The organism is Streptococcus hepaticus (assembly GCF_043656315.1).
Classification (GTDB): Bacteria; Bacillota; Bacilli; order Lactobacillales; family Streptococcaceae; genus Streptococcus; species Streptococcus hepaticus.
This window is the reverse complement of sequence record NZ_JBINIY010000003.1, coordinates 57,672-173,014: the sequence shown is the minus strand read 5'-3', so window position 1 is coordinate 173,014 and position 115,343 is coordinate 57,672. Positions and strand designations below refer to the sequence as shown.

Here is a 115,343-nt window from a genome sequence, read left to right as displayed (position 1 = left end):
CACTTCGTCGATTGACTTGCAGTCAGGTGTTTCAACTTTGACAAGCTCTTCTTCGGCTACAACCTTAGTTGATGGTTTGTATTCATTACTTGCCATTTCAAGGTTGGCAGCATAGTCAGACTCTGTAGAGTAGGCAATGGTATCTTCACCAGATACAGACCATTTGAGCAATTCAGCCTTAATTTCTTCTAAAACATCTGCTGGAATTTCGTCAAATGAAGCAACAGATTTGTCTAAGACAACCCAACGGTCCAAGTCTGTGCGGTCTGGAGTAATAGCCATAAATTCTTGGCTGTCCTTACCACCCATGGCACCACCGTCACCGATAATGGCCTTGAAATCAAGTCCGCTACGAGTGAAGATTGCTTCATAAGCACGTTTGTAATCGTCATAGGTCTCATCCAAACTTTCATAGTTAGCATGGAATGAGTAGCCATCTTTCATGATAAATTCACGACCGCGGAGAAGACCATTACGAGGACGTTTTTCATCGCGGTACTTTGATTGAATTTGGTAAATGTTGAGTGGTAATTGTTTGTAAGACTGGATGGCATCGCGCGCAAGCAAGGTCACTGTTTCTTCGTGAGTTGGTCCCAAGATAAAGTCTGAACCTTCACGGTTTTTCAATTTGTAGAGATCATCACCATAAGTGTCGTAACGACCAGATTCGCGCCAAATGTCCGCTGACAAAAGGGCTGGCGCTAAAAATTCAACCGCACCAATCTTGTCAAACTCCTCACGCATAATCGTTTTAGCCTTTTCAATCACACGGTTAGCCAGCGGCAAGTAGCTATAAATACCAGCTGAAATCTGACGAACATAGCCAGCGCGTAAGAGAAGAGCATGACTAATAACTTGAGCATCACTAGGCATTTCGCGTAGTGTTGGAATAAGCATTTTTGACTGTTTCATAATTCACATAAACTCTCAAAGAGAGAACTTGTATCCTTTCACATATTCGATTTAGAAGAAGACTCGCATAATATCATTCCAAGTCACGGCAATCATCAAGACCACCATAACCACTACACCTGCGAGTGTGATGTAGCTTTCTACTTCTTGTTTCAAGGGTTTTCTACGAATGGCTTCTAGCAAATTGAGGACAATCTTCCCACCGTCCAAGGCTGGAATCGGAATGAGATTGAAAATACCCAAGTTGATTGAGAGCATAGCCAACAGATACAGTACCGATGTGAAGCCATTTTGTGCAGCTTGTGAGCTGACATTAAAGATGGCTACTGGACCACCGAGTTTATTGATATCAAAGCGAGCAATGAGATTTTTCAAAGCCGTAACAACCATGACAGCCGTATCACCTGTTTGCTGCAAGGCGCCTTGAACCTTGTCTAAGATTCCTGTTTTAAGGGCTGCAGACACACCAAGATAATAGCTCTTTCCTTGTTTCTTAGTGGTCACCTGCAAGGTCTTTTCCTGGCCTGCATGCTCTACTACCACGTCCAAGGTTGGTGCAGTTTTAGCATCTTTAGTAGCTCTTGCAACAGCGCTAGCGATTTCCTCATAATTGGTCATTTTCTGACCTTGGATAGACAAAATCTTGTCTCCAGTCACCACTCCAGCTGCTTGTAAGGCACCACCGTCCACTACCGAAATGGTATTTGTTGAGGTATCCGCTACCCCACCTTGCATGAAAATCAAGATTAAGAAAGCCACAAATCCTAGAATAAAATTATTCATAGGACCTGCAAAGTTAGTGATGAGACGCCCCCAGATAGAGACATTTTGATACTGAACATCGAGCGGCGCTATGCGAACTTCTGTCCCATCTTCCTCAACAATGGTCGCATCATGGTCTACCTTGTAGGTCTGACTTTCTTCCAGTACCAAGCCTGTCATTTCCAGCTTGTCTTCAAAGTCAAAAGTCGTCACATTCATAGGTAGACTATTATTGTCCAACTGCTTATCGGACAGATTGATACGGGTCACGACACCATCCTCGTTTAAGGTGAGACTAGCAGGTGTTCCCGTTTTAATTTCAGTTGTATCTTCACCCCAGCCAGCCATACGAACATAGCCACCCAGAGGCAAAATACGGATCGTGTAAGCCGTCCCATCTTTTCCGATATGTGAGAAGATTTTCGGCCCCATCCCAATGGCAAATTCCCGCACAAGAATGCCAGATTTTTTCGCGAAATAGAAATGACCGAACTCGTGAACAACCACGATTACGCCAAATACAAAGATAAAAGCAATAAGTCCCTTCATAGATTCTCCTTAAAATAAACCAAAGAAATGCATGATTGGGAAGACAAAAATCATACTGTCAAAGCGGTCCAAAATCCCACCATGCCCTGGAATCAATTTACCAGAATCCTTAACGCCAAAATGACGCTTAATGGCACTTTCTACCAAGTCTCCAAATTGTCCAAAAACGGAGAAAATAGCAATCAAGAAGAGCATGGTTACAAAGGAATGACCAGCTTTTACCGTACCGTCTACCAGCATGTAAATCAAGCCAACGACAACTGCTGAAGCAACCCCTCCAAAGAAACCTTCTAGTGTTTTATTGGGTGAAACTTTTGGCATGAGCTTACGACGACCAATCTGGCGACCAATCATATAGGCACCGATATCCGTTGCCCAAACGATAAAGAGAGCAAAGAGAACCTTGCTGAGACTATCCATCCGAGCAGAAATCAGATTATGGAAACCAATCCCCACGTAAAAACTAGAAGCAATCGGGAAGACCACCTGCGAATAATCATACTTACCAATATTAAAAACAGTTGACCCCAAGAGCAAAAAGACTACAATGGCAAAGGCGGTGTAACTTCCATCCGTTGGTAAAAATGGAATATAATCCTGCATAGGTAAAGTAAGCACCAGCGCCCCTAACATCGTCAAGGCACCCTCCGTTGAATTCGGAGCTAGTCTGTGCATTTTAATCAATTCAGCTGTCCCAATCATAGCCAAAAGACCAATCAAGAGTTGGAAAGGCACCCCTCCCATAAGCAAAAACGGAATAAAAATCACTAGGGCAATGCCACCAAATATGACACGTTTTTGTAAATCCTTAGACATCTTCTTCTCCTTAAATCCCGCCAAATCTACGATGACGACGATGGTATTCTAACACTGCATCCTGCAAATCTTTTTCATCAAAATCTGGCCAGGCAACATCTGTAAAATAAAGCTCACTATAGGCTGTTTGCCAAGGCAAGAAATTGCTAAGGCGCACCTCTCCACTCGTCCGAATCACCAAATCCGGATCACGGTATTTTGTCGGTAGAACCCCTGTATAAAGGTAATCCGAAATGACCTTCTCATCAATATCACCAGGATTAAACTTAGCATCTAAAATATCCTGAGCAATCAAGCGCATGGCGTGAGCCAACTCATCTCGACCACCATAATTCAAGGCAAAATTCAAAATCAAACCCGTATTGTGCTTGGTCTTTTCTTCTGCCTTAAACAAAGCATTCTTAGTAGCTTTAGGTAAACGACGATGGTCCCCAATCATCTGAATTTTTACGTTATTGCCATGCAATTCTGGAACGTATTTGTCGTAGAATTCTACCGGCAAATTCATAATGAACTTCACTTCCTTTTCAGGTCGTGTCCAATTTTCCGTTGAAAATGCGTAAACTGTCAGCACCCGAACACCCATATCAGAAGCCGCTTTGGTGACATTTTGCAGAGCATCCATGCCAGCCTTATGCCCCATAACACGTGGCTGGAGACGTTTTTTTGCCCAACGACCATTTCCATCCATGATAATGGCGATGTGTTTCGGCACTTCAAGCGCTGTCTGCATCTTTTCTTTTTTCTTCTTAAACCCAAAGGTAAACATAGTATTTCCTCTATAATATAATCATTTTATTATACCATACTTCCTACAAATGAACAAAATGACCACCTGAACAGCTCACAAAGAAACTCACCCAATAAATAGCTAGTGAATTTGTTAAGAGAGTGATGAAAAAATTGAGGAATGAAAATAGTATGTACAGTTAGACGTACACTTTTCTTACAAAAAACAAAAAGAAAAACAGCCCTAAAGCTGTCTTTCAGGAGATATATAAAAAGATGTATTTATTTTATAGCTGTTTCCTTAAAGAAAACTTAAACTGACTAGCAGATAAGATATAGAGGAACATCCAACGGAAAAGATTGTCTGCAATGGTAGCCATCCACACTCCTGCCAATCCTAGCTGACACACATGAACCAGCAAGTAGCCCAATCCAATCCGAATGACCCACATGCCCAGACTAGTCGCATAAAAAGGCAATTTAGCATTTCCACATCCTTGCCAAAAAGCTGTGTACACCAAGATCCCAGCTGTTGCAGGCGTCCCTAAAAAGGAATAAAGACTCACTAACAAACTCGCCTCTGTTGCCATCACATCTGTCGTGTAAAAGCTTGTCAACCATTTTCCCGATAGGAAAATCACCGCAGATACTAGAGCCATGAAACCAAGCGATAGGAGAAAACTCCACCGAACAATGGCTCCTAGCTCCTCTTCCTTTTCCTGACCACGCGCATGAGCAATCAAAATGACCGTCGCCGTCGCAATTCCCATCCCCGGCATATAATTGAATTGAGTCAAGGTTTCTCCGATAGCATTCCCCGCCACAACAGCCGTCCCTAAAGACACAATCAAACTGACAATAACGACATCTCCAGCCCTCATCATCAACCGTTCACCAGCAGCAGGCAAGGCCAAATTTACTAATTCACGATCAACACCTATTCCTATCTTGTCTAGGGTAAAGGGCAGACGAGACCACAAAATAACAACTGCTAAAGCACGCGCCAGCAAGGTCCCAATGGCAACTCCTGCTACTCCACCGTGAAAGACAAACACAAAGAGGGCAGAGAAGATAACATTGACCACATTACTCAAGAGGCTGATGTACATGGGAAGCTGAGCGTGTCCACTCGCTCTCAGTATACTGCCTAGACTGGTCATCAGCCCCAGTAAAACAATACCTCCACCAACCAAGGCCAGATAGAGACCGCCCATCTGCGCCACATTTGATTCCGTCCCAAGCAATCTCAACATCCCTTGTCCTCCAAAAACGGACAAGAGCCCCAATACCAAACTAAGTAAAAGTGTCAAAAAGATAGACTGAGCAGCTTGATGTTGCGCTTGAGTCACATCTCCCTGTCCATACTTTTTGGCTACCATAGCTGAAACAGCTGAACCTAACGCAATAAAAATCGCTTGATAGATGCTGAGAATATTATTGGCTACGGAAACCCCTGAAATGGTTGCTAGACCAAGAGAGGCGACTAAATAGCCATCCACCATTCCCATAAACATCTGTAAAAAATTCTCCGCCATCGCCGGCAAAGCCAAGTCTAAAATCTTTTTTATCTGTCCCATGTATCCTAGTAATTTAAAAGGTCTAGGCTTCCCCAGACCGTACTCATCTTATTTCAAACCGAGATAGTTTTCCACTTCCGCCTGCATCTCACTTGTCGCAACAACTGTGGTATGACGAACTTCTGCTGTCGCCAAACCATGCACTGCAGCTGGTTGGGCTACTCCTGACAATTTCTCCAATTCTGCAACTGCTACAAAGTCATCTACTGGATCGATTCCCGTGATAGACTCCACTGCCACACGTGGGAATTTATAAGGACTAGCAGTTGAAGCAACCAAGGTTAGGGTCTCGTCACCAGATTTCTCATGATAAGCACGATAAACTGCTGACGCAACTGCTGTATGAGGATCTTCTACATAGCCTGCTTCGTCAAAAATACGCTTGATTTCAGTAGCCGTATCCGCTTCGCTAGCGTAACCCGCTGCAAAAAGTCCAAGAATGTCTTGGTCTACTTGAGGCAAGCTGTACTCCCCTTTTTCCGCCAAAGCTGTCATCAATTCCTTGGTCACTGCCGCATCATTTCCCACCAAGTGGAAGATGAGACGTTCCAAGTTTGAAGATACCAAGATATCCATAGAAGGACTAGTTGTTACCTTAAATTCACGTTTTTTATCATAAGTGCCCGTCTTGAAGAAATCTGTCAAAACCTTGTTTTCATTGGAGGCACAAATTAACTTGTGGACTGGAAGACCGATTTGACGCGCATAGTAGGCTGCCAAGATATTGCCAAAGTTACCAGTTGGGACAGTAATGTTGATCGGCTGACCCGCTTGGACAGCGCCAGCTTTGACCAACTGAGCATAGGCATAAACATAGTAGACCACTTGCGGTACCAAACGGCCCACATTCATAGAATTAGCTGATGAAAATTGAGCGCCATTGGTCAAGAGTTTGGCCCGCAAATCTGCATCATTAAACATGCGCTTAACATCTGTCTGCGCATCATCGAAATTGCCCTTGATGGCCACTACATGCGTATTGTCCCCAGTCTGTGTCGTCATCTGCAATTCTTGAATCTTGCTGACCGCTCCGTCCGGGTAAAAGACGATAATCTCTGTCCCAGGTACATCTGCAAAACCAGCCATAGCAGCCTTTCCAGTATCACCAGAAGTTGCTGTCAAGATGACAATCTTGTTGTCCACACCTTGCTTTTTAGCTGATGTCGTCAAAAGATAAGGTAGGATAGATAAGGCCATATCTTTAAAGGCGATGGTTGAGCCGTGGAACAATTCCAAATTGTAATGATTGCCAACCTTAATAACTGGTGCAATCACTTCTGTGTCAAACTTATTATCATAAGCATTGGTGATACAATAATCCAACTCTTCTTCTGTAAAATCATCCAGAAAAGCAGATAATACCAACTTAGCCACTTCTTGATAAGAAGCATCCTTTAACTGGGCGAAATCCAAGTTAATAGCTGGAGTTGCTACCGGCGTAAAGAGACCTCCATCTGTCGCCAAACCTTGTAAAATCGCCTGACTGGCTGTTACTTTATTATTCTCATCACGAGTTGATTGATAGACCAATGTCATGTCTGCACCTCTTCCACTTCATTTTTTCTATTGTACCATAAAATGTCAGAAAATTTATAAAAATTCATTAAAAAGAAGAGCCTCCAATCCTTTGCTAGACTGTCTACTATCTTTTCAAAATATTTATTTTTCCAATGTAAAGGCCATGTTCTTCTCACCAGTAAAGGTTAAGGTTTTGCCTGAACGTTTGTAGTGACTGAAGCTGAAATTCTCCAGTCCAATTTTTTTACCATCTGTACTTCCTGTAATCACGCGCAAGAAGGGATTGACCTTTCCAGCTGAGGAATTGGCTGTTACAAGTCCTGTTTTACTATCAAAGTTTGCACCTCCCTTGGTTGCATTTTCACTGATACTCTTATTAAACTCTTCAATTGCCTTGTCCTCTGTCAAAAAGAGGGCTTTGATGGCTTTTTCGTAGTCGTTTCCGTAGACTTGCTTGAGAACCTCTTCTTTGGTCACTCCATACTCAGAGGCTGTTTTTTCCGCATCTACCAAGATAGTTTGGTATTCTTTCTCGACCAATTTGCTATAGGCTGCGCCAAAAGCTGCGCTATCCACCTTGTAAGAGACTATAAAGTCAGCCTTGTTGTCTTTTACCGTCAAGGTGACCTTGGCATCTTTAAATAAATCACTGGCTTTCAGACCAAGATTTGAAAAATCTCCGCTCTCTTTTGTCAGGGTCTCTAAAAGATCCTTTTCCAAGGCTGCACTCCGCCAAGTTCCTGTAATATCTCCTGTACTATACCAAAAAGCAGAACCAGCTCCTAGGCAGATGATTATTGCTGCAAGGATTCCTAAAATCCATTTCAAAGGACTCTTTTTCTGAATCACAGTCTGATTTTCCATATTTATCTCCTTTTCTCTCTTTACAAGACCGCTTCTGCAATCAAACGATCAAATACACGGACATCAACACCCTTTTTCAAGTTGACCTTGATATGTCCTGCTCGTGTCCACAATTCAACTTCCGCATTAAAATCAAAGGTGCCTGCATTTTCAGTAGACCACATGTTAATCGCACTATAAGGGAGAGAATAAATCTCCACCTTTTTACCCGTCAAACCTTGAGTATCTCTGACAATCAGGCGCTTATTGGTAAAAATGGCACTGTCTCGAATAGTCGCATAGGCTGCCTTAGCAACCTCACCTGGAACTAAAAGCTGTGTGACATCTTCAGGAATCGGACATTCTCTTACAAAGGTCCAGACAAGTGGCGTTAATTCTGTCATGTAACTTCTCCTTATTCTTATATTTTATGTATTATACCACAACTATAAAACAAAAGCCCCTACCAATGGCGGGGACCTTGTTGCTTTACGTTTTTCAACGCTTAGCGGGGAAATAAATAATATTAGAGAACCAAAATTTATTTGCGACGTCCTGGACGTTCTTTGTAGCCATAGTATGCGTCAGCCATGATTTCTTCCATGTCTGCTACCATTGGCAAGCGTGGGTTAGCTGGTGAACATTGGTCTTCGTAAGCAAGAAGAGCAATTTCATGCAAGCTATCTTTCCAAACTTTTTCATCAATACCTTGATCTTTGAAGTTCATCTTGATACCAACAGCTTCACCGAGTTCGTAAACAGCTTTAGCGTAAGATTCAACCGCTTCTTCTGGAGTTGATGCAGGAAGTCCGAGCATACGAGCGATGTCTTGGAATTTTTCATCAGCTTTCCAGTAGTTGTACTTAGGCCATGTAGTTGTTTTAGATGGGCGAGTACCGTTGTAGCGGATAACGTATGGAAGCAAGATAGCGTTTGTACGTCCGTGAACTGTATGGTGAACACCACCGATCTTATGCGCCATTGAGTGGCTCATACCAAGGAAGGCATTGGCGAAGGCCATACCAGCCATTGTAGAAGCATTGTGCATTTTTTCGCGTGCTTCTGGGTCTGATTCAAGAACAGATTTTTTAAGGTATTGGAAGACAAGTTTGATAGCTTGAAGCGCGATACCGTCAGTATAGTCGTTAGCAAAGTTTGAAGTATAGGCTTCAGTTGCGTGAGTCAATACGTCCATACCAGTATCTGCAGCGATGAAGCCAGGAACTGATTCAACCAAGGCTGGGTCTACGATGGCAATAGTTGGTGTCAATGCGTAGTCAGCAAGTGGGTATTTGCGGTTGTTTTTCTTATCAGAGATAACAGCAAATGGTGTTACTTCAGAACCTGTACCAGATGTTGTTGGGATACCAATGTATTTTGCTTTCTTACCAAGTGATGGGAATTTGAAGGCACGTTTACGGATATCCATAAATTTTTGAACAAGGTCGCCAAAGTCTACTTCTGGTTGTTCGTAGAACATCCACATACCTTTAGCAGCATCCATTGGTGAACCACCACCAAGTGCGATGATTGTATCTGGTTCGAAGGCACGCATTGCTTCAGTACCACGGCGGATTGTAGTGATATCTGGATCTGGCTCAACATCTGAGAAGACTTGGATAGTCACTTTGTTCTTACGAAGGTTGAGTTGGTCAATCACACGTTGTACAAAGCCAAGGCGTTCGATAGATTTGTCAGTAACGATCATAACACGTTCAATATCTTCACATGTTTGGAGGTATTGGATAGAATTACGTTCGAAGTAGATTTTTGAAGGAACTTTAAACCATTGCATATTATTTCTACGTTTCCCTACTTTCTTGATGTTCAGAAGGTTGACAGCTGATACGTTATCACCAACTGAGTTGCGGCCGTATGAACCACATCCAAGTGTCAATGATGGCAAGAATGCATTGTAAACATCACCGATACCACCGAATGTTGATGGTGAATTCCAGATGATACGCATTGCTTTCATTTCAGTACCGAAACGTTTTGCAAGTTCTTCGTCTTTTGTATGGATGGCAGCTGAGTGACCAAGACCGTTGAATTCAACCATTTGGCGAGCTTTTTTAAGGCCATCTTCTACATCTTCAGCTTTCAAAACTGCAATAACTGGAGACAATTTTTCACGAGTGAGAGGTTCTTTTTCACCAACTTCTACACATTCAGCAGCCAAGATGTTTGTTCCTTCTGGAACTGTGAAGCCTGCTTGTTCTGCAATCCAAGTCGCTGGTTTACCAACGATGTTTGGATTCAATTTAGCGCCAGCACAGTTTTTGCTTGTACCTTTTACGCCGAAGCAGAATTCTTCAAGAAGAGCTTTTTCTTTTTTGTTAACGAAGTAAGTTTTGTAAGATTTGAATTCAGCTACAAACTCGTCGTAGATTTCTTTGTCAATGATAACCGCTTGTTCAGACGCACAAACCATACCGTTGTCAAATGATTTAGACATTACGATATCGTGAGCTGCTTGACGGATATCAGCCGATTTTTCAATGTAGGCAGGAACGTTACCAGCACCTACACCGAGAGCAGGTTTACCACATGAGTAAGCTGCACGAACCATTGCGTTACCACCAGTTGCAAGGATTGTTGCGATACCATCGTGGTTCATCAAAGCATTTGTTGCTTCGATAGATGGTTGAGAAATCCATTGGATACAGTTTTCAGGAGCACCAGCTGCAATCGCTGCGTCACGAACGATTTGTGCTGCGTGAGCTGATGATTCTTGTGCTGATGGGTGGAAACCAAATACGATTGGGTTACGTGTTTTAAGAGCAATCAATGATTTGAAAATCGCTGTTGAAGTTGGGTTAGTTGTTGGTGTAACACCACAGATAACACCGACTGGTTCCGCAATTTTTGTCAAACCTGTAATTGGATCATCTTCGATAACGCCAACTGTTTTCACACCACGCATGTTGTTAACAACGTGTTCACATGCAAAGAGGTTTTTAGTTGCTTTATCTTCAAAAACACCGCGTCCTGTTTCTTCGTGAGCATGAGCAGCCAAGATACCGTGAGCATCAAGTGCAGCTACAGATGCTTTAGCAACGATGTAGTCTACTTGTTCTTGGTTGAGTTTGCGGAACTCATCAAGAGCTACCAAACCTTTTTGAACCAATTCATCTACGTGAGCTTGAGCAGCTTGCAATTTTTCTTCAGGTGATACTGTTTTATCAGCCATTTGGGTTTCCTCCAAAATTATTTTCCCGTCAACTTTTTCTTGTTAACTTTTTCACAATAATATTGTACACCTTTTCATCGCATTTGTAAAGCATTTGTTATATATTTCACAAAATTATTTTTCTGTTTTGTGAAAAAAATCTCAAACTAGCAGTAGGACCCCGTCTTTATCTCAATATTGTGAAAAAATTCTCAAAGTTTTTTTATTTCACAAATGATTTTCAGGAAAAAATCATGCAAAAAACCACCAAAATTTGGTGATTTTTACATTTTATTTAATGTTTTCTAATACAGTTGCCAAGTCTGAAGTGATCTCGTCAAAGCTAGCTTCTACTTCTGCTCGAGTTTGGTTGTTTTTAATGATGACACGATCAGCTTCTACTTCACTTTCTCCCAAGGTCAAGATGAATTTGGCATTGAATGCATCTGCCGATTTGAACTGGGCCTTGATTTTACGTCCAAACACATCACGTTCTGCTACGAAGCCTTGTTGACGCACAGCTTGTACTAATTCCAAAGCTTTGCCATTTGCTGCCTCTCCCAAAACAGCGATATAAAGGTCCATTTCATTTTCAAGAGGGAGTTCAATTCCTTGCTTATCCAAAACCAAAAGAAGACGTTCCATTCCAAGACCAAAGCCGAAACCTGGCGTTTCTGGCCCGCCGAAGTACTCAACCAAACCATCATAACGACCACCTGCACAAATCGTTAACTCTGACTTATCCACCTGCGCCATAAACTCAAAAATAGTATGGTTATAATAGTCTAGTCCACGCACCATGTTGGTATCGATTACATAAGAAATCTTGAGAGCCTCTAGCATATCACGAACTGCATCAAAGTGGGCTTGGCTCTCTTCATCTAAATAATCCAAAATAGATGGTGCATTTTCAACTGCAACCTTGTCTTCTTTTTCCTTAGAATCCAAAACCCGAAGCGGATTTTCATCCAAACGACGTTGGCTATCCTTAGAAAGCGACTCACGCATAGGAGTCAAATAGTCAATCAAAGCCTGACGATAAGCAGCACGACTAGCACTCGAACCCAAAGTATTGAGGTGGAGAGTGATATCCTGAATCCCCAAATCGTTGAAAAGCTGGTAAGCCATGGCAATAGTTTCTACATCAGTTGCTGGATTTTTTGAACCAAAGGCCTCTACACCAACTTGGTGGAATTCACGTAAACGACCTGCCTGCGGACGCTCATAGCGGAACATTGAACCGATATAGTACATTTTCACCGGCTTTTGCACTTCTGGCGCAAAAAATTTGTTTTCAACAAATGAACGAACAACTGGCGCAGTTCCTTCTGGACGAAGAGTAATATGGCGCTCACCCTTGTCATAGAAATCATACATTTCCTTGGTAACGATATCCGTCGTATCGCCTACCGAGCGACTGATGACTTCATAATGCTCAAACATTGGCGTTCGGATCTCACCATAATTGTATTTCTTGAACGTTTCACGAACCACCTGCTCCACATACTGCCACTTGGCAGCTTCCTGTGGCAAGATATCCTGAGTTCCTTTAGGTTTTTGTAATTTCATCTTCTATCCTCGCTTATAGTATTCTCTCTATTTTATCATAAAAATGGCAGAGCTGATACTAGTCTTTCTTTTCTACTTCTGAAACCGTTTCAAGACTTTTACGCCCTCCAATAAAGTCTTCAAATGTCGTCCAAAAGTCTATCAAGAGAAAAATAAACAACAGGCCTACTTGACTTTGACAATCTCGCCATGCTTTCTGGAACATTTCTTCCTAAATCTAATCACTTATCCAAAAATTGCAAAATATTTCTCCAAAAAAGTGTCAAGTAACTTTACTTTACAAAAAAAATATGATATTCTATTACAGTTGGTAAAAAACCAAAACTTATACATCGAAAGGAAGACATAAAAATGGCAGTACCTGCACGTCGCACTTCAAAAGCGAAAAAGAACAAACGTCGCACTCACTACAAAGTAGCAGCTCCAACTGTGAAATTTGACGAAACAACTGGAGATTACTCACGTTCACACCGTGTATCGCTTAAAGGATACTACAAAGGACGTAAAATCGCTAAAGCAGCTTCAGCTGAATAATAGAAGGGAGATACCATGCGCGTAAATATTACACTTGAACACAAAGAATCTGGTGAACGCTTGTACCTTACTTCAAAAAACAAACGTAACACCCCAGACCGTCTTCAATTGAAAAAATACTCACCAAAATTGCGTAAACATGTTGTGTTTACTGAAGTAAAATAAGACAACATACAGAAAGCCTATGAAATCAACGTTTCAAAGGCTTTTTTCTTTTGATTTTAGCAAGATAACTGAATTTTAACTGATTAAAATAAATCAAATAATTATTTCTGCTAAATCTATCATAGCCTGTTCAATCTTATGTTTTCCTTTTTGCATTACATGAAGATAAATTTTTTCTATCTCCTTGCTATCCTCGGAATGTCCTACAAATTCTCGGATAACATTCAAACTAACTTTTTTATCTGCCATAACTGAAACAAAACTATGTCGGAACATATGAGGCACTATATGAATAGGTCTCCCAAAATCTACTAAATCATCAATATCTGCATAAGGTTTTCCACTCTTCTTGTTATATTTTGCAGACTGACTAGAGCCACCACGCAGAAACATTGAGATTTCTGACTGGTACAAAGGACTGCCCTGCTGATTCTTTCCCTTGACATAAATCCGAGTGAAGATATATCCCATATCCCTATAAGTAGGGTTAAACTTCGCTTGAAATCTATTTCTCTCAATGTATTTCAATAAAATCTCTTCCACTTTAGGAGACATTGGAATAGTTCTAACGCTCTCTTTGGTCTTTAGAATAGCCCTATATCGTTCCTTCTCATCGGTCAACCTTTGTTCTGCCATTTCTTTATCACTCTTGTTGTGACTTGCTCGTTGCCAATGTACTTTGATAAGTTTATTCTTGAAATCTAAAATATCTTCATTCAATCCAAGGGCTTCGCTCGGTCTCATTCCTGTCAAATAGATTATTCTTAAAACATCAGCCACTAGTTCATGATTGTGTCTCTTTGTCCACTTTTCAATAATATCAAATACTTGATTTGCTTCCTCAACTTCAAGATATTTTTCAGCTATATCTTCCCTAAGTTTCGCCTGCTCCTCTGCACTTGTAAGGGTCTTACGCTTGACCTTCTTGTTTAGAATAGGATGTTGAGAAATTGTCAATTCTCCGTACTCTACCGCCCAATCAAATATCATCTTAAGATAAATGTGAATATTTTTTGAAATTCCTTCAGTAGCATTATCAATAATACTTTGCATTTTTTCTTGCTCCATACAAAACTGCTTAAAACTCATGTTTTCATTGAAATTAGGAAAAATATGCTGATTATATACACTAACTCTACTATTCAAAGTATTCTTTGCAGGTTTAACCCTATTGACCCACCACTTAAATGCTAAACCGTATAATTCTTTATTTTCATCATACGGTCTAGCTATGTCTTTTAGAAGTACAGTCTTACTAGGCTCGATTTCTTTCGGTTTCTCTCCAGTCAACTCTAATACAGTTTCATCAATCATTGCATTCAATAACTTTGAAACTTTCGTAATCAGCTGACTATTCTTTATATCAGAGATAACTAGCTTATCTTGACCCTTGCTATCTTTTCCTGTCGGTGTTGCCTTAGTAGAATACCACCCTTTATTTTCCCCTCCTGTAAGATACTTATAGCGACTTTTTGTTATCAAGGGGTGAGTATACCTCATTGCAAATTTAACAAGTACATTACCTTTCTTAGAAGGGTCTGGTTTCCATTGATAGACCGTTAAAACTCGAGTAGTCTTACCTACTTTCATTTTCCCCTCCTTGTGCTAAGCAATAACTGCCTCGTTTTCATGGAAAATTTTATAATCAAACCAATCCTTGAAAACTTCTGCATGGATAAAAACATTCCCATGAGTTCCACAAATTCCAAAAGAATAGGGACTATTCCTCATTTGACGAATATAGTGATCCAAAGTCGGTAATTTCATACCCTTCCAGAGTTCATCTAAGAACTCCTTTTTTCGATACCAATTTTTGGTTAAATCATAATCTGACCTCGTTTTAATCTCTATCATTGAAGACATTCCTTTCTTTTGTTATAATTTAGTTAGTTAATTTTTAGAGGCGACTTGTTTTCAAGTCGTCTTTTTTTGTCCCCATAAGGGAGAACTATTCTGCTCTCGAATATATTGCTCTATATCCTTTTCATCATTATCAGTTAGCCTTGACAAGCCCTCTTTTAGTAGACCTTGAATGTAGTCCTCTGCCTTTTGAACATCATAGGCTTGATATTTTGCTGTATAGACTTTTGCCAATGTCTTCGCAACTTGTTTCTCTGTCCAAGCCTCTGACTGCCGTAATGTAGGCTTAGTTCTCTCAACGCTCAAAACAGTCTGATTTTCGGTTTTTAGATAGTCTAGCCACCACTTGACCTTTTTTCTTCTCCAACGATTAGTATCTGTCGCATTTGGTTTCACAAAACGATAGTGACCATTGATAGCCTCAAAATAGATAGATGACAGAGGACGCTTTAGAAACAATTGCTCTGCAATAATATTCGCCTTATCCTGCCAACATCTAAGTTCCGCACGAATCCAAGAGGGATATTCTACAAGCTCTTGCTTGGTAAGTTGTTCCATACGTTTATTGTAGATACACCATTGTTGATTACCTCTGGAACCTATAGCAACCGTCTCTCCAACTCGTTCTCCATTTTCTAAGACAGATTTCTCATGATACTCAAAATGCTTTGCTTTCGAGATACATAAACCTTTCTTGCAATAGTCATATACTCGCTGAACATCTAAACTACCGTCAAATATGTCGTGAGCAATATCTAAGCGAGTAAAATTAACCGAATACTGATACAACCGACCTATCAATGCTATCCAATTATTTTCGTTACCGTCCAAAAATTCTTCATATTGGCGACAACCTTGCCCTTTTAATTCGATAAAAACCCCCATTGAAGGTCTATCCTCATTAAAGTACACTTTAATCTCAGAACAAGCATAATGTCGCTGGTACTTGTTTATTCCCCAATTATTTAATGTGAAATCTTTTAAAGGAATTAAAAGAATATCAGTTAAAACACTTTCTGGAGGAATATTTTTAACGGTTACTGCAAAATAATCAATTCTGACTGTATTCATAGGGTTATGCTCCTAGAATTTTAATGTCCTCACATACTAATTTAACACCTGCCCAGTTACTTCGTGCCATGTTCCAAGCCAGTCTCACTTTAGGCTGAATCAGTTCAATAGGAACATTCAACAAAGCCTCGCTTTGAGCAAGTTTTGCAATTTTATCTACATTACCAACAATTTCTAGGTTAATAGCTTTCAAGTCATCAGTAGAAATTCCCATTTCAGTTAGAACTTTCACTTTATCGGCATCAAGGGCAGTACAAGTGATTTTCGTAACTTCTTCAGTTTTGATTTTCTCGCCATTAACCTCGTTATACCTATTATTTACTTTAGCAGATAGAATAACAATTTTTTTCGGCACTTCAAACTGTGTCATATCCAAATCAAGTTGCCCAATCTTAAGGGTAGTATCTGTCATATTGTAAGTCATAATAATTACTCCATTTTCTATTCAAAAAGTCGTATCCTACACGAAAAGTAACTCAATCCCTTCTCCCACAAGGGTTTCAATGACTTCGGTATAACCAACAAGCCGTAACCCCTTACGTATCAAGGGTTTAGAGTACATTTCATGTATGTGTGCACCCCCTATTAGTACTGGGGGTATTTTTCTGACCTCCTGCAAAGCAGTCGGTTGGCTCTTTCTCCTAGCGAAAAGAGGAACGCTCCGCTCGATTCTGCCCCCTGGGCAATCGTCCCTATTTCGCTAGTCCGAAAGACCGTCATTATTTCTAATACTCCAGTAACAGTCGCAAGCCTTATCAAAATATTCCTCAAAGTCTAGTTCATCAGACTTAAAAGGTGTTTCAACATATCTAGGTTGTGGAATCACTCCGTCTATTTGAATGTAGCCTGTCCCAATACCGCAGGTTTTATAATCAACATCTTGACTTGAAAACATCATGCGACAAGAATCCGAATCAGCAGTAGTTGACCCCAATAAGAGAGCTATTCCAAAGTTTTGTCTCATATACGTCGGAATGAAGTCACTTGAAGCCCTCTGTAAGCCAACTATGACTTCTATAGAAGCCTGTCTTGATTTAACTAGTAAACTTCCAAGATTAGACATTGCCTCTTGATAGGCTTGCTTTCCTTCTTTAGTAGTCTCTGCCTCTGTTTTGAAAGCAATCCCCTCATCTAACACAATAACAAGTGGGTAGTTCCCATTAACTTCTGCCCACGACAATACTTTTCCTTTGGAAATATAGGTATTTGGATTGTCAGCCATAACTTGAAAGCGTCTATTCATCTCCTCAACAGCTTCTCTTAAAGCTCCTGCAATTTGAAAAGGGCTATTGTAAACAACTTTGTAACCTAACCTATCTTCTAATTTCTTACCAACTATCCAAGATAGCTCGCCTTTTTTAGGATCTAGTAGCTTAACTTCAGAACCTAGCCTTAGATACTGAGCCACAAGATTCTCAATCATGACCGTTTTCCCCGATTTCGTTGACCCTGCTAAAAGCACATGTGGAGGTGAACCAAATTGCCATCCCACTTTCTCAGAAATTGTCAATTTTGCTGTTTGAAGGGTGTCTTCCCAAGTCAATCTATTTTCTGCAAATTTAGGAAAAATATAGGTCACTTGGTTAATTGTTTCTGTCATTTCTCCCAAATCTAACGAAAGCGAACTAGATAAGAGTGACCCAATTTTAGAGGCTAAATCATTATATTTATCTCCATATTTCATAGCATAAATTTCTATATTCTGTTCTGTTTCCCTATATTTTAAAACTAAATGATTAGTGATTTGTTCTATGCCATTGATAACCTGACTCTCATAAAATTTGTTAGAAACAATCATATATTGCAAATTATAGTTGATTCCATTCAGATATGCTTGCTGACATTTTTTCCAAAAGCGAAATATGAACCAAAATATACTAATAAAAAATATACCAACGATTGAACTAAGAAAATTTTCTCGAAATGAAAGAATAGTAGTCAATATCAATATCGCAAAAATAAAATAGAAAGACTTAGAAATAATGCTGCTATAAATAACTGGTATATGTAAGTTTGGTCTAACTGTTTTAAACTTCTGATTTCTCCACATCTGTAGTTGTTTGATTAGCTTCATTATCTGTCCCTCCGTGGTCATTTTCTGATAAATAACCCAACAATAACAATAAAAGTGGAATAACTAAAAAACCTCCAGCTACAAACAAAGTATCAAACCACGGAGACATCGTCCCTTTCATCTGGAATATAATATACAAAGAAATAACTAGAGCAGGATAGGTTATGTTGAACATAAATTTATAAATTTTCATAATAATTTCCTTTCATAAAACCAAAGGGGGAGAGGTTAGCTCCCCTAAATTCTAAGCCTCGGACAACGCCCCTGCAACAGCCTTAACTAAGTAGCTATATTTGAATTTAGTCCACCCTAGTCTATTTATAACATAATGATAAAAGTCAGGATTTACATCAAATTCACATTCAACAGCAAAAATAATATCTTTATTGGCTTTTCTTGAGAAGGAGCGGTGGTTCTCTTGAACACGGTCTAAAATCTTATCAGTGATAAAATCCGAGGTATTGCCCCTGTAATAATAGGACTCATTGTTAATTTTTTTTGAAGTGAAAATGTCATCAGACAAACATGAACCTGTTGTAATATGAAATGACTGACAAGCTCTATGCCACATGTCAAGCAATCTCGTTAGATAGCCAACGGATAAATTCTTACCATAAATAGTATTTCTAAGTTTTTTTGCATATGGTAATGCATCTTTTGAATCGTATATGTAGAATCCCCCAATAACTGCATCGGGAATGTATTTTGATAGCCTACGGCAATACCCTTGTTCGATAACGTCGTCAAAGGTATGAGTTCCAGTTCTTGGGACTATCTTTATTGGTACTATTATATTCTTTTTAGGTTTCATATTATGTTTCCTTTCAACATAAAAAATTCAATATGTGTGTTATTACATCAATTAATCTCTCCTCTAGGTGAAGCTCTAATCATAGAATCTCCTTTATATATTCTTGGTGGTCACACAAAGATACAATGTTAGGATAAAATTAAACCTAATAAAAGGTTTAAAGTATTTCTTTTTGATACTGCTTATATCCAGCAAAAATGACTAATTTTATAATATAGGAAAGCCTCAAAATTCGTCTATTATTTTCTCCCATAAATTTTCTTTGATAGCTTTCTAATCCATTCCAAATTTCATCATCTAAATATAATTTAGGGGTTGTACTAGCGTCAGAATCTATTTTAAAGCTTAACTTATCCATCTCTTGTGCTAGCATATCCCAGTCCTCACTATCATAGCTAGTAGTATTTCTGTAACACATTTCAACAATACTAGAAAAACTAACCTTAAACGAAATATTCCTAGAAATCCCATTTAAAACTGGAAAATCACTCAACAAACTATTTTCTGCTTTTTCAATTAGTCCTTGAGCTATTTCTTCTTCTAGCTGCTTTTGTTTCCAATTTATCAATTCATCAACCCAGAAAGTAGTAACTGAAGCTAAACGAACACTTTTATAGATTCTCATATTCCCTCTCTTTTTGTATCTTTGTATAACCACTATACCATGAGTTGTGATACTTGTCAACAAATAACTGAAAAATAACTGATTAAACTTCAAGTAATCTACAATTCACTATATATCACTCGCTTTCTATCCGATATAAAGCCTGTCAGATAAAGCTTTCTAAGTATCATAATACTTCATTAAAATAACATTTTCTTTACTGAAGTTAAGTAAGGGGTTCACTACACGTCATTAGACGTCAAAACATTGATTTTAAGCGATTTTTGAATTTTTGAAGTTCATTACATTGCAATATAAATCAATAAGAACTCTACCTTTTACTCTACCTTTTTTAGATGAATATATCATTTGGATATTGAAGTTAAACCCTGCTATCATTTCGATGGCAGGGCTTTTTAATATTTGGTACACTAACTTCTTATCTATATTTTGGTGGAGCTGAAGTTGACATCTACAAAGTTTAATGTTAAAATACATTCAAAAATATATTTGAATGAGGTATTTTATGATTCAAAATGTTGTTACTTCAATAATCCTGTATTCTGGGACAGCCGTAGACTTACTTATTATCCTAATGTTATTTTTTGCCAAAAGAAAAAGCAGAAAAGACATCATTAACATCTATTTAGGACAATTTCTAGGCTCTGTTAGTCTAATATTGCTAAGTTTGCTTTTTGCATTTGTCTTAGATTATATTCCTAGTAAAGAAATTTTAGGTTTGCTCGGTTTGATTCCAATTTTCCTAGGCCTCAAAGTTTTGCTTTTAGGAGATTCTGATGGAGAAGCTATTGCCAAAGAAGGGTTGAGCAAAGATAATAAAAACCTGATTTTTCTAGTCGCTATGATTACTTTTGCAAGTTGTGGTGCTGACAATATTGGTGTCTTTGTCCCATATTTTACTACCTTAAATTTAGCGAATTTGATAGTGGCTTTACTTACCTTTCTAGTCATGATTTATCTCTTGGTTTTTTCTGCCCAAAAATTGGCACAAGTCTCTTCTGTTGGAGAAACTTTAGAAAAATATAGCAGATGGTTTATTGCCGTTGTTTATTTAGGATTGGGGATATATATCCTGACTGAAAACAACAGTTTTGACATGCTATGGACTGTTTTAGGCTAGGAGAAAATATTTTGAAAAAAGATAGTATCTGCCAAGTGAATGTTATAAATCAACAAAATGTTACAACCGCAACGAACTACCTTGAAAAGGAAAAAGTCCAAAAATCACTTCGCATTTTATCAAAGTTTACCGATAATAAACAGATAAATATCATCTTTTATCTCCTTGCTGTTGAAGAACTCTGTGTCTGCGATATAGCCTGTTTACTAAATCTCAGTATGGCATCTGCCTCCCACCATCTTCGTAAACTAGCCAATCAAAACATCTTGGACACTAGAAGAGAGGGGAAAATTATATATTATTTTATAAAAGATGAGGAAATCAGAGATTTTTTTAATCAACTAGGATAACAACTATTTTTTCTACTTTTCCATGTTTATAGGGGACTTATCTATGAAATTTTTTGATGAAAATTACTCACAAGAAATACCTACTCGTATCAAATGTTTAAGAAAAAAGTATAATTTAAAGCAAAGTGACCTAGGTAATGCAGGTCAAGTTAGCCAAGTTGAAAAGGGAAAGCGACAAGTTACCGCTTCAATATTGCTTTATTTGAATACTCAAACCGACTCGGACTATAAAGAAATTATTTTTGGAGATATTGCCAAGTTTGTTGAAAATATGTTTTACCACTGCTTCAGCTCTATTTTATTTAGAGATTTGGAATCTGTAGATAAAAGAATGTATTCTTTTTCGGACGATGATTTAATTTCAATACAATCCAGCTGTCTTAGACTTTCCAAGACATTCGCAAATTTCAATATTCAAAGAAAAAATTTTTTGGCTTCTGATGAAACTGAAATGGATACTTTTCACAAGAAAGATGACATTGACATTACTGTTGGTGAAAAAAGTTATAACCTCGCTAGAAGTTTTAGAACCAGTACTATCAATGAATTAACTGTCATTGATTTTGAAGAAATGTTTGATATTCTTTGGTTGATGTTAGGGGATAATTTAATTAAATCATTTGAAGTTAATGTCTGTAGCATCCTATTTGAATTAGACGGAAATGGCATACCCTCAACATTTAGGCAAGAAAGCATTGACCCACTTATCAATAAATGGTGGTATGATAATGTTTCGACAGAAATTATCCCTAACCTAATTAAAAAACTCAAAGAAAATCCACTATTTAATATCGGATTCCTGGTTGATGATATTCTAGAACGAATGTATAAAGAAAATATCCCAAAATCTTACCTTACGTCCGTTCCGTTAGTTATTTCCAAAAAAGCAAACACAAAATTTGCATACAGTATGACAGGCGGTCAACAAATAGATAAGGCAAAATTTGAACAGATATATAATGACTATATCCAACTGTTACGTCAAGGTAAAGATGTTGCAGAGTTAACCCAAAAGTACTCCAAAGAAGAGCTAGAAAGGAATGGCTTTAGTGTTCATAAATCTGAAGATATAAAACTAACAGAGGAAAGAACTTTTGATGAAATTATAAATTGGGTTACCAATCCTTATTCAACGAAACCGATTCAAAATGGAGAGACAATTCAATTAGAACTAGCAAAATTTTCACCTGAAGATAAGAAAAGAATAGAAGAAACTGCATCTCAGGGAATAAATGACATCGAACTTATTGATTTAGTTGACCTCTACGACATTAATTTAGACAATACAAGTGTCTCTCGCCATATTGAAGGTTTATTAACGAATAATACACAAGTAACACACTATTTTCAAGAGAAATTAAACGAAGAATTACTTGAAATGGCTTACTCTCTGGATAAGGTTCAGCAAGCCTTTATTAAATTATTAAATGAGGAAGAGATAAGAAAATTTGCACTCTAATGACTAGGCATTAATGCTTAGTCTTTTTTTTACACTCATTTTTACAAATTTGGATTTCCTGAAAAAACGGAGAGTAAAAAATTTCGATAGTTTTTGCATTATACTGAACGTATCAAGAAAACATCTTGATAACTAAAATTTAATTACAGTCCAAATTGATGCGCATCAAAAGGACGGAACTAAACAGATATGAAGATATGACAGTAATGGTCATATTCTGCATTGTATTGTTCCGCCATGTTTTTGGTGTGCCTTTTGTCATACTTGGCGTTCAATACTTGCTCATACTGTTTCTTTCCGCTCCTAAAACGGGCTGTTGGAAAGAGGCAGATATGCAAATACATTACCCTACAAATGTTGAATCAGTAGATGGTCTCGAGCCACATGAACAAGAATTTTGGCTTAATGAGCTAAAACACTTAGATAGACTAGAAGAAAATTATCAACGTAAAATCAGATACCACCAAATATCTAGTCTAGACTTTGTTGTCTCTGAAGACGGACGTGAGACAACACTCCAAGAACTTATTCCGAGTGATTCTTATTCTGGCGAAGACAATGTAATCAAGCAAGTAGAAGAACAACTTTATCTTGAAGCATTAACTGAATTAGATGAAAAACACCGTATCGTTTTTAAAGCTATATTTGAAAATGGTCTAAATGCTACAAAAGCTAGTCAACTAATTGGTCGGTCTGATAAGACTGCTAAAAAGTACTACAAGAAAGCCTGTAAACAGGTTCTTAAAAAAATGCAATCATAATAGATTAACTAGTAGTCAACAAAAGACTACTAGTTTTTTTAAAAAATTCCGAAAACCATATTCTGAATCTCCTATATATAGGAGGTGATGGGTATGACCTAGATACAGTATCCAGCTCATGATAAAAACCGAGCACGTCTCATTCACATTATTTTCTATTACACAGGAGGAACTGCCGATGGCATTCAAAATGAAAACCACAAAAGGTGGTTATACAACTACATTAGCTGATAAAATCATCAGTCAAAATCTACCAATTTTCTCTCTTAGTACCGAACTTGAACCACAACAACGGTTTGAAGATGGGAAACCAACAGGAGAAATCATAGCTTATAAAAGTTGGTTTGTCCAAGAAGGACAAGACCCATTTCAAGTCAAATTCGAAGAAAAGATTAAACTTCCTGCTTTCCAGTCTATGATTCAGTTTGACACATTGCAAGCATGCGAAGTAAAATACAATATTTACTTCAAAGCTGACGGTATCAAGGAGGTTCGATGATGACTTCACAATCTCATGATGTGCTGAATCAATCTTTCCTGCAATCTTACTTGCTCCAGAGCCTCAATATGGCTCTGGGGGCTTTAATGCAGGGAGAAACTAGCTACACTAACTCGTTTAACATCATTATTAAAGAAAACGGCTTCATATTTGTCCCTCGACTACCATGTGCTTACATCTTAGATGATGACCTCTACAATAAAATTTTTCTGATAGCTAATGCTTCCCTATATCCTCAGTTCACGTTGCTAAAACAAAATGCAACTTACTTTGTACCGTTAAAGACAGATGATATACATGTGCAACGTGGTCTATTTTTTCCATGGAAAAAGGGAGTTTCAGAGCGTCTTGTAATTCCTGATTTAGATAAGTTTTCAGCCAATTTACCGCAGGAAAAAATCCCAATCATGAAAAACTTTGAACTTAATTTAGATAAGGTCAATCACTGGGCTATAGCTGGAAATTCGGGTTCGGGAAAATCTTTTGCTCTTACTTACTTCTTAAGTGTCCTAAAGCATATGTCTGACTTGATAATTATTGACCCTAAATTCGACACCCCAAGCCGATGGGCTAGAGAAAATCACATTGCGGTTATCCACCCTGTCGAAAATCGTTCAAAATCCGATTTTGTTTCACAGGTTAATGAACAACTAAGTCAGTGTGCAACTCTCATTCAGAAAAGGCAAGCTATCTTGTATGATAATCCTAACCATCAATTTCCCCATCTAACCATTGTCATTGATGAAGTGCTTGCTCTATCAGAGGGAGTCAATAAGAACATCAAAGAAGCCTTTTTCTCCTTGCTCTCACAAATTGCCTTGTTAGGGAGAGCAACTAAAATCCATCTCTTCTTAGTTAGCCAACGTTTTGACCACAATACCATTCCCATATCAGTAAGGGAACAACTTAACGTATTATTGCAAATTGGAAATATCAATCAGAAAACCACCCAATTTTTATTTCCTGACTTAGACCCTGAAGGGATTGTTATTCCAACTGGACATGGTACAGGTATCATTCAAGTTATTGATAATGAACACCCTTATCAGGTTCTGCCTCTGCTCTGCCCAACTTACTACACTAAACGAGGTATCCTATGACAACTAAAACCTATTTCATGAGAAGTTTCAATTTCATTCTGAATCTGCTTCTCATCGCTCCTATCTTGTATTTGTTTGGTTGGCTTTTCAATAGTCTATCTATTCAATTAAATACCAATACTCTGTTCAAGTTGGAGACTGTCACAACTATTACTGATAAAATCAGTTCTATTAGTTACGGACTAGCTCTTATTTGCTTGTCCTTATCTTTGGTATTGATTGGAATAGAAATTGTCAAACGGTGGAAAACAGACAGACTTGTGAACTATGTGAAATCTGTTTATCATACTTTTTCTCTTAGAAATTTCTTATTTCAACGTGAAAAAGTACAGAAAGTAACAAGTCCTGAACATCAGACTGTACCAACATCAACCCCTGTAAACAACGGATTTAATCGAGCTGTCCGTAAATGTATGGTTGATATTCAGACTGATTCTGTCACTATCTTCATCAAAGTTCCAAGAGACCAACAGGGACAAAAAATTCTAAAGGATATGGAAGCACTATTAAAAGAGGAAATTGCTAGTCAGCATACTGATTACTATTTCTCATCTCCTATTCGAGTCCGCAATCAATTATGGTTCATTGGTAAAAAACGTTAATCTTTGGGGGCTGTGGCTTGCATTAGCAAGAGCCAAACAGCCCACCTTTTTTTATTATGTTCTATTCAACCATGAGCTATTGGGGTTACTACGACCCCCAATAGCTCAATAATCAATAATCACAAATTTTGTCCAAAAAATTCCGAAAAGTATACCCAAAATCTCCTATATATAGAAAAGATATAGCAAAGCGAGGTAATTGCCTATGGCAAAAGAACAACGCTCCTCAAAGTGGACTTTCTTATTCTACGAAGAGAGTGCGCCAGAGGATTATTTAAACATCTTGGAAGAACTCCATATTCCATTTATCCTTAGCCCTTGGCACAACAAAGATGTGAACAGACAAACAGGAGAGTTCAAAAAATCACACAAACACGGTGCATTCTTCTTTGATTCACTAAAAAGTTATTCCCAAGTATCAAATATCATCAGCGATAAACTAAACGGTCCAGCACATGTCGAGGTTGTTATGTCTCCAACAGGTTTATTTGACTATTTTACACATGCTGAGAATCCAGATAAGACACCATACAGCATTGAGGATATTGAGGTCGGTTGTGGCTTTGATTTGGATAAATTCTTGATGGAGATGAACTCCTCGGATTTTATTCATGAAGTGGTTGATATTATCGAAGAGAACGACTTTACAGAATTTGAAGAACTGGTCTGGTATGCACGAGCAAACAATATCAATCTACTAGGTCTCATTATTGAACGTACCTATTTCTTTGCTAAATATTTAGATTCACGACGGCATAATCCAAATCGGTTACAGACTGCTAATACAGAGGAGAAAGACAATGATGAATAACGAAAAGTTAGAACAAATTGAACAGTTATTGCAAACACTTATCAAGCTCATTCAAATCAAAGAACAGAGCAGACCACTAGAGATAATTCAGCAACGAGAATTGCTAAGACAACTAAATATCTCTCCAAACACACTAAAAACTTGGGAACAAAAAGGATTAAAAAGATTAGAACCTCCTATAGAGGGGACTCGAACCGTCTTCTATTTATTAGACGATGTTATTGACTTCTTGAACTCCTAATGTTGAAGTTTTGTGCTAAAATAGTATTATCTAAAAGAAAGAGTGGTAACTATTTTAGCCTGCTTCAATATCCTGAAGAAAGGCAAATATGGAAACTGAAACAATTGTCCATAATGGCAAAAAAGTCATTAAAAAAATCAAAAAAGATAAGTCCGTCTCATACACTTTGAAGGGGGCATTTCTCGGTAAGGATGCTAAGACTGGCAAACAGGTTACTACAACCATTACAGCAAAAACACTAAAACAGCTTGATAGAGAAGTTATCCAAGCACGGTTAGATTTTGAAAGAAATGGATTTACTCGAAAAGAAGTTATATCTATTGCTACACTTGAAGATTTAGCTGAAGCATGGTTTCAATCTTATCAAACTTGGGTTAGCTCGCATAACACATTAAATAGAGTGAGAGGTTACCTAGATAATTATATTATCCCAAAGTTTGGAGATTATAAACCAGATAAAATAGAATCTGCTAATATTCAGTTATGGTTAAATGACCTAGCCAAAAAATCAAAGAAATCTGTTGAATCTGGTGTGAAACGTGCAAATAAGGGATCTGCAAAAGACTTCGGAGCGGTCATCCATAAGTTGAAAGATATTTTTGACTATGGTATTACAAACTATGGTCTAACTGCTAATCCCGTCAGCACCGTTAAGGTTCCACCTAAGCCAAAATCAAATAAGCAACGTATCATGGTACTACATGATGATAGCCTTGCTATGTGGCTTAATTATCTTGAAAATTTAGATAACAGTAGAGCCAATCGAAGGTTTAAATTGATTTGTAATACTCTCTTGGCTTCAGCTTTGCGTATAAATGAGTTATTGGCATTGACAATTGATGATTTGAACTTTGAAGAATCCTCTATTAGCGTCAACAAAACATTGCTTTGGAAAACCGCTAATAAAAAGACAGGAACAAAAGGGGAAGTCGTCTGTAAAGCAACACCAAAAACCGACGCAGGCAATCGTTCTATTCCTGTTCCTTTATCTATACTTGAGGAACTTCAAGATTTTCACAATGAAATGAACAAGTATCTTAAATTACACAATAGACCTGAAACAAAATTGATTTTCCCAACAATATACGGAAACTATATGTGTGATAGAAACGAGCGAACAACTCTCAAGAAAAGATTAGCAGGTCTAGGATTACCAGATTATGGTTTCCATTTATTCCGACACACTCATGCTTCAATGTTGCTTAATGCTGGTGCAAACTGGAAAGAACTCCAAGTCAGAATGGGACATAAATCAATTTCAACCACAATGGATACTTACGCTGAATTAGCACCTCAACGAAAGTTAGAAGCTGTTGGTATTTATCTTGATAAGATTGCTCAATTGACTCACTAACTACTCTACCTTTCACTCTACCTTTTATAGAGTGCTTCATCATAAACGTTGATATGACAGCGTTTATACTAGCTAAAATAGAAAATACTTAACCTTTACTGAAGTTAAGTAAGGAGTTCACTACACGTCATTAGACGTCAAAACATTGATTTTAAGCGATTTTTGAATTTTTGAAGTTCATTACATTGCAATATAAATCAGTCGAATCACTACATTTTTCTCTACACTTTTTAGATAATAAAATTTAAGTAGAACATGCAGATAATGACAGGAACACTTCGAATGAGGTGTTCCTTTTATTCTTGATTCTTACGATAAATAATATACTCGTTCAATGTCATAATTGATAAATTTCCAGGTTTATCTTCTACAATAAATAAGTCATCAATCCCTTTTCCACTACTATTATCAAGAATTTTTTTGGCATCTACTATTTTTTCTATAGACTCTTGATAGACTTTATCAGAAATCTCACTTGGAATTTCTAAATATATTGTACCTTTATCAGTTGTGGATTTTATAGTTAGTTTAGCAGGTTTTGTTTTTTTATTTGAATCAATAATTACTACTTTTTTCTTTTTAATTGAGCCAACAATCTTAAAAACTAGTTCCTTTAATATGTCCACAGTTAGCCCTAAAACAAGCATTTCTACAAACTCTCTACTTAGTATTAATTCAATAAAAGAATCAAACGAAGCTTGAATTTGACTCTTATCAAAAAAAATTACCTCTATATTCTTACTTTTAAACTTTTCCTGAATTTCTAGTTGTTCATCATCCGTAAAAAGTTCTGGAACTTTGATAAGTATTCCTTTAACCATAAATAATCCTCCTTCTTTTACTTAACTAATTTCCAATTCTTAGCATCTGAATTATCAATCATAATTTTTCTACGATTACTTAGCAATTCGTCACTCACAAAATATTGTCCTAATCGTTCTACAAACCCACATTTCTGACAAGTATAAAGATAATCTTCTCTTATTTCATTTACTAAAGCTGTATTGAATTCAAATTGTTTGCCACACTCATCACAAGTCATGCTAAGATGTTCACTGCTAAATATTAAATCAAAAATGCTCTCTAATTCTTTATTATCCTCCTCTGATAATGCTAATATTATCTTCAAATCTCTGATATATCGGTTAAATTCTGAGATTTTCTCATCTATATCTACATATTTTTCAAAAATAGCAACAATAACCTCCACCAAATATAGTAGAATATATGGGATCTTTTCGTAGTACAAATTCCAGAAATCATCCCAAATTTCATCATCTGCAAATATAAAATTAAGATTCCGCTTCTCAGTGGGATAATTTTTATTTCTAGTCACCAAATGAATTGATTTATCAAATGCACTAGTCAAACTATTTTCAGCCTTTCGATTGTATATTACATCATATAATAATTCTGGATTTAGTAATTCTTGACTAAAATCCAGTGAACTATTTTTAGATTGAACTAATACCTTCGCCTTTGAGAATAAATCAATAACAAAATCTTTCTTTCCTTTTAAATCACTAACATCATATTCCTTAGGGCTTGCGTATTGCACTTTTCCTAAAAATTCATATGGTTGAACTAGTATCCAACTTAAATAGAACAAATTATCCTGTAAAGGTTTCCTAGCAAGTGAAAAAGCAACCGTTACCTTTCCCCTCTCTATACAGCTCAGTGATTCAAAAAGATAGTAATTTAAGTCTCGTAGAATTGAAAAGAATATATGAGGGATAAAGACTTTTTCAGAAATTTCTATATCCTTTCGTCTCTCCAACTCATCAAAAAGGTCAAATTTCTCATCTATCTCGTTAGTAAATTTAAAAGATAAACTTGACAATTTATATTTATCAGCCTTAACCAATATATCAACTAAAATGTCATACAAATTATGATTTGACCAATATTTTTCCCTCATTTCTTTCTCACTACTAAATATTATACTCTAGAACCAATCAATATTTCCTTCTTTCTAGACTATTTTTTATCTTCCATATCCCTCAACGCATATTCACATGCTTGAATCACGAAACTTGAAAAAGTTTGGATGTATACTATAAAAGTAGACAAAACTTTGTGTGTTACAATCTGTTTTAAAAGACACAAAAACGAAAGGACAACCTATGTCAACATTTAAACGCTACGATGAAGAATTCAAACAATCTCTTGTCAACCTTTATCAAACTGGAAAAACTCAGTCTGAACTCTGTAAAGACTATGGGGTATCCGCTTCTGCGCTTGCAAAATGGATCAAACAGTATTCTCAAGTCAAACTCGAAGATAATTCTGTACTTACTGCCAAGCAAATACAAGAGCTACAAAAACGTAATGCGCAGCTTGAAGAGGAGAACCTTATCCTAAAAAAAGCAAGTGCCATATTCATGCAAAACTTAAAGTAAGACTCCTCGCTGTCTATCGGTTATGCTTTGAACACGCCACAACAACCTTGTGTCGTGTTTTACGTGTCAATCGCTCCACTTACTATAAATTTCTAAGACATAAGCCCTCAAAAAGAGAATTGGATAATCAAATTTATAGAAAACAAATACTTGAGATTTATACCAAAGCAAACAAAAGACTTGGTGTGAAGTCTATCAAGGTCATTCTTCAAAGAGACTACGACACAAAAATCTCTGAAGGAAGAATTTACCGTCTGATGAAGAATATGGCGCTCCCTAAAATGGCTACCGTTAAGCCAAAAACAGCTCTTAAAAAGACTCAAAAAACGTATCCTCAAAACTTACTCAACCAGAAATTTTATCCTGACAAACCTAATCAAGTATGGTCTACTGACTTCACCTATATTTCTATTGGATATAAGAAATATGTCTATCTCTGCGCAATACTTGATCTCTATTCTAGAAAATGTATTGCTTGGAAACTGAGTCATCGTATGGATGCAAAGTTAGCATGTAACACTCTAGAATTAGCTCTTAATAAAAGAAAGATTGAAGAAACACTTCTCTTTCATTCCGACCAAGGGTCACAATTTAAGGCCAGGGAATTTAGAAAAATAATTGATGACAATAATATCATGCATTCTTTTTCTAAACCTGGATATCCTTATGATAATGCCGTAACTGAAGCATTTTTCAAGTATTTAAAGCATAGACAAATCAACCGAAAAAATTATCAAAATATCAAACAGGTTCAATTAGACTGCTTTGAATACATTGAGAATTTTTATAACAATTACAACCCACATACGGCTAATCTAGGACTAACCCCTAATCAGAAAAAAGAAAATTATTTTAACGCAATAAAATAACACGGTTTTCTGTCTACTTATTTGACATTAGTCCAAAGGTCTTACCAGCCTTTCCAAAACCAATGACTACTAAATCATATTGTTCCATAAAATACTCCTTTTATTTTTTCAACATTAGTCTATCAAAAAAGAAAATTTTCGGCACAATTCTGCTACGGCTCTATTATGGAGTCCTAGTTGTAGGAAAAAACATTACAATAACTGAGAAGGTTTAGATAAAAGATAGGCGAATTACAGACAAAATGTACACGTATTTGATACAATGTATCTATACACTAATTTATCGATACAGAAAGGTCAAACTATGAAAGAAAAATTTCAAATGTGTAAAACCTATCTTCCAGTCGTCTTAGCAACGATTGGATTTGTCAACGGTTGCAAAATTATCTTTGGAGAATTAGGTAAGCCAAATGGTATGGAAGCTAAATATCCTCTTTTTCTCCTAACCATTTCCTTGGTAGCTATCTACCTCATCCCCTTACTAGTACTGACATATTACTTAGCTAAACGCTATAACATTTCTAAGCAAGTTATAGGGCTTAGCTGGCTTTTAGGCTTAACAAGTAGCATCTCTTTTTCTGAACTGGGACATACAGCTATCGGATATTTCCTGCTCGAAATTGTTAAAGCTAGTGGTAATTTCCTAAATGACTGGGGCGCAGCTATTTCAGGTCCATTGGCAGAAGAAATCGGTAAAGGGCTAACTGTTCTACTTGTGCTGCTTATTTGTAGAAAAATGACACTTAAAAATGCATTGGTAAGCGGAGTGATTGTTGGATTAGGTTTCCAAATCATTGAAGACATCACATTTGTTTTTAGAGACATGTTCATGAATAAGTTAGACGGCTTTGAAACCATTCTTGAACGCATTGGTCAAGCTGGTTGGGCCCATTGGGTTTTCACGCTTCTCTTTGCCATTGGTTTAGTAGCCCTTCTCACGAAAAATACAGGTATGTCAAAAGCACAGGGAGTAATTTGGATTGGTGCAAGCTTTGGAATCCATTTTCTCTTTAATTCACCATTCAACACTGGTATCTTCCAGACGTTGTTTCCTATCTTGAGTATTCTACTTGGCTTACTTGCCTATCAAACGGTTGAGAAACTATCTGAATAGACAAAAAATCCGCCTTTGAGCGGATTTTTTATATTCATTCTTGTTAGAACAAGCCGATAGCTGTCCCGTCTGCTGCCACATCCATGTTGAGAGCTGCGGGAGCTTTTGGCAAACCAGACATGGTCATGACATCACCTATTAAGGAAACGATAAAGCCTGCACCTAATTTTGGCACAAATTCACGGAAGCATCAGGAGCCTTAAGCAAGTTCGGTACCTTAACGGCGATAAACTTCTCTGATCCGAGGTCAGCTCCGAAACCTGCTTCTGTGACCGTGTAGCCGGCCAATCGCAAAGCTGTAATTGTTGCGAGAACTGAGTTACATCCGTAGGCAATATTAGCAAATGGACCACCATGGACAAAGGCAGGCGTGCCATAGATGGTTTGGACAAGGTTTGGTTTGATAGCATCTTTCAAAATAAGGGTCAAAGCACCTTCCACCGCCAAATCACGCACGTAGATAGGACTGCGGTCAAAACGATAACCGATAATAATATTTGCCAAACGTGCTTTCAAGTCATTGATGTCTGTCACCAAACACAAAATCGCCATGATTTCAGAAGCCACGGTAATATCAAATCCATCTTCACGAGGAATACCATTGAGCGCCCCCAAAGCCAACTGTTACCTTACGAGAATCTACTTCAAATTCCTCTTTAGTTCATATTTTTAGCAATCTCATTAAATGAAGAAATTGTCTTACCATCTGAAAATATTATGCCAGCCAGAGATGGTCCTGAGTCGTCAGGATGGGAAATGGAAACATTATAGCCGAAGTATAAGCTGGATTACGATTTGCTTTAACCCATTTTCAAGAGATAACAGACTTTGAGGCTAACTCAGCTCCAACAATGTCATTGTATCCGAAAGTCATCTTAGTATGACTTTTGATTTTGAAAAACAGTTCAAAAAATTTGATTTATGGTGAAAGGAAAAAACATGGGGGCATTTATTCAACACCAAGTTCTGGGGATGAAGTGACTAAACGACATTGTAGGACAGGTACTAGTATTCTTTGGAATCAATCTCTCTTCTCGATTAGGAGGAAGTTTGCAATTTTTCTTCTATGATGTCATCAAAATCACTATTTTACTCTGTGTATTGATTTTTTTCATTTCATACCTTCAAAGCTATTTCCACCTGAACGAAGTCGCAGCATTTTAGGTAGTTACGATGAGATTCTTACCAATACCGTTCAACTTTATTAGGAACAGTCATACCATTTCGTCCTGTTCTTCTATTCCTTTATTTATGGAATTCACAAGTGCAGAGCTCCCGATTGGGGTTACGTTTTCATTTTTGATTCCCTTGCCTATGGTGGATTTGGGCAGTTTAATGCTATTGATGAGTATTTTCGGAGGTAAGATTGCTGTTGATTATGAAAGTCACAAATGAACCAAGCTAATATAAAAACGACTGAGTCCTGTACCACACTGAACTCAATCATTCGCTTAAATATTATCTATATTTTGTGGAACGTTGACCACTCAAACTCTTTCCTATTCTGATAGTGAGGGAATAGTTCTCACCGTCCCCTATAGGCCCATTTTGAGATTAAAGAAAGTTTTCATACGTGAATAGGCTAAGTTAGAACCAACAAAGTAGACATGATCCCCTTTTTCAATCTTGCCATATGGTCCAGGGGAAAGAACAAATTCACCCTCATGCTCGATGGCAATAATTGTTGCACCTGTTAAATGCCAAATATTCAACTCACTAAGCGGCTTTCCAAAGTACTCAGTATCTTGGCTAACGATAATCTCATATGGCGTCAATGGGTATTGACGACTAATGGATTGACTTTGTAGTAAAAATTCATTAACCAGAAGGGACAAATCTTCCATTTGTTCTTGCTGGTACTTGATATTTTTTCGGATTCGTTCCTTAATGATTGCAATCGAATGAGTACTTTCGTACTTATCTAAAAACTCAATCGCTTTTTCTTGTGATAGGACAATTGCTCCACTGCCATGTTTTAAGGTAACAATCTTCAAGTCCGCCAGAATATTCAAGGCTTTTCGCGTTGTCTCCGGAGAAACGTTAAATTGAGCAGACAAAGTCGAACGTGACTTCAGTTTTTCACCAGCTTCATAATCCCCATTGGCAATGCGCTTGGCAACTTCTATCGCGATTTGTTGGTACTTTGATTCTTTTACTGCTGATACTTTCTTCTGCATTTTCAGTTGTCTCCTTTCGTACATATCCTATCCATTAAATCACAATTTTATCATTTTTTCAATATTATTTAGTGATGCTTTTTCGCACAGAGAGAGAGGTGTGATTTCATAGAAATCAATTTTATCTTCTCATCTCTGCATGGTTGACTATCACAAAAGGTCTTGGAAAACTTTTTGTGGTTAGAAATCAGAGGCCCAATCATTCAAAATTGCTTACACAATAAGAAAAGCAAGCCTTTAGCCCCCTTACAACCAAACTGCTAAAACTAAAAACATCAAAGAACCCAGGACTGTCGTCCCAGGTCACTGTTCTATCTTGTAACTATTCTTTTTCTGAATATTGCGCAACGAATTCTTTTGTCTTTTCTGCACCAGTCACTGCTACTGATTTGATTTTTTCAGCAGACTGACTTGCAAATTCACCAGTTGCTTGTGCTGCGTCTGTCAAGCGATCTTGAACTGTTACAGATGACTTCTCAAATTCTTCCTTGGTTTGAATATCCACGACATTAACGTTCAATTCAACCACCTTCAAGTGAGTCATGACTTCAACATTTTGAGCTACGATCCCTTTCATACTTTCGACAATGGCTGGAATATCTTTTCCGTATTCCACGATGATGTTCAAGTCTACAGCAACTTCCTCAGAGCCAACTTCAACATTAACGCCGTCTGTCACAGAATCAGAATTAACCAAGTTATTTTTCAAATTGGAGAAAAATCCTCCATTGACTGCCAAGAGACCATCAACGTTTTCCAATGCATGGCCAACAATTTTTTCAATGACAAGGTCATTATAGGTAAGGTTGCTTTTCATATTTTCTACATCTATCATAAATTATTTCTCCTCGTCGGTTGATTTTTTCAATCCGTCTACAGCACCTTTTACAGTGTCCTTAACATCTTCAATCGTTTCTTTGACTTTACCAGCCAATTTTTCAACTTTACCTTCTGTTTCGATTTCTTTATCACCTGTTAATTTACCAAGACCTTCTTTTACAGATCCTGTCACTTGGTCTAATTTTGCATCGAATTTTTCTTCTGACATAGTTTGTTCCTCTTTCTATTTTAATTTAAAAATTATTTTACTCGTGGTTCAGGTTTTAGTTCTTCTACCTTTTCAACACCTGTACCAACTACTGATTTAACGTTTTCTACTTGGTTTGAAGCAAAATTTGTCGTTGCTTGTGCTGCGTCTGTCACGCGATCTTGCAAGCTGATAGAGTCCGCTTCATGCTGCGCACGTGTTTTGATATCCACCACCTTGACATTTACTTCTACGACATCCAAGTCTGTCATCTTTTTCACTTCAGATTCAACAATGGCTTTGATGTCTGCGTAAATAGTCGGCAAGTGTTTTTGGTACTCTGCTACGATATCTAAATCCACAGCCACTTGTTTTTTACCAACTTCGACTGAAATGCCATCTGTTACAGACTCAGTATTGACTAACTTGTCTTTTAGATTGGCAAAGAAGCCACCGTTGGCAGCCAAGAGACCATCTACATGTTCAATCGCTAAGCCGACAATTTTTTCAATAACCTTATCTTCAAAAGTGAGCTGGCCACGAACTGCTTCAGTCGGAAGAGTTGATGTGTTTTTTACATAAGTATTCGTTGTCATATTAATCCTCTTTCTTTATTTAAAATAATTAACTATCTTTGAAATCAAGCCTGTCCGTTGGCAATAATTTCCCAACAAAATACCGAAAATCGTAAATAGTATTAGAAAAATTGTCTTCAAAAACCCAACTGTTAAGAAGAGAAGCGCCAAGAACAATCCCAAGCCCCCTCCTATAAGTGGGTATCGATAGGTTTTGAATAGTTCCATTTCTCCTCCTTTATAAGACGCGGTTAACAACACGACTCGTTTGTCCAGCTGTCTGTAGTTCGTCTACAAATACTTTGAAATTAACCGGTCTATCAACACCAATATACTGTTGAAGCCCTTGTTCAATAACTTTTTTAGCACCTACCGCAGCATTTGCAAATCCTACTTCACTGGTTACAGCACCTTTAACATGAACCTTAAATTTTTTCTTGTACATGGTTACCGCTACACTTGGGTTGACCAATAAATTCGATTCCAAAATGCAGGTACGAACATAGCCTTCCAGAGCTGATTTTTTTAATAGCAAGGAAGCATCGTCTTCTAACAAAGGAATTTCTGTGTAAGTCCGCGGGTAAAAGATAACCACCAAGACTGTCACAAGAATGATTGCGATAAAGATAAGGGCTAACCAGAAGTATACAAGATGGTAATGTTCTTCTATAAAAGTAGGTAGCTGCAAATCTGTGTTCAACCAATTCCATTCACTCGAAAGTGCTATATGACGTTGGCTGATGACAACTACAAATGCAAGTAGACTGAATAATAGAAGACTTGCGAGGCTGTAGAGCCATTTCAGTGTCTTACTCATATCAGATCCTACTTTCTAGTTTGATTTTCTAAGAAAGAACGACACGACAGCAACCACGATAACCGCTCCTAAGATAGATGGAACCAAGGCCATCCCTGCCAAGCTAGGTCCCCATGCACCAAAGATGGATTGTCCGACAGATGCCCCGACTAAACCTGCAATGATGTTTGCAATCCAGCCCATTGAGCCACCTTTTTTAGTAATAGTTCCTGCAACTGCACCGATTAGTGCTCCGATAAGTAATTTCCAAAGAATCATCATTTTTTCTCCCTTTTAAATAACTAACAAAGAATACAATACCGATGGGTATATGGCAATAATTAAGAATATTCTTTGTGGTTTTTAACCACATAAAATATAAGAGGTCATCCTACAATTTTTTAACTTAACAACATTATATAATGTGAGCTTTTGCTCAATTGTTATTCTCGTTATAGTGACAACTTGTTTTATATTTTATGTTGTCATTATATCACATAGACAGATATTTTCAACTATTTTGCTTATTTTTTAAATAGAATGTAAAAATAGTGCTTTCTAAAAATAGTAAGAAAACACCTATTTTTGTATATTACAATAGAAAAATACGGAACTTAAAACCATTGATATGATTCTATTTTATACAATTTTAACTAGATTTTTTGACAAAAGTGACATTACGTGTTATGCTTTGTGTGTTCTGTTTTTTGACAGACTATTTTTTATTTCCAAGTGACACTATATTTTAATAATAGGTTGCTTGTGATTGGAGGAAGAATGAAAACAATTTTAGAAGTAAACCATTTGACAAAAGTTTTCGGGAAAAAGCAAAAAGCTGCTCTTGAGCTGGTCAAACAGGGAAAATCAAAAGAAGAAATTTTGAAAAAGACAGGTGCAACTGTCGGCGTCTACGATGCTAATTTCGATATCAAAGAGGGCGAAATTTTTGTCATCATGGGACTTTCAGGTTCTGGCAAGTCAACACTCGTTCGTATGCTGAATCGCTTAATTGAACCATCATCTGGTCAGATTCTCCTAGGAGATAAGGATATCTCTAAACTGAACGACAGTGATTTACGTGAGATCCGCCGTCACGATATCAATATGGTCTTTCAAAGTTTTGCCCTATTTCCACACAGAACTATTCTTGAAAATACAGAATTTGGTTTAGAATTACGTGGCGTAGATAAAGAGGAACGTCGTCAGATTGCTGAACGTGCTTTGGATAATTCCGGTCTCTTGGCCTTCAAAGATCAGTACCCAAATCAACTTTCAGGTGGTATGCAGCAACGAGTCGGTTTGGCGCGTGCTCTCGCTAATAGTCCTAAAATCCTTTTAATGGACGAGGCCTTCTCTGCACTGGATCCCTTGATTCGCCGTGAAATGCAAGATGAACTACTCGATTTGCAAGCAAATCAGCAACAAACCATTATCTTTATCAGTCATGACCTCAACGAAGCTCTTCGTATTGGTGACCGTATCGCCCTAATGAAGGATGGTAAAATCATACAAATTGGTACTGGTGAAGAAATTTTAACCAATCCTGCCAATGACTTTGTACGCGAGTTCGTCGAAGATGTGGATCGCTCTAAAGTCCTTACTGCACAAAATATTATGATTAAACCCATCACCACCACTATCGGAATCGATGGCCCGCAAGTTGCCTTGAATCGTATGTATAACGAAGAGGTCTCTATGTTGATGGCAACTGACCGACGCCGCCATCTCCTTGGTAGCGTTACGACAGATGCGGCTCTAGAAGCTCGTAAAAAAGGAATTCCATTAGCCGACGTGGTCAATACCGATATCGTGACGGTTTCAAAAGATACCATCATCACTGATATTATGCCATTAATTTATGACTCGTCTTCTCCAATCGCTGTTACTGATGACAACAATCGTCTACTAGGAGTCGTGATTCGAGGACGATTGATTGAAGCCTTGGCAAATATCCCCGAAGAGAACAACGCATAGTGAAGGAACTAATATATGATTGAAAATATACTAAAAACAAAAATTCCGGTAGCTCCGGCTGTAGAAGCTCTGACAGACTGGGTTACCAAAACATTTGCAGGATTTTTTGACATCTTGCAAGCCGGCGGAAATGGTGTGATGGATTGGACAACCAATACACTTCTCTTCATTAACCCACTCCTTTTTATGGCATTCGTTAGTATTGCTCTCTTTTTCTTATTGAAAAAAGAAGATTGGAAAATGCCTGTCTTGACCTTGCTTGGACTATTCTTTATCTACAACCAAGGTCTATGGGAGCACATGATTAGCACCCTCGTTTTGGTGCTAGTAGCCAGTTTGATTTCGATTATTATCGGTGTCCCACTCGGTATTTGGATGGCAAAAAATACAAGTGTAAAACAAATTGTTAATCCGATTTTGGACTTCATGCAAACAATGCCAGCCTTTGTTTACTTGATTCCTGCCGTGGTATTTTTCGGTATTGGTATTGTACCAGGGGTATTTGCCTCTGTTATCTTCGCCCTTCCCCCAACTGTTCGTTTTACAAACTTGGCTATTCGTGAAATTCCAACCGAGTTAGTTGAAGCCTCAGATGCATTTGGTTCTACTCCAAGCCAAAAATTATTCAAGGTGGAGTTACCTCTTGCCCGCAATACAATTATGGCCGGTGTCAACCAAACAATGATGCTCGCCCTTTCCATGGTCGTTACCGGTTCAATGATTGGTGCCCCAGGGCTCGGGCGTGAAGTCCTCTCAGCCCTACAAAAAGCAGATGTCGGGAATGGTTTTGTCTCTGGTTTCGCGCTCGTTATTCTGGCCATCATACTAGACCGTATTTCACAACTGCTCAATCATCAAGGTAAAGAAAATGGACAGACCGCTAAATGGATTGGTATCGCAGCCTTACTCCTCTTTGTCGGAGCAGCTTTAGGACGCAGCTTTATCGCCATGAATGCCAATTCTGCTGCCAAGGACAAAACCATTCGTATCTCCTATGTACAGTGGGATTCAGAAGTCGCTTCCACTAATGTCATCGGTGAAGTCTTAAAACAAGCTGGTTACAAGGTAGATATGATTCCGCTTGATAATGCTGTTAGTTGGCAATCCGTCGCAAACGGAAATGCCGATTTTACCACAAGTGCTTGGATTCCCGTCACACATGGTCAACAATTCAAAAAGTATCAAGACAACTTAGAAGATCTTGGTCCCAACTTAGAAAATATCCGCCTTGGTCTTGTCGTACCAAGCTATATGACCGCCGTCCATAGTATTTCAGACTTGTCTGATCAAGCTAAAAAATCCATCACTGGTATCGAGCCAGGTGCTGGGATCATGGATGCAGCTCAATCTGCTAAAAAAGACTATGGCAATCTCTCAACTTGGGAATTGACAGCATCCTCTACAGGTGCCATGACATCTTCATTGGATAAGGCCATCCGTAACAAAGAAGAAATCGTTATAACCGGTTGGTCTCCTCACTGGATGTTCTCAAAATATGACTTGAAATACCTTGATGACCCTAAGAAATCATTCGGAGAAGCTGAAAATATCAACACGATTGCCCGTAAAGGGTTGAAGGAAGATGCTCCCGAAGTCTATCAAATTGTGGACCGATTCCATTGGACACAAAAAGACATGGAGTCTGTCATGCTAGATATCAATAAGGGAAAAACTCCTGAAGAAGCTGCAAAGAATTGGATTAAGCAGAACAAAAAAATCGTCCAAGAATGGACAAAATCTTAAGAGCCGTAAATTCTTAATTGACTATAAAAATAGGGAGTGGGAAAGAACTCATAGCAATTAGCAAAGAGTTTCCTTCGCTCCCTTATTTTTAAGCTCAGGCAGAAAACGTCCACTGGATCTTTTTGACACTTGCTCCGCAAGTTTTATTTCCAACTTAAACAGGTCTGGGGGACCTGTTTAACTCATCCCCGTACAGCTCAAAAGGTTCACTGAACCTTTTGAGGTTGGAAATGAAGAGAAATTTTCGCGTCAACATAGGATATCTTTGAAGTTTGAAAAGCGAACAAAGGTGCCAATCAACCACTGCATCTTGCAATTCTAGCTTAAATAAAATTAGGAGTTGGACTTGAGCCCAGCTCCTTTATTTCCCTTCAAAGACCTGCTGACTCAAAAATGGTATACTGTAACTAGCAAAGAGGACCTACTATGAAAGATATGACCATTCTCGTTAACCAACATTCTGGAAAAGAAGAAAAAGAAAAAATCATCGACAGCATCTTGAAATATTTCAAAGAAAACACCAATGCAACTGTCACCATTCTTTACCCTGAGACTGCCGAAGAGATGCAGGCATTTGCCAAAGAAGCCTGTCAAAACAAGGTTGATCTGATTATTCCATTGGGGGGAGATGGGTCAATTAGTCTAGTCTGTGCAGGAATTTTTGAAGGTGGTAGCCACTCAAAGTTAGGAATCATACCAACCGGAACAGTCAATAATTTTGCAATATCACTAGGTATTCCACTTGATCTTACTAGTGCACTGGATAACCTCCTCCAGGGACAAGAGGTTACATTCGACCTAGCTCAGGTCAACGACCGTTATATGATTTCCAGCATGACTCTAGGCCTCATGGCCAATATCGCCCTTGGAGTCACCACTGAAAACAAGCGTAAATTTGGCTTTCTAGCTTTCCTATTTGCTGGCTGGTCCATCTGGTGGAAACAAGAAAACTATAAGCTCTTCCTAGATTTTAACGGCCAACGATTAAAATACAAGACAAAAATTTTACTACTTACCATGACCAATCACATCGGTGGCAAAAAAGGTTTTTCACCCTTAGAAAGCTACGATGACGGCCTCTTTACAGTCTATCTTCTCAAAAAGCTACATCTCCTCCGCTTTATGTGGTTCTACTTTGTCCGTAAGGGAGAATTTAAAGACTACCAGCATTGGGATCAATTTCGTACATCTAAGCTAGAGATTCATAACCGCTCTAAAAGAGGTCACCGCAATCCGATTACTCGTATTGATGGAGACACAGCTAGCTCCTTACCCGTTACGATTACGGTGCATGAAAAAGCCATTCGTACACTAGTTCCCAAACACACATAGACAGTTAAAACCCACCGCTTCAAAAACGGTGGGTTTTCTATTCATTATTCTGCTTCTTGGCCCCATAAGATAATAAATCTATGCGTCAACTGCGCTGTCATGCCCCAAATATTTTCAGAGACTTCCTCGTAAAAAGGAATCAGACGATTATGGTGGCTAAACTTGTAGCCGGCGCCATCTGTGATTCGTTCAAATGGAAAATCCGATTGCGCATTGATGGTAGCTTCCAGCCTATGATAAACCGGCGGAGTAGCTTGTAATAGCTTTAGTGGGACTGTAAAAAGTCGTTCAACTTCTGCATTGGGACAAATGTCTGTCCAGTCATCAATCTTCAATTGCCCCACAAAGCAACGGATGGTACGATTATGGTAGACGATATAGTCTATTTCTCCCCAGATGTCAATGTCTGTTGCAGCCACATTGAGTTCTTCCATTGTTTCGCGAATGGCTGCCGCTTGATAGGATTCTCCTACCTCTACTCGCCCACCAGGAAAAGACACTTCGCCTGGTTGGGAAATGGTTTGACTGCGCAATTCATAAAGAATCTGCCACTCATCATTGGCCCAAACCAAGGGTAAAAAAACAGCATAAACTTTTTCCTGCCCTAAAGGTTGGGCTTGGTATTCTTGAAAAAATGTCTTTTTATCCTTCATCTGCTTTCCCTAAAATTTCTCTTTCTATGACGACCAAAACTCCCGATTCGTCATTGCTTGGTGCTTGATTCTTAGCTCTTTGACCTACATTTTCTGGACAATTCGCCATAGCGTAGGAATGGGGGGTCAAGTCCAACATTTCCAAATCATTGTCACTGTCTCCAAATGTCATCATCTCATCAAGCGAAATCCCCCAACGTTGACCGAGGAATTGCAGAGCAGTCCCCTTATTAATTGTCGGTTGGATGATATCAATGAACTGAAAACCGCTTGAAACAGCACGCGCTCGCGGTCCACTCATCTCATTAATCTGGTCTACCAAATCTGCAATGTCCTGATCGGGTACATCCAAGGTTACAATGCAAAATTTGTCTTCGGGTAACTCCGCAAACGATTCTAATTCCTTCCAAGAATAATTATGCTTCTTAACGATTTTCTTAAAATCTTCTGGTGCTGCTGCTCCAAAATAGGCATGGTCCAGCCCTCCCACCATACAACGAGAAAGAAGATTTTTCTGTCCCAATAAATCTAAGATTCCTTTCACAACCGATTGATCAAAATGATGTTCCTGTAATAAGTGACCATTTTCATAAATTTTATTCCCAATTTCAGACACAATGGTCATCTGGTCTAAGTAAGGTTCAAAAAATGTCTTAATCTGGTGAAATTGATTACCTGAAATAGCTACAATCTTGATGTCACGCGCTGTCAAGTCCTGAAAAATCTTATCAAAACGCTTGCGATCATAGTCATTCTGAGTATTCAAAAAAGTTCCATCCATATCAAAAGCAACTAATTTTATCATCTTCTTCCTTTCAGTCTACTCATTTGACCAGCTCAGGTGCATAAAATCCTTCATTTCTTGATAAGCCGTATCAACCCTTGCTTTTGTTTCCTCATCCAGTTGCTCTCGGTGTTTTCCACCTTCAATAAAATCTTCTAAGATAAAGGTTTGATAGGTATACAAGGATCCACCATCAGCCGCATATTGACCATTTGGCACACGGCTAACCCATGTCGGGTGAGCAGTCGCAGTCTGGATGAGTGTCTTCCCATCTTTTTTCTCGAAGGTTACATCCATGAGAACCCCGCGCTCTGTCCACTGGTAGTTATTCACCCCTTCCATGGTCTCCATCCGCTGGTTAGAGATAAAATTCCCCATAGAGTAGATAATAAGCTTTTTATCTCCATCTTTTTCAAGAATTTCAGATGGCTCTGCCACATGCGGATGACCACCAAAGACAACATCTGCTCCCCAATCTACCATTTTATGGTAGAGAGTCACCTGTTCTTGCGTTGGCTCCAGTTGGTATTCTACCCCCATCTGGGGCATGACAATGGTAACATCTGCTTCTTTTTCAGCACGCTCAATCTCTGCCTGCATCTTGCTTTCATTCATGTCGGATAGATAGCTATCATATTCTTCTTGAGTCAGATTGCCCTCCATACCATTAAAGCCATAAGCATAGGCCAAGATAGCGATTTTTATCCCATTGATTTCTCGAATAAATAGCGGAGCAGAAGCCCGATTGCCCTCAGGATAGATACCAACCGTCCCAATTCCTAAGTCTGTAAAGTTTTTTGACGTTGAAATAAGCCCTGATAACTGAGAATCCAAGATATGATTATGGGCCAAATCGACTACATCATACCCTGCATCCTTGATAGCTGTCACAACCGAGGAAGGAGCATTGAAAAGAGGGTAGCCAGCTAGAGGAAATTCTGAGGAAATCGTTCCCTCAAAGTCAGCAATGGCTAGATCTGCCTGCTCAATCCATGGCTTCACATAGGTAAAATTAGTCGAAAAGTCATAGGAGCCATCTGCCTGCTGGGCACTTATATAAAGACCATCATGGTAGAGTAGATCGCCATGCGCCATAACACGAGCTGTTTGGCTGGTTACTTGCTTACTCTTAGTCTGCTGACTGGATGACTGTTGCTTAGCTGCTGATTTTGTCACCCCCCCTGGCCGATTCAAAAAAAGAGTCCACACAAACAATCCTAAGACTAGCATGATGAGCGAGCTTAAAACAGCTATTACTTTTATTTTGCGTCTTTGCTGACGATGTCTCCATGCACGATTTGATCTTCTTCCCATGATACTACCTCCTATTTCTTCCAGTATACTCTATTCTTTGCCTTTTGAAAATAGGAAATCGAGCCAGTTTTCCCAGCCCGATGATTCCTTATTCTGTGATGTACTGCAATTTTCCGCGGAAATCTTCTAGGCTTTCATAACCTTTTTCTTCCATAATAGCTTGCAATTCTTCAGTAATACGCTCAAAGGCTTCTAATCCTTCTTTTTGCAATGTAGTCCCCAACTGCACCATGCTTGCACCGCAAAGAATGTGTTCAAAAGCATCTCGACCTGTCAAGACACCTCCTGTCCCCACGATTTGAATACTTGGATTAAGGCGTTGGTAGAAGGCGTGCACATTGGCTAGGGCAGTCGGCTTAATATACTGACCACCAATCCCGCCAAATCCATTTTTAGGCTTGATAACAACACTTTCGTCTTCAATATAAAGACCATTGCCAATCGAATTGACGCAGTTAACAAATTTAAGAGGGAATTTATTGAAAATTTCTGCCGCCTGGTCAAAATGTACAATATCAAAATAAGGTGGCAACTTGATTCCCAAAGGCTTGCTAAAATAACGGAAAACCTCCCTCAAAATACGCTCTGTCATGTCAAAATCATAAGCAATTTGTGGCTTACCTGGGACATTTGGACAGGAAAGATTGAGTTCTGTCAGTCCTGTAAACTCGCTATCTTGCACCATTTTTAAGATCGTGTGAGTTTCTTCAGGCGACATGCCAACGACAGAAAGAACAAAAGTCTTGCCTAGTTCCCTTTCCTGTAATTCTAAGAGATAATTCAAATAGTAGTCCAGACCTTGGTTGGGCAAGCCCATTGAGTTGATAGAACCCAGAGGCACATTTTGATAACGAGGCTCAGGATTACCTGCACGCGCTGCAAGAGTCGCTGTCTTGGTGACAAAGGTTCCCGCCGCAGAGTTTTTAACCCCCTCCAACTCTTCCTTGGTCATACACCAAACACCCGCTGCATTCATGAGGCAGTTGTCAAATTCTACACCAGCCAAACTTGTTTTTGTCGAAACCATCGTTTTCTCCTTTAGTTTTTTTTATTATAGCATAGAGAGAAGCCTGCTCTTAGCCTCTAACTGCATTTTAAGAAAAACATTCGGATTTAGATTTTTTTGAAAAAAGTTGTCAGAAAATTCAAGTTTTTACTTTACAAATAAATTTCTAGGTGCTATAATAGCACCATAAATTAAATTGTCAGACAATTTAATAAATCACAACTAAAGGGGAACTATTAATGACATCTGCTAAAGAATATATCCAAGCCTCATTTGAAGGAGTAAAGGCTCGCAACTCTCATGAGAAAGAATTCCTCCAAGCGGTGGAAGAATTGTTCAACACCTTGGAGCCAGTCTTCGAAGCTCACCCAGAATACATCACTGAAAATATCTTGGCTCGTATCGTTGAACCAGAACGCGTGATTTCTTTCCGTGTGCCATGGACTGATAAAGACGGAAATGTACAAGTCAACCGCGGCTACCGCGTCCAATTCAACTCAGCAGTTGGTCCATACAAAGGCGGACTTCGTTTCCACCCAACTGTAAACCAATCTATCCTTAAATTCCTCGGTTTTGAGCAAATCTTCAAAAACGTCTTGACTGGTCTTCCAATCGGCGGTGGTAAAGGTGGTTCAGACTTTGACCCTAAAGATAAAACAGATGCTGAAATCATGCGCTTCTGCCAAAGCTTCATGACTGAATTGCAAAAACACATCGGTCCTTCACTTGACGTTCCAGCTGGTGACATCGGTGTCGGCGGACGCGAAATCGGCTACATGTATGGTCAATACAAACGCCTTCGCCAATTTGATGCAGGTGTCTTGACTGGTAAACCTCTTGGATTTGGCGGTTCACTCATCCGTCCAGAAGCAACTGGTTATGGACTTGTTTACTTCACAGACAACATGCTCAAAGCCAACGGCAAATCATTTGACGGGCAAACTGTTCTGATTTCAGGTTCAGGTAACGTTGCCCAATTTGCAGTCCAAAAAGCTACTGAACTTGGTGGGAAAGTCATCTCTGTATCTGACTCAAATGGTTACATCATCGACGAAACTGGTATTGACTTCGACCTCCTTTGCGATGTGAAGAACAACCGTCGCGCTCGTTTGACAGAGTACGCTGCAGAAAAAGCTAGCGCAACTTACTTTGAAGGTTCTGTATGGGATTACGATGGTCAGGTTGACATCGCTCTTCCATGTGCGACCCAAAATGAAATCGACGGTGACAAGGCTGCTCGCCTCGTGAAAAATGGTGTCTACTGTGTAGCTGAAGGTGCCAACATGCCTTCAAACCTTGATGCTATCTACACTTACAAGGAAAACGGTGTTCTTTACGGTTTGGCAAAAGCAGCCAATGCTGGTGGTGTAGCCGTATCAGCCCTCGAAATGAGCCAAAATAGCCTCCGCTTGTCATGGACTGCCGAAGAAGTGGACAACCGCCTCAAAGACATCATGGCAAACATTTTCAACACAGCTAAAGAAACAGCTGAAAAATACGACCTTGGTAAAGACTACCTTGCAGGTGCTAACATCGCAGCCTTTGAACAAATCGCTGACGCAATGATTGCCCAAGGATTGGTATAAGAGCAAACTAATTAAGATTGGAGAAATCGTCCTTCGTGGACTGCTTCCTCAATCTTTTTTCTTGCTCAAAAAAACTCCCAGAAACAGGCTCTGAGAGTTTCAATAGTCTATACCTTACATAGACAGGATTTACATAATCTTTTGGAAGCGTCAGCCCTTCTTCCTAAAACTTACGATAATTTTTGTAAGCCAGATAGAAGAAAAACAAGTGACAAACCAAAACTGATGAGAAAACGTGGAGAGTGCCAAATAGCGTCAAACAGTAATATTGCATAAATTGATGCAGCAAAATTTGCTATATTTGGAAAGAAAAATAGACTCACTCCAAAAAGAATCACTGCTGAAACAAAGAAGGTCATAAATACTACCATCTGCTTAATCATGACAAAACTCCATTCTTAGATAGCATCTATATCCCTATATCGTGGGTAGACCAGTAAATATCCTGATAAATAAACCGATAAACATCCGAATCATCCACTCCGTAGTAGAGAGTCAAGTCCACTTTTTCGCCTGGTTTGATTTTTTCTGGGATATCTTTGTTGTAGGTTTGATAATCAAGGACATAATAACCACTTGCATCATCACCATAAACCGAAAATTCATACTCATCGAAGTAATAATCTTGATCGCTGGTATTTTTCAGATTGACCTTTACCACCAAGGCCTGATCCAAACTGTCATCAATGAGCCTATCTGCATCTGCAATTTCTATAGACTCTACCTTGATTGAGAGATCCGCCATTTCGGCTGTTTCACCGATTGCATATTCATCATAATCAGACCAGTCCATAGTGGCTTCATAGCCAGCGTCATAATCCCCAGCAACAAATTCATTAACCGCTTGGCTCCCTAAGACCAACAAGAGAAAGCCCACCACCGTTGCTAGGATGAGCGAAATAACCAGTCCTGCAATACTGGTCCAGAACAACGGCTGCTGGTGAAGTGGCTTTTTCCGATAATAAACATGGCCATCTTCGACGATAAATTCTTTTGGAAACATACTCTTCCCTTTCTATTTAGAAGCCAGCAAATCCAAGCCAGATTCTAGAAGGGCTTTTTGATAAAAGCCATAAAAATCATGATACACTTGACTTTGTTGACCATTGGCCACAAAGAGGTGAATGCGATAAGAAAATTGCCCTGTTTCAGAAGTTTGCGGCCCCAATACTAAACAATTTTTCACAGCATCATACAGAGGAATGTGTTGTGCATTTACTTTCTTAATGACTGCATCAACTGCCTCTAAATCCACTGTACTAGAAAGTGGAAAATCAATTTGCACCCGCATATCTCCGCGAGATTTATTACTAACAACTAAAATATTTCGATTCGGAATAAAGTGTAGAGTCCCGTCTGCATCGCGTATCTGTGTTGTTCGGATTCCAACAGAAACCACCTTTCCTGCTACAGCAATCGGTCCATTTGTCAGACGAACATTGTCTCCCACATCAAACTGGCGCTCAACGAGAATGAAAAAGCCATTAACCAAATCAGATAAAAAGCCCTGCGCACCCAGACCAATGGCAACCCCAGCAATCCCCGCACCCGCTAACAGGCTAGATACAGGAAGCCCACAAATAGCTAAAATACAGTAAATCAAAAAGAAAACCAAGGTATACTGAAGAATATTTTCCACCAGACGAATGACCGTCTTTTGGCGCCCCGAGTCTGGATGGTTTAATTTAACACTAGACTGCACCATCTTCTTGGCTACAAATTTGATACTCCTTCTAAGGAGAAGAAAGAACAAATAAAGCAGCACAATGGAAATCAGATTCATCAAAATCGCTTCTATATCAAATTGCGCAAAATACTTTTGAAAAAATGAAAGCATAGAACTCCTTTCTAGGGATATTATATCATACTTGAAGAGAGTTGTTTTATGGAAAGATAGCTTGAACCAAATGTGAGTTTTAAGCCTGTATCTCCAAAGTATTCCCTAGTGAAAATAGTCTTTCTACTCACCATTTATTTGATAAAAAACTCTCTATTTTGTTCATCAAAATGCCAAAAATTTGGCATTTTTTTATTTGCATTGGTGATATACTAAAGGTGCTGTAGAGATTTTTTATTCTACTGAATTTCAATAATCGTCTGTTACTCATTTATTGATTTTTCCTTTCATGATACTGTGTACAAACGATTTTATCCTTACCTTTTGTTACTAGTTATTCTATTGCGTGAATAAAAATTCATAAAATTGATTGTTTTTTGTATAATAATGAATTAAAATACAAACACATTTCTTTTATGGAGGATAAATATGAACAAGAAAACAAATTCTCATCCAGCCCAATCATCCATTTTGACCAAGGGTGCAACCTTATCCTGCCTTTTGGTCTGCAGCTTGGTTCTAGCTCAACATGTTGCAGCAGAGGAAAACCTGCCTAGCCCCAACAACACACCAACTGTCACCAACACCTTGCAGCCAGAAGCTAATAGCTCAAGTCCTGAGACAAGTAGCCCTGACCAACCTTTAGCAGAAACACCTACCCCTGAGTCTACTGCTAGTCTAACAGAAGCTCCTAGTAGCACAGAAGAAAAACCTCTTAGCCCTGCTGAAGAGACAACAACAGATGCTTCAACCGCAGAAAGTTCGACTAGCCAGCCGGAAGGAACTACCAGTACTCTACAACCTCTTGCGACTGTTGCTGAATCGCCTACCACAAGTGAGAATGTAACTATTACAGAAACTCCTGCCACGCTTTATATGGACCAAGAAAATAGTGTTCAGGTTGCAGCTCCAACAACTTCTCCTCTAACTTGGACCATCAAAGATCTGCCTACTATGACCTATGATATGGAGACAGGAACCTTCACAAAGGAAGAACTACTGACCATCACCTCCGATCCTCAAGGTGACCTCACCAATTACACGATCACAATGAAACCACTCTTTGGTAGCGACCTCAGTCTACGTTGGCCAAACAACATCCGTCGTACCTACCGTGATTATATTCAAACCTATGTCTTAAAAGGTGTCAGCGCAGACGGAAAAACAATCATCACCAAAGAAATCACACTTCGTCCTTACGAAAGCTATATGACTCATGAGGAATTACAGGCAGAAATTGATGCTATCGAGAAGGAACATGCTGATGATCGTTTGGTAAAAGTGGAAACAATTGGGACCAGTGCTCAAAACAATCCTATCAAAATGGGCATTATCGCCAAGGATCAAGCCAGCATTGATGACTACCTCAGCAAGACAACACCAGCTATGTTAACCAATCCTGATGAGGCTATGAAACATTTGGCAGAAGGAGCATTTGACTACAAACTCCCTATTCTCATCAACAATACCCATGCCGATGAGCAACCGGGAATTGATGTGGTACGTGGCTTATTTGAAGAATTTGCCCGTAAAGCAACCATCGTTTATGAAACTGTCGATGCCAATAATCTTCCTCAAAAAATTGTGTTGGATGTCAAACAATTACTTGAAAAAGTCATCCTGCTCTTTAACTTCACAGAAAATCCTGACGGAGATATTGCCAATACACGTGCCTTAGCAAACGGCTTAGATCCAAACCGCGACACTGGTTACCAAACCAATCCTGAAACAAAGGCTATTGTGGAGCAAATAACTAAGTGGAATCCAATCTCCGTTTTTGACGTTCACGGCTTTGTAAAAGATTTCCTAATCGAGCCAGCCACTCCTCCACACGATCCTAACTTTGAATATGATATTTTTGAAGAAGACTTGGTCGCAGAAGCTAATGCTATGGGACGAGCAGGCATTACCAATTCTAAGTACGACCACTATATTATTCCAAAATACTACTATGGTTCTGGCTGGGATGACTCTTTCTCTGGTTATACGGCAGTTTATGCCCTCTATCATGGTATTTTAGGACATACGATCGAAATCCCTGAAACCAACCAAGATTCCTACAAGGCTGGTCTCTATGCTGTTCTAGCTGGTATCCACTACGCCTTGGAAAATAGTGACCGCTTAATGAAAAATCGACTAACTTACTATTCTCGAGGTGTTAATAAAGTGGAAGCGCCATCCGCAGAAACACCACTCGTAACAACTGACGGTAGTGTCAAAGGTCGGATTCGCCAAGATGGTCAAGCTAATTTCTTCCCAGATTACTACGTCATTCCAATGGAATTATCTGCGAACAACGATATTGATCAATCCTTCAAAATGATCGATTACTTCAGAAGAAATGGGGTATTACTCAGCCAATTGACAGAAGATACTGCCGGCTATAAAAAAGGAGATTTGGTGATTGACATGGCCCAAGCCAAACGCGGCTACGCTAACCATGTCATGTACAAGGGGTCCGATGAATCAGAGTGGGCTGAAATGTACGCTGAATTGGTCATGAATTTCCCTGATATGCGAGGCTTCAAGTCAGAAGCTGTATACACTGCCGACCTCTTCAAAGATAAATTGGGTCCAGTTACCCTATCTCAAGCACCACGTTCTGCAGCGGTAGAGGATACTCCATATTACTTCTTAGCCAATAATTCCCTAGCTGCTGTCCAAGCTGTCAACGCAGCCATTCGAGGTGGAAAATCCGTCTACTTAACAAACGATGGCTATATTATTGATAGTAAAACCTTCAAGGAAATGATTGGCAACTACCCACTCTATGCAGAGCCTTTCTATAAGAAACCTGTCGGCAAGACTCTGACAGCCATGAAAGTCTACTCTCCAGGAAATCCTAACATCAGCCTTGGTTTCCCATCTGTCTCAGAAGCAACACTCGGACTGAAGCAAATGGGATTTGATGTCGTCACTAGTCTAGACGAAGCTGATGTGGTGGTCTTGGACAATGGACAATTCGACGCCTCTGTATTTGGTAAAAAACCTGTTATTATTATCGGTGGAGAAGCCATGGCTCGCCTTGAAAAACTAGGTCTATTAGCTGGATTTGATGCTGAAACAATGGCAGCTAGAAATGCAGGTTCCTACGAGGGACTCATGCGAATCAAACTTGACGACCAAAGCCCTTACACTAGCGGATATAAGGCCGACACTCTATACTATGCAAACTCAGGTAGTTGGATTGCAGGTATTCCAAGTAATTTCAAGGTTTTGGCCAATATACAAGGAGGAAATTTCTATGTCTCTGGTTGGTGGCCTGGTCATGAAGAATTGGCAGGAAAAAATGTTGCCATTAGTGGTAGCTACATGGATCAGCCAATCTTTATCTTTGCTGGAAATCCTCTCAATAAGACCCATACCTTGAATTTCTATCGTTGGGTCAGCAATGCTATTTTTGGAACGGAGCTAGCAAACTTTGAGGACTTACCTCAAGCAACTCCAAAACCGATAACAACTGATAAACCAGCTCCTCTAGCTTATCAGCCACAAGCAACTAGACCGACAACACCTGCAAAAACTTTACCAAAGACAGGACAAGCAAGTTCTCCTATCCTGGTTATTGCAGGTGCCATGTTGGCCTTTGGTAGCTGTTTCTTATTAAAAGATAAAAAAGAAGAAAACTAGACATTTCTGACACACCAAAAAGAGGTTAGGACAAGTTCCCACCCTCTTTCTTATTTTTTAAAATGGTTCTTGGTTTCATGGATAATAATAGGGGACAAGACCAGTAAGGCAATCAGATTTGGTAAAGCCATCAATCCATTAACGATATCTGCAATCACCCAGACCAATTCTAATTCAATGAAGGCACCGACAACTACCATTGCCACAAAGAAAATTCGGTAGATTTTTAGGTGTTTGACTCCAAAAAGAAACTCAAAGCAACGTTCTCCATAGTAATTCCAACCCAAAATGGTCGTAAAGGCAAAGAGGGTCAAGAGAACGGTCAAGAGGCCACTTCCCCAGCTAGAATAAGTGCTGGTAAAGACCGATTGAGTTAAGGCTGCACCATTTTGCGTCCCTGTCCAAAATCCTGTCACAATAATCGAAAGCCCTGTCAAACTACAGATAATTAAGGTATCGATAAAAGTCCCTGTCATGGAAATCAAGCCCTGCTCCACCGCATGATTGGACTTAGCAGCCGCCGCAGCAATCGGTGCACTTCCCAGACCAGATTCATTAGAGAAGACGCCACGCGCCATCCCACTACGTAAAGCAACCATCATGGTCGCTCCGACAAATCCGCCTGTAGCCGCAGTCCCTGTAAAGGCTGAGCTAGCAATCATTTTCAAACTAGGAAGGAGACTATCTGTGTGCGTCACCAAAATTCCTAATGTCGCTAGAATATAGACAATCGCCATAAATGGGACTACCTTAGTCGCCACATCAGAAATCGCCTGAATCCCACGGAAAATAATCAAGGCCACGACCAGTCCCAACAAGATGCCGACCAGACGTACATCCACACCAAAAGAATTATGAATCGAACTCGTAATAGCATTGACCTGAGTAAAGGTTCCTATACCAAAGAGGGCAACTAGGAGACCACTAAAGGCAAAGAAAGTCGCTAGCGGACGCCATTTTTCTCCCATACCGAGGAGGATATAGTACATAGGACCACCTGAACTCTCACCATTGGCATCCGTTGTTCGGTATTTAATGGCTAAAAATCCTTCAGCATACTTGGTTGCCATCCCTAAGAAAGCCGCCACCCACATCCAGAACAAGGCTCCTGGACCACCTAATTTGATGGCTGTTGCAACTCCGACAATATTTCCAGTCCCGACAGTCGCTGCCAAAGCTGTACAGAGAGCCGCAAAACTAGATACTTCTCCATCTCCTGACTGGTCACCAGACAGAATCAGCCGAAAAGCTTTTGGAAGTTTAAATAACTGAAAAACTCCCAATCTCACGGTCAAATACAAGCCCGTTCCTACCAAAAGCATCAAAAGGGGCACTCCCCAGACAAAGGTTTGCACCTTTTGCATCAATTCAAGCATATCACATTCTCCTTTTTATCAATAGAAAACCAAGAAAAAAGAGGCTATAAATAGCCTCTGGATACACGAAAAACGTGGGGAAAGTCCCTTTTTTCGCTCTGTCCTTTTGCCTGAGAGTTTCAGCAGTTTCTGCCTTGCCCCTTCGGCGCCAAATGGTCTCTCCAGAGTTCCGTCTTTTTTACAGTTAGATTTCTCCTCCTATAAAAGGTCAACCGGTATTCTATTTTTATTGATATTAATTATACAGAAAATTCGTAGAATTGCAAGTTTTTATATAAAAACTCTCATTTTTTTAGCAAATCCACGAACAATCCATAACCTTCCGCTTCCATGTCATTTCTTGGAATAAAGCGCAATGCCGCAGAATTAATGCAGTAACGCAAACCACCCTTGTCTCGCGGCCCATCATCAAAGACATGTCCCAAATGCGCTTGTCCAGCGCGGCTCCGCACTTCTATGCGATTCATACCGTGGGAATAATCTTGGAAATAAGTGGCTACTTCCTTGCTAATCGGCTTGGTAAAGGATGGCCAACCACAGCCTGAATCAAACTTATCTGTGGACAAAAAGAGCGGCTCTCCCGTTGTAATATCGACATAAATACCCGCTTGGTCACTCTCGAAAAATTCATTTTCAAAAGGACGCTCTGTCGCCGCTTCTTGGGTCACCTGATATTGCAAATCTGTTAACCGAGCTTTCAAGTCTTCTTGACTCGGTTTGGCATAATCTTTGGCATCAATGACAGGAATTTTTGCTTGATTTACATCAATATGACAATAACCAGTCGGATTTTTCTTGAGATAGTCCTGATGGTAATCCTCCGCTAGAATATAATGGCGCAAGGGCTCACATTCGACTGCTAGTTTTTGGATACCGAGCTTAGCAGCTTCTTCTGCCATCACCGTCTCAATCACAGACACACTTGCTTCATCTGTATAGTAAATCCCCGTCCGGTACTGGCGCCCCTTGTCAGGTCCCTGCTGATTAACAGAAACGGGGTCAATGACGCGGAAATAATAGAGAAGAACTTCCCGTAGTGTCAACATATTTTCATCATAAGCCAGATAGACTGTCTCCGCATGATCTGTTTGCTTAAGGAGCTGATAAGAAGTGGTCTCCACCTGACCATTGGCATAACCTACGCTGGTCTTCAACACACCCTCAATCTGAGAAAAATATTCCTCTAATCCCCAAAAACAACCACCTGCAAGATAGATTTCTTTCATAGTGCACCTCCTAGAATTTGCAAAAAGAGAGTGGGACAAAAATCGTGATTTCGCAGAAATCGATTTTGTCGTCCCACCTCCGCACAGTTGACTAGACTGGTCGAAATCTCTTGCGTAGCAAGGGATGAGAACATTCAGTCAACCACTGCGTCAAACTGTTAAAACTATAGAAAATTAGAGAGCCTGAGACTTTTGTCCCAGACTCTTCTCAGCTCATTTTGTCATCAACGACCTATCATGGAAAAAATTAGCCAATCTCAGCCAAGATTGCTTTCAACTGTTCTTTCGTGTGAACGCCAGCCACTTGCTTGACCACTTGACCGTCTTTCTTGAACAGAAGTGTTGGGATAGACATAATACCAAAATGACGAGCTGTCTCTGGATTTTCATCCACGTCCATTTTGTAAATGCGTAATTCATCTTCGTCTACTTCTGCTGCCAATTGCTCCAAGATTGGGGCTTGCATACGACATGGACCACACCAAGTTGCCCAAAAATCTACAAGAACCACGCCTTCAGCTGTTTCTGTTTCAAAATTTGCATCTGTAATAGCTTGTACCATAAGAATTCTCCGTTTCTTCATTTTGTACTGTTATTCTACACTAAAAAAATCAGATTGGGAAATAATTGCTACGGTAGGAGTATTGGGGGACAAATCCCTTACAAATCAATGACGTAGGTATATTCTTGATAGCAGGTTTCCCTACCTAAAGGTCACAATCGTAGCACCTGAGCCGCCTGCGTTTTGCGGGGCATAGCCAAATTCTTTGATGTTGCGGTTGCGACGGAGATACTTGGTCACTCCTTCACGGATGACGCCTGTTCCGATACCATGAATGATATCCACCTGCGCCATATTGTTAAGGAGAGCTTGATCAATAAATTCATCCAATTCCTGCATGGCTTCTTCGTAACGTTTGCCTCGGAGGTCCAAACGGGCACGCGGACCTTTTGCTGCTGTCCGTTTGACAACATTGATTTGTTTTTGCTTGGTTTTGTCTTCCTTCTCAGCCTTGACAAGAGTAAATTCATCCCGTTTCAAGGTCATCTTAATCAGTCCAACTTGGGCCTCAAAACGTCCGTCCTTGAGCTGGCTGGTCAGGGTTCCACGTTGACCGTAGGCAGTCACGATGATGTCGTCTCCTACCTTAGCTGCCTTTTCTTCCTTGGCTTTTTTCAGAACTTTATTTTTAGATAAATCTACTGTTGCAGGAGCCAACTTTTTGAGCTGCTCCTTGGCTTCAATAATCTGATGCGGCTTGAGACTGGCTTGGTCATGCAGATTTTTGAGGATGTCCTCACTTTCTGTCAAGGCCAAAGCCACAATTTCCTGAGCTTCTAAACGAGCCTTGTTGAGTTCGGTTTCCCGTTCACGGTTGAGTTCGTTGTAAAGTTTACGCAGGGCTCGATTCATTTTGAGATTTTCCTGCTCGACTTCCCGAATGCGGTCCAATCGTTTACGACTTTCCAAGGTCTGCATTTCCAGTTTTTCAATGATATTATTGACATCACTATCTGTGTCTGTCCAGGCTTGAGCTGCACCAATAACCGCATCTGACAAGCCCAGACGGCGTGCAATTTCAAAGGCATTTGACCGACCAGGGACTCCTTGCAAAAAACGATAGGTTGGTCGCAAACTATCCGTATCAAATTCCATGCTGGCATTTTCCACTGCCTGAGTCTCAATACCATAAGCCTTGAGTTCTGGATAGTGGGTGGTCGCCATGGTCTTGATGCCACGGAGGCGCAAATCATCTAAGATAGCCATAGCAAGACTGGCTCCCTCTTGCGGATCCGTTCCCGCTCCCAACTCGTCAAAGAGAATGAGCGACTGGTCATCAGCCTTGGCTAAAATATCCACAATGTGGGTCATGTGACTAGAGAAAGTTGATAGACTCTGCTCAATAGACTGCTCATCGCCGATATCGGCAAAAATCTGATTGAAAATCCCGACACGACTCCCTTTATCAGCCAAAATCGGCAGACCAGACTGGGCCATGAGCTGAGCTAGCCCCAGTGTTTTTAGCATAATGGTCTTACCACCCGTATTGGGACCAGTAATGACAATGGCGGTCAAATTTTTTCCAAAATGTAGATGATTGGCTACAGGATGAGTAATCAAGGGATGGCGAACATTGAGAAGGGCGATGTCCTGATCTTGAGATAGGGTCGGCACCACCGCTTCATAGCGACGAGCAAAAAGATGCTTGCCCCGCACCAAATCCAAGTGCCCGATAACCCAAGCATTGTTTCCGATAATAGCTGCGTGCGGTCGAATCATGTCTGACAACTGAGACAAAATCCGTGCAATCTCATGACGCTCTTCAGCACGTGCATTGGTGATGTCTTCGTTCAGAGCCACGACTGAGCGCGGTTCAATGTAGACGGTCGATCCAGAAGCCGAAATATCGTGCACGACCCCTGCAATCTTGTTTCGGAAGGTATTTTTGACCGGCAAGACATTGCGTCCATTCCGACTAGCCAAAACGCTATCTGACAACATATCCGCCTTGGTCTTGAGAAATTCCTGCATGAGCTGACGGACCTGAGCTTCAGCTTCTTGGATTTTCCGACGGATCTTCATAAGATTTTCAGAGGCAAAATCCTCTACAAAACCGCCGTCGTTGATGGATTGAAGTGATCCTTGTAAACTAGGAAAGAGCTCCATCTTTTCAAACAAATGCTGTAGCTGTTGCAAACCGACATTTTCCAAATTACTATAAAAATCTGCCAAATTTTTGCTGACTTCTAAGATTTTTTTCAGACTCAAGAGTTCAGAAATGTTGAGGTCAGCGTCCAACTGCAATCGCTTGACAGCAGGCGTCACATCCACCGTCTTGCCAATGGCAAAATAAGGATAATATTCAAAAATAGCTGCCATATCCTTGATTTCATCAAAGGCTTGTTGAAGACGGTCAGCTTCCGCCATGGGAGTCAGTCCCTGTAATTCTTGCAAGCCCTGTTCCGTCACCACGAAGGGCTCTAAGAGGACTGTTACTTTCTTAAATTCTAGGGTTTCGATAATTTTTTGATTCATGATATTTCCTACTAAAAAAGAGGTAAGTTCTGCTTACCCCACCACATTTGTCACCCAAAGTTGCTGCAAGACACTTGTCATAATCGGGGTGTATTTGATAATGGCATTGGCCACAAAGCTTTCTTGCAAATAATGCTGTACTGTCGCAAGAGGAACAGTTGCCACCACGGTTAAGATCAACTGCAGCGAAATCAAGGTCACAATCACAGCCAGACCACCACTGATGGAATTGGTCAGGCGCGTATCTGGATTGATAAAATTCAGCAGATGCACAAAAATGCCGATAAAGCGCATAATGGCATAAACAAGAATATAAACCGCTAAAAAGGCCAGACCAGCATAAAAAATCTCGTCCAAGTTAAACAGATATTTGCTGGCAAAATAGGCATTCTTGGCGCCATCTGTCGCCGTTGTAAAAGGCACCCAGAGATAGAAAATTTTAGCTAAACTCTTGTAATTTCCAGAAGCGATGATCAGGGCTAAAACTGCTGAAAATGTATAATAAGCCTGCAAAACCAAACCACGACTGTAGCCGATGTAAAAGCTCCACAATAAAATAATCAATAAAATCAAGGAAATCATAGGTTCTCCTCAAGTTCGTCCAAGTCCACCAAGGGGGCGGTTTTCTGCAAGACTTTTTCTTTCATGTTTTCGAGTTCGAGTTCTGTCTTTTCAAAAGCCACTTCCCGTGTCAACTGGACAGAAAGAGCATTGATAGCCAAAAGCAAAGCCAAGGTTTCTGGGTCTGCATTGGGCATTTTTGCTTTCAAGGCTTGGTATTTTTCCTGGGCCACACGCTCGATTTCTTCCATAAAGAGATTGTCGTGCTCAGTGGTCAAGGTTAATTGTTTTTCTCCGAATGTAAATTTATATCGATTCAAGTTTGCCATAAAATCACCTCATTCTTCATTATACCGTAAAATCAGCTTTTTGACTATCTCGACCTGCTTGATTAAGGCAAAAGGACAGAAATATGCTATACTGATAAAATGAACACAATCGTATTGAAAGTGACTGATACCGTCAAGAAAAAGATGTTAGAAAACTATGCTGCTTACCAGCAACCTAGCAAGAATGCCTATATGGATGGATTTTTCAAGCTGGACGGGGCTTCTCTGTCTATTTATACTTCTGGGAAAGCTATGTTTCAAGGGGAGAAGGCTGGATTTTATGCAGAAAAATGGGGCTGGGTTCCTGACGACACTGACTCGTCAAGTCCTAGCGGACAGGACATGCCCATGATTGGGACAGACGAGGTGGGAAACGGCTCCTACTTTGGTGGTCTTGCGGTGGTAGCAAGTTTTGTCACCCCAGCTGACCATGCCTTTCTTCGTTCATTGGGAGTAGATGATTCTAAAAAAATGACAGACCAAAAAATCTGCCAAATCGCGCCACTCTTAAAAGAAAAGATTACCCACCAAGCTCTGCTATTGTCCCCAAGAAAATACAACCAAGTCATCGAGCAAGGTTACAACGCTGTCTCTGTCAAAGTGGCTCTCCATAATCAAGCTATCTTTCTGCTGCTCCAAAAGGGCGTTCAGCCTAACAAGATTGTCATCGACGCCTTTACCAGCACCAAGAACTACGACAAGTATCTGAGCAAGGAGAAAAATCGTTTTGCCAATCCGGTGACACTAGAGGAAAAGGCCGAGGGCAAGCATCTGGCTGTCGCTGTCTCTTCCATCATCGCACGCGCTATGTTTTTGGAAAATCTGGTCCAACTCGGGCAAGAAATTGGCTGCAATCTACCTTCTGGTGCAGGAAGCAAGTCTGACCAAGTTGCCAGCAATATTCTCAAAACACATGGGATGGCTGGGCTTGAATCTACCGCCAAACTCCACTTTGCCAATACGAAAAAAGCGCAAGCATTACTAAAATAGGTGAATTTATATGAAATATTTTTTGAAAGAATGGGGACTTTTTACCCTCATCTTGACCCTCTTTATCCTAAGCCGACTTTTTATCTGGAGTCCCGTCACCGTTGACGGCCATTCTATGGACCCAACTCTTCTTGATCAGGAAAAATTACTCATGGTCAAGACCACTAGCATTAACCGATTTGACATTGTCGTAGCTAGTGAGTTGGATGAAGAAGGCAAGGAAAAGCTCATTGTCAAGCGGGTTGTCGGCATGCCTGGTGATACCATTCGCTATGAAAATGACGCCCTTTATGTCAATGACAAAAAAGTGGAGGAGAGCTACCTAGCTGACTATAAGGCCCTATTTGCCAAAGACAAGCTCCAGTCAACCTATTCCTACAACTCTTACTTCCAAAAGTTAGCTCAACAAGCCAACTACTTCACCCAAGACGCTACTGGCAATGCCAACTTTACAGTCACTGTCGGGAAGGGAGAATATTTTCTACTTGGAGACGATCGGATTGTCTCACAAGATAGTCGCGCTGTTGGTAACTTCAAAAAAGCAGATATAAAAGGCGAAATTGTCTTCCGCTTCTGGCCATTTAGTCGTTTCGGCGGCATGTAAGATTTATTTAGGAGTTGGGCTCAAATCCGACTCCTAAATTTATGCTAATTAGAATAACTAAGCGCAGTGGTTGGGGGACCTGTTTAAGTTGAAAATAAAGCTTGCGGAGCAAGTGTCAAAAGGTCCGGTGGACGTTTTCTGCCTGAGCTTAAAAGTTGGGAGCGAAGGGAACCCTTTATAAACTGTTGTGAGTTCTTTCCCACTCCCTTTTCACATACATCTAAGAGAGAACACTATGTCTGAAGTTTATTTTTCTGGGACCATTGATAGGATTATTTTTGAAAATCCCAGTAATTTTTACAAGATTCTTCTGTTAGAAATTGACGATAGTGACGCTGATTTTGAAGACTACGAAGTCATTGTCACCGGTACGATTGCCGACATCATCGAAGGAGAAGAATATCGTTTTTATGGTCAACTAGTGACCCATCCAAAATATGGCCAACAATTGCAAGTTAGCCGTTACGAGCGGGCCAAGCCGACATCAGCTGGACTGGTCAAGTATTTTTCCAGCGCCCACTTCAAGGGAATTGGGCGAAAAACAGCTGAAAAAATTGTTCAGCTCTATGATGGTGACGATGTCATCGACCAGATTTTAGCTGAGCCTGAAAAATTAAGTCAAATAACAGGCCTTTCCGCTAAAAATCGCCAAGAATTTCTGGACAAACTCCGCATGAATTACGGGACGGAAATGATTTTAGCCAAGTTGGCAGAATATGGCATTCCCAACAAACTCGCCTTTCAAATCCAAGACCTCTACAAAGAAAAAACCTTGGACCTCATCCAGGAAAATCCTTATCAACTGGTCGAAGATGTGCAAGGGATGGGCTTTACCATTGCCGATAAAATCGCTGATAATCTAGGAATTGAAGCCCAATCTCCTCAACGGTTCCGCGCAGGTCTCCTCTTTAGCCTACTCAATCGTTCCATGGAAATGGGTGATACCTATGTTGAAGCACGTGATCTCTTAGAAAACACACTGGAAGTTTTGGAAAAGGCCCGTCCTGTTGAACTAGAGCCGGCTGCCGTGGCGGGTGAGCTGACCAATCTCATCAATGAAGGCAAGGTCCGGCAAATTGACACCAAAATTTTTGATAACAGCCTCTTCTTTGCTGAGCAAGGTATTCAGAAAAATCTCAGCCGTCTACTTGAGAAATCAAGTGTTAAAACCTTTCCGCGTGAAGAAATTGAAGCGGCCATCGACCAGCTGGAAATTGAAGCCAGTCTGACCTACGACAGCATTCAAAAAGAAGCTATTATAGAGGCCATCAACAATCCTCTCTTTATCCTGACTGGCGGACCAGGTACTGGTAAGACTACCATTATCAACGGGATTATTGCTATCTACGCGATTTTACACAAGATCAATCTGCAAAAATCCACCAGCGACTGCCCTATCTTACTGGCGGCTCCGACTGGTCGCGCCGCCCGCCGTATGAATGAATTGACAGGTCTACCAAGTGCGACTATCCACCGCCATCTCGGTCTGACTGAAGACGCGACGGAGCCTACGCGTGATGATTATCTAGATGCTGAACTCATCATCATCGACGAATTTTCTATGGTGGATACTTGGCTAGCACATCAGCTCTTCAATCATATCTCTTCCAACAGTCAAGTGTTGATCGTAGGCGACGCAGACCAGCTTCCGTCCGTCAGTCCGGGGCAGGTCTTAGCAGACCTCCTACAGGTTCCTAGTCTGCCCAGTATTAAGCTGGAGAAGATTTATCGTCAATCGGACGACTCCACCATTGTCCACTTGGCCAGTCAGATTCGCCAAGGCAGTTTGCCAGCTGATTTTACCCAGAAAAAGGCTGACCGTTCCTACTTTGAAACAGGAAATGAACAAATCCCAGCTATGGTTGAACGCATTGTTAGCGCAGCTGTCAAGTCAGGTATTCCAGCATCAGAAGTCCAGATATTAGCCCCCATGTACCGTGGCGCAGCAGGCATTGATCAGCTCAATCTCATGGCGCAAGCCCTGCTCAACCCTCTGGCTGAAAACGCACTAGAATTCGCCTACAACGACCAAACCTTCCGTCAAGGCGACCGCGTGATTCACCTCGTTAACGACGCTGAAAGCAATGTCTTTAACGGTGATTTAGGCTACATCACCGACCTCCTGCCTGGCAAGTATACCGACTCCAAGCAGGACGAGATCACCATTAACTTTGACGGCAATGAGATTAGCTATCCTCGTAATGAATGGTACAAGATTACCCTGGCCTACGCCATGTCCATTCACAAGTCGCAGGGGAGCGAGTTTCAGGTAGTCATCCTGCCCATTACCGGTAACAGCCACCGCATGCTCCAGCGCAACCTTATCTATACAGCTATCACTCGCGCCAAAAGTAAGCTTATCCTTCTGGGACAGGTTCGCGCCTTTGGCTATGCCGTAAAAAACGCTGGCACCAGACGCAAGACCTATCTAGTTCCTCGTTTTCTTGGGAAAACGGCAGAGCTGGACAGTCTAAAAACTTCACCAGACGCAACTTCCCCTCAGCCAGCCGATTATCGCCTGACCGAGCAAAACATCCTCACCATTGATCCCATGATTGGAATAACCGAAGAAGATATTGCTCAATTTTTTAAAATCTAAGATACCCACTAATCAAATATTTTCCCCTAAATAGTAAAAATACAAAAACACAAGAGACTCAGAAATAGAGTTCTCTTGCGTTTTTCTTTCTACCCAAAATTCGTTACCGTCACGCCCAGCAGACGAATGCCTTTTGCTGGTTCACCGACCGCCTCAAAAATGTCATGCGCCTGACGCTCGATAACCTCCTCATTTTTAGTGTATTCTTCTAAACTAACGCGTTTGGTCATGGTAGCAAAATCGCCATAGCGTATCTTAACCACCACTGTTTTGCCGACCTTGCCATGCTTGTCCAGACTTTGGCTGACGCGTTTGGCTAAACTTGTCAACTCTTTTTTAGCATCTTCTTCCGTATAAAGGAGCTTGGCGTAGGTCCGTTCCTTACCGATGGACTTGCGGAACCGATTGACCTTGACCTTATTTGAAGAAATGCCCCGCGCCTTCCTGTACAAGTCAAATCCGAATCGTCCAAACTTGTCAATCAAGGTCATCTCAGGGATTTCTAACAAATCCTTGCCTGTAAAAACAGCCATATCATGCAACCGTTCGACCGTTTTCTTTCCCACTCCGTGAAATTTTTCAACAGGCATTTCCGACAAAATCTCTACCGCTTCTTCTGGCAAAATCAAGGTCAGACCATGCGGTTTTTCCATATCAGAAGCAATTTTTGCCAAAAATTTATTATAGGAAACGCCAGCTGAAGCTGTCAACTGTAATTCATTCCAGATATCATATTGAATCATTTTAGCCACCTTGACGGCGGACTTGATTCCTAATTTATTATCTGTTACATCCAAGTAGGCCTCATCAATGGACATAGGCTCCACCAAATCCGTATAGCGCTTGAAAATCTCTCGCACCTGCAAGCCAACTGCTTGGTATTTCTCATAATTCCCCGAAATGAAAATCCCTTGCGGACAACGCTCATAAGCCTCCTTAGAAGACATGGCTGAATGTACCCCGAACACACGCGCTTCATAGCTACAAGTCGAGACCACACCCCGACCACCCGTCTGCCGCGGATCTCTTGCAATGATAACGGGTTTTCCTTTCAATTTCGGATTGTCTCTTTGCTCAATGGCAGCAAAAAAGGCATCCATATCGATATGAATGATTTTTCGTGATGTGTCATTGATCAAAGGAAAAATTAACATAAAGCCTCCGTTTTCTCCTATTATACTCTACTTCCCACTAAAATACCGGATTTGAAAACAGGGGAAATTTATGAAAAACATTGTAAGTTTTTGTAAATTTTTTCAATATTTTTTCAGGAGTTTTGACCTTGTAGAAAGTGTTTACAAGTGGTATAATGAAAGCATTAAAAGTGTTTGCAACACTTAATAAGAAGGAGAAACCTCATGTCAACAAAGGTTAAAACTAAAAATGTAACTGAAGACATTTTCGCCCAAGCCTGGGAAGGATTTGCAGGTACTGACTGGCAAGAAAAAGCTAGCGTATCACGTTTTGTTCAAGCAAACTACACACCATATGATGGTGATGAAAGCTTCCTTGCAGGTGCAACTGAGCGTTCACTCAAAATTAAAAAAATCGTAGAAGAAACAAAAGCTCGCTACGAAGAAACTCGTTTCCCAATGGACACTGATCGTGCAGCATCTATAGCTGACATCCCAGCTGGTTACATCTCAAAAGAAGACGAATTGATTTTCGGTCTTCAAAATGATGAACTCTTCAAACTTAGCTTCATGCCAAAAGGTGGTATCCGTATGGCTGAAACTACTTTGACAGAAAACGGCTACACTCCAAACGAAACATTACATGAAATTTACACAAAACACGTAACTACTGTTAACGACGGTATCTTCCGTGCTTACACTTCAAATATCCGTCGCGCTCGTCACGCTCACACTGTAACTGGTCTTCCAGATGCTTACTCACGTGGACGTATCATCGGTGTTTATGCTCGTCTTGCTTTGTACGGTGCTGAATACTTGATGGAAGAAAAAGTTGCTGACTGGAATGCAGTAAAAGAAATCAACGAGGAAACTATCCGCCTTCGTGAAGAAATCAACTTGCAATACCAAGCATTGCAACAAGTTGTTCGCCTTGGTGACCTTTACGGCGTTGACGTTCGTAAACCAGCCATGAACGTAAAAGAAGCTATCCAATGGGTAAACATCGCCTTCATGGCAGTATGTCGCGTTATCAACGGTGCTGCTACTTCACTTGGTCGTGTACCAATCGTTCTTGATATCTATGCAGAACGTGACTTGGCTCGTGGTACATTTACTGAAAGCGAAATCCAAGAATTTGTTGACGACTTCGTTATGAAACTTCGTACAGTAAAATTCGCTCGTACAAAAGCTTACGATGCACTTTACTCAGGTGACCCAACATTCATCACAACTTCAATGGCTGGTATGGGTGCTGACGGTCGTCACCGTGTAACGAAGATGGACTACCGCTTCCTCAACACTCTTGACAACATCGGTAACTCACCAGAACCAAACTTGACTGTTCTTTGGACTGATAAATTGCCATACAGCTTCCGTAAGTACTGTATGAAAATGTCACACAAACACTCTTCTATCCAATACGAAGGTGTGACTACAATGGCTAAAGACGGTTACGGTGAAATGTCATGTATCTCATGCTGTGTATCACCACTTGACCCAGAAAACGAAGATGCACGTCACAACATCCAGTACTTCGGTGCTCGTGTAAACGTCTTGAAAGCTCTTCTTACTGGTATCAACGGTGGTTACGACGATGTACACAAAGACTACAAAGTATTTGACATCGACCCAATCACTGACGAAGTTCTTGACTTCGAAACAGTTAAAGCTAACTTTGAAAAATCTCTTGACTGGTTGACTGACACTTACGTAGATGCCTTGAACATCATCCACTACATGACTGACAAGTACAACTACGAAGCAGTTCAAATGGCCTTCTTACCAACTAAACACCGCGCTAACATGGGATTCGGTATCTGTGGTTTCGCAAATACTGTTGATACATTGTCAGCTATCAAGTATGCTACAGTTAAAACTATCCGTGATGAAAACGGCTATGTTTACGACTATGAAACAACTGGTGACTACCCACGTTGGGGGGAAGATGACCCACGTTCAAACGAATTGGCTGAATGGTTGATTGAAGCTTATACTACTCGTCTTCGTAGCCACAAACTTTACAAAGACGCTGAAGCAACTGTATCACTTCTTACAATCACTTCAAACGTTGCCTACTCTAAACAAACTGGTAACTCACCTGTTCACCGTGGTGTATACTTGAACGAAGATGGCACAACTAACTTGTCACAACTTGAGTTCTTCTCACCAGGTGCTAACCCATCAAATAAAGCTCGTGGTGGTTGGTTGCAAAACTTGAACTCACTTGCAAGCCTTGACTTCTCATATGCTGCTGATGGTATCTCATTGACTACTCAAGTATCTCCAAAAGCTCTTGGTAAAACATTCGATGAGCAAGTAACAAACTTGGTAACAATCCTTGACGGTTACTTTGAAAATGGTGGTCAACACGTTAACTTGAACGTTATGGACTTGAAAGATGTCTATGAAAAAATCATGGGCGGTGAAGATGTAATCGTTCGTATCTCTGGTTACTGTGTAAACACTAAATACCTCACACCAGAACAAAAAACTGAATTGACTCAACGTGTCTTCCACGAAGTTCTTTCAATGGACGACGCTGCAGAAGCACTTTCAGCTAACTAATCCAAAAGCACTCCTTGCGGAGTGCTTTTTCTTATCTTCAAAAAGAGTGTGTGACAAAAATCGTGATTTCGTAGAAATCGATTTTGTAGTCACACCTCCGCACAGTTGAGTAGAGCTCTAATATGTTGCTAAATCAACTTTTATAGCTCACTCAACCACTGCGTTAAAGTGTTATTTGTATAAAAGTTTAAGAACTTGAGACATTTGTCCCAAGTTCTCATAGATTTGCTTTAATGACATCCCGCAACTCTCTGCATTTTTCTATCCAGAGCGGACGATCATCATAATTGTAGGTCCGATTGGTTAGGAAAATAGCTGCTTTTTGTGCTTTGCGATTAACCATGATAAAGGGACCTGTGTAGCCGGTATGGTCCAACCATTCTCCTTCATCAATATTCCAGACAATGGAGCGCGGCTTGTCCGTACTGAGATTGGTCGCCAAATCTGCCGCAAATTCCTCCTGTAAATAATGCAATAGAAAGATTTCTAGGTCGTTGATGGTTGAAAACAGACCTGCTGAACCACAGTGTACTCCCAAGACCCTCGCTTTAGGGTCATGTACAATACCAGCTGGCTGTTCCTTAACAGTTGCTACAGCCCCTGATCGTAGTCCAAAACTAGTTTCTGTCATTCCCCACGGTTCAAAAATCTTATCCTGCAAAATCTTATCCAAAGATTGACCATATAAGTCCTCTACCATAAATCCTAGGAGAATCAAGTTGACATCTGTGTACTTGAAAGACTTGTCCTCGGTCACTGTCAAACTGTGCATAGCAGACTTAAGCTCAGCTGCATTTAGCTGATCCCGATTCGGGATATAGGGATGAATGCCAGATGTATGAGTAATCAGCTGGCGAATGGTTACACTGCTATCTTCAAAGGCGGGATAGTAGGTCTGAAAAGACTGATCTAGCTCAACTCTACCTTCTTGGATTAGCTCAATCAATACTGTTCCGACACCGACTACCTTTGACACAGACGCCAAATCATAAACCATACCTTGGCTGGTTGGCAAATCATCCTCAGCATTACCAAGGTAATATTCCTGCCAAGCGCCGTCAGAAAAGAGAGCCAAAGAGGCTCCCGGATAGAGGTTGTCAGCTATCTGTTGCTGAATTTTGTCAAGAATCTTTTGTCTCATTTTTCAAACCACAACTCAATACCACTTGGATCAGTCGCTTGAATAAAGGTCTCTTTCTTATCTTTAAAGAAATCTCCCTGAAGTTTCCCTTCTAAATCAGTCCAATCCATATCGGCTGCAACTTTGAAACGAAGACTATCCAAATCCCAAGTACTATCTGCCGGCGCTAGCAAATCTTCTCCTTCGGCTTCTTGGAAGCTAAGAACAGACTGATCTGGTAAGATTTGGTCATAAAAAGTACGACTATTATCTGCTTGAGGGCTGTTGATGATAATCTTTTCCACTGTAAAAGCTGTCAATCCAGAAAAGTCTGCTGTTTTCTTAAAGTCAACAGGTGGCAAGATTTCTTTTAAAGCAGCGATATCCTCTTCCCCATGAAGAAGAAAAGTATCTTTTTCTGGCGTTACTGTTTCAAAGGCGTAGCCGTTTTTTCCTTGGAATAGTTTGGTGAATCGGCTACCACGCGCCAAAAGTGCTTCAACTTCTAAGGTATTTTCAACCTTGATGATAATTTTTGCCAGTTTTTTTAGCCCTTTAACTGCACGCGTACGCATACTAGGTGACTCAATTAAAACAAGCTGGCTTTCTTTATACCCATGCCCACTAAATTCTGCAAAGGGTCCATCTTCTAAAATAGTCTTCAACCCTAAATCTTGCTCAAAAAAATCTTGGTTCATTGAACGATTATTCACCCGTAAGGCTGGAACTATTTTTTCTGAATCTATATACATGTCTTTCTCCTTCGGTTCATACCATTCTATTGTAAAGGAAAATTCTGTATTTGACAAATATTTATACACAATTTCAAGCCATAAAAAAGATGCAAACTTTTTTGTGAGGGCCTATATTTTCTTACTTCCAACCTACTTTCCTAAGAAGAGCACAGAAAAAGAAGCCGAAATAGAAATCCCTAGCTTCTCCTTTATATTCTTATGCGTACAAGAGTTTGAAAAGTGCTACTGCAGCAATACTTGCAAGGATAGGTGCCACAACTGGTACCCATGCATACCACCATTTTGAATCCGCTTTGGCTTGACCAAGTACAGAAACTGGCAAGATGTAGTGAAGGATACGTGGACCAAGGTCACGAGCTGGGTTAAGGGCTGGGCCAGTAGGACCACCAAGAGCAGCTACAAGAGCCATTACCAAGAAACCAAGTGCCAAGTGAGCAACGTTAAGTCCTGGGCTGATATAGTGATTTAATTGCATTGAAGTCGCTTTATCTGTAAGATCTGCACCTTGTGAAGTAACGTATTTCAATACTTCAGCACCGAAGTAGTTTTTAGTCAATGCCATTGCGCCGAAGAACAAGACAAATGAACCAAAGAATTCGTTCAAGAAACCGTTAATCCATGCAGCTTTACGGCTCTCTTTTGTACCGTCGTCAACCGCTGAGATTGTTGAGAATGAGCCCAAGATGTGGTTAGAGTTCTCAGTTTTCAAGAAATAAGGGCGGTAAACACCAACAACGACTGCTTGACCAGCAATTGCTCCAAGAATTTGAGCTGCGATGTAACCTGGTACCATGCTCCATTTAAAGTAACCTGAAACAGCCAAACCGATTGTGAAAGCTGGGTTGATATGGTTACCTGAAACATTACCAAACATAAGAGCTGGCATCATAACGGCAAGACCATAACCAAGGGCAATCACAATCCAACCTGAGTTGTTTCCTTTGGTACCTTTAAGGTCAACGTTGGCAACAGCACCATTTCCCAAGATGATGAGAAGGGCAGTTGCAAGAAATTCTGTAATGTACTTAATATGTACTGCTACGTCCATTTTTTGAGTATCCTCCAATATTTTTTAGACAATCCTTATTTTATCAGCTATAATGGGTTATGTAAAGGAAATACTCAAGATTAGGAGAATGTATGCGTTTTAATCAATTTTCATATATCCAATTCACCAAAGAAAGAATGCTAGAAGAGTTAGCCAAGCTCGGCTTTAACTTAGCAGAGGCTCGTTCTGACAAGGAAAACTTTGAACACTTCGTCCGTAAAACCTTCTTTTTAACAGAAGACACAGACACTGCCTTGGCAAATTTGTTGGCAGATTGGGAAACTGACCTCTTAACCTTTTTCCAATCAGACCGTCCTTTAACTGACAACATCTTCTATCAAGTCGCTTTTCAGTTATTGGGATTTGTGCCAAATTTTGACTACACAGATGTAGAGGAATTTCGTCAAAAATCCGGCTTCCCTATCATCTTTGGAGATATCATTAATAATCTCTACCAACTTCTCAATACTCGCACCAAATTTGGCTCACTCTTAGTCGAACAATTGGTCAGCGATAACTTGATTCCAGAAGACAATGATTACCACTTCTTTAATGGTAAATCCTTGGCAACTTTCTCAACCAATCAAGCTATTCGTGAAGTGGTCTATGTCGAAACGCCTGTCGACACTACAAAATCTGGCCAAACAGACATTGTAAAGGTTTCTATCCTTCGTCCAACTTACACTGGAAAAGTACCTGCTGTCATTACAAACAGTCCCTATCACCAAGGAACTAACGACAAAGCTAGCGACGATGCACTCCATAAAATGGAAGGAACATTAGCGCAAAAAGCTACTGGTCAAATCACCCTAGAAGAACCAAGTTTTGAAACATTGCCTGCTGATGAACGTGAGCTACCCATTTCTAAGGCAACTGAAAAATTAGGACATATTTCATCCTACTCTCTCAACGACTATTTCTTGGCACGTGGATTTGCCAGCATTCATGTATCGGGCGTGGGCACACTCGGCTCAACTGGTTATATGACCTCTGGTGACTATCAACAAGTAGCTGGCTACAAGGCAGTCATTGACTGGCTCAACGGTCGCGCACGCGCCTACACATCTCACAAACGTGATAAGATTGTCCTTGCTGACTGGGCAAATGGAAAAGTTGCAACTAGCGGAATTTCCTACCTAGGAACCATGTCCAATGCGCTGGCTACCACTGGTGTTGAGGGACTGGAAGTCGTTATCGCCGAAGCAGGAATCTCCTCTTGGTACGACTACTACCGTGAAAACGGCCTAGTCACTAGTCCTGGTGGATACCCTGGAGAGGACTTGGATAGCTTAACTGCTCTGACTTATTCTAAGAGCCTACAGGCAGGAGATTTCTTAAAGAATAAAGCGGATTACCAAGCTGGTATCAGTGCTGAGCGTGCCCAACTAGACCGCGAGTCAGGAGGCTACAACCAATACTGGCACGACCGTAACTACCTCCTCAATGCGGATAAGGTGCGTTGCGAAGTGGTCTTTACCCATGGTTCACAAGACTGGAATGTTAAACCACTCCACGTTTGGAATATGTTTCATGCTCTACCTGCAAGTGTCAATAAACATCTCTTCTTACATCACGGCGCCCACGTTTACATGAACAACTGGCAATCCATTGACTTCCGCGAATCCATGAATGCCCTTCTTAGTCAGAAATTGCTGGGCTACGAAAATGACTATCAACTACCTACTGTCATCTGGCAGGACAATAGTGCTGAGCAAGCTTGGACAAGTTTGACAGATTTTGCGGGTAGCCAACAGAAAGAATTTGCGCTTGGAAGTAGTCAAAAGGAGATTCAAAACCGCTATCCGGAAGAAGATTTTACTCGCTATGGCAAGGCTTATCTTAGCTTCCACCAAGACCTCTGGAATGACAAGGCCCATCAGATTACCATTGACCTGCCGATTGAGGAAGATATTCACCTCAATGGCCGCGCAACACTTCACCTCCGTGTCAAATCAAGCGTCAACAAGGGCTTGCTTTCTGCGCAGATCCTTGATTTTGGGGCTGCTAAACGACTAACAGCCATTCCAACCGTCAAAGAACGTAGTAAGTTAGATAACGGTCGTTTCTACGCTCAGGAAAATCTAACTGAATTACCATTTGTGGAAACGCCACATCGTCTGGTTACCAAAGGCTACCTCAACCTGCAAAACCGTAGCGATCTTTTGACCATTGAAGAAGTCAAGGCTGATGAATGGATGACTCTAACTTGGGAGTTGCAACCAACAATTTACAAGCTGGTAAAAGGAAGTACCCTACGCGTTACCCTCTACACCACAGACTTCGAAGTCACCGTCCGCGACAATAGCGACTGGACTATTTCCGTAGATTTGGAGCAATCTCGCTTAGAACTCCCAACAATCTAACAGTATGTGTAACAAAAATCGTGATTTCATAGAAATCGATTTTTCCCAGACTATTTTACTGTATTAGAGTCCACTCAGCAGTGGTTACCTCTCTAAAAACCAAAAAACTTGAGACTTTTGTCCCAAGTTTTTTTGTCGCATCAATACTGGTCAAAATGATGATAGAGATGTTCTAAGGCTTGGATTTCTTCCTGAAGGCGTTGACCAATGGTTGTATCCTTAACCAAAATACGGTGCGTTGCTTCTTCTACCAAACGCTGAGTAGACAAGACATCCCCACCATTTTCCAAGACCTTATCCACTCCCTCAAAAGGCTGGTGAGCCACTAGCTGCAGTCCATAGGAGTTGTAGACTAGCGTATAGCCGGCCAGCCCTGTTTTTTTCTGATATCCTTTGGCAAAACCACCATCAATCACCAGCATCTTCCCATCAGCCTTAATCGGAGTTTCTCCCGCCTTTTCCTTAACAGGCGTGTGCCCATTGACAATATGTCCATCACGACCAAGCCCAAATTCGTCCAGAATTCGATCACATATCTGAACTTGATTTCGTAGGGCAAAATAAGGATTTTTCTCCTCATGGTGAGTCCTTTTATCTGCGATATAATACCGTTCAAAGGTCGTCATCGCCTGTTTGCCAAAGAGAGACGAGGTCTCCCCAATCCACAGATACCAAAAAAGATCTGTCACAAGGTCATCAGAAACTTCAGGTTGACGATACGATTGACGGATACTCTTCTCATAGAAATCCAACAAAGCTCGACCAGCTAAATTTTCCCCATTCAGACGCAATGATTTAAAATCTCCATTGGTATGAAGGGGAATACAGCCGTGATAGAGTAGTTGTCCATTGTAGACACGATACATATTCCCTTTGGCAAAAAGAAAGTTCACATGGCGCTTGAGCCGTTCAGAAGTCTGAAAAGCTGTCAAAAGTTGCTGAATGAGTTGCTCTTCTTCCTCCGACAAGGCAAATGGCTGCGCTGGATTGATGCAGGAAGTTGTAAAATCCTTAAGCGGATAGGACCCGCTGTCCAAATCAATCTCACCTGTCTCATAATTTATTTTAGTCAGCAGTTGACGATGTTCTAAGAGAAATTCCGGCCTACGGTCAATGAGCTGGTGCTCTAGTTTGAATTGTAGAACTGCCGTTGCCTGCTGCAATTGATTGAGCAAATCTTCTTCTTCTTGGCTAATGAATCCTTCATCCAAGATTGGTGTAAAACTTGGTAAGGGAGCATAATGTGCCTGACTATAAGCAATTAGTTTCCGCAGATTGATCCCATATCGGTCTTCAATCAGGTCGATATTATTGTAGCGAGCGGCAATTCGGATAACATTGATCATGCAGAGTGGAGAGCCCGCCATTGCCCCCATCCAGGTAATATCATGGTTTCCCCACTGGATATCTACCGAACGTAGCTGACAAAGGCGGTCCAGTATCTTATCAGGTTCAGGACCACGGTCGTAAATATCGCCCACTACATGCAAGTGGTCAATGGTCAAATTTTGAATCAGATAAGCTAATGCAATGGCTAAATCATCTAGTTGCTTCAGCTGACGAACCTTCTTGATAATGGTTTTAAAATAGTCTGCCTTATCGTGACGACGCTCAATCTCAGCCAATAGCTCCTCGATGATATAGGCAAATTCTTGTGGCATGGCCTTACGAATTTTGGAGCGAGTATATTTGCTTCCGATAGAATGAAGAATCTGAATAAGGACAGGCAAATAGCTTTCGAGATAATCCTCCAACTGACGAACAGACCGTTTCTGACTTTCCTGCGCCAGCTTTTCCTCTGGATAAAACAGAAAAACAGCTATATCATCAAGAACCGTCTGATCAATACCATGGTCCACAAAACAGTCCCTAACCTTGTCTTTGAGCGACCCCGAGGCACTCCGCAAGATAGAGTCAAAAGCATCATACTCCCCGTGCAAATCGGATACAAAATATTCCGTTCCCTTGGGCAAATGACGAATGGCTTCAAGGTTAATCAACTCGGTTAAAACCGCTGTCTTGGTAGGAAATTTTTCCTTCAAGAGCTGGTAATAAGACTGCATAGACAACTCCTTTCTGGGGAAAGGTTATTGAAAGCGGAGCTGGTAAGAATAAAAGGCACTGTCTTGGGCAGGAATCATACGAACATTGTCCTTGTGTTCAAAAATATCATCCTCATCCATAAATGTTGAGGCACCACTCGTAGGTTCTAGGGCAATAAATGGACCACCCTTGGCCGACCAGACTAAGATATTGGCAAAATCTTGACAAATTAAGGTAACTGAATGCGGGCTCTTTGAACTGCGCAGAGTAACCTCCTTGGACTGAGCATGGTCAAAGACCAAGGCATCTTCCGAAAAGAGGTCATGTGTCAGAGCAATGTGTCGTCTGTCAAAATCCAGGACCTGACGATTTTCTCTATCCAACAAGCCCTTTTCTAAAATTGGGCTAGGCAATTCTTTCCTTTCCTCTTGCTCAAATTCTATCATATAATCCTCAAATTGCAAGGATTTATCTAATGGACAGTTGAAGGCTGGGTGTCCACCAATGAAAATTGGTATAGGTCTTTTTTCTAAATTGTTTACGATGTAATTTACTTGGATTTGCTGACCAACTAACTGATACTGCAAGAATAATTTGAAGGCAAATGGATACTGAGCTAGCATTTCCTGATCAGCTGTGATCGAGAAGATAATTTCACTGTCTGTTTGCTTTTCAAGAACAAATTCACGTTTGCGGACAATGCCGTGACGAGGCATACGAATAGTCTGTCCATCTTCTGTTTGTGCGGTATTGTTGCGTAAACTGCCACAGATTGGAAAAAGAACAGGCGCTTGACCAGCCCAATATTGTGGGTCAGCCTGCCAAAGGTATTCTAGTCCCTCATGGTTTTTAATAGAGGTTAACTGACCTCCTAAAGAATCAAAAGTTACGATTAAATCTTGATTTTCTAACGTATATTTCATAAAAATTTCCTTTATTTTACTTCTTCTACAGTCACTTGAGCATGTATATTGTCCAAGATTTCTGGGTCAAAATTGCCAGTAAATGGGGAAAGGGCGTTAGCTGTTCCTACCGCAATGGCGAACTTGAGACAATCCACTGGAGAATAATTACGCTCCAAAGCCACAGCAAAAGCCCCTACCATGGAGTCTCCACAGCCAACCGTGTTGACAGGATCAATCTTTGGCGGACGACCTTGATAGACCTTACCAGCGTGCAAGAGAACTGCTCCCTCACCTCCCAGTGAGATAAGAACATATTCAATGCCTTGGTCAACTAGCTTTTGACCATAAGTGATAACGTTCTCGGTGGATGAAATGGTCACATCAAAGAGCGCCTCTAACTCCTCTTGATTGGGTTTCACCATAGTTGGCTTAGCCAACAGACCTTCCTTGAAAGAAGCCCCACTAGAATCCAAAATAACCCGTTTCCCAGCTGCCTTAGTTTCTGCAATCAAAGTGCCATAAATGCTTGGACTGACGCCTTTGGGTAAACTACCTGAAATGGTAACAATGTTTGTCTGGTCTAACAATTGACGGAAATTGTCCAAAAAAGCCAATTCTTCTTCAGCCGAGACGGTAAAACCTGGCTCCAAAAACTCAGTGGATGAAAACTTGTCTTCCAAGATATTGATACAAGAACGTGTTTCCCCCTGCACCCAAGTAAACTGCGAAGCAATCTGGTCTTGTTCTAAGAGAAATTCCAGATATTTACCATTAAAGCCTCCTAGAAAACCTGTTGCAAGAACAGGCTGACCGCAGAGATTGACAATTTTTGTGACATTGAGCCCTTTACCACCAGCTGTGTTGCGGACTTCCTTAACCCGCATGACTATGCCTGGATTTAGTATACCATCTAGGACATAGGCCTTGTCAATAGAGGCATTTAGGGTAACTGTTGTTATCATGATAATCCTTTCTATATCAAAAGGAGTTGGGCTCAAGTCCAACTCCTAAATTTATTTAAGCTAAAATTGCAAGACGCAGTGGTTGATTGGCATCTTTGTTCGCTTTTCAAGCTTCAAAGATAGCCTAATCAACTGTGCGGGGGTGGGAGAGAAAAGATCCAGTGGACGTTTTCTGCCTGAGCTTAAAAAATAAGGGAGCGAAGGGAACTCTTTTTTAATTGCTATGAGTTCTTTCCCACTCCCCCTGTATTTTCTATCAAATTGGAGTTGCTAATTCTTCAACCAGATTAGCCAATTCTGTAATATTTTCCTTGCCTTGACTTTGGAACCACTCTACAGCTGCAGCTACACCAGATTCTTGGTAAACGGCTGTACCACCAGCCCATGTAGCACGACCGCAGAGCACACCATTAAAGGTGGAACCACTTTCCTTAGCAAAGCGAAGGGTCTGGCGGAAAAGGTCTGCGCTGACACCCGCACTTAGGTAAATATATGGCAAGTTGGTTGCGTCTGCTTGTTCCTTGTAAAAGGCTGCCGCTTCTTCCTTAGTATGTACTACATCATCTGAAAATCCTTCAACAAAATTCATGTCAACTGGCACTTCAACCTTGAGAACCGCTACATTGTAGCGTGGGTCTGCATAGGCTTTCATGGCTTCGATCACCTTGTGTGGTTTTACCTTAGCGTATTCTTTCTTGTCAGTGATGTTTGCGTCGTAGCTCACCAACTCAAGAAAGAATGGCAGATCTTCCGCAGCACATTCTGAACCGACACGCTCTACAAGAGCTTTCTTGACATCATTAATCTCGTCAGATTCATCCACATCCACATAAACCAAGAGTTTGATGGCATCCGCACCTGCTTCTTTGAGGCGCTTCACGCTAACATTGTCAATCAAATCTGGAAAACGACCTGGTGTGTTGGCATCATAACCCGTTTTTTCATAAGCCATGATGAGACCACAGTTGGCATCTTTCTTGCCAGCTGCAGGCAAACCATACTCAGGGTCTAAGAGAATTGAACTAGCATAAGGTGTCAGATTTTCAGAAACCAAAACCTTGAAAGACTCCAATTCTTCCTGACTGGCATCTGCGCCCAACATGCGACGAAGGGCTCCACGCTGGTCAATCGCCAAGGCTGAAATAATCCCATTTTTTGTTGTTAATTTTTCTAAACTTACCATTTTTAGTTTCTCCATTTACATTTTTCAAATAATAGTATGCAATTGTTTACGGTAAAGAATGGATAATAACCCCTTCCACGACACGGTTAACGGTACCAGTTGGCGATGGTGTGTCCGGTAAATTTTTGCATTTTAGGGCTGTCATAATGGCAAAGGTTTGTCCAAAGATGATGTATGGGAAGGTCAAGAGTGCATCTGGAAGAGACTCACCACCTGCTGCCAGGACAAAGGTTGGCACCTGCGTTTGCGGAATTTCTGTTGCGGACAGGGCTACGATACGGCGAACGATACCGTCATTTTGCACTTCGTTAAGCAGATCGATATCATACTGTTTGGTATAGGCATGGTTTGACATAAACTCAATGACAATCGTTTCTTCATTGATGAGGGATTTTGGTCCATGACGGAAACCAACTGGGCTTTCATACATGGTAGCAATCTGACCCGCTGTTAATTCCAAAATCTTGAGCTGGGCTTCATGGGCAACGCCAAACAATCCACCTGCACCAAGGTAAATCACTCGTTCAAAATCTTGGTTCACCAATTCTTGGATATAGTCTTCACGGTCCAAGACATCTTGACCCAAGCGAGCAATGGTCTCAATCCAGATAGCTTTTTCTTCTTGACTTACTGTAGAAAATACCAGTAAGGCTGTCAAGGTCATACAAGAATAGCTACCTGTCATAGCAAAGCCACCATCATTTGAACCCGCTGGTTGCAAGAGCAAGAGAGTCTTGTCATCTTCCGGAGCTAGCAAGGCTAATTTCCCATCTGCTGCACAAGTGATGAAAATCTGATAGCAGTCTTGGACAATTGTTTTCACGTGCTCAACCGCTGCTAAACTTTCTGGAGAATTTCCGCTGCGCGCAAAGGAGACCAAAATGGTTGGAAGATCCGCTTGAAGGTAGTCCTGTGGACGAGTGACCAATTCCGGAGAAGACACGGATAAGAAACGAATTTTCCGTAAATCATTGACTTGATTCAAGTGATTGACAATACTTTGTCCGACAAATTCAGATGTTCCGGCACCTGTAAAAATAACCTGTACAAAGTCGTGCTTAGCCTGAATGTCCGTCAAAAATCGCTCAATTTCTGGTAACTTGGCTTGATACAAGTCCCAAGCCTCACGCCAGAGACCAGGTTGTTGGTAGATTTCAGGAACAGTGATAATGGCGCCCAAGCGCTCTAATTCCTCTTTTGGCAAGTGAAACATAGTATTCCTCCTCTAGTGGTTATAGCCAGTTTTCTTTTATTGTACTCCAAAAGATATCAATCGTCAATAGAAAATCTATTAATATATAAAGCACCCTATAACTTCCCCCTTTGGATAGTAAAAAGAAGCTGGAAAACTATTCCAACTTCTACTTCATTCTTATCATCCGCCCAATATTTCCAGCTACAAAACGAATATTCTCCAGAGTTGTCTCTTTTTCCATAGCTTCAGATAGGGATTGGACCCTAGTCTGGATAGAAAAGACGGCTTGAAAGTCAGCATAGATAGATAAGTCAGCCCCACCAATCGCTCCACAAAGAGCAATGGTGGGGCAATGATATTTCCTAGCCAATCTAACAAGGCTGACTGGAACCTTGCCCTGAAATGACTGCCTATCCAAATGTCCCTCGCCCGTAATCACTACATCAGCTTGGACAAGCTTCTCCTCCAAACCAATCAGGTCAGCAATACTAGCAAATCCCGACTGCAGGCGACCACCTAAGAGGAGGATAGCTCCTCCAAGACCACCGGCTGCTCCGCTACCAGCCTGAGCCTGCAAATCCAATCCTTGTTCTACCCTTATCTTTTCCACAAAAGCTAGCGCACGCGCATCCTCCCTCTCTATCTGCTCAGGACTACCACCTTTTTGCGGACCAAAAATCCGAGCGTAGCCATCTGGACCGGCGTAAGGATTCCTTACGTCCGTCAGACCAATCAATTCTACCTGTTCAAATAAGACAGTCTGTCCGGTCAATTTCTCCAAAAAACCACGTCCGCCATCAGAAGTTCCGGTCCCACCCAAGGTCAGAAAAATCTGTTGACAACCTCGGCCAAGTGCATCTAAAACGAGATTAGCCAGACCAGCTGAAGAAGCCTGTTCAAATGTTTCTGGACTCGGTGAAATCTTGTCAATTCCGAGAAGACTAGCTGTCTCAATAAAAGCCCTATTTTCAGACAGCAAGTAAGTTACTTCTCTTGGATTCCCCAGTAAATCAGGTGCCTCCAGAGTTACAAATTCACCAGAAAGAGCCTGATAGAGAGACTCCAGAGTCCCTTCACCACCATCTGCAATAGCTACCGTATCGACCTGCATATCTGGAACTGCTGCCATCAAGCCCTCCTTGACAGCTTGATTGAGCTCAGATGATGTCGCCGAACCTTTAAATGAATCAATGGCAACTAAAACACGCATAGGACACCTCCTTTTCTTCTATTATAGCACAGCAAAAAGAGGCTGGACCACGGTCCAAGCCTCCTATTTTTTTTTCAAAGTATGCACCAATAAACCAATGACAAAACCAACTACCGCGAAGGAAACCCAACCGAGGGAATAAGCCCCTAGTGGGACAACCTTCTCAAAGAAATGAGCAATCGTTCCTGGCATTTTGAACAGACCAGTCATCCCTGCTAAGGTATTCAAGGCATCATAGAGCCCTGCTAGGAAAGTCCAAGCAATCGTCCAACGATAGACAACTGGATCCTGCTGGAACCATTTTCCACCTATAGCTAGAAGGATAATCGCCACTGTCAGAGGATAAAGCAAGAAGAGAACCGGCAAAGACCACTTGATAATCTCAGACAGACCGCCAAAGTAGAACGTTGCTGCAATCGCTGTAAAAATGGTCGCCCAAACCACATGAGAAACCTTAGGCACTAGCTTATGGAAATACTCCGCACAAGCCGTAATCAAGCCCGTCGCCGTCGTAATACATGCTAAGAAAATAACGACACCCAACACCGCACGACCGATAGCTCCCAAGTAAAAATGAGATGCCTGACTAAGCACATGACCGCCGTCAATAACTTGCCCCTTGAGTTGGAAATTTCCCGCTGTAAAATCGAACAAACTTTGAGAAGTCGCACCAATCCGAGCCACAAAGATATAAACCAAGGCAAGAAGAAGGCTAGCAACAATCCCCGACTTAAGCGTAATTCCTGCTATTTCTTGGTTGCTCTTAGCACCGAATACTTTAGCAGAATTGATGACAACAATAGAGAAAGCCAAAGAAGCCAAGGCATCCATTGTCCCATAGCCTTGAATCAGTCCTGCAATCAAAGGAAGATCGGCAAAAGCATCACTGGTTGCTGCTGACGCATTGTGAGCGGCTCCCATATTTCCAGCAGGATTGAGGAAGGAAGCCACTACCAAGACAGCTAATACAAAGAGCAAGGTCGGTGTCAGGTATTTCCCAATACGATCCGCCATTTTACTAGGCCGAATAGCTAACCAGTAAGAAATGCCAAAAAAAATGAGGGCATATATCACTTTAACCGCCATAGATGAGCCAAAAATAGGCTCAATCCCAATCGAATAAGATGTCGCTCCTGTCCGTGGAATCGCAAAGAAAGGGCCGATAGACAGATAAAGTGCTACGGAAAAGCAAAGAGCGTACAGTTTCGATACAGGACGTGAGATGGACTCCGCATCTTCTGTCCCCGTATAGGCAATGGCTGCTACTCCCATTAAAGGCAGGGTAACTGCTGTCAAGCAAAAACCCAAGACAGCCAACCAGACATTACTCCCTGCATAAATCCCTAAATAAGCTGGAAAAATTAAATTTCCTGCACCAAAAAAGAGGGCAAACAGCATGAGCCCAATAGTTATATAAGCTGTAAACGACGTTTTATATTTCATTCTATTCTCTTTTCTAGACTAATTAACTTCTCCATTCTAGCAGACTGAGTCACTAAATTCAAGGAAAACGAGGCTAGAACTCTATCCAGCCTCAATTTCTCATGCTTTAAAATTGTATTGTTCGCAAAGAGCATCTAGATCAGCGTTGACCTTGGCTATCGTATCATCGTCTCCAACCTTGAGATTGTTTTGACGGTCGAAAAGAGCATCGACGGCATCTGAAATTTTTTGTTTGACATCGCCATCTTCCATTTCTTCTGCCACTTTCAAGGCTGCCCAAAGGCGTTCTTCCAAGGTATCCATTTCTGGACCTCTTACCTTTTTGTCATCCTCCTCATCGTAGCCACCGATATCATAGAGCCCTGTTGGTCCCTCTTCTTCTGCTTCTGCCCCAGCATTTGCCGCTTCTTCAGGCTCTTCATCTGGAGAAAAATTGCCAGCCTCAGGGTCGCTCGGGCTGACCCCGTGTCCATAGTCACTACTGTGCCCCCAACCTTCCTTTTTAGGCAATTCATCTGGGTGAGCAACGTAGTACTTAACCGTCGCAAAGAAGTCTGCTAGACTATAGCCTTCTGGGGCAGAATAGAGCTTGCTGTCAAACCAGTCAAACTTGATATTGTGGTAATGATCCATATGAGGAATAATCAAATAATCTCCTGAAACTTTGACCGTATAAGCCGCATTGTAACTCATTTTTTCCACTGGAACAATCTTAGCTGGTGCTACTCTATCGAAGATTTTTTTAGCTGTCAAATCTTCTGGTAATTTATCAGCAGCAACCTCGTCCGAAGTTTCCTCTTCTTTGTGAATAGCTGAGTCGGTTCCCCAACCGGATTTCTTAGGGCGCTTATCAGGATTTTCCAGGTAATACTTGGCTGTCGCTAAAAATTCTTCTAAGCTGTAAGTCTTGTCATTATCTGTCAGTAACTCTGGTTCCTCATCAAACCATTTGAGTTGAACATAGTGATAATGGTCGATATGCGGGATAACAAATGTTCCATCTTTGTATTCAGTCGCTTGAGCAATTCCAAAGAGCAGATCCTCTGGTGCAATAAGGGCCGCTGGTTTAACCGATTCATAAATCTCCTGTGCAGTCCGTCCTGTTGTTGCTGGACTAGCAGGTTTTTCATATGATTTACCAGCCAAGAAATCCTCTGCTGCCTTGCGTTCAGCAGGTGACAAATCTTTCTTAGGTACCCAATGTTCATGCATCATATGTGGAATGATGTAGGCATCCCCCAAGTCTTCCTTGATATCTTTGGCATCAAAGATATAGCCGTCTGAAGTCGCATATTTACCAGCTGCCTTAGCTGCCGCTACCTCTTCTGGACTATAAACAATCTTAGAATTTGGCTTGCCAATACGATCCTTCAATGGAGTCGGACCAGCATGTCCTTCCTCTTCCTTATCCTGTGTAATTGGCTTAGCAGGTTGCGGACTTGGCTTACTTGGTTTGTTTGGTTTGTTTGGTTTATGCCTGATTGGCTGTGGTTGATGGTGATGACTCGGCTTCTGCTGACCAATATGAGCTACATCCGCTCCAATCGGAATGAGGCGAGCAACTTTTTCTTCCAAAACGGACATCTGATCGTATGGGATCATATGAAAATGATTGCCATGCGGTACCACGACTCCTTGTGGCAAGCGACGTGTAATCTGAGCTGGGTCGAAGACCAACCCATCTGGCTCTACATGACGTTGACTGAACGGTGTATTGTAGAGTTGAGCCAGTAAGTCTTGCCAGTCTCCAGAAACTGGCGTATCAAAATGGGCTGGTAAGACAGTGCTAGCTGATGCTGCGTTTCTGCCTGCATAAGAAGGGCTTGCCTTCCCTTGTTTTTGGTCCCAATAGGCTTGGGCAGCTTGTAATTCAGATGGTGACAAGTCTTTCTTAGGAATATAATGGAAATGATCTCCGTGAGGCACTAAGAAAGCATCGCCAAAGTCATCAATAACATCTGTAGGATGAAAGACATAGCCATCGTCAGTCGTATAACGTCCTTGTGAGTGGGCAAGGGCATGAGCACCCGTCTCTTTACCACCAGCTACTGCACTGCTGTGACCGCCCCACTTTTTACGCTCTACTTCAATCTGAGCCTTACTGCGGATATTGACCCGCTTGCTTCCTGGTTTCAAATAAAGGTAATAGGCACCATCCACTTTGATGATGTAGCCATCTCTCACCTCGTTCACTACGTCTGATTGTTTGAAAGCATAGTGAGGATCTGTCATGATTAACTCTTCACTGAGAATCGCATCATAGGGCACCTTCCCATTGAAGAAATGAAAATGGTCCCCATGCGAGGTCACATAACCCTTGTCTGTGATTTTCACCACGATTTGTTCAGCCTTGATTCCCTCTTCGCTACTAACTTGGTCAGGTGTTTTTTCCTTATTCGCCAAAGCTTTCGGTTGGTCTGATTTTCCATCAATATAAGCTACATTTTGATTGGCTCCCATTTCAGCTTTTGCCTGATAGTGACCTGCTTGATAGCCTGCGAAACTCAAAATAATAGCAACTACTGAACCATAAATATAGTTCTTTTTCATCCTTGTCTCCTATTCTAACTCTTTTGCCAAAATGGCTAGATTGTCATCTAAATTTTCAATAAAGCCTTTTCCATTGGCTGGATCAGCTTCCAAGGGCTGCAAGACCTTGAGTTTGACATTGGTTGATGTCTTGAGGGCCTGAGCCAACTTATCCGATACTCCTTGTTCGACAAAAATGGTTTTAACCTGATAATCCTCGATAAATTCTTTAATCTCAGCCAACTGACGAGGACTTGGTTCTTCCTCAGATACTCCTGCAATCCCTAATTGCTCCAGACCAAAACGCTTGGCTGTATAAGCAAAGGCTGTATGCTGGGTAACAAAACTTTTTCGTTTACAGTCTGCAAATTTCTTTTGGTATTTCTCTGTCAGCTGGTTCAATGTTTCAACCATGCTGTCCGCGTTTTTTTTATAAACAGAGGCATTTTCTGGATCAATCGCTGCTAATTGCTCTGCAATGATCTCAACTTCTTGTCCAACCAAGACAGGATCCAACCAGCTATGAGGATCGTAAAGAGTGGATTCATCCATACCAGCACCAGCTTCTACATCCTCCAAACCCGCTACACGCTGCAGTTCCAAGCCTTTAGAAGCCTCAATCATCTTAACCTTTGACTTCTGAGCAGAAGGATCTAAACGCCCTGCCCACGACTCCAAGATATGAGAATGATAGAAGAAAATATCCGCATCATAAATGGCTTGAATATCCGTCACCGACGGCTCAAAACTATGAATCCCCTGACCAGACTGAATCATCCGAACGTCATTCAACTCCCCAGAAACCTCTTTAGTCATGGCATAAATGGGATAAAAACTCGTGACAATCTTGAGGCCCTTCTCCTCTCTTACTTCTTGCTTCCCGCAACCAATCATGGCAAAGACAGACAGGATCAACAAGAAACTAGCAATCATTCTTTTCACAACATCCTCCTTATTTATAAAAAACATAATTAACCAGTTAATAATTTACTAGTATACCACTAGTAAACTTGACTGGCAAGTAAAAACTAAACACCCCCGAAAAAAAAGAGAAGTTGTACAAACACAACTTCCCTCACTATCTTATAGGATAACTTTCTAACGACTACTACACCCTCAAATTCGGTCCTTTAACTTCTCTACAAAAAGATAGGCTGCTGGACAGGTCAAGGTGTTTTTAATAGTCAAATGATTAATCTGATAAATTTTCTTACGGTCCGTATGAGGAAATTCTCGACAAGCCTTAGGACGGACATCGTAAATAGAGCAAAGATTGTCACCGCCCAAAAATGGACAAGGCATGGACTTGAAAATCTTGTCGCCGTCCTCATCCACCTCCAGATACATATCCTCAAAAGCCGACAGCTTCATTCGGAAATGCTTGGAAATCCGCTGAATATCCGCCTCCGTAAAGAGCGGTCCCAAGGTTTTACAACAATTGGCACACTCGGTGCAGTCAATCTCATTGAAGACCTCAGTATGCACCTGCTGGACAATCTTGTCCAAATTCTTAGGCCCCTTCTTCTTCAAACTCGCCAAAAACTTCCGATGCTCCCCCTGCTTCTGCTCAGCCAGGGCCCGATATCTCTCCAAATCCATGACAAACTCCTCCATCTAGTATGGAATCATTATAGCAGAAAAAGGAGGAAGATTCGAGGAGATCAAAAAATACAACCGAGTCCGAAAACTCGATTGTAAGCTTTACTTTTTGAACCGAACTGTCATAGTGGTTCCTTTTCCGATAGAGCTGGTTAACTTCATGTGGCCATTATGAAAGGTTAGAGCTTTTTTGACGATAGACAAGCCCAAACCTGTCCCTCCAACAACTTTCGAGCGACTTTTATCAACTCTATAAAAACGCTCAAAAATACGTTCTTGCTCATCAGAAGCAATGCCGATCCCGGTATCCGCAACGGTTAGGCTAATTTCATGCGGAAGATTGGAAACTGTCACTTCCACACTCCCCTTCTCTTTGTTGTAAATGATGGCATTGTCGCACAAGTTATAAACCAAAGAATAAAGCAAGACAGGATTTCCACGGAGAAGGGCATCTTCTCCCTTCAAGACAAGTGAAACATCTTTTTTCTGAGCTTTTAGCTGCAAATCCTCTATCACCGACTCGGCAAGCTGGTAGAGATTGACTTCTTCCATTGGAAATTCAGATTGCTCATCCAGTTGAGATAGGTTGATAATATCTTCTACCAACTTAACCAATCGATCGGATTCTGTGTGAATTTTGGCAGCAAACTTGGGCACTTCCTCACTCGGTACCATACGATTGACCAGTAATTCTGAATAACCAGAAATGACGTGAAGAGGGTTTTTTAATTCGTGGGAAACATTGGCTGTAAACTCCCGTTGCAGCTCTTCAAGGTGCAGTTGCTCTGTTACATCAAACAGTAAAATCACTAGACCAGTCACCGTCTGACGATCCTTAGTCGGTCTCACCAACACCTTGTACTGACTTTGCTCAATCGTAATCACCCCTTCGCGCTTCTGCCCTGCAAGTCCTTGATTAATCAAGGTGGTCAAGATCAAGTCACGGCTGATTTCCAGCATGAAGCGTCCCTGCCACTCGCCCTCCACACGGAAAAGCTCCAGTGCTGCAGCGTTGATACTGATAATTCTTGCTTGGTCATCTAAAAGAATCATCCCTTCCTTGATTTTTGCAATAATGGTATCAAATTCCTTCTGTTGCTGCTGCAACAAAAATTGCTGCTGACGAATCTCACTTTGATGGCTATCAATCCGTCTCAAAAGAGGGGTAATTTCCTCATAGCTATCATTGGAAAGTGGGTGTTCGAGATCCAGATTATTAAGCGGTTGAGATACTTTTTTGGAAATATAACGCGCGATAAAAATGGATAAGCCCATAGACAAGAAGACAATGAAAAGAATTGAGGACACCATTCCCAACAAGAGAACGAAAATTGTTTGTTGCGCCACCGATAGACGGACAACGGTTCCATTATGAAGACGTTGTGCTGCATAAATAGACTTCTCTGTCAAGGTCGAAGACCAGCGACTACTTTCACCATAGCCATCTTTCAGCGCCTCTTTTATTTCTTCACGGTTGGCATGATTTGGCATAGTCTCCGCATCAGACTGAGTATCATATAAGACCTGACCGCTATTGTCCACCCAGGTAATTCGCACACTAGATATCTTTAGATTTTCAAAATAATCCTTGCCTTCAAAGGCGATACCTTGCGCTGCCAGTGCTGTCTGAGTCCGTAGTTGCTCCCTCTGGATTTGGCTAAAATAATTATAGAGAAATCCCAGCAGCAATACGATTGTCACAAAGACCATACCAAGGCTAGCGGACAGGGTTGTCCGAAAAATCTTTTTAATCATGCACTTCCTCCAAGCGATAACCCACACCGCGCACCGTTGCAATCAAGTGACTGTCGTCGCCTAGCTTGGTTCTCAGCGTACCGATGTGAACGTCCACTGTCCGTGTTTCACCCATAAACTGCTCTCCCCAGACCTTATCCAGTAACTCCTGACGAGTAAATACACGATTTGGGTGACGGAAAAATAGCGCCAGCAATTCAAATTCTTTCAGGGTCAGCTGAATTTTTTCTACGCCTCGTTTGACCAAATAATTGTTGGTATCTAGGTCAAGATTTCCAATAACAATCTGCTCTTTCTGCTCTTGTTTCCGACTTCTTCTAAGCACTGCCTTGATACGTGAAATCATCTCCATCATGCCAAAAGGCTTGACCAAATAGTCATCTGCTCCCAAGTCCAATCCCTTTACCTTATCGTACTCGCTACCTTTTGCTGTCGTCATAACGACTGGAATCATTTCTGTCTGATGCTTGCTGCGCAGCTTGTTGAGAATGGTCAAACCATCATCTCCTGGCAACATAATATCTAATAAGACTAGCTTCGGCTGCTTCTGGTCAAGAGCAGCCCAAAAATCCTCACCATTTGAAAAGCCTTTGGCTGTAAAACCCGCCATCTCTAAGGTGTAAAGCATCATTTCACGAATATCTGCATCATCTTCCACACAATATATCATTTATACGTCTCCGTCTAGGTGTCCTGTGATTGAAAACAGTACCCATTTGGCAATATTGACGGCATGGTCTCCGATACGTTCCAAGTATTTTGCAACCATCAAGACGTCAATCGGATATTCTCCCTCGACATCTGGTACTGAAAAAGATAAAACTAACTGTTTCTTTATTGTATCAAATTCCTGGTTAACTGTCTTATCTTGCTGAATAACTTGGTGAGCCTGTTCTTCTGTTTCATAGATAAAGGCATCAATACTCTTGGTCAGCATTTCAATCACGTTTTTGGACATGTGGTCTAGCTGCTGACGTTCTGGTCCAGTACCTTGGACAATATGAACCAAGCTAATGATTTCTGCAATTTCATAGGACCGGGCACCGATCCGTTTCATATCATAGACCATTTTCAAAGCGGAAGAAATCCGGCGCAAATCCTTAGCGACTGGCTGCTGACGCAACAAGAGTTTGAGACATTTTTCTTCAATATCCCGCTCCATTTCTTCAATCTTATGATAGGTCTCTGAAATGCCCTCCAGCGATAGCTCTTGACCATCTGTCAGAGGAGCCAGAGATTCCCCGATAATATCCTCGCACAAGGCTCCCATAAAAATAATTTCTTTATTCAAGTCATTAAGCTGATTGGTAAATTTTGAACGAATCATCCGAATCTCCCTGTGATATAGTTTTCTGTGCGCTCATCCTGCGGCAATGAAAAGAGTTGGCTGGTTTTATTGTATTCCACCACCTCGCCCATTAAGAAAAAGGCAGTCTTGTCTGAAATCCGCACAGCCTGTTGCATATTGTGGGTGACAATCACGATAGTGTAATCCTTTTTGAGTTCCATGACCAAATCTTCAATCTTAGCTGTAGAAATCGGATCCAGAGCGCTGGTTGGCTCATCCATCAAGAGAATATCAGGCTCAATAGCTAGGGCACGCGCAATACAAAGACGCTGCTGCTGCCCACCTGACATTCCCAGAGCAGACTTATGCAAACGGTCTTTGATCTCATCCCAGAGAGCAGCCTGTCTCAGCGAACGCTCGACAATGGTATCCAACTCCACCTTGGCATGGATACCATGTGTTCTCGGTCCAAATGCCACATTATCGTAGATGCTCATGGGAAATGGATTTGCTTTTTGGAAGACCATTCCCACTTTTTTACGCAATTGATTGATGTCTAACTCCCGATAAACGTCCTGACCTTCCACCGTGATTTCTCCAGTGATTTTGCAATTTTTCACTAGGTCATTCATGCGGTTAAGACTCTTCAAAAGAGTGGATTTTCCGCAACCTGACGGTCCGATAAAGGCTGTAATTTCTTTTTCTTCGATGTCGAGATTGATATTTTTAAGAGCATGAAAATCTCCGTAATACAAATCCATATTCTTAATCGCTAATTTACTCACTATTTGACTCACTTCCTAAACGCTTGGCAACTCGTCCTGACACAAAATTCACCACCATGACCAAGACCAATAAAACAACTGCTGTGGCATAAGTCTGATTGACATACAAGCCTTCTCCCGAAATGGCATACATATGAACCGCCAAAGTCCGAGAGGAGCTAAAGATAGATTGTGCTACCTTGGCAACAGTACCCGCTGTAAAGATCAAGGCAGCCGACTCACCAATAATCCGACCAACTGCTAAAATAATTCCTGAAAATATCCCTGAAACCGCACTCGGCAGAACAATCCGAAAAATGGTACGTAACTTTCCTGCCCCAAGAGCAAATGCCCCTTCTCGGTAAGAATCAGGTACTGATAAGAGCGCTTCTTCGGTCGTCCGCATAATCAAGGGCAAAATCATAATGCTCAAGGTCAAGGAACCTGAAAGTAAAGAAAGTCCTAGATGGGTATATTTAACAAAGAAAAGTGCACCAAACAAACCATAGATGATAGATGGAATGCCTGCCAAGGTTTCCGTCGCCACTCGTATGATTTTCAGATAAGGATTGTCCCGTCGAGCATACTCTGTTAGGTAGATAGACCCGCCTATACCTACAGGAACAGCTATAAGTACCGTCAAAACAATCATGAAAACAGTATTGATAAAAGCCGGTAGTAGAGATACATTTTTAGTATCATAGGTCCAGGCAAATAGACTTGTATTTAGATGCGGTACCCCTTTGACCAAGATATAAATCACAACAAAGGCGATAGTCAACATACTCATAGTAGCTGCTAAGTAGACAAGGGTAAACAAGAAGAAAGAGAGTGGATCTCTCTTTAGAGACGCCCAGTATTGTTTGGGAGTCCGTTGATTGATATTTTCCATTCTACCCCTCCTTCTGAAGCGCTGAAAAGCTGATATTGATCAACAAAATAAAAACAAACAAGACAACTGCTGTCCCGATAAGAGCTTGGCGGTGAAGACCCGATGAGTAACCCATTTCCATGACGATATTGGTAGTCAATGTACGGACGCCAGATGTCAATGACTGTGGTAAGATAGCTTGATTCCCCGCTACCATAATCACTGCCATCGTTTCTCCAATCGCACGTCCAGTCCCAAGAACAATGGAGGCCAAAATCCCCCGCCTAGCTGCTGGAACGACCGCAAAAAAGACACTACGCTCATGAGAAGCTCCAAGAGCAATCCCTCCTTCATAATAGGACGCAGGAACAGCTCTAAGAGACGACTCCGAAATACTAATGATGGTTGGCAAAATCATCATTCCAAGCAAGATCGATGCTGCTAAAACACCCATACCAAAGCCGCCCATAGACTGACGAATCATAGGAACAAGGACGACTAAGCCAAAGAAACCATATACGACAGACGGAATCCCTGCCATCAAGTTAATAGCCGATTTTAATGGTTTATAGAGAATTGGTGGGCAGAAACAAGCCATAAATATCGCTGTTAAAATTCCAATTGGACCACCCAAAAGCAAGGCACCTGCCGTCACGTAAAAAGAACCCACAATCATGGGAAAAATCCCAAAAAGATTGTTGCTAGGACGCCAAACCTTTCCCAAGAGAAAGTCTCCCCAACCGATTTTCATAATAGCCGGTAGGCCACTTGCAAAGAGAAAGATACAAATTAAAATTGCTGATATGACACTAACACAAGCTGTGATAAAAAACACAGCTTGCATTAGATTTTCTTTTGTTTGTTTCATGTATTTACCTTATTTTGATAAGTCAGCCCAAGATGTTGTCTTACCAGTAAAGATTTCTTTTACTTGTTCAGTCGTTAAATCGTTCACTTTGTTTTTCTTGTTAACTACTACAGCGATGCCGTCTGTTGCAATAACCGTTGATGCGACACCTTTTCCTGACTCTTCATCTTTTAATTCACGAGAAGCTATACCGATATCTGCTAAGCCATCGATGGCGCTGGTGATACCTGTTGATGAATCACTTTGCTGGATTTCCACATCGACTTTGGCATTTACCTTTTGGTAGGCTTCCTTGATTTTTTCCATGATCGGCGTTACTGAACTAGAACCTGCTACAACAACCTTACCAGATGAAACTTTTGCTGTATAAGCTGTTGTATTATCAAGCGGGATATAGCCAGCCTTCTCTACAACTTTTTGACCTTCTGTACTCAGGATAAAGTCAATGAAATCTTGCGCTGCTTGACTGACTTTGTCTTCTTTAGTGATGATATTAAATGGACGTGAAATCTTATAGCTCCCATCCTTGATATCTGCAACACTAGCTTTATTGCCGTCGATATCGAGAACTTTCACGCTATCATTCAAAGAACCAAGCGAAGCATATCCAATCGCTGCTGCATCCTCGGAAACAGTTGTCAACATGACAGAAGTCGAGTTGGCCACAATGGCTGTCGCTGCTGTGTTGTCAACCTTTTCACTGTTAGCATCCTTTTCTTCAACGCCAAACAATTCGATAAAGATACTGCGCGTACCTGAACCTTCCTCACGAGAAACCACATTAATCGTATCACTCGCAGAAGAAGATGTATTTCCCGAACAAGCAGTCAAAGCGCCAAGCCCCATCAATCCTGTCACTGCCAAAAGTAAAATTTTCTTAGATGTTTTCATGTCAAACTCCTCTATTTTGATTAGCTTCAGTATACTCAAGAAATATCAAATCCATTTGCATGCTTTTGTAAAATCTATGTAAAATTACAGAAATTAAAACCATCCCCTCTACAGAACCTTTGCAAGATCATCTTTCCTTCAACCTACCTAGTGTCCCCACACCCATTTTATGATATAATAAAGCAGAAATTTGAAAAAAAGGAATGTAATAACTATGATGAACATGCAAAATATGATGCGTCAAGCACAAAAGCTTCAAAAGCAAATGGAACAAAAGCAGGCTGAGTTGGCGGCGACTGAGTTTGTTGGAAAATCAGCTCAGGACTTGGTTGTAGCGACATTTACTGGTGATAAAAAGTTGGTGTCTATCCAGTACGCTGAGGCTGTTGTAGATCCTGGAGACTTGGAAACACTTCAAGACATGACAACACAAGCAATCAACGATGCGCTTGAGCAAGTTGATGCAGCAACTAAAAAAATCATGGGGGCCTTCGCTGGAAAATTACCATTTTAGATGATATATAGAACCTTTGACAACTGTCTTAGGTTCTTTTCTATTTATGGATTTAACAGAGTCTGCCGTGTGGTCCCCGAGCGAAACCATTTCAGTCCCAACCTTAAAACTCAGGACTCTTTCTTAGTTGAAATCGCTAGTAAAACAGGGCAAATTAGGGTAAAATGATACTATCAAAAATCAAAAGGAGATACCGTCATGCCAGCATTTTGGGACCAGTATCCTGCTATTCAGGCGCAAATCGACCAGACACGTCAGATAATTGACCAGCATGTTCATGTACGAAATTTGGATATTGAAACTGCTATCCTCGAGCTCAGCAATGCTGGTGGAAAGTATCTTCGCCCTGCTTTTTTCTTTTTATTTACAGGTTTTGGAAATCCTAGCAAAGAAAAAGCTGAGCAGCTGACTAAAATCGCTGCCTCCCTGGAAATTCTACACATGGCAACTCTGGTTCACGATGACATCATTGATGACTCTCCCTTGCGTCGGAATGTCGAGACTGTTCAATCTCGTTTTGGAAAGGATATTGCCGTCTACACAGGCGACTTGCTGTTCACCGTATTCTTTGAGCTCATTTTAGAAAGTATGAACGACACACCCCACATGGCGCTTAACGCCAAGTCTATGAAGAAAATTCTCATGGGCGAACTCGACCAGATGCACCTTTATTTCAATCAAGAGCAGACGATTAGAGACTCCCTCCGTGCTATTTCTGGAAAAACTGCCGAGCTCTTTAAGTTGGCTAGTAAGGAAGGAGCTTACTTTGCAGGCGCAGATGAGCAAGTGGTCCGACTGGCTGGGCGCATCGGCTATTATATCGGCATGGCCTTTCAGATTTTAGATGATATTTTAGACTACATGGCTGAGCAAAAAGATTTCAACAAGCCTATTTTGGAAGATTTGGTCAATGACATCTATAGCCTGCCTCTCCTCCTTGCCCTCAAAAATAATCCTAGAGTTTTCAAACCGCTACTGGACAAAAAAATCAGCTAACACTAGCCGATCGAAAAGAAATTGCTGAATTGGTTCTAGCAAATAACGGAGTGGAAGAAGCTAGAAATCTGGCGCGTCGCTTTACTGAAAAAGCCTTGGCCGATATCAAAAAGCTCCCTAAAAACACCTCGCAGAAACACTTACTCCAATTAACAAAGCATCTCTTAAAGCGAAAAATATAACGAAAAAGAGTCTGAGACAAAAGTCTCAGGCTCTCAAACTTTTATAGCTTTAACAGTTTGACGCAGTGGTTGAGTGGGCTATAATACGTTGATAAATCAACTTTAATAGCTCTACTCAACTGTGCGGAGGTGCGACTACAAAATCGATTTCTACGAAATCACGATTTTTGTCACACTATCTTTCTATTCCCCGTCATCAATCGCTTTCAGCATGCGATAACGGTCACTTGTTCTTGCAAGTTCTTCTGGTGAGCCTGACATTTCCAGCTGACTATTTTCAAGGAAAATCACACGGTCCACCGCTTCAATCCCTTTCAAATGGTGGGTAATCCAAGTCAAGGTCTTGCCCTGCAATTCCTCCATAAAGGTGGAAATCGGGGCTTTTTCTGTGATAGGGTCCAGCCCCACTGTTGGTTCATCCAAGATAATGATGGGCGTTTCTTGCAACAAAATCCGCGCAAGCGCTAATCGATGCCGCTCTCCGCCTGAAAAGCGGAGACCTGCTTCATCAACCATGGTGTGCAGTCCGTACGGAAGTGCCTCTGCCAATGGAAAGACGGAGAGGACAAAGGCCGCAATCCAATTGGCTTGTCCACCATGATCCCCTACAAATTGCTGGCTCGACCAGACTAAGGTCAACAGTCCTAAAACATTGTCTGTCAAATCACGATAAAGCTGATTTTTCAACCCTTTTTCCTGTTTCTGACGAGCTCCATCGACCAAAACGAGAAACAAGAAAGCCAACCATAGGCCAGATTTGATCGGCTAAAGCCTGACCTTCCCATAACCTAGTAATAACTAGACTCAAAGAAAATGCTTGTCCGATAATAAAGATTGCCTGAAGGAGATCCAGTCCTACAAGCAATCCAAACATTTTATGAATACCGGATAAGCGCATTACCGCTTTATCTAACATTATTTCTCTCCTACATGAGCCGCTGGTACAGTAATAGGTTTTCTAAAAATGTAGTAACTCCACGCTGTATAGGCAAGGACAATTGGAACCAGTGTCACAGCCACGATAGACATAATTTTCAAAGTGTAAGGAGATGATGAAGTATTCGCAATCAAGAGGTCGTATTTCGAGCTAATCGAACTAATCATGACGCGTGGGAAAAGTCCTTGGAAAAGAAGAACAACCACTGTCACTAGACTGAGACCACTTGCCAAGAAAGCTGTCATTTCAGCACCCTTGAAAGTAGAAATATGGGCCACAACTGTCAAGAGCACCAGTAAAAGTGTCAAGGCAAGACTAGCCACAAAATGCATTTGGAAAAAGTCTGTTTTTGCCATCAAAAGAAGAGCGAAAACAAGCAATCCAAGATAGAGGACCCAGTAGAAGAATTGGGCATAGTTGCGCGCACGTTGGCGCACTGCTCCATCCGTCTTCAAGCCGATATAGTTGAGACCATGCAGGTAAGACAAGAGGACCATCGCCACCCCACCTACGATAGAGAAAAGGTTAAAATAGTCTCCAAAACTAGCCCAGACATGTCCATCAGCATCCAAAGGCATCCCTTGCACCAAACTGACAAAAAGAATACCGAAGAAAAAGGGCACAATGGTTGAACCAATGGTCAAAGCCCAGTTCCACAATTGTTTTTGGTCTGCTTCTACCTTGTGGCGGAATTCGAAGGACACACCACGGATGATGAGGCCAAACAAAATTGCTAAGAGAATCAAGTAGTAACCACTAAATAGGGAAGCATACCAGTAAGGGAAAGAGGCAAACATGGCCCCACCCGCTGTCAGAAGCCAAACTTCATTTCCATCCCAGACAGGTCCAATGGTATGAACGATCTGGTCTTTTTCTTCTTCATTGTGGGCAAGACTTTGTACAGCCATCCCCACACCGAAATCAAAACCTTCAAGGAAGAAAAAGCCTGAGAAAAGGAGTCCGATTAAAAAGAACCATAAAAATTGTAATCCGCTCATTTTAGTAATCTCCTTTCTCAAATGGGTCACGGGCTGAGTAATCCGCTAACTTAGCCTGTTCTTCTGCATATTCTGGGCCTTTTTCAATTCACGAAGGGTCAAGCTGACCATCGTCACTGCAAGACCTCCAAAGAGCAAGAAGTACACGGTATTGGAAATCAAGAGTGAGGTCACAGACACATTTGGTGAGACAGAATCTTTGATTTTAAAGAGGCCATATACTGTCCAAGGGTAACGTCCATGTTCCGTAATAATCCAACCAAATGTATTAGACAAGAATGGTGCGAAGGTTGTCACTGCAACAAGCCATAGCATCCATTTGCGTTCAAAAAGAATCGGGTTCTTCTTACGTGTTAAGAAGAGACCGCCAGCTGATACCAGCAACATCAAGGCACCAAAACCAGCCATGGTACGGAAGCCGTAGAACATGAGGTTGACCATTGGAAAATAATTATCTTCGCCATATTTTGCGACCAACTCATCATTAGCTGTTTCCATACCTTTTACGGCACCTGAAGGTTTGCCATAAGACAAGATGGAGAGCATATAAGGAATTTTAATGCCGAAAACTTGTCGATGCTCTGCTTCATCCGCCCAAGCGAGAACGGTCCATGCTGCTGGATCTCCAGAGTCTTCATAGTCGCCTTCCATGGCTGCGAATTTCATTGGTTGATCATTGAGGAGAGCCTTCATTTGCAAATCCCCTGCTCCCATAACAGACAATGAACCAATCAAACCAATCAAAAGACCAATACGAAGGGATTTTTGATAAATTTCCTTCACTGACTCTGTCAACAATTCTGGTTTTAAGAGTTTAAAGGCTGCCATACCCGCAACAACAATACCACCCATCGTGATTGCTCCTGTGATAACATGGCTAAACTCATAGAAAAATTGAGCATTCGTAATCAATGCCAAGAAGTCCGTCATCTGCGCACGGCCATTGACAATTTCATAGCCGACAGGATGCTGCATAAAGCTATTGGCCGTCAAAATCCACATAGCCGACATCATTGAGCCAAAAACCACCAGCCAAATAAAGCTAGCATGCAACTTCTTGCTGATTTTTTATTGTCCCAAGTAAACATCCAGAGTCCCAAGAAAGTTGACTCCATGAAGAAGGCAAGGAGGGCCTCAACGGCAAGAGGGGCCCAAAAGACATCCCCGACAAAACGTGAGTAATCAGACCAGTTCATTCCAAATTGAAATTCTTGAATAATACCAGTCACGACACCGACTGCAAAACCGAGGAGCATGATATTGCCCCAGAATTTGGTCATTTTTTTGTAAATCTCATTTTTAGTAGTGACATACATGGTTTCCATAATCGCCACTACCAGGCTCGTACCAATGGTAAATGGCACGAAAAAGAAATGGAAAACGGTTGTCATGGCAAACTGGAAGCGTGCCAAGGTTTCGATGTTCATAACCCCCTCTTTCTAATGTTGAGCATTAGAATAAATCCTAAATATAGCTAAGTACAGCCTAATCTGTTATTTCTATCTTAATGGTACAGGTCAAAACGGCCTTTTGCCAGAAGTTCTTTCAAACCACCAATATCCAAGAGTGATTTGTTCATAATCATTTTCTTGGCAGCCGAATCTGGATAGGCTTTTAGCGTTAGACCAAGTGATTCACCCAGTCCATGGGTATTCCCGACTGAAGCCACTGTCCCCAACGACTTAAATTTGAAGTCAACTGGAGCATGTCCTTTTAATTGCAGCGCTAAATTTTTAGCTACATGCGCTCCCATACGAGTCGCAATTTGTGCTGTTGCTGGGAAGGGATGGCTTGAAGCCGTATCCATGAAGGCGGCAACATCACCGACGATATACATATCCGGATGTTCTGGGTCACGCAAGTCAGCATTGACCACGACACGACCACGACGTTGACTGAAGCCAGACTCACCCATAACTGGGCTTCCGCTGACACCGGTTGTCCAGATAATGGTACCCGCTGAGACAGACTTGAATTCCGTATCATCAGGACTTGTCACGTAGAGAACTTGACCGTCTTTGATTTCCTTAATCATGCAACCAAGCATGAGGTTGGACCCCACTTGACGGACAAGATCAGTTCCGTAAGCAGCCAAACTATCGTCAAACATTGGGAAGATACGACTAGCTGCTTCCACACAGATAATTTCGATTTTTTCTGGGGCAACACCAGCTAATTCAGCATAGTTCTTGCGTTCGTCCGCAAAAGCACCTGCCAACTCAACACCTGTAAATCCAGCTCCACAGATCAAAAGACGTAAATTATTTTCGTCCTTTGTCTCACGATAGGCCTTCATTTTCCCTACAATATGGTCATGAATCGCCACTGCTTGATCCAAGGTTGTCATCTGCAAGGCATTATCCACAGTTCCTAAAATACCAAAGGTTTTGAGGTGAACCCCAAAGCCACTACCACATAATCATAGGTCAACTGACCCTTTTCTGCTAAATCAACCGTTTTCGCATCCGCATTGATTTTAATAACCGAATCTTGGATAAAGGTTACTTTTTTAGGGTCGATCACATCAGCGATTGGGTAGGATATTTTTTCTTTTGCTACAGAACCTGCTGCTACTTCTTGTAATTCCGTTGCTTCATAGTGGTAATCATTGCGGTCTACCAAGGTAATATGGAAATCACCATCCTGTTTTTGCAAGGAAGTAACTGCCTTTAATCCCGCATATTCGGCCCCAAGTACGAGGACTTCTTTCATCATCCAACTCCTTTATAATAAAATCCCAATTAGATAGGTCAAGGCCTGAGTTGCTGAACCCAGCGCCAAAATCCGTATCGCACAAACAAATGTCTCTTTTTTGACCTGTTTTTGCCACAAAAGCTTGGATTGTCCATAGATAAATGGAACCAGGACCACGGTCAATAAAACCGTGGCAGGTGCCAAGCCACAGACAACACAATCGCAATCACTGCTAAGCTATTAGCCAGTGCAAACAAGAGTAAACCTCCCTTTGTGCCCGTGTAATGGACCAAAGTATAACGGTGGTTTTTTTCATCATCTTCTTTATCGCACAGATTATTGGCCAGCATGAGGTTGGCAATCCATAAGGTGTTCGGTAAGGAAATGAGGAGGATTTGTCCCAAGGTTCTCGCGTCCCAGCTAAATACCTGAGAAGTATTGAGGTAGACACAGATGAGACTAATCATAAAACCCATAGTAAAGCCTGAGAAAAACTCGCCCAAGGGCAGGCTTGACAAAGGCTTAGGTCCCGAAGAATAGAAGATGCCAACAGCATAGCAAAAGCCAACCATTAGCAACAAGGGCCAACCAACCATCCAAGCCAAACCGAGTCCAATCAGGCTCGACGTCCCCATCAACACAGCTAGCAGGATTTCTATCTGACGGAGAGACAAATTCTCCTGCCCGATAATGTTGGTAGCTCTTTTGTACTCCGAATCGACTGCATTTCGATAATCATTGTAATTGTCCCACACATCCACAAACATGTTAAACAAGAACATAGCTAGAAAATAAAGAGCCACCAAGAGTGGATGTATACTGCCATACTGATAAACTGAAAAACACAGACCGATTAGAAAAGGTAATACACTCGCCGTTTTTGCTTTGATTTCAACGAGTTCCAGAAATACTGATACGTTCATCTTTTTACCCTTTCTCTCTTATCTCTTTAACATTCCTATTTATAGAAGAAAAAGAGATTGTTTGAAAATAATTGAACTAGAAATTTTAGGAAAGAACGAAAAAAATCGTGCCAAGCACGATTTGACTTATTTTTCCTTAGCCAACTCAAGACAATAGGACTTTTTCTGACAATGCGGACAAGTCAGTTTGCGCGTACGAGGCATGTGACCAGCCCAGGCAAACTCCTTAAAACTTGGATCAAAAATTTGATGACAGTTGGGACATAAATAGTGAAATTTCTTGCGAAAATGAATAACCGTATATGTATAAATAGGAATAAAAACCCCCATCATACACCATTGCACCCATTCAAAAGCCAGATGACCAACACCAAAAATAAGAAGAGCATATATTACCACTTCTAATAAGAGAATGCCATACATCTTCCATTGTAGTTTTTGCCACGAATCTTTATTTTTCATAGTGACGGAAAAATCTGTCAGATAGGCCAGCTCATAGTCTGTTTGATTTTTCAAATTGTCAAGTAAGTTGACAGCCATGTCAAGTTTGGTTTGAGCAGTCTCTACCTCTATTTTTAGTTGTTTAATTTGGGTCACCAGAAGCATATCCAGAATCTGTTGGATATTTTCTTCGACCAAGATTTTCCCAATATCATCAATGGAAAAATCCAGTTCTCGCAGAAAACAGATAATCTGAAGTGTCTTCAAATCATCCTCTGAATAAATCCGCCGTCCACCTTCTGTAACCTCACTCGGCTGTAAAATACCGCGTTGGTCATAGTATTGGACTGTTCGAACAGAGACATTAGCTCTCTTGGCTAGTTCCCCAGTTGTGTAAATAACAGACATTCCCCCACCTCCTTTCTGCTACCAGAATAGCACATGCCCCTAGGTCACAAGCAAGCCCTAACGCAGGGGGATTTTTCATTTTTCCTAGAATTTATACAGGAAACTTTCCATTTGATAAAGCAACAAATCCGCATAGTCGTGATCTTGTTCCAAATCCTGTAAGAGATTTTTCAAATCGGTTAAATTGTCCGTGATGATACCATCCACCTGTAGTTGAACGGTCTTGCTCATACTCTCTGTATCATTTGGTGTCCAAGCATAGACTAATTTTTGCCGCAGCCATGACTTGGCCATGAAATTCTGGTCCAAAGATGAATATTCCATCGTATAACCATCCGCTACGGTCGTTGGATAAATGGAATTAAACGGCAAAATGAAGGCCGTCACCAATTTCTCATTATACTCTTCTGCTTCAATGATCACCTTGTAGTCGAGAGACTGTAGACGATGTCCATATCGGAGCATTGTTTTACTATATTTTTTCAAAAAATTCTTGGTCATCTGAGGCGAGTCCGTCGAATTGACCTTGATTTCAACTAATAACTTCTGCCCCAATTCGTTCGCTCGTTTTAAATACTCATCAAAAGAAGGAACGGGTGCCGACATATTGTTTTCACTAGCCGTCATGGCCGTCATCTCCGCCAAACTATAATCATGGGTGCCACCAGGATAGCCCGTCAGATTCTGAATATCATTATCATGCATGACGACAAACTGCCCGTCCTTTGTTTCTTGTACATCCATCTCGATATAGTCGGGCTTCAGTGCAGCTGTTTTTTCCAAAGATGGAATTGTATTCTGCACCCCATTTTGCAGATTGACCCCACGGTGAGAAATGGTCACTGGAAGATTATTGTAGGGGAAATAAAGACTCACCGCACCCTGAAAGCCAAAATAAAGGCTGGCCAATACCATAATTATCCACCGTAAACGATGACGTAGTTGGGCACGGCGATAAAAGGGCATACGTTTTCTCGTCAGCATTTCCACAAATTTGATGAGAAAAATTGCCACCGCTCCATAATAAACCAAGCAAAGCACAATGTAGTTTCCCAGCGCAACTACGGCTGAAAGCTCTTCTTGCAGAAAATCAGCCAATACTTGAACTCCATAGGTCACACTCGCAAAGAACATGAAAAAGCCAACTGACTGCAGGATGATCCAGATTAACCGAATCAAAGACTGCCATTGGACGCTTCCTTTCGTCTTTTTCCAAGAAAAAAGCAGAGCTGTTCTGACGCTTTCTTGGTCAAAGTATACCAAAGGCAAGGCATACATCACACGGACCGCTAGCCAGAAAAAGAAAAAGAGAGCCGCTGTGATAAGGCCACCTAGCAAATACTCGTTGGCAAGATAATCCAGAATAAACTGGGGTAGAACCAATTTATTAAAATAATAGATGTCCAAAATCTTCCGTAAAAATGGAAAGAGAAGCACTGAGTAGCAAAGAACAAAGAGGATTTTAGACAAGTGCAAACTCCGCAAATTTGACTGCAAACCGCTAAACATATCTGCTAGAAATTGTCTGAGTGTTCTTGGCTCCTGATGGAGTAAACTGAGAACACCAGTCAAAACGACTCCAATTTCGAGATAAGCAATGAGAAGATTCAACAAAATCAAGAGCCCAAAAAGAGCCGTTACCCACCACTTCGCAGTTAAAGTCGCACCCAAATTGGTCGAAGATAGGTAAGCATATCCTGTCAAGCGTAAAAGATACTCCGCCAAGAAGGAATTAATCGGCACCCAAATCAGCTCTACCGTGCCAAATAAAACTGAAAAAAGTAAGAGAATCTTATCCAACTGATAATAAACTTTTTGAAATTCTTTTAAGATGTAGTTCATAGCTCTAGTGTCCCATATTCAAACAGAAAAAGCAAGATTTTTCCAAAACAGACTTGTGTTTTTTAAAATATTCTGATACGATTGAATTATCTGAAAATTTAGTCAAGGAGATTTGCTATGACAAGACACATTCATTGGGATGGAAATCTTTCTCAAGAAGGATATGAGATTATTAAAGGGCAGGGTGGTGTGATCGTTTGCCCAACTAAGGTTGGCTACATTATCATGACCGCTGACAAGGCTGGTTTGGAGCGCAAATTTGACGCAAAAGAACGCAAACGCAACAAACCCGGAGTTGTTCTCTGTGGGAGCATGGAAGAATTACGCGAATTGGCACAGTTAACTCCCGAGATTGACGCCTTCTACCAAAAACATTGGGACGAGGACATTCTCCTAGGCTGTATCTTACCTTGGAAACCGGAAGCCTACGAAAAACTTAAAGCCTATGGCGATGGCCGTGAAGAACTCATGACCGATGTTCGTGGCACTTCTTGCTTTGTCATCAAGTTCGGTGTGGCTGGTGAGCAAATTGCTAAGGAAATGTGGGAGAAAGAAGGACGCATGGTCTACGCTTCTTCTGCTAATCCTTCTGGTAAAGGAAACCGCGGTAAAGTTGAAGGAATCGGTGAACGTATCGAGTCAAAAGTCGACTTGGTGATCGAAGCAGATGACTATGTCGCTTCTATCCAACCAGATAAAACCATCGAAACGCGCTACGAGCAGGGCGTTATGGTCTCAATGGTTGACGCTGACGGCAAGCTCATCCCTGAACAAGGGGCTGACAGCCGCTCGATTGAGCCTTGCCCAGTGGTCATCCGTAAAGGCCTTGACATCGATAAAATCATGATGCACCTCTCCGACCACTTTAATTCTTGGAACTACCGCCAAGGAGAATACTACTAATCTTCGCTAACTAAGTTAGAAACCCCAATTAGGGCCTGAGACTTTTATCTCGGGCTCTAACTTTTGTATCTTTAACAGTTTGACGCAGTAGGTGACTGATTGCTCTCATCCCTTATATCGCAAGTAATTTCGACCAATCTAGGCACCTGTGCGGAGGTGTGACAACAAAATCAATTTCTACGAAATCCCGATTTTTGTCACACCCTCTCTTTTTTGCTATACTATTCCCATGAAAACGATTTATTTTTTAGGTGGTTTAGGGGAAAATCGCCACCAGGCAAAAGATTTAGAAGAATATTTAGGTCATCCGCTGATTGTGATTGATTTACCAGGGCATGAGGAAAATTTTGATGACCTCGTGACCACTCCGCAGGAATTAACTGCCTGGTTTGCCAAACAAGTTGACACTGACCAGCCCTTTTCCCTCATTGCGCATTCTATGGGGGCCAATCTCGCTCCCTATCTGGCCGCTCAATTTCCACAGCTGGAAAAATTAGTCTTATTGGATGGAGGCTATTTCGAGTTTGACCAATTTGAGTCCTTGGAAGGGGATTTGGCAGGAACGGCTGCTTTTCTAGAAGAGACAACCTTTACAGATATGGATACCCTCATTGAACAAGAAAAATCCACAGCTCCCTACTGGTCAATACATCTTGAAAACGCCCTACGTGACAGTTTTATCTGGCAAGAAAATGCATATCATTTCCATCTCAATAAAGAAAGTGTGCTTGCTCTCATCCGCTTGCAGCGTGAATTTGAACACCTTCTCCCGCAAGTTACCTGCCCAACATTGTTGATTGCTCAGTCTGATAAAGATTGTCCAGCCATCAAAAAAGATATGTTGGCAAAGGTGCCCGCCCACATTCACATCAATACCAGCCTGGACTGCGGTCATTCTCCACATACAGAAAAACCTGAGCAAACTGCTCAGGCTATACGCGAATTTTTTATGACATCATAGAGTCCAGTCCAAAATTGGTCCGACTGGGACAATTCCATTAGGATTGATGGTCTTGTGACTGCCGTAATAATGTTGCTTGATGTGGTCAAAATCGACCGTCTCCGCAACCCCTGGCAGATTGTAAATGTGCTTGGTATAGCGCCATAGATTTGGGTAGTCTACCAGACGCTTAAAATTGCATTTAAAATGACCATAGTAAACTGAATCAAAGCGCACCAAAGTAGTGAACAAACGAATGTCCGCTTCCGTTAATTGATTACCAACTAGATAATCTTGCTGGCTCAGCTGATTTTCCAAGTCATCCAAGGCTGAGAAGAGTTTTTTCAATTCTTCTTCATAAACGGCTTGCGCTGTCGCAAAACCAACCTTGTAAACACCATTATTGACTGCGTTGTAAATCTTGGCATTGACCTCATCAATCTCAACCAACAAATTCTCAGGAGCATAGTCTCCTTTTTTTGCACCAATCTGGTCAAAAGCCGAGTTAAACATGCGAATAATATCCGCCGACTCATTGCTGACAATGGTATCTGTCTTTTTATCGTAGAGAACCGGCACCGTCACGCGCCCCGTATAGTCAGGCTGAACATGAGTATAAATCTCATGCAAATAATCCGCACCCAAAATCGGGTCTGCAACCACACCTGGACCGTCCGCAAAAGTCCAACCACTTTCCAGCATGAGCGGGTGCACAACCGATACGGAAATCATCTCTTCCAAGCCCTTCAAAGCCCGCATAATCAAGGTCCGACTCGCCCAAGGACAAGCCAATGACACACAAAGATGGTAACGACCTGCTTCTGCCTTGTAACCAGCATCACCAGTCGGACCAGCCGATCCGTCAGCCGTTATCCAATTGCGAAAGAGAGCATTGGTCCGCACAAAACGACCACCTGATTTCTTGGTATCATACCACTGATCTACCCATTTTCCGTCTATTAAAAGTCCCATAGTTCCCTCCATTTTTCTTTATATTACCACTATATATTGATTTCTACAAGGATAAACTCCTCTAGAAAGACATGCTTCCCAAACCCCACTACAGATATTCTGCTCCTCCCTACTCGCAAAAAAGCCAGGAACTCTTATTCCCGGCTATTTTTCTTATTTCAAAGCTGCACTGACTTGGTGGACAATGGCTTGAGCTGTTAAGCCATAGACCTCTTTTAGATAGTCCATTTTTCCTACTTGTCCAAATGCTTCCTCAACACCAACACGATAGACTGGTGTCTGAGATTGACAGGCAAGCAATTCACAAATAGCGCTTCCCAAGCCGCCAATACGATTGTGATTTTCTGCTGTGATGACAGGTTTACCAAGTAAGTGCTCTGTCAAACTAGCATCAATCGGCTTGATACGGAAAAGGTCGATAACCTGAACATCGATTCCTTGCTCAGCCAAGCTATCTGCTGCTGCCAAGGCTTCTTCCACCATAATACCGCTGGCAACAATGGTTGCGTCAGTACCTGTTCGCAAAATGCAATATCCCTTGCTAAAATCTTCACCACCTTGATAGATGGCTGTCGGCGCCTTACGAATGGTCCGAATGTAATTCAAGTATTCACCAGCCAAGGTTTCTTCCAAAACCGCTGCAAACTGAATATCATCACTGACTTCATAAACACGCGCTTTAGGAATCAACCGCATTAGACCCAAGTCTTCAAACGGCATGTGAGTCCCACCATTCATTTCTGCAGATACGCCCGCATCAGAGCCAATAATGGTCGCTGGCAGCTGAGCATAGCCTAAAGAGAGGAAAACCTGGTCATACACCCGTCGACTAGCAAATGGTCCAAAGGTATGGATATAAGGCTTGAAACCTTGAATGGCTAAACCAGCAGCCACCCCCATCATTTCTTGCTCCATTATACCAACATTGACATAGCGTTTGCCCAGCACATCACCTAGCTTATTGGTGGACATGGAGCTGGACAAATCTGCTTCAATCGCTGCGATTGTTTCATTTTTCTGACCAAACTCTGCCAAGAAATCACTGTAGACTTTTCGCATTTCTTTCACTGATCTCATCTTTATCCCTCCATTTCTTGAGCCAAATCAGCCGCAGCTTTTCCCAATTCAGTTGCTAATTCGTCCGTCAAACGCAAATGGTGGTTGCTGACCATTTCTTCCACCAATGGCACACCTTGTCCCTTGGTGGTGTCCAACACAATACATTTTGGTCGTGAAGAAGAGCTTGCTTTCAGACTCTTAACCGCTGCAACAATAGCTGCAATATCACTTCCGTCTACACGAAGAGCTTCCCAGCCAAAGGCTGCAAATTTTTCAACAAAGTCAAATGTCTGACAGATTTCAGCTGTCGTGCCGTCCAATTGCTTTTTATTGTCATCTACAAATAAAATGAGATTAGACAATTCTTGGTGAGCCGCAAATTGAGCAGCTTCCCAACACTGCCCTTCATTGAGCTCGCCATCGCCAACAATCGTATAGGTATAATGCGAACTTTGCTTGATTTTCTGTCCATAGGCAATCCCTGTTGCTACACTGACACCTTGCCCCAATGAGCCCGTTGTCATATCCACACCAGGTGTCAGATTGCGGTCGGGGTGCGAAGGTAGATGGGTCCCATTGGTATTGAGACTCCATAGAAAATCATGGTCAAAAAATCCTTTAAGATAGAGGGTACTATAGAGTGCCGGACCTGCGTGCCCTTTCGACAAGACGAAATAATCGCGCTCTGTAGACGAGAAATTCTGGACTGTTATATCCAGAATCTCGCCATATAGAGCTGTCAAAACTTCAACAATAGATAAACTTCCACCGTAGTGACCAAAACCTAGCTGATTGAGAGTTGCAAGTGTATGGTAACGGATTTCAGTTGCAAAGTCTTCTAGTTTTTTCAACTCTTGCTTCATCATTAAGCCTCTTTCTTATCTTTCTTAAGAATAGTCATGGCAATCATGATACCAAGAACTGCAAAGATACCAATAGAGACTGCCATCACACCGCCTTTATTAGCCAAGCTACCAAGGAAAATACCGGACAAACCAAAGTCAGCATCTGAGAAGGTTGAGCCTGCAAAACCAAGGTCACCAAGGACTGGCATGAGGAAGACTGGAAGGAAACTGATGAGCACACCTTGCATGAAGGCTCCCACTACTGAACCACGGATACCACCTGAGGCATTTCCCATAACACCAGCAGTTGCACCACAGAAGAAGTGAGGTACAACACCAGGCAAGATAACCACACCACCAGTGAGAATCATGATAAACATGCTGACCAAACCGCCAGCAAAACTAGAAATAAAACCAATCAATACAGCATTTGGAGCTGAAGGATAAACGATAGGACAGTCCAAAGCTGGTTTAGAGTTTGGAACCAATTTTTCAGAAATCCCTTTGAAGGCAGGAACGATTTCCGCTAAGATAAGACGAACACCTGCAAGGATTGTGAAGACACCTGCCGCAAATGTACCACCGAGTTGGAGAGCGTAAACGATACTGTTTGTACCACCGCTCAATTCTTTTTCAATATAACCGCCACCTGCAAAGATAGCAACAATAATATAGATGATAGACATAGAAAGGGCAATACTTACGGTACTATCACGCAAGAAAGCCAAGCCTTTAGGGAATTTAATATCTTCTGTAGATTTTGATTTGTCCCCAACGAGACCACCTACAAAACCACTGAGCCAGTAACCAAGTGAGCTAAAGTGTCCCAAGGCAACCTTATCATTTCCTGTCAACTGCACCATGTATTTTTGAACAAAGGCTGGTGAGATAGACATGATAATACCAAGCGCCAAGCCACCCATGACAATCAAGCCTGCTGAAGTAAAGCCAGCCACTGTCATAATAACGGCAATCATACAAGCCATATACAAAGTATGGTGACCTGTCAAGAAGATATATTTGAAGCGAGTAAAGCGGGCAATGAGAATATTAAAGACCATGCCGAGTAACATAATCAAAGATGTCGCTGTCCCAAATTTATCCAAGGCAAGCGCCACAATAGCTTCATTATTTGGCACAACACCTTTCAAATGAAAAGCGTGTTCAAACATTTGACCAAATGGTTGTAGAGATGTTTGTAGAATCGTTGCACCGCCACCCACGACGATGAAGCCGACAAATGTTTTGATACCACCTTTTAGCAAGTCTGAAGCCGATTTCTTCTGTAAAGCAAGACCTAAAATTGCAATCAAAGCTACCAAAATCGCTGGAGTCTTGGCAATATCAATTAAAAAATCTAACATATTTTCTCTCCTTTTTGAGCAATCCTATTCTTATACAAGACCTTTTTCTTGGCAAATCGCAGTGACCAACTCACGCAACTCGTCCATATCAATAATGCTATTGAGAATGCGAACATCCCCCAAGTGCGTTGCAGAATCAGCCAAGTCACGACCAACAATCCACACATCTGCTGCACTCGGATCTGCTCCTCCCAAATCATAGTGCTCCACTTGGACATCTGAAACGCCCAATTCCTTCAAAATAGATTCAATGTTCATTTGCACCATGAAACTTGAACCCAAACCTGAACCACATGCAGTACCAATTCTTAGCATGTTGTATCCTCCTTTAATAAATCTTTAATAGCGTCGAAATCTGTCGATTCGACAAGTTGTTGCAATTTTTCTGGCTCTCTCAAAATCGCCGTCAAATGAGAAAGAGCTTTAAGGTGTGTTTGATTGTCCACTGCGGCAATACAGATAATCAAACGAATTTCATGGCTAGAATCATCCAATAGATAAACTGGTTCTTCTAGCTTGAGCATAGACATCCCAACTCGATGAACACCGTCTTCTGGGCGAGCATGTGGGATCGCAACCCCCTTTCCTAAGTCAATAAAAGGACCGAACTCTAAGACCTTATTTACCATGGCACCAATGTAGGATTCTTCAATGGCTCCATCTTGTAATAAGGGTTTCGCTGCGCAGGCAATCGCTTCCTGCCAAGACATTTTCTCTCTACTATACTGATAGGTTTCTTTTGTGATAAGTTCCTCTAACATGGGACTTCTTTCCTTTCTCTCATAGGATTTTTCATTTAAAAATTGGACTAATTCATATTTCAAAGCCTGTTCACGATGAACTGTCGCATACTTTCCAATCAAAGTCATTAGTTGTTCGATTTCAATGGGAAAATAGCCAGCATTGGCAAATTCTTGACTGACCAAGTGGAACAACTCTCTCTTCTGACTCAGGTTCATGAGAGGAGGAACCAAGAAAAATGGCATTTTCGTCTCAAGTTTGACTGTCGAGAAAATCATGTCGTAGTCGCTCTGCTGAATTTGTTGAAAACCTGCAACCGAATGCGCATCTGCAAAGGATATATTTGGAAAGAGTTGCTTCAGATTTTCTTTGACAATCAGCGATGAACTAACACCATTGGGACAGACGACTAGAGCGCGATAGCGGAAACTTCTTTCTTGAGCAGCTTCGATATATCCCCCAAAGTGAATGACAAAGTAGGAAACTTCACTATCTGGAACTGTAAATCCCAATACTTTTTCCAAAGGAGACAAGGCTTTTTTGACGATTTCAAAGAGATCCTTGTGCTCTTCTTTTATCACTTCCGTGTAAGTATTGATGGTGAAGGTTCGTGCAGTCAAGCGATAGTAGGCTGGAATTAGGTGTTTCTGCAAGCCTTCTATCAACTCTTGGCGACGTTCAAAACTAATGAGCGACAGACGCTCCATTTCTTCCACAATCGATAAAGTTAAGTCTGAAAAAAATTGATCTCCTCTAAGAACTTGACCTTCCAAGCATCCTTGTAAGCGATGAGCTAAATACTGAGTCCAGTTGGCTGTCAACTTCGGTAATCCCTCGCTACTTTGTTCCAAATGCTTCCAAAGCTGAGAAACAACATCTTGAATAGGCTGAGGTACGAGTGCTTGTTGCCATTCTATTTCTTCTTCGACCCTCTTCCTTCGAATCGCCAAAAATTGGAGAAAATAGAGAAATTCATCTAGCCGGTCTTCCAAAGGCGAAAGCTGATAAAACTGACACAACTGCAAACTCCGTTGCTTGATACACTCCCGTTTCGCAACCTCATCCCAGGCACGAAGGATATAATCCAAAGCCCAAATACCAACTGGTGACTTCAGACAATCACTGATGGCATAAAAAGCTAGACGATGTTTATCCTCTTCTCGCCCCACCAAGTGATAGCCATGAGAACGCGTATAGTGAAAGGCAACATCAAACTGGTGGCAGAGTTCACGAACATTTTTTATGTCCGTCAAGGTTGTATTTTTGCTAACATTCAGTAAATCTTGGTAATGAATATTTGAAATAAAATCTTTACGGATAAAGGTATAAAGATAAATCAGAACTCTTCGCTCTTCCTGAAAAAGATAAACCTCTCGGCTTCGAAGCAAGTCAAAAATGGTACTTTGATTATCTCTCAAGCTCTCTGGCACACGATACACACCTGCTTGAAAATCAATCTCTGCAAACCCATTATCTACTAGCAAATCATTCACTTGCTGCATACTAGATAGCAGACCTTCTTTTTCCACTCCTGTCTGAACGCTCAGTTCATAGAGGCTGATTTCTTGATTTCCAAATAATTCCATCAAGATGGCGATAGCACGATGATCAATCATTTCCTTCTCCTTGTCTAAATTGTAACCCTTTTCATTTTTCTTTTCTAGTCCATTTGAGCCCAATCTCTTATCAGAGTGTCCCCTTCCCAATTGTGCTCAGACAAACAGGGAAGATAAGGTCCTTCTAAAAACAAAAAAAGAGGGAGCGGTTTCCCATCCCTCTACTTATTTCCCAAAAATTCTTGCAAAGAAGCCCTTTTTCGTTTGTTCTTCTTCTACTTGCGCCTTAGCTTGATCCAGTTCCAACTTCAAGGTTTCCTTATCAGCCATGGCTTTCAAGGTCAACTGTTGTTGTTGGTCCAACTGTTTGTCTTTTTCAGAAATCTGAACATCCTTGACACGCAACTGCTCATCTTTTTCAGCAAGCTGCTTATCTTTCGCCTTCAATTGATCGTAAAGACGAATAATTTCCGCATTTTTTTCATCAACCAGAATTTCCATCAACTCGCGCTGTTTGACTTCTTCGCTGATTGGCTCATCTTCGAAAATAGTTGTCTTATAGATTTCTTCCAACTTGATCAAACCAGCACGATTGACAACCGTCACACCCTTGTCATTTTTTTCAACAAATTCTTCGGGCAACGATTTGACACGATTATTCATCGCTTGTCGGCTGACCCCTAAAATTTCAGCTAATTCGCTGACCGTTTTTTCAATTCCCATAATTTCCTCAATCGCTTGATATTTCTAGATTCTATCATTAAAATCTTACCACAACCCCTATTAACTGTCAAATATAGGGGGATTTGAGACGCTTTCTCATGCCTTTTATGGTAAAATAAGCCCATGAATACATTTGATACAATCATTATTGGAGCAGGACCTGCTGGTATGATGGCAGCCATTGCTTCCAAATTTTACGGAAAAAATACTCTCTTAATTGAAAAAAATAAACGTCTCGGTAAAAAATTAGCCGGTACAGGTGGAGGCCGCTGCAATGTAACCAACAACGGTAGCCTCGAAGACCTACTGGCTGGTATTCCTGGAAATGGTCGTTTTCTATACAGTGTTTTCTCACAGTTTGATAACCATGATATTATGAACTTCTTTGAAGAAAATGGTGTCAAACTAAAAGTTGAAGACCACGGTCGTGTTTTCCCAACCACCGATCGCTCCCAGACCATTATCAAGGCGCTCGAAATGAAAATGCTAGACTTGGGTGTGGATATTCGGACAGGAACCGAGGTCCTGTCTGTCAAGAAAAGCGACGACCTCTTCCAAGTCAAAGTAGCAGACCAGGTCTTTACTGCTCCACAAGTCATCGTAACGACTGGCGGTAAGTCCTATCCTTCAACGGGTTCTACAGGATTTGGTCACGACATCGCACGGCATTTCAAACTCAAAGTGACCGATATTGAAGCTGCTGAAAGTCCGATTTTAACGGATTTTCCACATAAAAAGTTACAGGGGATTTCGCTTGATGACGTGGCTCTGACCCACGGCAAACACCAGATTACCCATGATTTGCTCTTTACACATTTTGGACTATCTGGCCCTGCAGCCTTACGCCTTTCTAGTTTTGTCAAGGGTGGCGAAACAGCTTATCTAGAGGTTATTCCCAACATTTCTGCCGAGGATTTAGCCCAACATTTCCAAAAAAATCGCGAAAAATCTGTCAAAAATACCCTCAAGGAAATTATGCCTGAGCGATTAGCCGAATTTTTCGCTGAAAATTATGATGTTAAGATAAAACAGCTAAACCACAAACAATTAGACGAGCTCCTATCAAGAGTCAAATCCCTGCCTATCAAGATTACAGGCAAGATGTCTCTGGCCAAGTCCTTCGTCACCAAGGGCGGTGTTGACCTATCCGAAATCAATCCAAAAACACTGGAAAGTAAGACCATTCCCGGCCTACATTTTGCAGGAGAGGTGCTGGATATCAACGCCCATACAGGGGGCTTCAATATTACCTACTGCCTCTGCACGGGCTGGGTAGCAGGCAGTTTACATTATTAAGGAGACAGCTAGGCAAGTCAATGAATTCGGACAAGCAATCGGAGAAGCACTCCTCGACTTTAATGCAGGGCAATCCCCTCAAGTAGACAGACTAGCTTTCTGACCAGAATTTTGATGCCAAGGGTCAACAAAAAAATTCCTTATTCACAGTTTAAATCAGGCTGAAAGCGCTTGATTTTTCTTATTTTTCATTGTATGATAGTATTAAAACAAAAGGAGACTTCTATGAAACTCATTATCTCATCTATTTCTAAGCTATTTGATCAAAAAATTATCTTTCAAGAGGCTTCTTTCAGCTTTGAAAAAGGGAAAATTTATGGACTTTTGGGACGAAACGGAGCTGGCAAAACCACCCTTTTCAACTGTATTGCCAAGAATCTACCCTTAGATGGAGGACAAATTTCCCTGCAAATGGACGATCACTCCTCCTTGCTAGACTATGACAATACCGACATCGCTCTCAGCCAAGCTACACCACAACTCCCTGCCTTTATGACTGCTTATGAGTTTATCCGCTTTTTCATGGATATTCACAAGGATAAGTTAAAAGACCAGCGTCGACCAGAAGACTGGCTTTTATTGGCTGGCATCGCACCCGAAGACCAACACCGCCTGCTCAAGGATTTTTCTCACGGCATGCAAAATAAGGTCCAGATGATCACTTCTTTGATTGCCCAACCAGCAGTCCTTCTTTTAGACGAACCTCTCACTTCTTTTGACCCTGTCGCTGCTCACGAATTCAAGGAGCTGATTCGTGCCGCAAAAAAAGATTCGATTATTATCTTTTCAACCCATGTTTTACAACTAGCTCAGGATCTCTGCGACGAGATTGTCCTTCTGCACCACCAAGTCTTACAGGAAATTCCAGCAGACCGTTTGCACGACGCAGATTTTGAGCAAGAAATTGTGGATATCTTGTCAGATAAACAAACAGGAGAAAGCCTATGAATCAACTCCTTAAACTAAACTGGCTACGGCAAAAATACGATGCCTATAAAGCCCTGAATGGCTTTTTCTACTTTCTCAGAAAAATCCCTCTCATCGGTAAAAGAAGCCCTACCAGCATTTACAAAACAGAAGGGTTGAAAACCGGACTCCACATCCTTTTTTCTATCCTGTCCATACCAGGTCGTTTTCTAGCTAAATGCTTCTGGCTTGCTCTCAATCTGGGAATTGGAGTATTCTGGACGAATATCCTTTCTGGAAATGATAAACTGCTGACCTTTCATTCCACTTCTTGGTTACTTGGTTTTCTGATTTGGTGGTTGGTTATCGGACTTTCCTTCCAGTTGGGTAGCTCATTCTCCAGCGGCATTCCACAAGCAGATCGCGAATTTATGGATAATTTCCGACTGCTTCGGCGCTCCGTACTCCTGCAAAAAATCTGGCTACAGCCTATCCTAACAAGTCTCTTTTATCTACCTGCCCTCATTGTTTTTAGCCTTCTAGCTAACAACTGGTGGTTCCTCTTAGTTGGTTTGCTCACTCCGATTACAAGCAGCTTGTTGGGGCATTCTTTAAGTAGATGCGTATTTCACTATCAGATTTCACCAAAAAATCAAACTCATCTCTGGTGGGCAATATGCCTAGCGGGCTATATCCTAGCCATTCCTACCATCCTATTTCAAGCCCATCTTACTAATCTTTTTCCACTTCTCATTTTCTTGCTACAAGTCATTTTCATTCCTATTTGTAGCCTTTATCTACGAACTTTCCCAGAACTAGATGCCTTCTTAGTCAGTCACATGGAAAATTCTCTGGCATCCGATTTACAGGTCGCACAAATCAAGGCGGGCAATCAATATACCCGCCAAGGGCTGCAGATGAAGGAAAAACTGACGCTAGACAGCAAACTAGACCTGTCCCATCTTTCTGGTATGGCTTATCTCAATGCTCTGCTCTTCCAACGCTACCGTAGCATTCTTTGGAAGCAACTGCGGACACGTTTAATTTGTATCAGTCTAGTTGGGATGGCAGGAGTCGGCTATAGTCTCTATAGCAAAAACTTCATGCCTGAAAGCCTACTCATCGAGTTCATGCCTCTCTTCTTTATGGTGATGTATGCCTGTTCCATGGGACGTCCCATTGCCCAAATGGTCTTTGTCAATTGCGATATTGCCATGCTGCATTACCCATTTTACAGAGAAGGAAAAACCATCTTAGCTGGTTTTCGTTACCGCTTTTTCAAGGCTATTCAGTACAATGGAATCTCCGCTCTCAGCATGTTCCTCTTTTGTCTCGCCGCAGGAGGTTTCCAATATAAATTGGCAACCACGGCTCCTCTAGCCTTACTCCTTACCAGTTTGACAGCCCTCTTTTCCTTCCACGACCTCTTTATCTACTATATTCTTCAACCTTTTACAAAAGATATGGAAGTGACCAATCCCCTCTATAAATTCCTGAGCGGTGCTCTCTACTGGGTTGCCTACCTCAATACACGAATTCACATCGCAAATAGCCTCTATATCCTTGGGATTTCCATGGTACTTCTGCTTTATGTGGGGATTGGTTATATCATTCTCCTCAAAAAAGCATCGAAAACATTTCGCATGAAACAATAAAAGAAGCTGAACACTCTCAGCTTCTTGTTCACGATTAAACTACAATTCGTAAAACTGCAATAATGACAATCCCTACCACAACTGTCCAAAGAAGATTTTTGTAACGATAAGCTATCCAAAAGGTCGGAATACTGGCCACAATCTCTAACCATAAAAAGGTTGGAAACATTGTTGCTTTTTCCTTAGAAACTAGACTAGACAGAGTTAGGGCAAAGATAATTGTAATCGGCAGATACTTGAGCAAGCGCTCCACAATTTTAGGAAGACTGCTATACTTGACCAAAATAAAAGGAAAGACACGAGGTACCCAAGTCACCAAAAAGGCCAGACCGATTGCCCATAAAAGATAACTAGTTTCCATCTAAAACCACCCCCACTGCACAACCACATAGAGTGGCAATCAAGACTGCAGCTGCCTGCGATACCATTAACAGCGCTGCAAAGAAAGATACGGTCACTGCCAACAAGATGATCAGCAATTTCTTGACCGACTCCGACACCGCCATCGCTTCCCATTGTCCGATAAAAATCCCAATAAA

General features: G+C 41.2%; 105 protein-coding genes, 8 pseudogenes and 1 riboswitch (2 of these 114 cut by a window edge). Of the genes and pseudogenes, 32 read left to right on the top strand and 81 right to left on the bottom strand.

Annotated features, from left to right (window positions below):
- The 10 genes from ACHUFA_RS04660 to hisS all read right to left on the bottom strand — a co-directional run.
- Positions 1-912, bottom strand: partial view of a proline--tRNA ligase gene (locus tag ACHUFA_RS04660; protein WP_394405041.1) — the 5' end (the start) only. It extends 948 nt beyond the left edge of the window; only the first 912 of its 1,860 coding nucleotides appear in the window; the start codon lies at positions 910-912; the stop codon falls past the left edge of the window.
- Between the two features lie 51 nt (positions 913-963).
- On the bottom strand, positions 964-2,223 hold the full coding sequence (rseP, locus tag ACHUFA_RS04655) for an RIP metalloprotease RseP (RefSeq protein WP_394405040.1): 1,260 nt from the start codon (positions 2,221-2,223) through the stop codon (positions 964-966).
- A gap of 9 nt (positions 2,224-2,232) precedes the next feature.
- Positions 2,233-3,039, bottom strand: a complete 807-nt coding sequence (locus tag ACHUFA_RS04650) for a phosphatidate cytidylyltransferase (protein ID WP_394405039.1) — start codon at positions 3,037-3,039, stop codon at positions 2,233-2,235.
- 10 nt (positions 3,040-3,049) lie between these two features.
- Complete coding sequence (gene uppS / locus ACHUFA_RS04645; RefSeq protein WP_394405038.1) at positions 3,050-3,808, bottom strand: undecaprenyl pyrophosphate synthase; 759 nt, start codon at positions 3,806-3,808, stop codon at positions 3,050-3,052.
- Between the two features lie 247 nt (positions 3,809-4,055).
- Positions 4,056-5,345, bottom strand: a complete 1,290-nt coding sequence (locus ACHUFA_RS04640; RefSeq protein WP_394405037.1) for an MATE family efflux transporter — start codon at positions 5,343-5,345, stop codon at positions 4,056-4,058.
- A gap of 48 nt (positions 5,346-5,393) precedes the next feature.
- On the bottom strand, positions 5,394-6,881 hold the full coding sequence (gene thrC, locus ACHUFA_RS04635) for a threonine synthase (RefSeq protein ID WP_394405036.1): 1,488 nt from the start codon (positions 6,879-6,881) through the stop codon (positions 5,394-5,396).
- Between the two features lie 123 nt (positions 6,882-7,004).
- Positions 7,005-7,727, bottom strand: coding sequence for a hypothetical protein (locus ACHUFA_RS04630; RefSeq protein ID WP_222347762.1), 723 nt, complete (start codon positions 7,725-7,727; stop codon positions 7,005-7,007).
- A gap of 20 nt (positions 7,728-7,747) precedes the next feature.
- On the bottom strand, positions 7,748-8,110 hold the full coding sequence (locus tag ACHUFA_RS04625) for a PH domain-containing protein (RefSeq protein WP_222347761.1): 363 nt from the start codon (positions 8,108-8,110) through the stop codon (positions 7,748-7,750).
- 137 nt (positions 8,111-8,247) lie between these two features.
- Positions 8,248-10,896: a bifunctional acetaldehyde-CoA/alcohol dehydrogenase gene (adhE, locus tag ACHUFA_RS04620; RefSeq protein WP_222347760.1), complete on the bottom strand. Its 2,649-nt coding sequence runs from the start codon at positions 10,894-10,896 to the stop codon at positions 8,248-8,250.
- 270 nt (positions 10,897-11,166) lie between these two features.
- Positions 11,167-12,444 carry a histidine--tRNA ligase gene (hisS, locus tag ACHUFA_RS04615; protein WP_394405035.1) on the bottom strand — a complete coding sequence of 426 codons (1,278 nt, stop codon included), beginning with the start codon at positions 12,442-12,444 and terminating at the stop codon, positions 11,167-11,169.
- A 351-nt stretch (positions 12,445-12,795) separates the two neighbouring features.
- Between hisS and rpmF the strand changes: the two genes are divergently transcribed.
- The gene (gene rpmF / locus ACHUFA_RS04610) at positions 12,796-12,978 is read left to right on the top strand and encodes a 50S ribosomal protein L32 (protein ID WP_002937589.1); all 183 of its coding nucleotides are present in this window, start codon (positions 12,796-12,798) and stop codon (positions 12,976-12,978) included.
- A gap of 15 nt (positions 12,979-12,993) precedes the next feature.
- The gene (gene rpmG / locus ACHUFA_RS04605) at positions 12,994-13,143 is read left to right on the top strand and encodes a 50S ribosomal protein L33 (protein WP_001265622.1); all 150 of its coding nucleotides are present in this window, start codon (positions 12,994-12,996) and stop codon (positions 13,141-13,143) included.
- Between the two features lie 93 nt (positions 13,144-13,236).
- Here the strand turns inward: rpmG and ACHUFA_RS04600 are convergent, their stop codons facing one another.
- The 9 genes from ACHUFA_RS04600 to ACHUFA_RS04560 form a co-directional block, all read right to left on the bottom strand.
- Positions 13,237-14,733 (bottom strand): tyrosine-type recombinase/integrase, encoded by a 1,497-nt coding sequence (locus ACHUFA_RS04600; protein WP_024390704.1) that lies wholly within the window; start codon positions 14,731-14,733, stop codon positions 13,237-13,239.
- A 15-nt stretch (positions 14,734-14,748) separates the two neighbouring features.
- Positions 14,749-14,997, bottom strand: coding sequence for a hypothetical protein (locus ACHUFA_RS04595; RefSeq protein WP_017647554.1), 249 nt, complete (start codon positions 14,995-14,997; stop codon positions 14,749-14,751).
- 60 nt (positions 14,998-15,057) lie between these two features.
- Complete coding sequence (locus ACHUFA_RS04590) at positions 15,058-16,074, bottom strand: replication initiation factor domain-containing protein (protein ID WP_394405034.1); 1,017 nt, start codon at positions 16,072-16,074, stop codon at positions 15,058-15,060.
- 4 nt (positions 16,075-16,078) lie between these two features.
- The gene (locus ACHUFA_RS04585; RefSeq protein ID WP_029693511.1) at positions 16,079-16,498 is read right to left on the bottom strand and encodes a hypothetical protein; all 420 of its coding nucleotides are present in this window, start codon (positions 16,496-16,498) and stop codon (positions 16,079-16,081) included.
- Positions 16,499-16,774: 276 nt separating this feature from the next.
- Positions 16,775-18,151, bottom strand: a complete 1,377-nt coding sequence (locus ACHUFA_RS04580) for an FtsK/SpoIIIE domain-containing protein (protein ID WP_394405051.1) — start codon at positions 18,149-18,151, stop codon at positions 16,775-16,777.
- Positions 18,102-18,341 carry a hypothetical protein gene (locus ACHUFA_RS04575; RefSeq protein ID WP_172105952.1) on the bottom strand — a complete coding sequence of 80 codons (240 nt, stop codon included), beginning with the start codon at positions 18,339-18,341 and terminating at the stop codon, positions 18,102-18,104. The genes ACHUFA_RS04580 and ACHUFA_RS04575 overlap by 50 nt, the downstream gene beginning before the upstream one ends.
- A gap of 51 nt (positions 18,342-18,392) precedes the next feature.
- Positions 18,393-18,959, bottom strand: coding sequence for a hypothetical protein (locus ACHUFA_RS04570; protein ID WP_394405033.1), 567 nt, complete (start codon positions 18,957-18,959; stop codon positions 18,393-18,395).
- Positions 18,960-19,116: 157 nt separating this feature from the next.
- Positions 19,117-19,584 (bottom strand): hypothetical protein, encoded by a 468-nt coding sequence (locus ACHUFA_RS04565; protein WP_172105950.1) that lies wholly within the window; start codon positions 19,582-19,584, stop codon positions 19,117-19,119.
- Positions 19,585-19,836: 252 nt separating this feature from the next.
- Positions 19,837-20,061, bottom strand: a complete 225-nt coding sequence (locus tag ACHUFA_RS04560) for a FanG protein (protein WP_394405032.1) — start codon at positions 20,059-20,061, stop codon at positions 19,837-19,839.
- A gap of 28 nt (positions 20,062-20,089) precedes the next feature.
- Here ACHUFA_RS04560 and ACHUFA_RS04555 point away from each other — a divergent pair, with 28 nt between their 5' ends.
- The 10 genes from ACHUFA_RS04555 to ACHUFA_RS04510 all read left to right on the top strand — a co-directional run bounded on the left by ACHUFA_RS04555 (position 20,090) and on the right by ACHUFA_RS04510 (position 27,881).
- Positions 20,090-20,704: a CadD family cadmium resistance transporter gene (locus tag ACHUFA_RS04555; RefSeq protein ID WP_164405179.1), complete on the top strand. Its 615-nt coding sequence runs from the start codon at positions 20,090-20,092 to the stop codon at positions 20,702-20,704.
- 11 nt (positions 20,705-20,715) lie between these two features.
- Complete coding sequence (gene cadX, locus ACHUFA_RS04550) at positions 20,716-21,054, top strand: Cd(II)/Zn(II)-sensing metalloregulatory transcriptional regulator CadX (RefSeq protein ID WP_000711091.1); 339 nt, start codon at positions 20,716-20,718, stop codon at positions 21,052-21,054.
- 43 nt (positions 21,055-21,097) lie between these two features.
- Positions 21,098-22,513 carry an XRE family transcriptional regulator gene (locus ACHUFA_RS04545; RefSeq protein WP_394405031.1) on the top strand — a complete coding sequence of 472 codons (1,416 nt, stop codon included), beginning with the start codon at positions 21,098-21,100 and terminating at the stop codon, positions 22,511-22,513.
- Between the two features lie 332 nt (positions 22,514-22,845).
- Entirely contained in the window at positions 22,846-23,274 is a 429-nt protein-coding gene (locus tag ACHUFA_RS04540) for a sigma-70 family RNA polymerase sigma factor (RefSeq protein WP_044685822.1), read from the top strand.
- Positions 23,275-23,452: 178 nt separating this feature from the next.
- The gene (locus ACHUFA_RS04535; RefSeq protein WP_044685823.1) at positions 23,453-23,773 is read left to right on the top strand and encodes a hypothetical protein; all 321 of its coding nucleotides are present in this window, start codon (positions 23,453-23,455) and stop codon (positions 23,771-23,773) included.
- The gene (locus ACHUFA_RS04530) at positions 23,773-24,873 is read left to right on the top strand and encodes a P-loop NTPase family protein (RefSeq protein WP_044685825.1); all 1,101 of its coding nucleotides are present in this window, start codon (positions 23,773-23,775) and stop codon (positions 24,871-24,873) included. The genes ACHUFA_RS04535 and ACHUFA_RS04530 overlap by 1 nt, the downstream gene beginning before the upstream one ends.
- Positions 24,870-25,475: a DUF502 domain-containing protein gene (locus ACHUFA_RS04525; protein ID WP_044685824.1), complete on the top strand. Its 606-nt coding sequence runs from the start codon at positions 24,870-24,872 to the stop codon at positions 25,473-25,475. Before ACHUFA_RS04530 ends, ACHUFA_RS04525 begins: the two co-directional genes overlap by 4 nt.
- Before the next feature lie 205 nt (positions 25,476-25,680).
- On the top strand, positions 25,681-26,286 hold the full coding sequence (locus ACHUFA_RS04520; protein ID WP_394405030.1) for a replication protein: 606 nt from the start codon (positions 25,681-25,683) through the stop codon (positions 26,284-26,286).
- Positions 26,279-26,527 (top strand): MerR family transcriptional regulator, encoded by a 249-nt coding sequence (locus ACHUFA_RS04515; RefSeq protein WP_003055530.1) that lies wholly within the window; start codon positions 26,279-26,281, stop codon positions 26,525-26,527. The genes ACHUFA_RS04520 and ACHUFA_RS04515 overlap by 8 nt, the downstream gene beginning before the upstream one ends.
- Positions 26,528-26,615: 88 nt before the next feature.
- Entirely contained in the window at positions 26,616-27,881 is a 1,266-nt protein-coding gene (locus ACHUFA_RS04510) for a tyrosine-type recombinase/integrase (protein WP_394405029.1), read from the top strand.
- A gap of 296 nt (positions 27,882-28,177) precedes the next feature.
- Here the strand turns inward: ACHUFA_RS04510 and ACHUFA_RS04505 are convergent, their stop codons facing one another.
- On the bottom strand, positions 28,178-28,702 hold the full coding sequence (locus ACHUFA_RS04505; RefSeq protein ID WP_018376430.1) for a hypothetical protein: 525 nt from the start codon (positions 28,700-28,702) through the stop codon (positions 28,178-28,180).
- Positions 28,703-28,719: 17 nt separating this feature from the next.
- Positions 28,720-29,799: a hypothetical protein gene (locus ACHUFA_RS04500; RefSeq protein ID WP_394405028.1), complete on the bottom strand. Its 1,080-nt coding sequence runs from the start codon at positions 29,797-29,799 to the stop codon at positions 28,720-28,722.
- Between the two features lie 205 nt (positions 29,800-30,004).
- On the opposite strand from ACHUFA_RS04500, the gene ACHUFA_RS04495 reads away from it, so the two are divergent.
- Together ACHUFA_RS04495 and ACHUFA_RS04490 are read left to right on the top strand one after the other, a co-directional pair.
- A protein-coding gene (locus tag ACHUFA_RS04495) for an IS3 family transposase (protein ID WP_222347757.1) occupies positions 30,005-31,149 on the top strand; the annotation gives its coding sequence in 2 pieces (ribosomal slippage) (positions 30,005-30,239 and positions 30,239-31,149; 1,146 coding nt in all).
- 304 nt (positions 31,150-31,453) lie between these two features.
- Positions 31,454-32,263 (top strand): PrsW family glutamic-type intramembrane protease, encoded by an 810-nt coding sequence (locus tag ACHUFA_RS04490; RefSeq protein ID WP_222347756.1) that lies wholly within the window; start codon positions 31,454-31,456, stop codon positions 32,261-32,263.
- A 43-nt stretch (positions 32,264-32,306) separates the two neighbouring features.
- On the opposite strand, the gene ACHUFA_RS04485 is transcribed toward ACHUFA_RS04490, so the two are convergent.
- Both ACHUFA_RS04485 and ACHUFA_RS04480 read right to left on the bottom strand, forming a co-directional pair.
- Positions 32,307-32,438, bottom strand: coding sequence for a formate--tetrahydrofolate ligase (locus tag ACHUFA_RS04485; protein ID WP_222347755.1), 132 nt, complete (start codon positions 32,436-32,438; stop codon positions 32,307-32,309).
- Positions 32,439-32,443: 5 nt separating this feature from the next.
- Positions 32,444-32,897, bottom strand: a pseudogene (locus ACHUFA_RS04480) (formate--tetrahydrofolate ligase); the annotation flags it as partial.
- Between the two features lie 356 nt (positions 32,898-33,253).
- On the opposite strand from ACHUFA_RS04480, the pseudogene ACHUFA_RS04475 reads away from it, so the two are divergent.
- Positions 33,254-33,643 (top strand): annotated as a pseudogene (locus ACHUFA_RS04475) (permease); the annotation flags it as partial.
- A gap of 155 nt (positions 33,644-33,798) precedes the next feature.
- Here ACHUFA_RS04475 and ACHUFA_RS04470 read toward each other — a convergent pair.
- From ACHUFA_RS04470 to ACHUFA_RS04440, 7 genes are all read right to left on the bottom strand, one after another.
- Positions 33,799-34,440 (bottom strand): GntR family transcriptional regulator, encoded by a 642-nt coding sequence (locus ACHUFA_RS04470; RefSeq protein WP_222347753.1) that lies wholly within the window; start codon positions 34,438-34,440, stop codon positions 33,799-33,801.
- 322 nt (positions 34,441-34,762) lie between these two features.
- Entirely contained in the window at positions 34,763-35,275 is a 513-nt protein-coding gene (locus ACHUFA_RS04465; RefSeq protein ID WP_222347752.1) for an Asp23/Gls24 family envelope stress response protein, read from the bottom strand.
- A 3-nt stretch (positions 35,276-35,278) separates the two neighbouring features.
- Positions 35,279-35,488: a CsbD family protein gene (locus ACHUFA_RS04460; RefSeq protein ID WP_222347751.1), complete on the bottom strand. Its 210-nt coding sequence runs from the start codon at positions 35,486-35,488 to the stop codon at positions 35,279-35,281.
- Between the two features lie 32 nt (positions 35,489-35,520).
- On the bottom strand, positions 35,521-36,063 hold the full coding sequence (locus tag ACHUFA_RS04455) for an Asp23/Gls24 family envelope stress response protein (protein ID WP_222347750.1): 543 nt from the start codon (positions 36,061-36,063) through the stop codon (positions 35,521-35,523).
- Between the two features lie 15 nt (positions 36,064-36,078).
- Complete coding sequence (locus ACHUFA_RS04450) at positions 36,079-36,270, bottom strand: DUF2273 domain-containing protein (protein ID WP_222347749.1); 192 nt, start codon at positions 36,268-36,270, stop codon at positions 36,079-36,081.
- 10 nt (positions 36,271-36,280) lie between these two features.
- Positions 36,281-36,859, bottom strand: a complete 579-nt coding sequence (amaP, locus tag ACHUFA_RS04445) for an alkaline shock response membrane anchor protein AmaP (RefSeq protein WP_222347748.1) — start codon at positions 36,857-36,859, stop codon at positions 36,281-36,283.
- 15 nt (positions 36,860-36,874) lie between these two features.
- Complete coding sequence (locus tag ACHUFA_RS04440) at positions 36,875-37,120, bottom strand: GlsB/YeaQ/YmgE family stress response membrane protein (protein WP_222347747.1); 246 nt, start codon at positions 37,118-37,120, stop codon at positions 36,875-36,877.
- A 495-nt stretch (positions 37,121-37,615) separates the two neighbouring features.
- On the opposite strand from ACHUFA_RS04440, the gene ACHUFA_RS04435 reads away from it, so the two are divergent.
- The 3 genes from ACHUFA_RS04435 (at position 37,616) to ACHUFA_RS04425 (ending at position 41,887) form a co-directional block, all read left to right on the top strand.
- Entirely contained in the window at positions 37,616-38,812 is a 1,197-nt protein-coding gene (locus ACHUFA_RS04435) for a quaternary amine ABC transporter ATP-binding protein (protein WP_222347746.1), read from the top strand.
- An 18-nt stretch (positions 38,813-38,830) separates the two neighbouring features.
- Positions 38,831-40,555, top strand: a complete 1,725-nt coding sequence (locus ACHUFA_RS04430; protein WP_394405050.1) for an ABC transporter permease/substrate binding protein — start codon at positions 38,831-38,833, stop codon at positions 40,553-40,555.
- 426 nt (positions 40,556-40,981) lie between these two features.
- Positions 40,982-41,887, top strand: a complete 906-nt coding sequence (locus tag ACHUFA_RS04425; protein WP_222347745.1) for a diacylglycerol/lipid kinase family protein — start codon at positions 40,982-40,984, stop codon at positions 41,885-41,887.
- A gap of 44 nt (positions 41,888-41,931) precedes the next feature.
- Here ACHUFA_RS04425 and ACHUFA_RS04420 read toward each other — a convergent pair whose 3' ends face one another.
- From ACHUFA_RS04420 to ACHUFA_RS04405, 4 genes are all read right to left on the bottom strand, one after another.
- Positions 41,932-42,540: an NUDIX hydrolase gene (locus ACHUFA_RS04420; RefSeq protein WP_222347744.1), complete on the bottom strand. Its 609-nt coding sequence runs from the start codon at positions 42,538-42,540 to the stop codon at positions 41,932-41,934.
- Positions 42,530-43,345 carry a Cof-type HAD-IIB family hydrolase gene (locus ACHUFA_RS04415; RefSeq protein ID WP_394405027.1) on the bottom strand — a complete coding sequence of 272 codons (816 nt, stop codon included), beginning with the start codon at positions 43,343-43,345 and terminating at the stop codon, positions 42,530-42,532. Before ACHUFA_RS04415 ends, ACHUFA_RS04420 begins: the two co-directional genes overlap by 11 nt.
- Before the next feature lie 15 nt (positions 43,346-43,360).
- Positions 43,361-44,638, bottom strand: a complete 1,278-nt coding sequence (locus ACHUFA_RS04410; RefSeq protein ID WP_394405026.1) for a CapA family protein — start codon at positions 44,636-44,638, stop codon at positions 43,361-43,363.
- Positions 44,639-44,726: 88 nt separating this feature from the next.
- Positions 44,727-45,665, bottom strand: a complete 939-nt coding sequence (locus ACHUFA_RS04405) for a dihydroorotate oxidase (protein WP_394405025.1) — start codon at positions 45,663-45,665, stop codon at positions 44,727-44,729.
- A 218-nt stretch (positions 45,666-45,883) separates the two neighbouring features.
- On the opposite strand from ACHUFA_RS04405, the gene gdhA reads away from it, so the two are divergent.
- Complete coding sequence (gene gdhA, locus ACHUFA_RS04400; protein ID WP_394405024.1) at positions 45,884-47,230, top strand: NADP-specific glutamate dehydrogenase; 1,347 nt, start codon at positions 45,884-45,886, stop codon at positions 47,228-47,230.
- Positions 47,231-47,400: 170 nt separating this feature from the next.
- Here gdhA and ACHUFA_RS04395 read toward each other — a convergent pair whose 3' ends face one another.
- The 3 genes from ACHUFA_RS04395 to ACHUFA_RS04385 are packed head-to-tail and all read right to left on the bottom strand — an operon-like array spanning position 47,401 to position 49,067.
- Positions 47,401-47,613 (bottom strand): hypothetical protein, encoded by a 213-nt coding sequence (locus ACHUFA_RS04395; protein ID WP_394405023.1) that lies wholly within the window; start codon positions 47,611-47,613, stop codon positions 47,401-47,403.
- 26 nt (positions 47,614-47,639) lie between these two features.
- Complete coding sequence (locus ACHUFA_RS04390; protein ID WP_394405022.1) at positions 47,640-48,233, bottom strand: DUF4352 domain-containing protein; 594 nt, start codon at positions 48,231-48,233, stop codon at positions 47,640-47,642.
- Between the two features lie 12 nt (positions 48,234-48,245).
- Entirely contained in the window at positions 48,246-49,067 is an 822-nt protein-coding gene (locus ACHUFA_RS04385) for a mechanosensitive ion channel family protein (RefSeq protein ID WP_394405021.1), read from the bottom strand.
- 429 nt (positions 49,068-49,496) lie between these two features.
- Between ACHUFA_RS04385 and ACHUFA_RS04380 the strand changes: the two genes are divergently transcribed.
- Positions 49,497-52,697 (top strand): LPXTG cell wall anchor domain-containing protein, encoded by a 3,201-nt coding sequence (locus tag ACHUFA_RS04380; RefSeq protein ID WP_394405020.1) that lies wholly within the window; start codon positions 49,497-49,499, stop codon positions 52,695-52,697.
- A 50-nt stretch (positions 52,698-52,747) separates the two neighbouring features.
- Here ACHUFA_RS04380 and ACHUFA_RS04375 read toward each other — a convergent pair whose 3' ends face one another.
- From ACHUFA_RS04375 to ACHUFA_RS04350, 6 genes are all read right to left on the bottom strand, one after another.
- Positions 52,748-54,073, bottom strand: coding sequence for an alanine/glycine:cation symporter family protein (locus ACHUFA_RS04375; protein ID WP_394405019.1), 1,326 nt, complete (start codon positions 54,071-54,073; stop codon positions 52,748-52,750).
- A gap of 88 nt (positions 54,074-54,161) precedes the next feature.
- Positions 54,162-54,248, bottom strand: a riboswitch (glycine riboswitch).
- A 109-nt stretch (positions 54,249-54,357) separates the two neighbouring features.
- Positions 54,358-55,299 carry a peptide-methionine (R)-S-oxide reductase MsrB gene (msrB, locus tag ACHUFA_RS04370; RefSeq protein ID WP_394405018.1) on the bottom strand — a complete coding sequence of 314 codons (942 nt, stop codon included), beginning with the start codon at positions 55,297-55,299 and terminating at the stop codon, positions 54,358-54,360.
- A 247-nt stretch (positions 55,300-55,546) separates the two neighbouring features.
- Positions 55,547-55,861, bottom strand: a complete 315-nt coding sequence (gene trxA / locus ACHUFA_RS04365) for a thioredoxin (RefSeq protein ID WP_222347734.1) — start codon at positions 55,859-55,861, stop codon at positions 55,547-55,549.
- Positions 55,862-56,002: 141 nt separating this feature from the next.
- A complete protein-coding gene (locus ACHUFA_RS04360; RefSeq protein ID WP_394405017.1) occupies positions 56,003-58,336 on the bottom strand; it encodes an endonuclease MutS2 in 2,334 nt (777 codons plus the stop codon).
- A 33-nt stretch (positions 58,337-58,369) separates the two neighbouring features.
- Positions 58,370-58,918 (bottom strand): CvpA family protein, encoded by a 549-nt coding sequence (locus tag ACHUFA_RS04355; RefSeq protein ID WP_222347732.1) that lies wholly within the window; start codon positions 58,916-58,918, stop codon positions 58,370-58,372.
- A complete protein-coding gene (locus ACHUFA_RS04350; protein ID WP_222347731.1) occupies positions 58,915-59,226 on the bottom strand; it encodes a hypothetical protein in 312 nt (103 codons plus the stop codon). Before ACHUFA_RS04350 ends, ACHUFA_RS04355 begins: the two co-directional genes overlap by 4 nt.
- 99 nt (positions 59,227-59,325) lie before the next feature.
- Between ACHUFA_RS04350 and rnhC the strand changes: the two genes are divergently transcribed.
- The 3 genes from rnhC (at position 59,326) to recD2 (ending at position 63,419) form a co-directional block, all read left to right on the top strand.
- Positions 59,326-60,216: a ribonuclease HIII gene (gene rnhC / locus ACHUFA_RS04345; protein WP_394405016.1), complete on the top strand. Its 891-nt coding sequence runs from the start codon at positions 59,326-59,328 to the stop codon at positions 60,214-60,216.
- Positions 60,217-60,226: 10 nt separating this feature from the next.
- Positions 60,227-60,820: a signal peptidase I gene (gene lepB, locus ACHUFA_RS04340; RefSeq protein ID WP_394405015.1), complete on the top strand. Its 594-nt coding sequence runs from the start codon at positions 60,227-60,229 to the stop codon at positions 60,818-60,820.
- Positions 60,821-61,055: 235 nt separating this feature from the next.
- Positions 61,056-63,419 (top strand): SF1B family DNA helicase RecD2, encoded by a 2,364-nt coding sequence (gene recD2, locus ACHUFA_RS04335; protein ID WP_394405014.1) that lies wholly within the window; start codon positions 61,056-61,058, stop codon positions 63,417-63,419.
- An 89-nt stretch (positions 63,420-63,508) separates the two neighbouring features.
- Here recD2 and dinB read toward each other — a convergent pair whose 3' ends face one another.
- Complete coding sequence (dinB, locus tag ACHUFA_RS04330; RefSeq protein WP_394405013.1) at positions 63,509-64,573, bottom strand: DNA polymerase IV; 1,065 nt, start codon at positions 64,571-64,573, stop codon at positions 63,509-63,511.
- A 204-nt stretch (positions 64,574-64,777) separates the two neighbouring features.
- On the opposite strand from dinB, the gene pflB reads away from it, so the two are divergent.
- Positions 64,778-67,117: a formate C-acetyltransferase gene (pflB, locus tag ACHUFA_RS04325; protein WP_394405012.1), complete on the top strand. Its 2,340-nt coding sequence runs from the start codon at positions 64,778-64,780 to the stop codon at positions 67,115-67,117.
- Positions 67,118-67,334: 217 nt separating this feature from the next.
- Here pflB and ACHUFA_RS04320 read toward each other — a convergent pair whose 3' ends face one another.
- The 3 genes from ACHUFA_RS04320 to gla form a co-directional block, all read right to left on the bottom strand.
- Positions 67,335-68,258: a serine hydrolase domain-containing protein gene (locus ACHUFA_RS04320; RefSeq protein ID WP_394405011.1), complete on the bottom strand. Its 924-nt coding sequence runs from the start codon at positions 68,256-68,258 to the stop codon at positions 67,335-67,337.
- Entirely contained in the window at positions 68,255-68,989 is a 735-nt protein-coding gene (locus tag ACHUFA_RS04315; protein ID WP_222347724.1) for a CppA N-terminal domain-containing protein, read from the bottom strand. The genes ACHUFA_RS04320 and ACHUFA_RS04315 overlap by 4 nt, the downstream gene beginning before the upstream one ends.
- A gap of 199 nt (positions 68,990-69,188) precedes the next feature.
- On the bottom strand, positions 69,189-70,040 hold the full coding sequence (gene gla / locus ACHUFA_RS04310) for an aquaglyceroporin Gla (protein ID WP_222347723.1): 852 nt from the start codon (positions 70,038-70,040) through the stop codon (positions 69,189-69,191).
- A 92-nt stretch (positions 70,041-70,132) separates the two neighbouring features.
- Here gla and ACHUFA_RS04305 point away from each other — a divergent pair, with 92 nt between their 5' ends.
- A complete protein-coding gene (locus tag ACHUFA_RS04305; RefSeq protein ID WP_222347722.1) occupies positions 70,133-72,403 on the top strand; it encodes a Xaa-Pro dipeptidyl-peptidase in 2,271 nt (756 codons plus the stop codon).
- A gap of 140 nt (positions 72,404-72,543) precedes the next feature.
- On the opposite strand, the gene ACHUFA_RS04300 is transcribed toward ACHUFA_RS04305, so the two are convergent.
- From ACHUFA_RS04300 to ACHUFA_RS04220, 17 genes are all read right to left on the bottom strand, one after another.
- Complete coding sequence (locus ACHUFA_RS04300) at positions 72,544-74,466, bottom strand: fructose-1,6-bisphosphatase (protein WP_394405010.1); 1,923 nt, start codon at positions 74,464-74,466, stop codon at positions 72,544-72,546.
- Between the two features lie 24 nt (positions 74,467-74,490).
- Positions 74,491-75,369 carry an aldose 1-epimerase family protein gene (locus ACHUFA_RS04295; protein WP_394405009.1) on the bottom strand — a complete coding sequence of 293 codons (879 nt, stop codon included), beginning with the start codon at positions 75,367-75,369 and terminating at the stop codon, positions 74,491-74,493.
- Between the two features lie 11 nt (positions 75,370-75,380).
- The gene (gene pfkB, locus ACHUFA_RS04290) at positions 75,381-76,313 is read right to left on the bottom strand and encodes a 1-phosphofructokinase (RefSeq protein ID WP_222347719.1); all 933 of its coding nucleotides are present in this window, start codon (positions 76,311-76,313) and stop codon (positions 75,381-75,383) included.
- A gap of 256 nt (positions 76,314-76,569) precedes the next feature.
- Entirely contained in the window at positions 76,570-77,511 is a 942-nt protein-coding gene (gene lacD / locus ACHUFA_RS04285; protein ID WP_394405008.1) for a tagatose-bisphosphate aldolase, read from the bottom strand.
- A gap of 31 nt (positions 77,512-77,542) precedes the next feature.
- Complete coding sequence (locus ACHUFA_RS04280; RefSeq protein ID WP_222347717.1) at positions 77,543-78,709, bottom strand: SIS domain-containing protein; 1,167 nt, start codon at positions 78,707-78,709, stop codon at positions 77,543-77,545.
- 148 nt (positions 78,710-78,857) lie between these two features.
- Positions 78,858-79,901: a glycerate kinase family protein gene (locus ACHUFA_RS04275; RefSeq protein WP_394405007.1), complete on the bottom strand. Its 1,044-nt coding sequence runs from the start codon at positions 79,899-79,901 to the stop codon at positions 78,858-78,860.
- 63 nt (positions 79,902-79,964) lie between these two features.
- Positions 79,965-81,344 carry a branched-chain amino acid transport system II carrier protein gene (gene brnQ / locus ACHUFA_RS04270; RefSeq protein WP_222347715.1) on the bottom strand — a complete coding sequence of 460 codons (1,380 nt, stop codon included), beginning with the start codon at positions 81,342-81,344 and terminating at the stop codon, positions 79,965-79,967.
- 99 nt (positions 81,345-81,443) lie between these two features.
- Complete coding sequence (locus tag ACHUFA_RS04265) at positions 81,444-83,894, bottom strand: pneumococcal-type histidine triad protein (protein WP_394405006.1); 2,451 nt, start codon at positions 83,892-83,894, stop codon at positions 81,444-81,446.
- Between the two features lie 9 nt (positions 83,895-83,903).
- Positions 83,904-84,806: a metal ABC transporter solute-binding protein, Zn/Mn family gene (locus tag ACHUFA_RS04260; RefSeq protein WP_222347814.1), complete on the bottom strand. Its 903-nt coding sequence runs from the start codon at positions 84,804-84,806 to the stop codon at positions 83,904-83,906.
- Positions 84,807-84,989: 183 nt separating this feature from the next.
- The gene (locus tag ACHUFA_RS04255) at positions 84,990-85,472 is read right to left on the bottom strand and encodes a YkgJ family cysteine cluster protein (protein ID WP_394405005.1); all 483 of its coding nucleotides are present in this window, start codon (positions 85,470-85,472) and stop codon (positions 84,990-84,992) included.
- A gap of 102 nt (positions 85,473-85,574) precedes the next feature.
- Entirely contained in the window at positions 85,575-87,227 is a 1,653-nt protein-coding gene (locus ACHUFA_RS04250) for a sensor histidine kinase (protein WP_394405004.1), read from the bottom strand.
- Complete coding sequence (locus tag ACHUFA_RS04245) at positions 87,220-87,897, bottom strand: winged helix-turn-helix domain-containing protein (RefSeq protein ID WP_222347711.1); 678 nt, start codon at positions 87,895-87,897, stop codon at positions 87,220-87,222. The genes ACHUFA_RS04250 and ACHUFA_RS04245 overlap by 8 nt, the downstream gene beginning before the upstream one ends.
- Positions 87,898-88,554 carry a phosphate signaling complex protein PhoU gene (phoU, locus tag ACHUFA_RS04240; RefSeq protein ID WP_394405003.1) on the bottom strand — a complete coding sequence of 219 codons (657 nt, stop codon included), beginning with the start codon at positions 88,552-88,554 and terminating at the stop codon, positions 87,898-87,900.
- On the bottom strand, positions 88,551-89,300 hold the full coding sequence (gene pstB / locus ACHUFA_RS04235; RefSeq protein WP_222347709.1) for a phosphate ABC transporter ATP-binding protein PstB: 750 nt from the start codon (positions 89,298-89,300) through the stop codon (positions 88,551-88,553). Before pstB ends, phoU begins: the two co-directional genes overlap by 4 nt.
- Positions 89,293-90,171 (bottom strand): phosphate ABC transporter permease PstA, encoded by an 879-nt coding sequence (gene pstA / locus ACHUFA_RS04230; RefSeq protein ID WP_394405002.1) that lies wholly within the window; start codon positions 90,169-90,171, stop codon positions 89,293-89,295. Before pstA ends, pstB begins: the two co-directional genes overlap by 8 nt.
- 1 nt (position 90,172) lies before the next feature.
- Positions 90,173-91,018, bottom strand: a complete 846-nt coding sequence (pstC, locus tag ACHUFA_RS04225) for a phosphate ABC transporter permease subunit PstC (RefSeq protein WP_394405001.1) — start codon at positions 91,016-91,018, stop codon at positions 90,173-90,175.
- Positions 91,019-91,027: 9 nt separating this feature from the next.
- Positions 91,028-91,909 carry a substrate-binding domain-containing protein gene (locus ACHUFA_RS04220; RefSeq protein WP_394405000.1) on the bottom strand — a complete coding sequence of 294 codons (882 nt, stop codon included), beginning with the start codon at positions 91,907-91,909 and terminating at the stop codon, positions 91,028-91,030.
- 214 nt (positions 91,910-92,123) lie between these two features.
- Here ACHUFA_RS04220 and ACHUFA_RS04215 point away from each other — a divergent pair, with 214 nt between their 5' ends.
- Entirely contained in the window at positions 92,124-92,423 is a 300-nt protein-coding gene (locus tag ACHUFA_RS04215; RefSeq protein ID WP_222347705.1) for a YbaB/EbfC family nucleoid-associated protein, read from the top strand.
- 198 nt (positions 92,424-92,621) lie between these two features.
- Positions 92,622-93,601, top strand: a pseudogene (locus ACHUFA_RS04210) (polyprenyl synthetase family protein).
- 183 nt (positions 93,602-93,784) lie between these two features.
- Here the strand turns inward: ACHUFA_RS04210 and ACHUFA_RS04205 are convergent.
- The 8 genes and pseudogenes from ACHUFA_RS04205 to ACHUFA_RS04170 form a co-directional block, all read right to left on the bottom strand.
- A pseudogene (locus tag ACHUFA_RS04205) lies at positions 93,785-94,336 on the bottom strand (ATP-binding cassette domain-containing protein); the annotation flags it as partial.
- A pseudogene (locus tag ACHUFA_RS04200) lies at positions 94,314-94,517 on the bottom strand (thiol reductant ABC exporter subunit CydD); the annotation flags it as partial. The pseudogenes ACHUFA_RS04205 and ACHUFA_RS04200, both read right to left, overlap by 23 nt.
- A complete protein-coding gene (gene cydB / locus ACHUFA_RS04195; RefSeq protein WP_394404999.1) occupies positions 94,517-95,536 on the bottom strand; it encodes a cytochrome d ubiquinol oxidase subunit II in 1,020 nt (339 codons plus the stop codon). The pseudogene ACHUFA_RS04200 and the gene cydB, both read right to left, overlap by 1 nt.
- Position 95,537: 1 nt before the next feature.
- Positions 95,538-96,963: pseudogene (locus tag ACHUFA_RS04190) on the bottom strand (cytochrome ubiquinol oxidase subunit I).
- Positions 96,964-97,040: 77 nt separating this feature from the next.
- Positions 97,041-98,248: pseudogene (locus ACHUFA_RS04185) on the bottom strand (NAD(P)/FAD-dependent oxidoreductase).
- Between the two features lie 12 nt (positions 98,249-98,260).
- A pseudogene (locus ACHUFA_RS04180) lies at positions 98,261-99,153 on the bottom strand (prenyltransferase).
- A 126-nt stretch (positions 99,154-99,279) separates the two neighbouring features.
- Complete coding sequence (locus tag ACHUFA_RS04175; RefSeq protein ID WP_394404998.1) at positions 99,280-100,002, bottom strand: MerR family transcriptional regulator; 723 nt, start codon at positions 100,000-100,002, stop codon at positions 99,280-99,282.
- 84 nt (positions 100,003-100,086) lie between these two features.
- Positions 100,087-101,844, bottom strand: coding sequence for a glycerophosphoryl diester phosphodiesterase membrane domain-containing protein (locus ACHUFA_RS04170; RefSeq protein WP_394404997.1), 1,758 nt, complete (start codon positions 101,842-101,844; stop codon positions 100,087-100,089).
- A 117-nt stretch (positions 101,845-101,961) separates the two neighbouring features.
- Between ACHUFA_RS04170 and ACHUFA_RS04165 the strand changes: the two genes are divergently transcribed.
- Both ACHUFA_RS04165 and ACHUFA_RS04160 read left to right on the top strand, forming a co-directional pair.
- Positions 101,962-102,747: an L-threonylcarbamoyladenylate synthase gene (locus tag ACHUFA_RS04165; protein ID WP_222347700.1), complete on the top strand. Its 786-nt coding sequence runs from the start codon at positions 101,962-101,964 to the stop codon at positions 102,745-102,747.
- A gap of 229 nt (positions 102,748-102,976) precedes the next feature.
- Positions 102,977-103,708: an alpha/beta fold hydrolase gene (locus ACHUFA_RS04160; protein WP_394404996.1), complete on the top strand. Its 732-nt coding sequence runs from the start codon at positions 102,977-102,979 to the stop codon at positions 103,706-103,708.
- Here ACHUFA_RS04160 and ACHUFA_RS04155 read toward each other — a convergent pair.
- The 7 genes from ACHUFA_RS04155 to ACHUFA_RS04125 form a co-directional block, all read right to left on the bottom strand.
- On the bottom strand, positions 103,703-104,659 hold the full coding sequence (locus tag ACHUFA_RS04155; protein ID WP_222347698.1) for a glutathione S-transferase family protein: 957 nt from the start codon (positions 104,657-104,659) through the stop codon (positions 103,703-103,705). The two genes, ACHUFA_RS04160 and ACHUFA_RS04155, sit on opposite strands and share 6 nt — an antisense overlap.
- A gap of 153 nt (positions 104,660-104,812) precedes the next feature.
- A complete protein-coding gene (locus ACHUFA_RS04150; protein WP_222347697.1) occupies positions 104,813-105,736 on the bottom strand; it encodes a transketolase family protein in 924 nt (307 codons plus the stop codon).
- A gap of 2 nt (positions 105,737-105,738) precedes the next feature.
- A complete protein-coding gene (locus ACHUFA_RS04145; RefSeq protein WP_222347696.1) occupies positions 105,739-106,584 on the bottom strand; it encodes a transketolase in 846 nt (281 codons plus the stop codon).
- Positions 106,584-107,927 (bottom strand): PTS ascorbate transporter subunit IIC, encoded by a 1,344-nt coding sequence (gene ulaA, locus ACHUFA_RS04140; RefSeq protein WP_222347695.1) that lies wholly within the window; start codon positions 107,925-107,927, stop codon positions 106,584-106,586. Before ulaA ends, ACHUFA_RS04145 begins: the two co-directional genes overlap by 1 nt.
- Before the next feature lie 30 nt (positions 107,928-107,957).
- Positions 107,958-108,242 (bottom strand): PTS sugar transporter subunit IIB, encoded by a 285-nt coding sequence (locus ACHUFA_RS04135; protein WP_222347694.1) that lies wholly within the window; start codon positions 108,240-108,242, stop codon positions 107,958-107,960.
- A complete protein-coding gene (locus ACHUFA_RS04130; RefSeq protein WP_394404995.1) occupies positions 108,236-110,284 on the bottom strand; it encodes a BglG family transcription antiterminator in 2,049 nt (682 codons plus the stop codon). The genes ACHUFA_RS04135 and ACHUFA_RS04130 overlap by 7 nt, the downstream gene beginning before the upstream one ends.
- Positions 110,285-110,449: 165 nt before the next feature.
- Positions 110,450-110,947 carry a DUF536 domain-containing protein gene (locus ACHUFA_RS04125; RefSeq protein ID WP_222347692.1) on the bottom strand — a complete coding sequence of 166 codons (498 nt, stop codon included), beginning with the start codon at positions 110,945-110,947 and terminating at the stop codon, positions 110,450-110,452.
- Between the two features lie 123 nt (positions 110,948-111,070).
- Between ACHUFA_RS04125 and aao the strand changes: the two genes are divergently transcribed.
- From aao to ACHUFA_RS04110, 3 genes are all read left to right on the top strand, one after another.
- Positions 111,071-112,243 carry an aminoacetone oxidase gene (aao, locus tag ACHUFA_RS04120; RefSeq protein WP_394404994.1) on the top strand — a complete coding sequence of 391 codons (1,173 nt, stop codon included), beginning with the start codon at positions 111,071-111,073 and terminating at the stop codon, positions 112,241-112,243.
- Between the two features lie 225 nt (positions 112,244-112,468).
- Positions 112,469-113,191 (top strand): ABC transporter ATP-binding protein, encoded by a 723-nt coding sequence (locus tag ACHUFA_RS04115; RefSeq protein WP_222347690.1) that lies wholly within the window; start codon positions 112,469-112,471, stop codon positions 113,189-113,191.
- A complete protein-coding gene (locus tag ACHUFA_RS04110) occupies positions 113,188-114,804 on the top strand; it encodes a hypothetical protein (protein WP_394404993.1) in 1,617 nt (538 codons plus the stop codon). Before ACHUFA_RS04115 ends, ACHUFA_RS04110 begins: the two co-directional genes overlap by 4 nt.
- Positions 114,805-114,838: 34 nt before the next feature.
- Here the strand turns inward: ACHUFA_RS04110 and ACHUFA_RS04105 are convergent, their stop codons facing one another.
- Positions 114,839-115,165, bottom strand: a complete 327-nt coding sequence (locus ACHUFA_RS04105; protein WP_394404992.1) for an AzlD domain-containing protein — start codon at positions 115,163-115,165, stop codon at positions 114,839-114,841.
- A protein-coding gene (locus tag ACHUFA_RS04100; RefSeq protein ID WP_394405049.1) for an AzlC family ABC transporter permease crosses the window boundary here: on the bottom strand, positions 115,155-115,343 show its end. It continues 483 nt past the right edge of the window; the window shows 189 of its 672 coding nt (coding positions 484-672); the start codon falls outside the window, past its right edge; it ends in the stop codon at positions 115,155-115,157. The genes ACHUFA_RS04105 and ACHUFA_RS04100 overlap by 11 nt, the downstream gene beginning before the upstream one ends.

What these genes read in the sequence shown, in the direction of transcription:
- rseP (WP_394405040.1), bottom strand. Translation starts at nt 2,223, where the DNA reads ATGAAGGGACTTATTGCTTTTATCTTTGTATTTGGCGTAATCGTGGTT.
- ACHUFA_RS04650 (WP_394405039.1), bottom strand. Translation starts at nt 3,039, where the DNA reads ATGTCTAAGGATTTACAAAAACGTGTCATATTTGGTGGCATTGCCCTA.
- uppS (WP_394405038.1), bottom strand. Translation starts at nt 3,808, where the DNA reads ATGTTTACCTTTGGGTTTAAGAAGAAAAAAGAAAAGATGCAGACAGCG.
- ACHUFA_RS04640 (WP_394405037.1), bottom strand. Translation starts at nt 5,345, where the DNA reads ATGGGACAGATAAAAAAGATTTTAGACTTGGCTTTGCCGGCGATGGCG.
- thrC (WP_394405036.1), bottom strand. Translation starts at nt 6,881, where the DNA reads ATGACATTGGTCTATCAATCAACTCGTGATGAGAATAATAAAGTAACA.
- ACHUFA_RS04630 (WP_222347762.1), bottom strand. Translation starts at nt 7,727, where the DNA reads ATGGAAAATCAGACTGTGATTCAGAAAAAGAGTCCTTTGAAATGGATT.
- ACHUFA_RS04625 (WP_222347761.1), bottom strand. Translation starts at nt 8,110, where the DNA reads ATGACAGAATTAACGCCACTTGTCTGGACCTTTGTAAGAGAATGTCCG.
- adhE (WP_222347760.1), bottom strand. Translation starts at nt 10,896, where the DNA reads ATGGCTGATAAAACAGTATCACCTGAAGAAAAATTGCAAGCTGCTCAA.
- hisS (WP_394405035.1), bottom strand. Translation starts at nt 12,444, where the DNA reads ATGAAATTACAAAAACCTAAAGGAACTCAGGATATCTTGCCACAGGAA.
- rpmF (WP_002937589.1), top strand. Translation starts at nt 12,796, where the DNA reads ATGGCAGTACCTGCACGTCGCACTTCAAAAGCGAAAAAGAACAAACGT.
- rpmG (WP_001265622.1), top strand. Translation starts at nt 12,994, where the DNA reads ATGCGCGTAAATATTACACTTGAACACAAAGAATCTGGTGAACGCTTG.
- ACHUFA_RS04600 (WP_024390704.1), bottom strand. Translation starts at nt 14,733, where the DNA reads ATGAAAGTAGGTAAGACTACTCGAGTTTTAACGGTCTATCAATGGAAA.
- ACHUFA_RS04595 (WP_017647554.1), bottom strand. Translation starts at nt 14,997, where the DNA reads ATGATAGAGATTAAAACGAGGTCAGATTATGATTTAACCAAAAATTGG.
- ACHUFA_RS04590 (WP_394405034.1), bottom strand. Translation starts at nt 16,074, where the DNA reads ATGAATACAGTCAGAATTGATTATTTTGCAGTAACCGTTAAAAATATT.
- ACHUFA_RS04585 (WP_029693511.1), bottom strand. Translation starts at nt 16,498, where the DNA reads ATGACTTACAATATGACAGATACTACCCTTAAGATTGGGCAACTTGAT.
- ACHUFA_RS04575 (WP_172105952.1), bottom strand. Translation starts at nt 18,341, where the DNA reads ATGAAAATTTATAAATTTATGTTCAACATAACCTATCCTGCTCTAGTT.
- ACHUFA_RS04570 (WP_394405033.1), bottom strand. Translation starts at nt 18,959, where the DNA reads ATGAAACCTAAAAAGAATATAATAGTACCAATAAAGATAGTCCCAAGA.
- ACHUFA_RS04565 (WP_172105950.1), bottom strand. Translation starts at nt 19,584, where the DNA reads ATGAGAATCTATAAAAGTGTTCGTTTAGCTTCAGTTACTACTTTCTGG.
- ACHUFA_RS04560 (WP_394405032.1), bottom strand. Translation starts at nt 20,061, where the DNA reads ATGTATTTTAACATTAAACTTTGTAGATGTCAACTTCAGCTCCACCAA.
- ACHUFA_RS04555 (WP_164405179.1), top strand. Translation starts at nt 20,090, where the DNA reads ATGATTCAAAATGTTGTTACTTCAATAATCCTGTATTCTGGGACAGCC.
- ACHUFA_RS04545 (WP_394405031.1), top strand. Translation starts at nt 21,098, where the DNA reads ATGAAATTTTTTGATGAAAATTACTCACAAGAAATACCTACTCGTATC.
- ACHUFA_RS04540 (WP_044685822.1), top strand. Translation starts at nt 22,846, where the DNA reads ATGCAAATACATTACCCTACAAATGTTGAATCAGTAGATGGTCTCGAG.
- ACHUFA_RS04535 (WP_044685823.1), top strand. Translation starts at nt 23,453, where the DNA reads ATGGCATTCAAAATGAAAACCACAAAAGGTGGTTATACAACTACATTA.
- ACHUFA_RS04530 (WP_044685825.1), top strand. Translation starts at nt 23,773, where the DNA reads ATGACTTCACAATCTCATGATGTGCTGAATCAATCTTTCCTGCAATCT.
- ACHUFA_RS04525 (WP_044685824.1), top strand. Translation starts at nt 24,870, where the DNA reads ATGACAACTAAAACCTATTTCATGAGAAGTTTCAATTTCATTCTGAAT.
- ACHUFA_RS04520 (WP_394405030.1), top strand. Translation starts at nt 25,681, where the DNA reads ATGGCAAAAGAACAACGCTCCTCAAAGTGGACTTTCTTATTCTACGAA.
- ACHUFA_RS04515 (WP_003055530.1), top strand. Translation starts at nt 26,279, where the DNA reads ATGAATAACGAAAAGTTAGAACAAATTGAACAGTTATTGCAAACACTT.
- ACHUFA_RS04510 (WP_394405029.1), top strand. Translation starts at nt 26,616, where the DNA reads ATGGAAACTGAAACAATTGTCCATAATGGCAAAAAAGTCATTAAAAAA.
- ACHUFA_RS04505 (WP_018376430.1), bottom strand. Translation starts at nt 28,702, where the DNA reads ATGGTTAAAGGAATACTTATCAAAGTTCCAGAACTTTTTACGGATGAT.
- ACHUFA_RS04500 (WP_394405028.1), bottom strand. Translation starts at nt 29,799, where the DNA reads ATGAGGGAAAAATATTGGTCAAATCATAATTTGTATGACATTTTAGTT.
- ACHUFA_RS04490 (WP_222347756.1), top strand. Translation starts at nt 31,454, where the DNA reads ATGAAAGAAAAATTTCAAATGTGTAAAACCTATCTTCCAGTCGTCTTA.
- ACHUFA_RS04470 (WP_222347753.1), bottom strand. Translation starts at nt 34,440, where the DNA reads ATGCAGAAGAAAGTATCAGCAGTAAAAGAATCAAAGTACCAACAAATC.
- ACHUFA_RS04465 (WP_222347752.1), bottom strand. Translation starts at nt 35,275, where the DNA reads ATGATAGATGTAGAAAATATGAAAAGCAACCTTACCTATAATGACCTT.
- ACHUFA_RS04460 (WP_222347751.1), bottom strand. Translation starts at nt 35,488, where the DNA reads ATGTCAGAAGAAAAATTCGATGCAAAATTAGACCAAGTGACAGGATCT.
- ACHUFA_RS04455 (WP_222347750.1), bottom strand. Translation starts at nt 36,063, where the DNA reads ATGACAACGAATACTTATGTAAAAAACACATCAACTCTTCCGACTGAA.
- ACHUFA_RS04450 (WP_222347749.1), bottom strand. Translation starts at nt 36,270, where the DNA reads ATGGAACTATTCAAAACCTATCGATACCCACTTATAGGAGGGGGCTTG.
- amaP (WP_222347748.1), bottom strand. Translation starts at nt 36,859, where the DNA reads ATGAGTAAGACACTGAAATGGCTCTACAGCCTCGCAAGTCTTCTATTA.
- ACHUFA_RS04440 (WP_222347747.1), bottom strand. Translation starts at nt 37,120, where the DNA reads ATGATGATTCTTTGGAAATTACTTATCGGAGCACTAATCGGTGCAGTT.
- ACHUFA_RS04435 (WP_222347746.1), top strand. Translation starts at nt 37,616, where the DNA reads ATGAAAACAATTTTAGAAGTAAACCATTTGACAAAAGTTTTCGGGAAA.
- ACHUFA_RS04425 (WP_222347745.1), top strand. Translation starts at nt 40,982, where the DNA reads ATGAAAGATATGACCATTCTCGTTAACCAACATTCTGGAAAAGAAGAA.
- ACHUFA_RS04420 (WP_222347744.1), bottom strand. Translation starts at nt 42,540, where the DNA reads ATGAAGGATAAAAAGACATTTTTTCAAGAATACCAAGCCCAACCTTTA.
- ACHUFA_RS04415 (WP_394405027.1), bottom strand. Translation starts at nt 43,345, where the DNA reads ATGATAAAATTAGTTGCTTTTGATATGGATGGAACTTTTTTGAATACT.
- ACHUFA_RS04410 (WP_394405026.1), bottom strand. Translation starts at nt 44,638, where the DNA reads ATGGGAAGAAGATCAAATCGTGCATGGAGACATCGTCAGCAAAGACGC.
- ACHUFA_RS04405 (WP_394405025.1), bottom strand. Translation starts at nt 45,665, where the DNA reads ATGGTTTCGACAAAAACAAGTTTGGCTGGTGTAGAATTTGACAACTGC.
- gdhA (WP_394405024.1), top strand. Translation starts at nt 45,884, where the DNA reads ATGACATCTGCTAAAGAATATATCCAAGCCTCATTTGAAGGAGTAAAG.
- ACHUFA_RS04395 (WP_394405023.1), bottom strand. Translation starts at nt 47,613, where the DNA reads ATGATTAAGCAGATGGTAGTATTTATGACCTTCTTTGTTTCAGCAGTG.
- ACHUFA_RS04390 (WP_394405022.1), bottom strand. Translation starts at nt 48,233, where the DNA reads ATGTTTCCAAAAGAATTTATCGTCGAAGATGGCCATGTTTATTATCGG.
- ACHUFA_RS04385 (WP_394405021.1), bottom strand. Translation starts at nt 49,067, where the DNA reads ATGCTTTCATTTTTTCAAAAGTATTTTGCGCAATTTGATATAGAAGCG.
- ACHUFA_RS04380 (WP_394405020.1), top strand. Translation starts at nt 49,497, where the DNA reads ATGAACAAGAAAACAAATTCTCATCCAGCCCAATCATCCATTTTGACC.
- ACHUFA_RS04375 (WP_394405019.1), bottom strand. Translation starts at nt 54,073, where the DNA reads ATGCTTGAATTGATGCAAAAGGTGCAAACCTTTGTCTGGGGAGTGCCC.
- msrB (WP_394405018.1), bottom strand. Translation starts at nt 55,299, where the DNA reads ATGAAAGAAATCTATCTTGCAGGTGGTTGTTTTTGGGGATTAGAGGAA.
- trxA (WP_222347734.1), bottom strand. Translation starts at nt 55,861, where the DNA reads ATGGTACAAGCTATTACAGATGCAAATTTTGAAACAGAAACAGCTGAA.
- ACHUFA_RS04360 (WP_394405017.1), bottom strand. Translation starts at nt 58,336, where the DNA reads ATGAATCAAAAAATTATCGAAACCCTAGAATTTAAGAAAGTAACAGTC.
- ACHUFA_RS04355 (WP_222347732.1), bottom strand. Translation starts at nt 58,918, where the DNA reads ATGATTTCCTTGATTTTATTGATTATTTTATTGTGGAGCTTTTACATC.
- ACHUFA_RS04350 (WP_222347731.1), bottom strand. Translation starts at nt 59,226, where the DNA reads ATGGCAAACTTGAATCGATATAAATTTACATTCGGAGAAAAACAATTA.
- rnhC (WP_394405016.1), top strand. Translation starts at nt 59,326, where the DNA reads ATGAACACAATCGTATTGAAAGTGACTGATACCGTCAAGAAAAAGATG.
- lepB (WP_394405015.1), top strand. Translation starts at nt 60,227, where the DNA reads ATGAAATATTTTTTGAAAGAATGGGGACTTTTTACCCTCATCTTGACC.
- recD2 (WP_394405014.1), top strand. Translation starts at nt 61,056, where the DNA reads ATGTCTGAAGTTTATTTTTCTGGGACCATTGATAGGATTATTTTTGAA.
- dinB (WP_394405013.1), bottom strand. Translation starts at nt 64,573, where the DNA reads ATGTTAATTTTTCCTTTGATCAATGACACATCACGAAAAATCATTCAT.
- pflB (WP_394405012.1), top strand. Translation starts at nt 64,778, where the DNA reads ATGTCAACAAAGGTTAAAACTAAAAATGTAACTGAAGACATTTTCGCC.
- ACHUFA_RS04320 (WP_394405011.1), bottom strand. Translation starts at nt 68,258, where the DNA reads ATGAGACAAAAGATTCTTGACAAAATTCAGCAACAGATAGCTGACAAC.
- ACHUFA_RS04315 (WP_222347724.1), bottom strand. Translation starts at nt 68,989, where the DNA reads ATGTATATAGATTCAGAAAAAATAGTTCCAGCCTTACGGGTGAATAAT.
- gla (WP_222347723.1), bottom strand. Translation starts at nt 70,040, where the DNA reads ATGGACGTAGCAGTACATATTAAGTACATTACAGAATTTCTTGCAACT.
- ACHUFA_RS04305 (WP_222347722.1), top strand. Translation starts at nt 70,133, where the DNA reads ATGCGTTTTAATCAATTTTCATATATCCAATTCACCAAAGAAAGAATG.
- ACHUFA_RS04300 (WP_394405010.1), bottom strand. Translation starts at nt 74,466, where the DNA reads ATGCAGTCTTATTACCAGCTCTTGAAGGAAAAATTTCCTACCAAGACA.
- ACHUFA_RS04295 (WP_394405009.1), bottom strand. Translation starts at nt 75,369, where the DNA reads ATGAAATATACGTTAGAAAATCAAGATTTAATCGTAACTTTTGATTCT.
- pfkB (WP_222347719.1), bottom strand. Translation starts at nt 76,313, where the DNA reads ATGATAACAACAGTTACCCTAAATGCCTCTATTGACAAGGCCTATGTC.
- lacD (WP_394405008.1), bottom strand. Translation starts at nt 77,511, where the DNA reads ATGGAGAAACTAAAAATGGTAAGTTTAGAAAAATTAACAACAAAAAAT.
- ACHUFA_RS04280 (WP_222347717.1), bottom strand. Translation starts at nt 78,709, where the DNA reads ATGTTTCACTTGCCAAAAGAGGAATTAGAGCGCTTGGGCGCCATTATC.
- ACHUFA_RS04275 (WP_394405007.1), bottom strand. Translation starts at nt 79,901, where the DNA reads ATGCGTGTTTTAGTTGCCATTGATTCATTTAAAGGTTCGGCGACATCA.
- brnQ (WP_222347715.1), bottom strand. Translation starts at nt 81,344, where the DNA reads ATGAAATATAAAACGTCGTTTACAGCTTATATAACTATTGGGCTCATG.
- ACHUFA_RS04265 (WP_394405006.1), bottom strand. Translation starts at nt 83,894, where the DNA reads ATGAAAAAGAACTATATTTATGGTTCAGTAGTTGCTATTATTTTGAGT.
- ACHUFA_RS04260 (WP_222347814.1), bottom strand. Translation starts at nt 84,806, where the DNA reads ATGATTGCTAGTTTCTTGTTGATCCTGTCTGTCTTTGCCATGATTGGT.
- ACHUFA_RS04255 (WP_394405005.1), bottom strand. Translation starts at nt 85,472, where the DNA reads ATGGATTTGGAGAGATATCGGGCCCTGGCTGAGCAGAAGCAGGGGGAG.
- ACHUFA_RS04250 (WP_394405004.1), bottom strand. Translation starts at nt 87,227, where the DNA reads ATGATTAAAAAGATTTTTCGGACAACCCTGTCCGCTAGCCTTGGTATG.
- ACHUFA_RS04245 (WP_222347711.1), bottom strand. Translation starts at nt 87,897, where the DNA reads ATGATATATTGTGTGGAAGATGATGCAGATATTCGTGAAATGATGCTT.
- phoU (WP_394405003.1), bottom strand. Translation starts at nt 88,554, where the DNA reads ATGATTCGTTCAAAATTTACCAATCAGCTTAATGACTTGAATAAAGAA.
- pstA (WP_394405002.1), bottom strand. Translation starts at nt 90,171, where the DNA reads ATGGAAAATATCAATCAACGGACTCCCAAACAATACTGGGCGTCTCTA.
- pstC (WP_394405001.1), bottom strand. Translation starts at nt 91,018, where the DNA reads ATGAAACAAACAAAAGAAAATCTAATGCAAGCTGTGTTTTTTATCACA.
- ACHUFA_RS04220 (WP_394405000.1), bottom strand. Translation starts at nt 91,909, where the DNA reads ATGAAAACATCTAAGAAAATTTTACTTTTGGCAGTGACAGGATTGATG.
- ACHUFA_RS04215 (WP_222347705.1), top strand. Translation starts at nt 92,124, where the DNA reads ATGATGAACATGCAAAATATGATGCGTCAAGCACAAAAGCTTCAAAAG.
- cydB (WP_394404999.1), bottom strand. Translation starts at nt 95,536, where the DNA reads ATGAGCGGATTACAATTTTTATGGTTCTTTTTAATCGGACTCCTTTTC.
- ACHUFA_RS04175 (WP_394404998.1), bottom strand. Translation starts at nt 100,002, where the DNA reads ATGTCTGTTATTTACACAACTGGGGAACTAGCCAAGAGAGCTAATGTC.
- ACHUFA_RS04170 (WP_394404997.1), bottom strand. Translation starts at nt 101,844, where the DNA reads ATGAACTACATCTTAAAAGAATTTCAAAAAGTTTATTATCAGTTGGAT.
- ACHUFA_RS04165 (WP_222347700.1), top strand. Translation starts at nt 101,962, where the DNA reads ATGACAAGACACATTCATTGGGATGGAAATCTTTCTCAAGAAGGATAT.
- ACHUFA_RS04160 (WP_394404996.1), top strand. Translation starts at nt 102,977, where the DNA reads ATGAAAACGATTTATTTTTTAGGTGGTTTAGGGGAAAATCGCCACCAG.
- ACHUFA_RS04155 (WP_222347698.1), bottom strand. Translation starts at nt 104,659, where the DNA reads ATGGGACTTTTAATAGACGGAAAATGGGTAGATCAGTGGTATGATACC.
- ACHUFA_RS04150 (WP_222347697.1), bottom strand. Translation starts at nt 105,736, where the DNA reads ATGAGATCAGTGAAAGAAATGCGAAAAGTCTACAGTGATTTCTTGGCA.
- ACHUFA_RS04145 (WP_222347696.1), bottom strand. Translation starts at nt 106,584, where the DNA reads ATGATGAAGCAAGAGTTGAAAAAACTAGAAGACTTTGCAACTGAAATC.
- ulaA (WP_222347695.1), bottom strand. Translation starts at nt 107,927, where the DNA reads ATGTTAGATTTTTTAATTGATATTGCCAAGACTCCAGCGATTTTGGTA.
- ACHUFA_RS04135 (WP_222347694.1), bottom strand. Translation starts at nt 108,242, where the DNA reads ATGCTAAGAATTGGTACTGCATGTGGTTCAGGTTTGGGTTCAAGTTTC.
- ACHUFA_RS04130 (WP_394404995.1), bottom strand. Translation starts at nt 110,284, where the DNA reads ATGATTGATCATCGTGCTATCGCCATCTTGATGGAATTATTTGGAAAT.
- ACHUFA_RS04125 (WP_222347692.1), bottom strand. Translation starts at nt 110,947, where the DNA reads ATGGGAATTGAAAAAACGGTCAGCGAATTAGCTGAAATTTTAGGGGTC.
- aao (WP_394404994.1), top strand. Translation starts at nt 111,071, where the DNA reads ATGAATACATTTGATACAATCATTATTGGAGCAGGACCTGCTGGTATG.
- ACHUFA_RS04115 (WP_222347690.1), top strand. Translation starts at nt 112,469, where the DNA reads ATGAAACTCATTATCTCATCTATTTCTAAGCTATTTGATCAAAAAATT.
- ACHUFA_RS04110 (WP_394404993.1), top strand. Translation starts at nt 113,188, where the DNA reads ATGAATCAACTCCTTAAACTAAACTGGCTACGGCAAAAATACGATGCC.
- ACHUFA_RS04105 (WP_394404992.1), bottom strand. Translation starts at nt 115,165, where the DNA reads ATGGAAACTAGTTATCTTTTATGGGCAATCGGTCTGGCCTTTTTGGTG.